Origin of the sequence: Burkholderia sp. Nafp2/4-1b (genome assembly GCF_003635165.1) — a bacterium.
Lineage (GTDB): Bacteria > Pseudomonadota > Gammaproteobacteria > Burkholderiales > Burkholderiaceae > Burkholderia.
The window spans coordinates 1-111,068 of the sequence record NZ_ML058624.1; the positions used below are offsets into that span (position 1 = coordinate 1).

At 66.6% G+C, this 111,068-nt stretch carries 116 protein-coding genes and 3 pseudogenes (1 of these 119 running past the window's edge); 53 read left to right on the plus strand and 66 right to left on the minus strand.

The features are described 5' to 3' along the window. Positions 1-195 precede the first annotated feature (195 nt). Together C7H84_RS29875 and phaR are read left to right on the plus strand one after the other, a co-directional pair. Positions 196-936, plus strand: coding sequence for a 3-ketoacyl-ACP reductase (locus C7H84_RS29875; protein ID WP_121862174.1), 741 nt, complete (start codon positions 196-198; stop codon positions 934-936). A gap of 118 nt (positions 937-1,054) precedes the next feature. Beyond that, entirely contained in the window at positions 1,055-1,621 is a 567-nt protein-coding gene (gene phaR, locus C7H84_RS29880; protein ID WP_011549704.1) for a polyhydroxyalkanoate synthesis repressor PhaR, read from the plus strand. Between the two features lie 257 nt (positions 1,622-1,878). Here the strand turns inward: phaR and C7H84_RS29885 are convergent, their stop codons facing one another. Next, the gene (locus C7H84_RS29885) at positions 1,879-2,130 is read right to left on the minus strand and encodes a hypothetical protein (RefSeq protein ID WP_121862175.1); all 252 of its coding nucleotides are present in this window, start codon (positions 2,128-2,130) and stop codon (positions 1,879-1,881) included. 274 nt (positions 2,131-2,404) lie between these two features. Here C7H84_RS29885 and rimO point away from each other — a divergent pair, with 274 nt between their 5' ends. From rimO to C7H84_RS29905, 4 genes are all read left to right on the plus strand, one after another. Then, the gene (gene rimO, locus C7H84_RS29890) at positions 2,405-3,766 is read left to right on the plus strand and encodes a 30S ribosomal protein S12 methylthiotransferase RimO (protein ID WP_121862176.1); all 1,362 of its coding nucleotides are present in this window, start codon (positions 2,405-2,407) and stop codon (positions 3,764-3,766) included. Between the two features lie 3 nt (positions 3,767-3,769). Beyond that, positions 3,770-4,696: a sugar kinase gene (locus C7H84_RS29895; RefSeq protein ID WP_121862177.1), complete on the plus strand. Its 927-nt coding sequence runs from the start codon at positions 3,770-3,772 to the stop codon at positions 4,694-4,696. A 181-nt stretch (positions 4,697-4,877) separates the two neighbouring features. Further along, the gene (locus C7H84_RS29900) at positions 4,878-5,420 is read left to right on the plus strand and encodes a hypothetical protein (protein WP_121862178.1); all 543 of its coding nucleotides are present in this window, start codon (positions 4,878-4,880) and stop codon (positions 5,418-5,420) included. Positions 5,421-5,531: 111 nt separating this feature from the next. Next, the gene (locus C7H84_RS29905) at positions 5,532-6,716 is read left to right on the plus strand and encodes a cystathionine beta-lyase (RefSeq protein ID WP_121862179.1); all 1,185 of its coding nucleotides are present in this window, start codon (positions 5,532-5,534) and stop codon (positions 6,714-6,716) included. 95 nt (positions 6,717-6,811) lie between these two features. On the opposite strand, the gene serB is transcribed toward C7H84_RS29905, so the two are convergent. Together serB and C7H84_RS29915 are read right to left on the minus strand one after the other, a co-directional pair. Continuing rightward, positions 6,812-7,657, minus strand: a complete 846-nt coding sequence (serB, locus tag C7H84_RS29910; protein WP_121862403.1) for a phosphoserine phosphatase SerB — start codon at positions 7,655-7,657, stop codon at positions 6,812-6,814. Positions 7,658-7,836: 179 nt separating this feature from the next. Beyond that, a complete protein-coding gene (locus C7H84_RS29915) occupies positions 7,837-8,778 on the minus strand; it encodes a LysR family transcriptional regulator (RefSeq protein WP_121862180.1) in 942 nt (313 codons plus the stop codon). Between the two features lie 130 nt (positions 8,779-8,908). Between C7H84_RS29915 and C7H84_RS29920 the strand changes: the two genes are divergently transcribed. The 3 genes from C7H84_RS29920 to C7H84_RS29930 all read left to right on the plus strand — a co-directional run bounded on the left by C7H84_RS29920 (position 8,909) and on the right by C7H84_RS29930 (position 11,384). Next, a complete protein-coding gene (locus tag C7H84_RS29920) occupies positions 8,909-9,925 on the plus strand; it encodes a zinc-binding alcohol dehydrogenase family protein (protein ID WP_121862181.1) in 1,017 nt (338 codons plus the stop codon). A gap of 163 nt (positions 9,926-10,088) precedes the next feature. Next, a complete protein-coding gene (locus C7H84_RS29925; RefSeq protein WP_121862404.1) occupies positions 10,089-10,640 on the plus strand; it encodes a DUF6013 family protein in 552 nt (183 codons plus the stop codon). A gap of 270 nt (positions 10,641-10,910) precedes the next feature. Next, positions 10,911-11,384 carry a PliI family lysozyme inhibitor of I-type lysozyme gene (locus C7H84_RS29930; RefSeq protein WP_121862182.1) on the plus strand — a complete coding sequence of 158 codons (474 nt, stop codon included), beginning with the start codon at positions 10,911-10,913 and terminating at the stop codon, positions 11,382-11,384. A 55-nt stretch (positions 11,385-11,439) separates the two neighbouring features. Here the strand turns inward: C7H84_RS29930 and fetB are convergent, their stop codons facing one another. Both fetB and C7H84_RS29940 read right to left on the minus strand, forming a co-directional pair. Continuing rightward, positions 11,440-12,243, minus strand: a complete 804-nt coding sequence (gene fetB / locus C7H84_RS29935; protein ID WP_121862183.1) for an iron export ABC transporter permease subunit FetB — start codon at positions 12,241-12,243, stop codon at positions 11,440-11,442. Beyond that, complete coding sequence (locus tag C7H84_RS29940; protein WP_121862184.1) at positions 12,240-12,941, minus strand: ATP-binding cassette domain-containing protein; 702 nt, start codon at positions 12,939-12,941, stop codon at positions 12,240-12,242. Before C7H84_RS29940 ends, fetB begins: the two co-directional genes overlap by 4 nt. Positions 12,942-13,093: 152 nt before the next feature. Between C7H84_RS29940 and C7H84_RS29945 the strand changes: the two genes are divergently transcribed. Further along, on the plus strand, positions 13,094-15,403 hold the full coding sequence (locus C7H84_RS29945) for an AsmA family protein (RefSeq protein WP_121862185.1): 2,310 nt from the start codon (positions 13,094-13,096) through the stop codon (positions 15,401-15,403). Between the two features lie 133 nt (positions 15,404-15,536). Beyond that, positions 15,537-17,129, plus strand: a complete 1,593-nt coding sequence (locus C7H84_RS29950; RefSeq protein WP_121862186.1) for an ABC-F family ATPase — start codon at positions 15,537-15,539, stop codon at positions 17,127-17,129. A gap of 189 nt (positions 17,130-17,318) precedes the next feature. Here C7H84_RS29950 and C7H84_RS29955 read toward each other — a convergent pair whose 3' ends face one another. Then, a complete protein-coding gene (locus C7H84_RS29955; protein WP_121862187.1) occupies positions 17,319-18,365 on the minus strand; it encodes a zinc-dependent alcohol dehydrogenase family protein in 1,047 nt (348 codons plus the stop codon). Between the two features lie 133 nt (positions 18,366-18,498). Here C7H84_RS29955 and C7H84_RS29960 point away from each other — a divergent pair, with 133 nt between their 5' ends. After that, a complete protein-coding gene (locus C7H84_RS29960) occupies positions 18,499-18,963 on the plus strand; it encodes an Lrp/AsnC family transcriptional regulator (protein WP_121862188.1) in 465 nt (154 codons plus the stop codon). A gap of 34 nt (positions 18,964-18,997) precedes the next feature. Here C7H84_RS29960 and C7H84_RS29965 read toward each other — a convergent pair whose 3' ends face one another. Continuing rightward, positions 18,998-19,363: a hypothetical protein gene (locus C7H84_RS29965; RefSeq protein WP_121862189.1), complete on the minus strand. Its 366-nt coding sequence runs from the start codon at positions 19,361-19,363 to the stop codon at positions 18,998-19,000. A gap of 258 nt (positions 19,364-19,621) precedes the next feature. Here C7H84_RS29965 and C7H84_RS29970 point away from each other — a divergent pair, with 258 nt between their 5' ends. The 3 genes from C7H84_RS29970 (at position 19,622) to C7H84_RS29980 (ending at position 23,084) form a co-directional block, all read left to right on the plus strand. Further along, positions 19,622-21,058 carry an aldehyde dehydrogenase family protein gene (locus C7H84_RS29970; protein ID WP_121862190.1) on the plus strand — a complete coding sequence of 479 codons (1,437 nt, stop codon included), beginning with the start codon at positions 19,622-19,624 and terminating at the stop codon, positions 21,056-21,058. A gap of 128 nt (positions 21,059-21,186) precedes the next feature. Further along, complete coding sequence (locus tag C7H84_RS29975; RefSeq protein ID WP_121862191.1) at positions 21,187-22,377, plus strand: nitronate monooxygenase family protein; 1,191 nt, start codon at positions 21,187-21,189, stop codon at positions 22,375-22,377. 65 nt (positions 22,378-22,442) lie between these two features. Next, positions 22,443-23,084 (plus strand): OmpW family outer membrane protein, encoded by a 642-nt coding sequence (locus tag C7H84_RS29980; protein ID WP_121862192.1) that lies wholly within the window; start codon positions 22,443-22,445, stop codon positions 23,082-23,084. 75 nt (positions 23,085-23,159) lie between these two features. Here C7H84_RS29980 and C7H84_RS29985 read toward each other — a convergent pair whose 3' ends face one another. Next, the gene (locus tag C7H84_RS29985; protein WP_014896954.1) at positions 23,160-23,363 is read right to left on the minus strand and encodes a DUF1289 domain-containing protein; all 204 of its coding nucleotides are present in this window, start codon (positions 23,361-23,363) and stop codon (positions 23,160-23,162) included. A 385-nt stretch (positions 23,364-23,748) separates the two neighbouring features. Here C7H84_RS29985 and C7H84_RS29990 point away from each other — a divergent pair, with 385 nt between their 5' ends. The 4 genes from C7H84_RS29990 to C7H84_RS30005 all read left to right on the plus strand — a co-directional run bounded on the left by C7H84_RS29990 (position 23,749) and on the right by C7H84_RS30005 (position 27,835). Continuing rightward, a complete protein-coding gene (locus C7H84_RS29990; protein WP_121862193.1) occupies positions 23,749-24,843 on the plus strand; it encodes a polyamine ABC transporter substrate-binding protein in 1,095 nt (364 codons plus the stop codon). A gap of 87 nt (positions 24,844-24,930) precedes the next feature. Continuing rightward, positions 24,931-26,091, plus strand: coding sequence for a polyamine ABC transporter ATP-binding protein (potA, locus tag C7H84_RS29995; protein ID WP_121862194.1), 1,161 nt, complete (start codon positions 24,931-24,933; stop codon positions 26,089-26,091). Then, positions 26,088-27,017 (plus strand): ABC transporter permease subunit, encoded by a 930-nt coding sequence (locus tag C7H84_RS30000; protein WP_121862195.1) that lies wholly within the window; start codon positions 26,088-26,090, stop codon positions 27,015-27,017. The genes potA and C7H84_RS30000 overlap by 4 nt, the downstream gene beginning before the upstream one ends. Further along, positions 27,014-27,835, plus strand: coding sequence for an ABC transporter permease subunit (locus C7H84_RS30005; RefSeq protein WP_121862196.1), 822 nt, complete (start codon positions 27,014-27,016; stop codon positions 27,833-27,835). The genes C7H84_RS30000 and C7H84_RS30005 overlap by 4 nt, the downstream gene beginning before the upstream one ends. Before the next feature lie 109 nt (positions 27,836-27,944). On the opposite strand, the gene C7H84_RS30010 is transcribed toward C7H84_RS30005, so the two are convergent. Genes C7H84_RS30010 through C7H84_RS30020 form a run of 3 tightly spaced genes read right to left on the minus strand, consistent with a single transcriptional unit; the run spans position 27,945 to position 30,975 of the window. Then, positions 27,945-28,751 carry a sulfite exporter TauE/SafE family protein gene (locus C7H84_RS30010; protein ID WP_121862197.1) on the minus strand — a complete coding sequence of 269 codons (807 nt, stop codon included), beginning with the start codon at positions 28,749-28,751 and terminating at the stop codon, positions 27,945-27,947. An 18-nt stretch (positions 28,752-28,769) separates the two neighbouring features. Next, the gene (locus tag C7H84_RS30015; RefSeq protein WP_240462137.1) at positions 28,770-30,062 is read right to left on the minus strand and encodes an FAD/NAD(P)-binding oxidoreductase; all 1,293 of its coding nucleotides are present in this window, start codon (positions 30,060-30,062) and stop codon (positions 28,770-28,772) included. A gap of 28 nt (positions 30,063-30,090) precedes the next feature. Then, the gene (locus C7H84_RS30020) at positions 30,091-30,975 is read right to left on the minus strand and encodes an MBL fold metallo-hydrolase (protein WP_121862198.1); all 885 of its coding nucleotides are present in this window, start codon (positions 30,973-30,975) and stop codon (positions 30,091-30,093) included. Positions 30,976-31,221: 246 nt separating this feature from the next. On the opposite strand from C7H84_RS30020, the gene C7H84_RS30025 reads away from it, so the two are divergent. Then, positions 31,222-32,619: a sigma 54-interacting transcriptional regulator gene (locus C7H84_RS30025; RefSeq protein ID WP_121862199.1), complete on the plus strand. Its 1,398-nt coding sequence runs from the start codon at positions 31,222-31,224 to the stop codon at positions 32,617-32,619. A gap of 47 nt (positions 32,620-32,666) precedes the next feature. On the opposite strand, the gene C7H84_RS30030 is transcribed toward C7H84_RS30025, so the two are convergent. The 4 genes from C7H84_RS30030 to C7H84_RS30045 form a co-directional block, all read right to left on the minus strand. Next, positions 32,667-33,695, minus strand: coding sequence for a MerR family transcriptional regulator (locus tag C7H84_RS30030; protein WP_121862200.1), 1,029 nt, complete (start codon positions 33,693-33,695; stop codon positions 32,667-32,669). Between the two features lie 123 nt (positions 33,696-33,818). After that, on the minus strand, positions 33,819-35,417 hold the full coding sequence (locus tag C7H84_RS30035; protein WP_121862201.1) for an efflux transporter outer membrane subunit: 1,599 nt from the start codon (positions 35,415-35,417) through the stop codon (positions 33,819-33,821). A gap of 2 nt (positions 35,418-35,419) precedes the next feature. Beyond that, positions 35,420-38,599, minus strand: a complete 3,180-nt coding sequence (locus C7H84_RS30040) for an efflux RND transporter permease subunit (RefSeq protein WP_121862202.1) — start codon at positions 38,597-38,599, stop codon at positions 35,420-35,422. Beyond that, a complete protein-coding gene (locus C7H84_RS30045) occupies positions 38,596-39,705 on the minus strand; it encodes an efflux RND transporter periplasmic adaptor subunit (RefSeq protein WP_121862203.1) in 1,110 nt (369 codons plus the stop codon). The genes C7H84_RS30040 and C7H84_RS30045 overlap by 4 nt, the downstream gene beginning before the upstream one ends. Positions 39,706-39,896: 191 nt before the next feature. Between C7H84_RS30045 and C7H84_RS30050 the strand changes: the two genes are divergently transcribed. Beyond that, the gene (locus C7H84_RS30050; protein ID WP_121862204.1) at positions 39,897-40,517 is read left to right on the plus strand and encodes a TetR family transcriptional regulator; all 621 of its coding nucleotides are present in this window, start codon (positions 39,897-39,899) and stop codon (positions 40,515-40,517) included. 97 nt (positions 40,518-40,614) lie between these two features. Here C7H84_RS30050 and C7H84_RS30055 read toward each other — a convergent pair whose 3' ends face one another. Beyond that, a complete protein-coding gene (locus C7H84_RS30055; protein ID WP_205611477.1) occupies positions 40,615-42,348 on the minus strand; it encodes a ClcB-like voltage-gated chloride channel protein in 1,734 nt (577 codons plus the stop codon). A 115-nt stretch (positions 42,349-42,463) separates the two neighbouring features. Then, positions 42,464-43,546, minus strand: coding sequence for a YeiH family protein (locus C7H84_RS30065; protein ID WP_121862207.1), 1,083 nt, complete (start codon positions 43,544-43,546; stop codon positions 42,464-42,466). Positions 43,547-43,656: 110 nt separating this feature from the next. On the opposite strand from C7H84_RS30065, the gene C7H84_RS30070 reads away from it, so the two are divergent. The 8 genes from C7H84_RS30070 to C7H84_RS30105 all read left to right on the plus strand — a co-directional run bounded on the left by C7H84_RS30070 (position 43,657) and on the right by C7H84_RS30105 (position 51,510). Beyond that, the gene (locus C7H84_RS30070; protein WP_121862208.1) at positions 43,657-44,559 is read left to right on the plus strand and encodes a LysR family transcriptional regulator; all 903 of its coding nucleotides are present in this window, start codon (positions 43,657-43,659) and stop codon (positions 44,557-44,559) included. Positions 44,560-44,724: 165 nt separating this feature from the next. Then, positions 44,725-45,489 (plus strand): TIM barrel protein, encoded by a 765-nt coding sequence (locus tag C7H84_RS30075; protein ID WP_121862209.1) that lies wholly within the window; start codon positions 44,725-44,727, stop codon positions 45,487-45,489. 28 nt (positions 45,490-45,517) lie between these two features. Next, entirely contained in the window at positions 45,518-46,510 is a 993-nt protein-coding gene (locus C7H84_RS30080; RefSeq protein ID WP_121862210.1) for a sugar kinase, read from the plus strand. 165 nt (positions 46,511-46,675) lie between these two features. Continuing rightward, on the plus strand, positions 46,676-47,956 hold the full coding sequence (locus C7H84_RS30085) for an MFS transporter (protein WP_121862211.1): 1,281 nt from the start codon (positions 46,676-46,678) through the stop codon (positions 47,954-47,956). A gap of 4 nt (positions 47,957-47,960) precedes the next feature. Next, positions 47,961-48,926 carry a D-glycerate dehydrogenase gene (locus C7H84_RS30090; protein WP_121862405.1) on the plus strand — a complete coding sequence of 322 codons (966 nt, stop codon included), beginning with the start codon at positions 47,961-47,963 and terminating at the stop codon, positions 48,924-48,926. Positions 48,927-49,247: 321 nt separating this feature from the next. Beyond that, positions 49,248-50,291, plus strand: a complete 1,044-nt coding sequence (locus C7H84_RS30095) for a LacI family DNA-binding transcriptional regulator (protein ID WP_121862212.1) — start codon at positions 49,248-49,250, stop codon at positions 50,289-50,291. A gap of 54 nt (positions 50,292-50,345) precedes the next feature. Beyond that, positions 50,346-51,134 carry a YhfC family intramembrane metalloprotease gene (locus C7H84_RS30100; protein WP_121862213.1) on the plus strand — a complete coding sequence of 263 codons (789 nt, stop codon included), beginning with the start codon at positions 50,346-50,348 and terminating at the stop codon, positions 51,132-51,134. A gap of 13 nt (positions 51,135-51,147) precedes the next feature. Then, entirely contained in the window at positions 51,148-51,510 is a 363-nt protein-coding gene (locus C7H84_RS30105) for a DUF3022 domain-containing protein (RefSeq protein ID WP_121862214.1), read from the plus strand. A gap of 72 nt (positions 51,511-51,582) precedes the next feature. Here the strand turns inward: C7H84_RS30105 and C7H84_RS30110 are convergent, their stop codons facing one another. Both C7H84_RS30110 and C7H84_RS30115 read right to left on the minus strand, forming a co-directional pair. After that, positions 51,583-52,014, minus strand: coding sequence for a PGDYG domain-containing protein (locus C7H84_RS30110; protein ID WP_121862215.1), 432 nt, complete (start codon positions 52,012-52,014; stop codon positions 51,583-51,585). Positions 52,015-52,153: 139 nt separating this feature from the next. Then, positions 52,154-52,702: a Spy/CpxP family protein refolding chaperone gene (locus C7H84_RS30115; protein ID WP_121862216.1), complete on the minus strand. Its 549-nt coding sequence runs from the start codon at positions 52,700-52,702 to the stop codon at positions 52,154-52,156. A gap of 373 nt (positions 52,703-53,075) precedes the next feature. On the opposite strand from C7H84_RS30115, the gene C7H84_RS30120 reads away from it, so the two are divergent. Next, on the plus strand, positions 53,076-53,540 hold the full coding sequence (locus C7H84_RS30120; protein ID WP_006481526.1) for an Lrp/AsnC family transcriptional regulator: 465 nt from the start codon (positions 53,076-53,078) through the stop codon (positions 53,538-53,540). Between the two features lie 424 nt (positions 53,541-53,964). After that, positions 53,965-55,065 (plus strand): saccharopine dehydrogenase C-terminal domain-containing protein, encoded by a 1,101-nt coding sequence (locus C7H84_RS30125; RefSeq protein WP_006755042.1) that lies wholly within the window; start codon positions 53,965-53,967, stop codon positions 55,063-55,065. A gap of 112 nt (positions 55,066-55,177) precedes the next feature. On the opposite strand, the gene C7H84_RS30130 is transcribed toward C7H84_RS30125, so the two are convergent. Together C7H84_RS30130 and cydX are read right to left on the minus strand one after the other, a co-directional pair. Next, complete coding sequence (locus tag C7H84_RS30130; protein ID WP_121862217.1) at positions 55,178-55,795, minus strand: ATP-binding protein; 618 nt, start codon at positions 55,793-55,795, stop codon at positions 55,178-55,180. Continuing rightward, positions 55,792-55,938, minus strand: coding sequence for a cytochrome bd-I oxidase subunit CydX (cydX, locus tag C7H84_RS30135; RefSeq protein WP_121862218.1), 147 nt, complete (start codon positions 55,936-55,938; stop codon positions 55,792-55,794). The genes C7H84_RS30130 and cydX overlap by 4 nt, the downstream gene beginning before the upstream one ends. Before the next feature lie 191 nt (positions 55,939-56,129). Here cydX and corA point away from each other — a divergent pair, with 191 nt between their 5' ends. After that, complete coding sequence (gene corA, locus C7H84_RS30140; RefSeq protein ID WP_121862219.1) at positions 56,130-57,107, plus strand: magnesium/cobalt transporter CorA; 978 nt, start codon at positions 56,130-56,132, stop codon at positions 57,105-57,107. Between the two features lie 16 nt (positions 57,108-57,123). Here the strand turns inward: corA and C7H84_RS30145 are convergent, their stop codons facing one another. Continuing rightward, the gene (locus tag C7H84_RS30145) at positions 57,124-57,411 is read right to left on the minus strand and encodes a YciI-like protein (protein WP_121862220.1); all 288 of its coding nucleotides are present in this window, start codon (positions 57,409-57,411) and stop codon (positions 57,124-57,126) included. A gap of 493 nt (positions 57,412-57,904) precedes the next feature. On the opposite strand from C7H84_RS30145, the gene C7H84_RS30150 reads away from it, so the two are divergent. Both C7H84_RS30150 and C7H84_RS30155 read left to right on the plus strand, forming a co-directional pair. Beyond that, a complete protein-coding gene (locus C7H84_RS30150) occupies positions 57,905-58,393 on the plus strand; it encodes a YbaK/EbsC family protein (RefSeq protein WP_121862221.1) in 489 nt (162 codons plus the stop codon). Positions 58,394-58,900: 507 nt separating this feature from the next. Further along, on the plus strand, positions 58,901-59,362 hold the full coding sequence (locus C7H84_RS30155) for a DUF3653 domain-containing protein (RefSeq protein WP_162999410.1): 462 nt from the start codon (positions 58,901-58,903) through the stop codon (positions 59,360-59,362). A gap of 92 nt (positions 59,363-59,454) precedes the next feature. On the opposite strand, the gene C7H84_RS30160 is transcribed toward C7H84_RS30155, so the two are convergent. The 25 genes from C7H84_RS30160 to C7H84_RS30270 all read right to left on the minus strand — a co-directional run bounded on the left by C7H84_RS30160 (position 59,455) and on the right by C7H84_RS30270 (position 73,694). Further along, a complete protein-coding gene (locus C7H84_RS30160; RefSeq protein WP_121862223.1) occupies positions 59,455-59,706 on the minus strand; it encodes a hypothetical protein in 252 nt (83 codons plus the stop codon). After that, positions 59,703-60,098 carry a 3TM-type holin gene (locus C7H84_RS30165; RefSeq protein ID WP_162999411.1) on the minus strand — a complete coding sequence of 132 codons (396 nt, stop codon included), beginning with the start codon at positions 60,096-60,098 and terminating at the stop codon, positions 59,703-59,705. Before C7H84_RS30165 ends, C7H84_RS30160 begins: the two co-directional genes overlap by 4 nt. Before the next feature lie 47 nt (positions 60,099-60,145). Then, complete coding sequence (locus C7H84_RS30170) at positions 60,146-60,595, minus strand: hypothetical protein (protein WP_121862225.1); 450 nt, start codon at positions 60,593-60,595, stop codon at positions 60,146-60,148. Beyond that, a complete protein-coding gene (locus tag C7H84_RS30175; RefSeq protein WP_162999412.1) occupies positions 60,592-60,918 on the minus strand; it encodes a hypothetical protein in 327 nt (108 codons plus the stop codon). The genes C7H84_RS30170 and C7H84_RS30175 overlap by 4 nt, the downstream gene beginning before the upstream one ends. Beyond that, entirely contained in the window at positions 60,915-61,496 is a 582-nt protein-coding gene (locus C7H84_RS30180) for a glycoside hydrolase family 104 protein (protein ID WP_346428401.1), read from the minus strand. Before C7H84_RS30180 ends, C7H84_RS30175 begins: the two co-directional genes overlap by 4 nt. Positions 61,497-61,540: 44 nt before the next feature. Beyond that, positions 61,541-63,043 carry a GDSL-type esterase/lipase family protein gene (locus C7H84_RS30185; RefSeq protein ID WP_162999413.1) on the minus strand — a complete coding sequence of 501 codons (1,503 nt, stop codon included), beginning with the start codon at positions 63,041-63,043 and terminating at the stop codon, positions 61,541-61,543. A 5-nt stretch (positions 63,044-63,048) separates the two neighbouring features. Further along, complete coding sequence (locus C7H84_RS30190; RefSeq protein ID WP_121862228.1) at positions 63,049-63,783, minus strand: hypothetical protein; 735 nt, start codon at positions 63,781-63,783, stop codon at positions 63,049-63,051. Beyond that, on the minus strand, positions 63,783-64,328 hold the full coding sequence (locus C7H84_RS30195) for a hypothetical protein (RefSeq protein ID WP_121862229.1): 546 nt from the start codon (positions 64,326-64,328) through the stop codon (positions 63,783-63,785). The genes C7H84_RS30190 and C7H84_RS30195 overlap by 1 nt, the downstream gene beginning before the upstream one ends. After that, a complete protein-coding gene (locus tag C7H84_RS30200; protein ID WP_121862230.1) occupies positions 64,325-64,690 on the minus strand; it encodes a hypothetical protein in 366 nt (121 codons plus the stop codon). The genes C7H84_RS30195 and C7H84_RS30200 overlap by 4 nt, the downstream gene beginning before the upstream one ends. 5 nt (positions 64,691-64,695) lie before the next feature. Further along, positions 64,696-64,962, minus strand: a complete 267-nt coding sequence (locus tag C7H84_RS30205; protein WP_121862231.1) for a hypothetical protein — start codon at positions 64,960-64,962, stop codon at positions 64,696-64,698. Continuing rightward, positions 64,959-65,405, minus strand: coding sequence for a hypothetical protein (locus C7H84_RS30210; RefSeq protein ID WP_121862232.1), 447 nt, complete (start codon positions 65,403-65,405; stop codon positions 64,959-64,961). Before C7H84_RS30210 ends, C7H84_RS30205 begins: the two co-directional genes overlap by 4 nt. 36 nt (positions 65,406-65,441) lie before the next feature. After that, positions 65,442-66,284: a major capsid protein P2 gene (locus C7H84_RS30215; protein WP_121862233.1), complete on the minus strand. Its 843-nt coding sequence runs from the start codon at positions 66,282-66,284 to the stop codon at positions 65,442-65,444. Positions 66,285-66,345: 61 nt separating this feature from the next. Further along, positions 66,346-66,468: a hypothetical protein gene (locus C7H84_RS37610; RefSeq protein WP_276208419.1), complete on the minus strand. Its 123-nt coding sequence runs from the start codon at positions 66,466-66,468 to the stop codon at positions 66,346-66,348. Continuing rightward, complete coding sequence (locus C7H84_RS30220) at positions 66,465-66,653, minus strand: hypothetical protein (protein ID WP_121862234.1); 189 nt, start codon at positions 66,651-66,653, stop codon at positions 66,465-66,467. The genes C7H84_RS37610 and C7H84_RS30220 overlap by 4 nt, the downstream gene beginning before the upstream one ends. Before the next feature lie 118 nt (positions 66,654-66,771). Next, positions 66,772-67,422, minus strand: coding sequence for a hypothetical protein (locus tag C7H84_RS30225; protein WP_121862235.1), 651 nt, complete (start codon positions 67,420-67,422; stop codon positions 66,772-66,774). Beyond that, a complete protein-coding gene (locus C7H84_RS30230; protein ID WP_121862236.1) occupies positions 67,419-68,042 on the minus strand; it encodes a hypothetical protein in 624 nt (207 codons plus the stop codon). The genes C7H84_RS30225 and C7H84_RS30230 overlap by 4 nt, the downstream gene beginning before the upstream one ends. Before the next feature lie 2 nt (positions 68,043-68,044). After that, positions 68,045-68,344, minus strand: a complete 300-nt coding sequence (locus C7H84_RS30235; protein WP_121862237.1) for a hypothetical protein — start codon at positions 68,342-68,344, stop codon at positions 68,045-68,047. Positions 68,345-68,356: 12 nt separating this feature from the next. After that, positions 68,357-68,605, minus strand: a complete 249-nt coding sequence (locus tag C7H84_RS30240; RefSeq protein WP_121862238.1) for a hypothetical protein — start codon at positions 68,603-68,605, stop codon at positions 68,357-68,359. 106 nt (positions 68,606-68,711) lie between these two features. Further along, on the minus strand, positions 68,712-70,514 hold the full coding sequence (locus tag C7H84_RS30245; RefSeq protein ID WP_121862239.1) for a replication endonuclease: 1,803 nt from the start codon (positions 70,512-70,514) through the stop codon (positions 68,712-68,714). Further along, positions 70,514-70,774, minus strand: a complete 261-nt coding sequence (locus C7H84_RS30250; protein ID WP_121862240.1) for a hypothetical protein — start codon at positions 70,772-70,774, stop codon at positions 70,514-70,516. Before C7H84_RS30250 ends, C7H84_RS30245 begins: the two co-directional genes overlap by 1 nt. Next, complete coding sequence (locus C7H84_RS30255; protein WP_162999414.1) at positions 70,771-71,025, minus strand: hypothetical protein; 255 nt, start codon at positions 71,023-71,025, stop codon at positions 70,771-70,773. The genes C7H84_RS30250 and C7H84_RS30255 overlap by 4 nt, the downstream gene beginning before the upstream one ends. A 103-nt stretch (positions 71,026-71,128) precedes the next feature. Beyond that, on the minus strand, positions 71,129-71,278 hold the full coding sequence (locus C7H84_RS36630) for a hypothetical protein (RefSeq protein WP_162999415.1): 150 nt from the start codon (positions 71,276-71,278) through the stop codon (positions 71,129-71,131). Between the two features lie 172 nt (positions 71,279-71,450). Further along, complete coding sequence (locus C7H84_RS36635) at positions 71,451-71,771, minus strand: hypothetical protein (protein ID WP_162999416.1); 321 nt, start codon at positions 71,769-71,771, stop codon at positions 71,451-71,453. A 59-nt stretch (positions 71,772-71,830) separates the two neighbouring features. Next, positions 71,831-72,868, minus strand: coding sequence for a LysR family transcriptional regulator (locus C7H84_RS30265; RefSeq protein WP_121862407.1), 1,038 nt, complete (start codon positions 72,866-72,868; stop codon positions 71,831-71,833). Positions 72,869-72,950: 82 nt separating this feature from the next. Continuing rightward, positions 72,951-73,694 carry an SDR family oxidoreductase gene (locus C7H84_RS30270; RefSeq protein ID WP_121862243.1) on the minus strand — a complete coding sequence of 248 codons (744 nt, stop codon included), beginning with the start codon at positions 73,692-73,694 and terminating at the stop codon, positions 72,951-72,953. 205 nt (positions 73,695-73,899) lie between these two features. On the opposite strand from C7H84_RS30270, the gene C7H84_RS30275 reads away from it, so the two are divergent. The 8 genes and pseudogenes from C7H84_RS30275 (at position 73,900) to C7H84_RS30310 (ending at position 80,738) form a co-directional block, all read left to right on the plus strand. Further along, a complete protein-coding gene (locus tag C7H84_RS30275) occupies positions 73,900-75,399 on the plus strand; it encodes a PLP-dependent aminotransferase family protein (RefSeq protein ID WP_121862244.1) in 1,500 nt (499 codons plus the stop codon). 309 nt (positions 75,400-75,708) lie between these two features. After that, entirely contained in the window at positions 75,709-76,209 is a 501-nt protein-coding gene (locus C7H84_RS30280; protein ID WP_121862245.1) for an Ohr family peroxiredoxin, read from the plus strand. A gap of 121 nt (positions 76,210-76,330) precedes the next feature. Then, positions 76,331-77,332, plus strand: a complete 1,002-nt coding sequence (locus tag C7H84_RS30285; RefSeq protein WP_121862246.1) for a bestrophin family ion channel — start codon at positions 76,331-76,333, stop codon at positions 77,330-77,332. A gap of 232 nt (positions 77,333-77,564) precedes the next feature. After that, a pseudogene (locus C7H84_RS37285) lies at positions 77,565-77,657 on the plus strand (peroxiredoxin); the annotation flags it as partial. Between the two features lie 179 nt (positions 77,658-77,836). Beyond that, on the plus strand, positions 77,837-78,316 hold the full coding sequence (locus C7H84_RS30295) for a carboxymuconolactone decarboxylase family protein (RefSeq protein WP_121862247.1): 480 nt from the start codon (positions 77,837-77,839) through the stop codon (positions 78,314-78,316). A 4-nt stretch (positions 78,317-78,320) separates the two neighbouring features. Next, positions 78,321-78,725 (plus strand): cupin domain-containing protein, encoded by a 405-nt coding sequence (locus C7H84_RS30300; protein WP_121862248.1) that lies wholly within the window; start codon positions 78,321-78,323, stop codon positions 78,723-78,725. 149 nt (positions 78,726-78,874) lie between these two features. Beyond that, complete coding sequence (locus C7H84_RS30305) at positions 78,875-79,807, plus strand: MBL fold metallo-hydrolase (protein ID WP_121862249.1); 933 nt, start codon at positions 78,875-78,877, stop codon at positions 79,805-79,807. Positions 79,808-80,159: 352 nt separating this feature from the next. Then, on the plus strand, positions 80,160-80,738 hold the full coding sequence (locus C7H84_RS30310) for a YbhB/YbcL family Raf kinase inhibitor-like protein (RefSeq protein WP_121862250.1): 579 nt from the start codon (positions 80,160-80,162) through the stop codon (positions 80,736-80,738). Positions 80,739-80,816: 78 nt separating this feature from the next. Here C7H84_RS30310 and C7H84_RS30315 read toward each other — a convergent pair. From C7H84_RS30315 to C7H84_RS30325, 3 genes and pseudogenes are all read right to left on the minus strand, one after another. Further along, a pseudogene (locus tag C7H84_RS30315) lies at positions 80,817-80,972 on the minus strand (IS3 family transposase); the annotation flags it as partial. 383 nt (positions 80,973-81,355) lie between these two features. Continuing rightward, positions 81,356-81,622, minus strand: coding sequence for a hypothetical protein (locus C7H84_RS30320; protein WP_121862251.1), 267 nt, complete (start codon positions 81,620-81,622; stop codon positions 81,356-81,358). Between the two features lie 77 nt (positions 81,623-81,699). Then, on the minus strand, positions 81,700-82,140 hold the full coding sequence (locus tag C7H84_RS30325; protein ID WP_121862252.1) for a hypothetical protein: 441 nt from the start codon (positions 82,138-82,140) through the stop codon (positions 81,700-81,702). A 714-nt stretch (positions 82,141-82,854) separates the two neighbouring features. Between C7H84_RS30325 and C7H84_RS30330 the strand changes: the two genes are divergently transcribed. From C7H84_RS30330 to C7H84_RS30340, 4 genes are all read left to right on the plus strand, one after another. After that, a complete protein-coding gene (locus C7H84_RS30330; RefSeq protein WP_346428402.1) occupies positions 82,855-85,113 on the plus strand; it encodes a YjbH domain-containing protein in 2,259 nt (752 codons plus the stop codon). Positions 85,114-85,167: 54 nt separating this feature from the next. Then, a complete protein-coding gene (locus C7H84_RS30335) occupies positions 85,168-85,884 on the plus strand; it encodes a carboxypeptidase regulatory-like domain-containing protein (RefSeq protein ID WP_121862254.1) in 717 nt (238 codons plus the stop codon). Between the two features lie 418 nt (positions 85,885-86,302). Then, positions 86,303-86,461 (plus strand): hypothetical protein, encoded by a 159-nt coding sequence (locus C7H84_RS36640; protein WP_162999417.1) that lies wholly within the window; start codon positions 86,303-86,305, stop codon positions 86,459-86,461. Positions 86,462-86,747: 286 nt separating this feature from the next. Next, positions 86,748-88,118 (plus strand): MFS transporter, encoded by a 1,371-nt coding sequence (locus tag C7H84_RS30340; protein WP_121862255.1) that lies wholly within the window; start codon positions 86,748-86,750, stop codon positions 88,116-88,118. 148 nt (positions 88,119-88,266) lie between these two features. Here the strand turns inward: C7H84_RS30340 and C7H84_RS30345 are convergent, their stop codons facing one another. Together C7H84_RS30345 and C7H84_RS36645 are read right to left on the minus strand one after the other, a co-directional pair. Continuing rightward, positions 88,267-88,455, minus strand: coding sequence for a hypothetical protein (locus C7H84_RS30345; protein WP_121862256.1), 189 nt, complete (start codon positions 88,453-88,455; stop codon positions 88,267-88,269). Positions 88,456-88,691: 236 nt separating this feature from the next. Next, complete coding sequence (locus tag C7H84_RS36645; protein ID WP_162999418.1) at positions 88,692-88,922, minus strand: hypothetical protein; 231 nt, start codon at positions 88,920-88,922, stop codon at positions 88,692-88,694. 183 nt (positions 88,923-89,105) lie between these two features. On the opposite strand from C7H84_RS36645, the gene C7H84_RS30350 reads away from it, so the two are divergent. Beyond that, positions 89,106-89,813 carry an SDR family oxidoreductase gene (locus C7H84_RS30350; RefSeq protein WP_121862257.1) on the plus strand — a complete coding sequence of 236 codons (708 nt, stop codon included), beginning with the start codon at positions 89,106-89,108 and terminating at the stop codon, positions 89,811-89,813. A 118-nt stretch (positions 89,814-89,931) separates the two neighbouring features. Here C7H84_RS30350 and C7H84_RS30355 read toward each other — a convergent pair whose 3' ends face one another. Beyond that, positions 89,932-90,864: a LysR family transcriptional regulator gene (locus C7H84_RS30355; RefSeq protein WP_121862258.1), complete on the minus strand. Its 933-nt coding sequence runs from the start codon at positions 90,862-90,864 to the stop codon at positions 89,932-89,934. A gap of 352 nt (positions 90,865-91,216) precedes the next feature. Between C7H84_RS30355 and C7H84_RS30360 the strand changes: the two genes are divergently transcribed. From C7H84_RS30360 to C7H84_RS30380, 5 genes are all read left to right on the plus strand, one after another. After that, positions 91,217-91,681 (plus strand): RidA family protein, encoded by a 465-nt coding sequence (locus tag C7H84_RS30360; RefSeq protein ID WP_121862259.1) that lies wholly within the window; start codon positions 91,217-91,219, stop codon positions 91,679-91,681. 275 nt (positions 91,682-91,956) lie between these two features. Continuing rightward, positions 91,957-92,376 carry an organic hydroperoxide resistance protein gene (locus C7H84_RS30365; RefSeq protein ID WP_121862260.1) on the plus strand — a complete coding sequence of 140 codons (420 nt, stop codon included), beginning with the start codon at positions 91,957-91,959 and terminating at the stop codon, positions 92,374-92,376. Positions 92,377-92,442: 66 nt separating this feature from the next. Further along, positions 92,443-92,769 carry a DUF4148 domain-containing protein gene (locus C7H84_RS30370; RefSeq protein WP_121862408.1) on the plus strand — a complete coding sequence of 109 codons (327 nt, stop codon included), beginning with the start codon at positions 92,443-92,445 and terminating at the stop codon, positions 92,767-92,769. Between the two features lie 73 nt (positions 92,770-92,842). Next, positions 92,843-93,172 (plus strand): DUF4148 domain-containing protein, encoded by a 330-nt coding sequence (locus tag C7H84_RS30375; protein ID WP_121862261.1) that lies wholly within the window; start codon positions 92,843-92,845, stop codon positions 93,170-93,172. A gap of 141 nt (positions 93,173-93,313) precedes the next feature. Next, positions 93,314-94,057 (plus strand): GNAT family N-acetyltransferase, encoded by a 744-nt coding sequence (locus C7H84_RS30380; protein WP_121862262.1) that lies wholly within the window; start codon positions 93,314-93,316, stop codon positions 94,055-94,057. 121 nt (positions 94,058-94,178) lie between these two features. Here C7H84_RS30380 and C7H84_RS30385 read toward each other — a convergent pair whose 3' ends face one another. From C7H84_RS30385 to C7H84_RS30410, 6 genes are all read right to left on the minus strand, one after another. Continuing rightward, complete coding sequence (locus C7H84_RS30385) at positions 94,179-94,634, minus strand: MarR family transcriptional regulator (protein ID WP_121862263.1); 456 nt, start codon at positions 94,632-94,634, stop codon at positions 94,179-94,181. Between the two features lie 132 nt (positions 94,635-94,766). Continuing rightward, positions 94,767-94,910, minus strand: a complete 144-nt coding sequence (locus tag C7H84_RS36650) for a hypothetical protein (protein ID WP_162999419.1) — start codon at positions 94,908-94,910, stop codon at positions 94,767-94,769. Further along, the gene (locus C7H84_RS30390) at positions 94,907-95,278 is read right to left on the minus strand and encodes a GFA family protein (RefSeq protein WP_121862264.1); all 372 of its coding nucleotides are present in this window, start codon (positions 95,276-95,278) and stop codon (positions 94,907-94,909) included. The genes C7H84_RS36650 and C7H84_RS30390 overlap by 4 nt, the downstream gene beginning before the upstream one ends. A 139-nt stretch (positions 95,279-95,417) precedes the next feature. Continuing rightward, positions 95,418-96,518: a nitronate monooxygenase gene (locus C7H84_RS30395; protein ID WP_121862265.1), complete on the minus strand. Its 1,101-nt coding sequence runs from the start codon at positions 96,516-96,518 to the stop codon at positions 95,418-95,420. Positions 96,519-97,179: 661 nt separating this feature from the next. Beyond that, positions 97,180-98,382, minus strand: a complete 1,203-nt coding sequence (locus C7H84_RS30405) for a YbfB/YjiJ family MFS transporter (RefSeq protein ID WP_121862266.1) — start codon at positions 98,380-98,382, stop codon at positions 97,180-97,182. A gap of 116 nt (positions 98,383-98,498) precedes the next feature. Continuing rightward, entirely contained in the window at positions 98,499-99,425 is a 927-nt protein-coding gene (locus C7H84_RS30410) for a LysR family transcriptional regulator (protein WP_121862267.1), read from the minus strand. A gap of 146 nt (positions 99,426-99,571) precedes the next feature. Between C7H84_RS30410 and C7H84_RS30415 the strand changes: the two genes are divergently transcribed. After that, positions 99,572-100,732 carry a hypothetical protein gene (locus C7H84_RS30415; RefSeq protein ID WP_121862268.1) on the plus strand — a complete coding sequence of 387 codons (1,161 nt, stop codon included), beginning with the start codon at positions 99,572-99,574 and terminating at the stop codon, positions 100,730-100,732. A gap of 127 nt (positions 100,733-100,859) precedes the next feature. Here the strand turns inward: C7H84_RS30415 and C7H84_RS30420 are convergent, their stop codons facing one another. The 7 genes and pseudogenes from C7H84_RS30420 to C7H84_RS30450 form a co-directional block, all read right to left on the minus strand. After that, complete coding sequence (locus C7H84_RS30420) at positions 100,860-101,687, minus strand: alpha/beta hydrolase (RefSeq protein WP_121862269.1); 828 nt, start codon at positions 101,685-101,687, stop codon at positions 100,860-100,862. A 182-nt stretch (positions 101,688-101,869) separates the two neighbouring features. After that, positions 101,870-102,012 (minus strand): annotated as a pseudogene (locus C7H84_RS37295) (hydroxymethylglutaryl-CoA lyase); the annotation flags it as partial. 234 nt (positions 102,013-102,246) lie between these two features. Then, positions 102,247-102,459, minus strand: coding sequence for a hypothetical protein (locus tag C7H84_RS30430; protein WP_121862270.1), 213 nt, complete (start codon positions 102,457-102,459; stop codon positions 102,247-102,249). Positions 102,460-102,611: 152 nt separating this feature from the next. Further along, entirely contained in the window at positions 102,612-105,194 is a 2,583-nt protein-coding gene (locus tag C7H84_RS30435; protein ID WP_121862271.1) for an EAL domain-containing protein, read from the minus strand. 64 nt (positions 105,195-105,258) lie between these two features. Next, entirely contained in the window at positions 105,259-108,945 is a 3,687-nt protein-coding gene (locus tag C7H84_RS30440; RefSeq protein WP_121862272.1) for a hybrid sensor histidine kinase/response regulator, read from the minus strand. A gap of 46 nt (positions 108,946-108,991) precedes the next feature. Then, the gene (locus tag C7H84_RS30445; RefSeq protein WP_121862273.1) at positions 108,992-110,197 is read right to left on the minus strand and encodes an ABC transporter substrate-binding protein; all 1,206 of its coding nucleotides are present in this window, start codon (positions 110,195-110,197) and stop codon (positions 108,992-108,994) included. Between the two features lie 552 nt (positions 110,198-110,749). After that, positions 110,750-111,068: the 3' portion of a hypothetical protein gene (locus tag C7H84_RS30450; RefSeq protein WP_121862274.1), read on the minus strand. 119 nt of this gene lie beyond the right edge of the window; only the last 319 of its 438 coding nucleotides appear in the window; its start codon lies off the right edge, out of view; it ends in the stop codon at positions 110,750-110,752.

Consider the following 111,068-nt stretch of genomic DNA (forward strand, 5'->3'; position numbering starts at 1 on the left):
GTGCATCGGCGGCGGGATGGGCGTCGCGCTCGCGGTCGAACGTCCGTAACGGCCGACCGTGACCGGCCGTCCGTAACTGGTCGTCGGTCACCGCCAAACCAATCCGGGCGCCGGCCGATTGCGGCTTCGGCCGGTGCCACGTGAAGTCAGAGGGGCCTCCGGCAGCTCTCGAAACCAAGAAATGGAGTGAGATTTATGTCTCAGCGAATTGCGTACGTAACGGGCGGGATGGGCGGCATCGGCACCAGCATCTGCCAGCGTCTGTCGAAAGACGGCTTCAAGGTGGTCGCGGGTTGCGGCCCGAAATCGCCGCGCCGTGTGAAGTGGCTCGAGGAGCAGAAGGCGCTCGGCTACGATTTCATCGCGTCGGAAGGCAACGTCGGCGACTGGGACTCGACCAAGGAAGCGTTCGACAAGGTCAAGGCGGAAGTCGGCGAGATCGACGTGCTGGTCAACAACGCGGGCATCACGCGCGACGTCGTGTTCCGCAAGATGACGCATGAAGACTGGACGGCCGTGATCGACACGAACCTGACGAGCCTGTTCAACGTGACGAAGCAGGTGATCGACGGGATGGTGGAGCGCGGTTGGGGCCGGATCATCAACATTTCGTCGGTGAACGGCCAGAAGGGGCAATTCGGCCAGACGAACTACTCGACCGCGAAGGCCGGCATCCACGGCTTCACGATGTCGCTCGCACAGGAAGTCGCGACCAAGGGCGTGACGGTCAACACCGTGTCGCCGGGCTACATCGGCACCGACATGGTGAAGGCGATCCGTCCGGACGTGCTCGAGAAGATCGTCGCGACGATCCCGGTGCGTCGTCTCGGCGGCCCGGAAGAAATCGGTTCGATCGTCGCGTGGCTCGCGTCGAACGATTCGGGCTTCGCGACCGGCGCCGACTTCTCGCTGAACGGCGGCCTGCACATGGGCTGAACGTCCGGGCTGCGCAGGCCGGCTCGGCCGTGCAGCCTGGCGTTTCCGAAGGCCCCCGCCTCCCGGTCCGGGCGGCGGGGATTTGTCACTTGCGCTACGCTGCACCGAAAGGCGTTACATGACTACTACAAAGAAAACGGCCGAGCGGCTCATCAAGAAGTACCCGAACCGCCGGCTCTACGATACCGAGACAAGCACGTACATCACGCTGACCGACGTCAAGCAGCTCGTGCTGGAGCAGGAGGATTTCAAGGTCGTCGATGCGAAATCCAACGAAGACCTGACGCGCAGCATCCTGCTGCAGATCATCCTGGAGGAGGAGAGCGGCGGCGTGCCGATGTTCTCGTCGTCGATGCTGTCGCAGATCATCCGTTTCTACGGTCATGCGATGCAGGGCATGATGGGCACGTACCTGGAAAAGAACATCCAGGCATTCATCGACATCCAGAACAAGCTCGCGGACCAATCAAAGAACCTCTACGAAGGGAACGCGATGAATCCGGAAGTCTGGTCGCAGTTCATGAACATGCAGGCGCCGATGATGCAAGGGATGATGACGAGCTACATCGAGCAGTCGAAGAACATGTTCGTGCAGATGCAGGAGCAGATGCAGAACCAGGCGAAGTCGATGTTCAGCACATTCCCGTTCAAGCAGCCGGGCGCGCCGGAGCCGGAAAAGAAGTAACGCGTGCGCGGCAGGCCGGCCGCGGCGGCACGCGCTGCTGGACGGCCGCTGCCGCGACGTGCGGCGGCGCGATGCGGCCGATCGTGTGCTCGCACGATATTGGCTGGCGGCCCGCTGCCGCAAGATATGGCCGGCGGTCGTCCTTGATCGTCGGCGCCGAATGCCCGAGCCTTCGCATCGCGGGCATGGCCGTCATCCGCGCGTAGGCGGTCCGCACGGCCTTTCAATCCTGTTGTGGCGCGCTTCGCCGGCGTCGTTCAGTGCGCCGGGCCGAAGTCCTGATCGTCCGACGGCGGCAGGTCGAGCACGAGCTTCACCGAGCTGTAGTTTGCCTTCAGCGAAAACACGCGCCCGATCACCAGAAACGTCTGCGGCGAATGCTCGAGTTCGACGAAGTCGCCGGGTTGCGGCACGTGAGCGCCCTGGTCATACGAAAAGCTGGTGCTGGTCTGCTCGCCGATGGTTTCGGCCGCGTGCTCGGTGAATTCGATCGTGATGTGGGTGGTCATGCGAACCCCGTTGGGTAGGTGAAGAGAGCGGATGTCGGGATTTTCGCATAGCGGCGGGGTGGGGCCGCGGGTGATTGTTGGGCGGTGGTGCGGGGTGATCGCCTGATTGCGGTCGACATGAAAGGGCTGGATCGAATGCCCGCGCCGGCTCGATTCGCGCATGCGTGCCGGATATTGGGGCCGCGGTCCGCGGCGTGCCGACCGCCGGTTTTGCCTCGCTGACCCATAAATAGCTGTAAACTCACGCTTTTGCCGCCACGCCCCCACATTCCAGATGTCCCAGTCCCCCAAAGTAGGCTTCGTGTCGCTCGGGTGCCCGAAGGCGCTCGTCGACTCCGAACAAATCATCACGCAGCTGCGCGCCGAAGGTTATGAAATCTCCGGCACGTACGACGGCGCCGACCTCGTCGTCGTCAACACCTGCGGCTTCATCGACGAAGCCGTGCAGGAAAGCCTCGACGCGATCGGCGAAGCGCTGACCGAGAACGGCAAGGTGATCGTCACCGGCTGTCTCGGCGCGAAGTCGAGCGCGAGCGGCTCGAACCTCATCGAGGAAGTCCACCCGAAGGTGCTCGCCGTCACCGGCCCGCACGCGGTGGGCGAAGTGATGCAGGCCGTGCACTCGCATCTGCCGAAGCCGCACGATCCGTTCGTCGACCTGGTGCCGCCCGCCGGCATCAAGCTCACGCCGCGCCACTACGCGTACCTGAAGATCTCCGAAGGCTGCAATCACCGCTGCACGTTCTGCATCATCCCGTCGATGCGCGGTGACCTCGTGTCGCGTCCGGTCGCCGAAGTGATGCTCGAGGCGGAGAACCTGTTCAAGTCGGGCGTGAAGGAACTGCTCGTGATCTCGCAGGACACGAGCGCGTACGGCGTCGACGTAAAGTACCGCACGGGCTTCTGGAACGGCAAGCCGATCAAGACGCGCATGACCGACCTGGTCGCCGCGCTCGGCGAACTCGCCGCGCAGTACGGCGCATGGGTGCGCCTGCACTACGTGTATCCGTATCCGAGCGTCGACGAAGTCATTCCGTTGATGGCCGAAGGCCCGTTCAAGGGTCACGTGCTGCCGTATCTCGACGTGCCGTTCCAGCATGCGCATCCGGAAGTGCTCAAGCGCATGAAGCGCCCGGCGAATGCGGAGAAGGTGCTCGAGCGCGTGCAGAAGTGGCGCGAGATCTGCCCGGACCTGACGATCCGCAGCACGTTCATCGCCGGCTTCCCCGGCGAGACGGAAGAGCAGTTCGAAACGCTGCTCGACTTCATCCGCGAGGCGGACCTCGATCGCGTCGGCTGCTTCGCGTATTCGCCGGTCGAAGGCGCAACGGCGAACGAACTCGACGGCGCGCTGCCGGACGAGGTCCGTGAAGAACGCCGCGCGCGTTTCATGGAAGTGGCCGAGGAAGTGTCGGCGCAGCGCATGCAGCGCAAGGTCGGCAAGACCCTCAAGGTGCTGATCGACGAAGTCAGCGCGGAAGGCGGCATCGGCCGCACGGCGGCCGATGCGCCCGAGATCGACGGCGTCGTCTATGTCGAGCCGGCGACGAAGGCGTCGAAGCGCTACAAGGTGGGCGATTTCGTGTCGGTGAAGATCACCGGCGCGGATGGCCACGACCTGTGGGGCGAGGTGTAAGCGATGCCCGCAGCGCTCCCGCAGATCCTCGCGCTCGGCGAGGCGATGATCGAGTTCAACCAGTCGCAGCCGGGCCGTCCTGAATTCCTGCAGGGCTTCGGCGGTGATACGTCGAACTTCTGCATCGCCGCGGCGCGCCAGGGCGCGTCGACGGGCTTCGTGTCGGCGATCGGCGACGATCCGTTCGGCCGCCTGCTCGTCGACATGTGGGCGGCGGAGCACGTCGACACGACGTACGTGCGGATCGACCGCACGGCGCCGACCGGCGTGTATTTCGTCACGCACGGCGCGGCCGGCCACCAGTTCGACTATCTGCGCGCGGGCTCCGCGGCGAGCCGCTACACGGTGGCCGACCTGCCGCTCGACGCGCTGGCCGCGGCGAAGGCCGTGCACCTGTCGGGCATCAGCCTCGCGATCAGCTCGGCCGCATGCGACGCCGCCTTTGCGGCGATCGACCATGCGCGCAGCAACGGTGCGCAGGTCAGCTTCGACACGAATCTGCGCCTGAAGCTGTGGCCGCTGCCGCGCGCCCGCGCGGTGATGCGCGAAGCGCTGCGCCAGACGGACATCTGCCTGCCCAGCTGGGACGACGTCACGGCGCTCACGGGCGCGAACGATCGCGACGCGATCGTGGATGCGATGCTCGAGCACGGGCCGCAGGTCGTCGCGCTGAAGCTCGGCAAGGAAGGCGCGTATGTCGCGACGCCGAACGAACGGCGCGTGGTGCCGGGCTTCGCGGTCGAGGCCGTCGATGCAACGGGCGCGGGCGACTGCTTCGGCGGCGCGTTCGTCGCGCGGATCGTCGCGGGTGACGATCCGTTCGCGGCGGCGCGTTATGCGAACGCGGCGGCGGCGCTGTCGACGACGGGTTACGGCGCGGTCGCGCCGATTCCGCACCGCGATGCGGTGGAACGGCTGATACAGGGCTGACGCGGATCGCGCACGTCGGCTGCGCGACGCACGCGTTCGGCTATCCGACGACGGGCAACGCGAACGCGTGACCCGCGGCGATCGCCGTGCGCTGACGGCGATCCACGTACAGCGACGGCGATCACCGTATCGCCGCGATTTTCGAGCGAATCTGAAGCATGAAGCAAGGGAGCAACGCAAGGTGGGTCGATATTCGGAATGGCAACGGGCGCTGGTGATCGCCGGCGCGCTGGCGGCGGGCCTTGCGATGCCGGGCATGGCCGCGGCACAGGCTGGCGCCTCGGGCGTGCAGCAGGATGACGCGGCGCCCGCACGACCGCTGCGGCCGAATCCGGAATTCGCGCGGCTGCCGCGCTACGAAGGCACGCTCGGCGATCGGACGATCGTCGTGCATCTCGGTCCGAAAACGGACGACGCAGGCGTGCACGGCGAATACCAGTTCACGGATACCGGCGAAGTGGTCCTGCTCGCCGGCGATCGCGACGGCGACACGCTCGAAATCGAGGAATCGAACGACGGCACGAACATCACGGGCGTGTGGATCGGCCGCTTCGATTCGACCGGCGCGTTGAAGGCCGACCGGATGAACTCGGACGAATCGGATCCGCAGCCGGTCGTGCTGCGCCCGGCGTCGGGCAAGCGCGCGGCGCTGCAGGTGCGCGACGGCCGCGTGCAGGAAATCGAGACGGTCAGCGGCATCGTCAACCTGCGCGCCGACGACTGAGCGCGCTGTCTTGGTGCGGGCGGCGCGCATTGTACCGGGCCAACCGCGCCGATTTTGGCTAACCTAGCGACATCTTCCGCAACCGATCAGCCTTTCGCCGGGCTTCCCGCCATGACTGCATCCACCCCGAAGCGCGCACTCCAGACCCGCATCGTTCAACCCGACGACGCCATTCCGGAAGGCTTCCGTTCGTTCGTGCCGCCGGTCGCGCGTGCGTCGACGGTCGTGTTCCCCGATCTCGCGACGATGCGCGCGCTGGTCTGGCACAACGACAACCAGTGGCGCTACGGGCTGCATGCGACGCCCACGTCGCTCGCGCTCGCGCAGCGGCTCGCCGACATCGAGGGCGGCACGCACGCGCTGCTGCAGCCGTCGGGCCTCGCCGCGATCATGAACGTCTATTTCGGGATCGTGAAGGCCGGCGACGACGTGCTGATCCCGAACAACGTCTACGGTCCGAACGCCGATTTCGGCAACTGGCTCGCGAAGGATTTCGGCATCACCGCGCGTTTCTACGATCCGCTCGTCGGTGCCGGTATTGCCGACCTGATCCAGCCGAACACGCGGCTGATCTGGATCGAGGCGCCGGGCTCGGTAACGATGGAAGTGCCCGACGTGCGCGCGATCACGACGGTCGCGCAGGCGCGCGGTATCGTCACCGCGATCGACAACACGTTTTCGGCCGGGCTCGCGTTCAAGCCGTTCGAGCATGGCGTCGACATCTCGGTGCAGGCGCTGACGAAGTATCAGTCGGGCGGCAGCGACGTGCTGATGGGCGCGACGATTACCGCGAACGCGGAACTGCACGCGCAGCTGAAGCTCGCGCGGATGCGCTGCGGGATCGGCGTGTCGGTCGACGATTGCTCGCTCGTGATGCGCAGCCTGCCGAGCATGCAGGTGCGCTTCGACGCGCACAGCAAGAGCGCGCTCGCGCTCGCGCAATGGCTGAAGGCGCGCCCCGAGATCGCGGCCGTGCTGCATCCGCAACTGCCGGACTGTCCGGGCCATGAATCGTTCGTGCGCGACTTCACCGGCGCGGGCGGACTGTTCTCCGTGGTGTTCGACGAACGCTACAGTGCCGAGCAGATCGACCGTTTCGTCGAGGCGCTCGAACTGTTCGCGATCGGCTGGAGCTGGGGCGGCGCGTGCAGCCTCGCGATGCCTTACGACGTGGCGTCGATGCGCACGGACTGGCCGCATCGCGGCACGCTGGTGCGCTTCTACGTCGGTCTCGAGGACGAAGCCGACCTGCGCGCAGACATCGAGCGCGCGTTGCAGGCCACGCTCGGCCGATAACCGTACTAACCGACCGAAGCGGAAAAACAAAACGCCGGCGCGATTCAACATCGCGCCGGCGTTTTCATTGGCGGTGTGCGCGGATCGTACGCGGATCAGAACAGCCGCAGCAGCCCGTCGAGACCGACGTGGTCGAACGCGACGGTGGCCGCGTCGCGCACGACGGGCTTCGCATGGTATGCGACCGACAGTCCGGCTTCGGCCATCATCTTCAGGTCGTTCGACCCGTCGCCCATCGCGATCGCGCGGCGCGGCTCGAGGCCGAGCGACGCGCAGGTGTCGCGCAGCAGGCGCGCCTTCACGTCCGCGTTGACGATCTCGCCGAGCACCTTGCCGGTGAGCTTGCCGTCGACGATCTCGAGCGTGTTCGCATGCGCGTAGTCGAGGCCGAGTCGCGCCTTCAGGCGTTCGGCGAAGAACGTGAAGCCGCCCGATACGAGCAGCGTCTTCAGGCCCGCGGCCTTCACGCCGGCGAGCATCGTCTCCGCCCCCGGCGACAGCTGCAGCCGTTCCTCGTACACACGCTCGAGCGCATGTGCGTCGAGCCCCGCGAGCAGCGCGACGCGGCGCGTGAGGCTTTCGTTGAAGTCGCGGATCTCGCCGCGCATCGCCGCTTCGGTGATCTCCGCGACCTGCGTCTTCAGCCCGCAGAAATCGGCGATCTCGTCGATGCATTCGATCGTGATCAGCGTCGAGTCCATGTCCATCACGACGAGCCCGAAATCGCCGAGCGTGCGGCCGGCTTCGACGAAGCCGAAGTCGAGCGCATGCGTGCCGCAATATGCGTCGATGTCGAGGCGCTGCGCCGGGTTCGCGTTTTCGATACGCAGCGCGTGCTCGTCGGTCTGCACGATGCGGGTGCCGCGCGACAGCGCGAGCAGCGGTTTGTGATGCGCGTCCGACAGCGGCGCGAGACTCTGGATGACGAGGTTGTGGGTCATGACGGAATGATTGAAAGCGAATGAAACGCGTGCGCGGCCGACGAGCGGCCGCCTGCGAACGCGGGCCCCGTCCGGCGTCGGGCCGCTGCGTCGCGAACGCGCCATTGTAGCCGGTTGGTATCCGATAGCGGCCGGATAACGGCCGGGAGCCGTCGGATCGCCGAGCGGCCGCCGCGATTCTAGCGCTCGTCCGCGCGATCCCAGTAAGGCGGATCGCCGAAGTGCTCGGCGAGGAATGCGATGAAGGCGAGCGTCTTCAGCGGCACGTGCGCACGGCTCGGATAAACGGCCCAGATCGCGACGTCGGTCGCGAACGGGTAGTCGTCGAGCACGGTGACGAGCGCGCCGCTCGCGAGCAGCGGGCCCACGTCCCAGGTGGACTTGATCGCGATGCCGAAGCCGTCGACGAGCGCTTCGCGGATCGCCTCGCCGTTGCTCGCGACGAGCCGGCCGCCGACCCGCACGGTCAGCGGGCCTTGCGGCGTGACGAACGACCAGTCGCGCTGGTCGCCGAGAATCACGCATTCGTGCTGCGCGAGATCGGCCGGATGGCGCGGCGTGCCGCGTTCGGCGAGATACGCGGGCGAGCAGCACAGCACGCGCCGGTTCGCGGCGAGCTTGCGCGCGATCAGCGTCGAATCCTTCAGCGCGCCGACGCGGATCGCGACGTCGTAGCCGTCGTCGACGAGGTCCACGATTTCGTCGGACAGCCGCAGATCGAGCGACACGGACGGATAGCGGCGCAGGAACGCGGGAATCACGGGCGCGACGTGCTGGCGGCCGAACGACGACGACATCGACACCTTCAGCCGTCCGTACGGCTCGCTGCGGCCGAGGCCGACCGACGCGCGGGCGGCGTCGGCGGCCGACAGCAGTGCCTCGGCCCGCGCCATGAACACCTCGCCGTCCTGCGTGAGGCTGATGCGCCGCGTGGTGCGATGCAGCAAGCGTGCGCCGAGCTGGCGCTCCAGCTGCGCGATGCGGGCGCTGGCGACCGCGGCCGACACGCCGAACTCGCGTCCGGCCGCGCTCACGTTCGCAAGCAAGGCCGCGCGCACGAACAGGCCGACATCGAGCAGGTCGAGCGGCTTGTCGGGAGCCGGAATCGGATCGGAGGCCATTATTCTGAAATTCCTGAAAATGTTTCAGGAAATATAGCGGTTTTCTCGAAGGATCGGGCCGCCTACGATGGCATCCATGGGGCTGCGTCGCGGCCCGCCCGATTTCCGTGAACCCTGAAGGAGTGTCGTGATGAAAGCCGTTGGACTGACCCGTTACCTGCCGATCGACGACCCGCAGGCGCTCGTCGACGTGGAACTGCCGCAACCGGTGCCGGGCCCGCGCGACCTGCTCGTGAAGGTCGAGGCGATTTCCGTGAACCCGGTCGACACCAAGGTGCGTGCGCCGAAGCCGCAGGTCGAGGAAACCCCGCGCGTGCTCGGCTGGGATGCGGCGGGCACGGTCCTCGCGGTTGGCGCCGAGGTCACGCTGTTCCGGCCGGGCGACGAGGTGTTCTACGCGGGCAGCATCACGCGCGCCGGCGCGAACAGCGAATTCCACACGGTCGACGAGCGGATCGCCGCACGCAAGCCGCGCACGCTGGATTTCGCGGCGTCGGCCGCGTTGCCGCTCACCGCGCTGACCGCGTGGGAGGCGCTGTTCGACCGGCTGCGCGTGTCGCCGCAGGGCGCGGACGCGGGCAAGTCGGTGCTGATCATCGGCGGCGCGGGCGGGGTGGGGTCGATCGCGATCCAGCTGGCGAAGACGCTCGGCAAGCTGCGCGTGATCGCGACCGCGTCGCGGCAGGCGTCGGCAGACTGGGTGCGCTCGCTCGGAGCGGACGACGTGGTCGATCATTTCGGCGACCTGCCCGCGCAACTGCGCGACATCGGCCATTCGAACGTCGACTACGTGCTGATCTTCAACGACACGGACCGTCATTTCCCTGCCGCGGCGGAGGTCGTCCGGCCGCAGGGCGGCATTTGCACGATCGTCGAGAACGCGAAGCCCGTTCCGGTCGAGCTGCTGAAGGCGAAGAGCGCCGCGTTTCACTGGGAATTCATGTTCACGCGCGCGATGTTCGAGACGCCGGACATGATCGAGCAGCACAAGATCCTCACCGAGGTCGCGCGGCTCGTCGACGGCGGCACGCTGCGCACGACGCTCGGCGAACAGCTCGGCACGATCAACGCTGCGAACGTGCGGCGTGCGCATCAGCTGCTCGAGGCCGGACGCGCGATCGGCAAGCTGGTGCTGAGCGGTTTCTGACGCGGCATCGTCGCGCGTACGGGATGCGGCGCCACGAACGCAAGCGGGGTAACACCCGATGCGTTTGCGGCGCATTGCATCGCGCTTGGCGGTAGACTGACAGCGCATCATGCATCGAAAACCGCGCGGCACGCGCGTGCCGCCGCATTACAAGGAGGTCAGCATGAGCCAACGCAGCTTGTCAGTCGCCGCATCGTGGTCGGCCGTGGTCGCGGCGGCGTGCGTCAGCGCGAGCGTATTCGCGGCGCCGCCGGTCAAGGGGAGCCTGAAGGGCGGCGGGACAGGGCAGCTCGAATACACCGTCAAGGTCGACTCGAAGACCTTCGGCAATACGCAGGAGACCCGCAAGATCCGCTCGGGCGAAACGGATGACTTCAACTGGAAGTCGGTGCCGCCGGGTGGCGCGGTCGCGATGCAGGACGGCTGTCCGAACGCCGACAACCTGCCGCGCGACGCGAACGGCGCGATGGTGCGCCAGACCCAGGTGCGGCTTGCCCCGTCGGTCGACGCGAAGGGGAACGCGAACGTGCAGATGAGCTTCCAGGCAGCCGCGCCGAAGGGCACGCGCAACGTGAGCGCCGGCGGCAAGTCGCTGCAGTGCCCGGACGTCGTGTCGGTGAGCCAGGTCAAGTGGGTGTCGCTTTCGACCAATGGCGGATCGAAAACGGTCACGATGAGCGACGGCACGAAGGTGACGGTGTCGATCAAGCACTGAGTCAAGCACTGAGCGATACGCGCGGGCCGGCGGGGCGTCCGGTGCGCGCACAACCAATCCGGTGCGTATCCGGGCGATCCGGACAGGGCCGCGCGTGACGGTTTCGTGGCGCGCGGCTTCGGCTTTTTCGTTGCCGGATGCCGGTCTTCGTCACAGCGGGTGTGCGGTGGTTGCCCGATCGTTTCCGCGGCTACGTGCGTGACGTCATGCGGATGTCGCGCTATCCTCACCGGCACCTTCCATCCTCCATCTTCCCCGAGCACCATCCCGATGAAACCTTGCCTGCGCGTGCTGCTGTCGGCCGCTGCATTCGTCGCCGCGCATGCGCACGCGGCCGACGATTGCAGCTTCGTCAAAAAGGTCGAACTGCCGTCGCGGCAGCAGACCGCCGTCGTATCGAGCGGCGCGCTCGAACCGTGTTCGACCGGCAGCTATGCGGTGCGCGTGTATTCGACCGCGCACGCGGCGCCGGGCTTCGATACGGACGACTACGTAACGGGCGCGCTGCATGCACGTGACGGCACGGTGGCCGACGCATTCACGGCCGACCTCGGTGCGCGTGCGCCGCAAGCGCTTGTGGTGACGACTCGCTCGGCCGGCAGCGGCGGTTATGTCGGTGCGCAGGCCTATGTGACGACGCCGCGCGCGGTGCGGCTGGTGGCGTCGGTCGACGGGCTCGCGCCCGATGCCGACGTTCGGGCCGCGTTGCGGCAGGCGCTCGGCAAACGCCGCCCGGCCCGCTGAGCGCACGCCGGGCGGTGGTCGGGAGCGTGCCGTTGCTGCGCCGCTTCGCCGACGGTCAGTTCGCGCGCTCTTCGAGCCGAGCAGCAAGAAAGCGGTGATCGGGCGAGAACAGGCGGCGATACGTCATCAGTACCGCGGCGACGGTGCCGAGCGCGGACGCCGCGGCGATCAGGAACATGATCACGATCTGGTAGCGCACGGCTTGCAGCGGCGACTGGCCGGCCAGCACCTGGCCCGTCATCATCCCCGGCAGGCTCACGACGCCGACCACGGCCATCTGGTTCAGCGTCGGCAGCATGCCGGCGCGCACGGCCTGGCGCGCGGCGCCCTGCGCGGCTTCCCAGCGCGTCGCGCCGAGCGCGAGCGCGGTCTCGACGCGGTCGCGCCGCGCGGTGAGCTCGTCCATCATCCGTTCGACGCCGAGCGCCACGCCCGTGAGCGTATTGCCGAGGATCATCCCCAGGATCGGGATCGCGTATTGCGGCTCGTACCACGGGTGAATGCGGATCACGACGAACAGGCCGATCGCCGCGACGATCCAGCTGCTGAACCAGATCGACACGATGCTGTCGATGCGTTGTCCACGGTACGCATGCTTGCCGCGCGCGGCGCCCGCGAAACCCGCGATCAGCGTCATCAGCGCGGTGAGCGGCAGCACGACCGTCCAGTGCGGATGGCCAAACACCCAGCCGAGCACGTAACCGATGGCGAGCAATTGCACGACGGTGCGCACGGCGGCGAGCGCCAACTGGCGTCCGAGGCCGAGCGACAGCGCGGCCGAGATCGCGCCGTTCACCGCGACGAGCGCGGCGGCGATGCCGACGTCGACGAGGCTCAGGTCCTGCAGTGCGGGGCTCATTGCGCGGCCTCCGTCGGGGTCGCGGCATGCAGCACGCCGGCCTGCATCACGAGCCGCATCGTGCCGATCCGTGCGGCCTGCGCCGGATCGTGCGAGATCCACATGTACGCACGCGTGTCGGACGCCGCGTCGAACCATGCGTCGACGAGCGCTTCGATCGCACGCGTCGAGTCGGGATCGAGCGCGGACGTCGGCTCGTCCAGCAACAGCACGTCGGGGTCGAGCTGCAACACGCGCAGCAGTGCGGCGATCTGCGCTTCGCCGCCCGACAGCTCGCTCGCGCGCTTGTCGAGAAAATCGGTGCCGCGGCCGGCGCGTGCGGCGAGCGCTTCCGCGCGCGCGCGGTCGAACGTCGCGTCGCGATAGATCGCGAGCGAGTACGGATAGCGCAATTGCGCTTCGACGGTGCCGTCCATTTGCGCGGGCCGCTGGCGCACATACGCGACGCCGCGCCGGTAGCGCGGAATCGCAGTGCGCCTGATGCGCTGGCCACGCCACAGGATGTGACCGCCGTCGAGCGGATCGAGCAGCGCGAGCGCGCGCAGCAGCACGCTCTTGCCGGAGCCCGATGGTCCCGAGATAGCAATTCGCGATCCCGCGGCGAGGCTGAAGTCGGTCGGCGTCAGCAAGGTCTTGCCGGTGGTTGCGTCGCGGCGCGTGATGCGCTGTGCATCGATGAGACCGGTGGGGGCTGTCATGTCAAAAATGAAAAAAAGCGTTAATGGCGCCGGGGCGTTGCCGCCGCGTGCGTCATAATAACCATTGAAAAGCCGCTGATGTCGTGCTCCGTTTGCTTGCGCAACGAGTCCGGCATGGCGCGCAAATTCTGCAGAACAACAACGGAACCGCCATGACGCTAACCCGAACCATCGGCAAAACGGCTGCATGGATCGTCGGTATCGTCGCACTGATCATCGTGGCTGCCGGCGTCTTCATTGTCACGTTCGACTGGAACCGCGCGAAACCGTGGGTCAACGAACATGTGAGTACCGCGCTTGGCCGTTCGTTTGCGATCAACGGCGATCTCAAGGTCGACTGGCGGCGCCCGCAGGGCGAAACAGGCTGGCGCGCATGGGTACCCTGGCCACGCATCTCGGCCACCCAGATGGAGATCGGCAACCCCGAGTGGGCGAAGGGCCCCAAGTTCGCCACGCTCGAGGCCGCGCACTTCGACCTCGCGATTCTCCCGCTCCTCGCTCACCAGATCGTCATTCCGTCGATCGACGTGGTCAATCCCGCGGTCGACCTCGAGCGGCTCGCCGACGGCCGCAACACATGGACCTTCCAGTTCAAGCCCTCGGGGCAACCGACGACGTGGAAAGTGCGGCTCGACAGCTTCGGGTTCGCGAAGGGGACCATCGTCTATCGCGACGCGATCACTAAGGCCGATCTGACGATCGGGATCGATACGCTCGGCCAGCCGATTCCGCTCGGCGACGTGCTGAAGGAGCAGGAACAGAAATCGCGCGCGGCGTCGGCACAGCAGGTCGGCAAGCACGGCGCCGCGCAACTCGCCGCGAAGGCGAACGCGGAGGCCGCATCCGGCGCATCCGGCGCATCGGCGGCGCAGGTCGCGAGCGCGGCATCGACGTCCGGGTCCGCATCGGGTGTGCTGCCCGCGTCCGTGGTGAATACGGCTTCCTCCGCCTCGGCGGTTGCGTCCGCATCCGGTGCGAGCGGCGCATCGGCCGCATCCGGCGCTACCGTGCCCGCGAAGCCGTCCGGCCCCACCTATGCATTCGGCCTCAAGTTCGACGGCCGCTACAAGAACGTGCCCGTCGCGGGCACCGGCAAGGTAGGCGGCGTGCTGGCGATCGAAAACGCGACGGAGCCGTTCCCGCTGCACGCCGACGTGAAGGCCGGCGACACGCGGCTCGCGATCGTCGGCACGCTGACCGATCCGATGCATCTGGCGGCGCTCGACCTGCGGCTGTGGCTGCAGGGCACGTCGATGTCGCACCTCTACCAGCTCACCGGCATCACGCTCCCCGACACGCCGCCGTACGCGACCGAGGGGCACCTGATCGGCCAGATCAAGCAGAACGCGAGCACGTTCCGCTACGAGAACTTCAACGGCCGCGTCGGCGGCAGCGATCTGCGCGGCACGCTAACCTGGGCGCAGCGCCAGCCGCGCCCGAAGCTGTCGGGCGAACTCGTGTCGAACCTGCTGCAGTTCTCCGACCTCGCGCCGGTGATTGGCGCCGATTCGGCCGCGAGCAAGAAGAAGCGCGGCGACACGACACGCCAGCCGCCGGACCGCGTGATACCAGTCGCGGCGTTCCGCACCGAACGCTGGAGCGCGATCGACGCCGACGTGAAGTTCACCGGGCGCAAGCTGATCAAGAGCCCGCAGCTGCCGATCACGAACCTGTACACGCACATCCTGATGCAGGACGGCGTGCTGACGCTCGAGCCGCTGCAGTTCGGCGTCGCGGGCGGCACGCTCGAGACGAACGCGCATCTCGACGGCAGCCGCACGCCGCTCAAGGCGCGCTTCACGCTGAGCGCGCGTCACCTGAAGCTCAAGCAGCTGTTCCCGACGCAGAAGGTGATGCAGACCGCGCTCGGCGAGATCAACGGCGACGCGTCGCTGTCGGCGACCGGCAACTCGCCGGCCGCGCTCGCGGGGACCTCGACCGGCGAAGTGAAGGCGCTCATCACCGATGGCCGCATCAGCCTCCTGCTGATGGAGGCGGCGGGCCTGAACGTCGCGAACGTCGTCTACGAGAAGCTGTTCGGCACCCGCGACGTGAACATCCGTTGCGCGGCGATCGATTTCGCCGCGAACGACGGCATGCTCGAGCCGAAGGTCTTCGCGCTCGATACGGACGATGCACTGATCAACATGGACGGCCCGATCAACCTGCGCGACGAGTCGCTCGACCTCAAGATCCATCCGCACACGAAGGGCTTCCGGATCTTCTCGCTGCGCTCGCCGCTGTACGCGAAGGGCACGTTCAAGAACCCGAAGGTCGGTGTCGAGGTGGGCGCGCTCGCGCTGCGCGCCGGCGCGATGGTCGGGCTCGGGCTGATCAACCCGTTCGCGGCGCTGATCCCGCTGATCGCGCCGAGCAACAACCGCGACGTGCCGTGCGCGGAGCTGTTCGGGCAGATGAAGGAGAAGGCGGCTCAGAAGAAGGCGGCGAAGGCCGGCAAGTAAGCGAACCCGAGGGCAGGGCCGGCGCCGCGCGCAGCGGGCCGGCCGGCGGGGCCGGAACAGTGCGGTCGGCAGTTTCTCCGACACCTGCTAAAATACACGGTTTTCCGTCGATTTCTCTCTTACGGGACCTGCCGTGCTTTCTACTGCCAACATCACGATGCAATTCGGGCCGAAGCCCTTGTTCGAGAACATCTCGGTCAAATTCGGCGAGGGCAACCGCTATGGTCTGATCGGCGCGAACGGCTGTGGCAAGTCGACTTTCATGAAGATCCTCGGCGGCGATCTGGAACCGAGCGGCGGCAACGTCGCGCTGGAGCCGAACGTGCGTCTCGGCAAGCTGCGCCAGGACCAGTTCGCGTATGAAGACGTGCGCGTGCTCGACGTCGTGATGATGGGCCACACCGAAATGTGGGCCGCGATGACCGAGCGCGACGCGATCTACGCGAACCCGGAAGCCACCGACGACGACTACATGCACGCGGCCGAGCTCGAAGGCAAGTTCGCCGAATACGGCGGCTACGACGCCGAGGCGCGCGCGGGCGCGCTGCTGCTCGGTATCGGCATCGAGGAGAAGTTCCACACCGGCACGATGGCCGACGTCGCGCCGGGCTGGAAGCTGCGCGTGCTGCTCGCGCAGGCGCTGTTCTCGAAGCCGGACGTGCTGCTGCTCGACGAACCGACCAACAACCTCGACATCAACTCGATCCGTTGGCTCGAGCACACGCTCAACGAGTACAACTCGACGATGATCATCATCTCGCACGATCGTCACTTCCTGAACGCGGTGTGCACGCACATGGCCGACATGGACTTCGGCACGCTGAAGGTCTGGCCGGGCAACTACGACGACTACATGCTCGCGTCGGCACAGGCGCGCGAGCGCCAGGCCGCGGCGAACACGCGCGCGAAGGAGCGCGTGGCCGAGCTGCAGGACTTCGTGCGCCGCTTCTCGGCGAACAAGTCGAAGGCCCGCCAGGCAACGAGCCGTGCGAAGCAGATCGACAAGATCAAGATCGAGGAATTCAAGCCGTCGTCGCGTCAGAACCCGTTCATCCGCTTCGAGTTCGAGAAGAAGCTGCACAACGTCGCGGTGGTCGCCGACGAGATCACGAAGAAGTACGAGCGCACGATCTTCCAGAACTTCAACTTGTCGGTGCAGCCGGGTGAGCGCATCGCGATCATCGGCGAGAACGGCGCGGGCAAGACGACGCTGCTGCGCTCGCTGCTGGGCGCGCTGCCGCTCGATCACGGCACGGTGAAGTGGTCCGAGAACGCGAATGTCGGCTATATGCCGCAGGACACGTACGAGGAGTTCCCGAACGACATCACGCTGATGGACTGGATCGACCAGTACCGCAAGGACGGCGACGACGAAACGATGGTGCGCGGCACGCTGGGCCGCCTGCTGTTCTCGTCGGACGACATCAAGAAGTCGGTGAAGGTGCTGTCGGGCGGCGAGAAGGGCCGCATGATCTGGGGCAAGCTGATGCTCGGCCGCCACAACGTGCTGCTGATGGACGAGCCGACCAACCACATGGACATGGAGTCGATCGAGTCGCTGCAGATCGCGCTCGAGCAGTTCGAAGGCACGCTGATCTTCGTGTCCCACGACCGCGAATTCGTGAGCGGGCTGGCGAACCGGATCATCGAAGTGAAGACGGACGGCACGCTGTTCGACTTCGGCGGGAACTATGAGGAATTCCTCGCGAGCCAGGGGCAGGAGTAAGGGCCCGGGCGATCATGCCCGATCTTGATGTAACGAAAGCCCGCCGGGTGCAAGCCCGGCGGGCTTTTTCGCATTCGGGCGCTGACTTTTCCGGCATTGCCGAAGCCGCGCACGACAGCTGTCACGCCCGCGGCGATTCAGCATGCGCGGATGTGACCATGGCCCCCGGCGCCGATGGCGCAGCCGCCATCACCCCGAAAAATCCGTCACGACCGTCACCCCGGCACCTTCGAACCGGTTCATGTTCATCAGCGCGTCGATCGACTGGCCAAGACTGATTTCCTTGCCGATCAACCGGCTCGGCGCAAGCGTGCCGGCATGCACCATGTCGAGCATCGCGTCGTAACGATGCGCCTGCATCCCGTGGCTGCCGAGAATCTCCAGCTCGTACGCGATCACTTTGCTCATCGGCACGGCCGGTGTCGCATGCTCGCCGAGCATCAGCCCGACCTGCACGTGCTTGCCGCGGCGGCGCAGGTTGCTGATCGAGTTGAAGCAGGTGGCCGGATGGCCAAGCGCATCGAGCGACACGTGTGCGCCGCCGCGGGTGATCTCCTTCACCGCGTCGACCACGTCGGCGACTGCCGACGCATTGACGGTCGCCACTGCGCCGACCGACCGCGCAAGCGCGAGCGCCTGGTCCGAAATGTCGATCGCGACGACGTTCGCACCGATCGCCTTCGCGATCATGATCGCCGACAGACCCACGCCGCCGCAGCCGTGCACGGCGACCCACTGGCCGGCCGACGTGCGGCCCTGGTCGACCACCGCGCGAAACGACGTGACGAAGCGGCATCCGAGGCTCGCCGCGGTCGGGAAATCGAGCGCATCGGGCAGTCGCACGAGATTGAGGTCGGCGTGATGGATGCCGACGTATTGGGCAAACGAGCCCCAGTGCGTGAAGCCGGGTTGAAACTGTTGCTCGCATACCTGCTGGTTGCCCGAGTGGCATTCCGGGCAGCGGCCGCAACCGGCGACGAACGGCACCGTGACGCGGTCGCCGGCCTTCCAGCGCGTGACCGCCGCGCCCGCCGCGACCACGACACCCGCGAGTTCGTGGCCGGGCACGTGCGGCAGCACGATGTCCGGGTCGTGCCCCATCCAGCCGTGCCAGTCGCTGCGGCACACGCCGGTCGCCTTCACTTCGATTACAACGCCGTCCGGTGCCGGCGTCGGATCATCGACGTTCATCACCCGCGGCGCGGCGCCGAAGGCTTCATAGACGACTGCTTTCACTATCTCCTCCTGGATCGAATGACTATTTCAATATAGTGCGGCGCAAGCGGATTTATCTTTCATTTTGCGATTGAGAAACGGGTATTTGTGAGATAGCCTTGCGACCATCGCGCACTTGCCGCAAGGAGCTTTCATGGAACAACTCGACAGGATCGATCGCGGCATGCTCGACATGCTCCAGCAGGACGGGCGCGTGTCGAATGCGCGACTCGCCGAAGCGTTCTCGCTGAGCGAGACGTCGTGCTGGCGCCGGCTCAGGCGGCTGGAAGAAGCGGGGCTGATCGCCGGCTATCACGCGCGGCTCGATCGCAGAAAGCTGGGATTCGGCGTGATGGCGTTCGTGCAGATCGTTTGCACGCAGCACAGCGAGGAGGTGACGGCCGAGTTCGAACGCCTGATCCTGGTGAGTCCGAACGTGCTTGCGTGCGACAACACGACCGGCGAGGCGGATTTCCTGCTGCAGGTGGTGGCGGCCGATCTCGACGACTACAGTCACTTCGTCGAGAGGGTGCTGCGCAAACTGCCGGGCGTGCTGAGCATCCGCTCGAACCTGTCGTTGCGGCAGCTGAAGTCGACGCAGCGGTTGCCGATCGCATGACGGCGCGCGCCGGCGCGCGCGCACGGGCGGGCGCTCAGTCGGCCAGCCGCTTGTCGGCGAGCGCCTTGCAGCAGTCTTCGTACACCCATTGCACGAGTTTCGCCCGGTAGTCGAGATCGTCGGTATCGACGATTTCCTCGACCGCGTCGCGCGCCCATGACGCGTCGACGAAGCCGGCGTGGCGCTTCGCGATGTCCTGCGCGAGCGCGGCCAGCTTGGCGATCGCGAGCCAGTCGGCCTGCCGGTGATGGCGGTCGAGCCAGCGGTGTGCGGCCTGCACGTGGAACGATGCGTCGGGCCAGGATTCGTTCAGGTAAAACGCGCCGAGATTGCCGCAGGTGAGCCAGCACAGCAGTTCCAGGCGATCTTGCGAGCCGAGGGTATGGGATGCATCGGTCATGGCAGCGCTCACGAAACCATCGATTCCGGGTGGCGCGGGCTGCAGCGGCCGGCGCCGATATTAAAAAAGATAGCACGATGCGGGCCACGTGGCGCGCCGGCGTCGCGCGGATGCCGCAGCAGCACGAAACCGGCGGCCGGGCGGCCGTTCCGCGAATCTCCGGGCGGGCCGTCCGGCGGCCCTCGCGGTTTCGTCCGACGTCATCGCCGGGCCGCGCGACACTCGTTAGAATGGCCGTTTTCCGGGAGACAGGAAGCGATGAAAATCTACGACCAGTTCTACATCGACGGTGCATGGCGCAAACCGGCCGGCACGGGCACGATCGACGTGATCGACTCGGGCACCGAAGCCGTGATCGGCCGGATTCCCGAGGGCGTGGCGTCGGACGCGCACGACGCGATCCGCGCGGCGCGCGCCGCCTTCGACGCGTGGGCCGCGACGCCGGCCGCGACGCGCGCGGGTTACCTGCGCAAGATCGTCGAGCGCCTGCAGGCGCGCAGCGAGGAACTCGCGCAGTCGATCACCGGCGAAGTCGGGATGCCGATCAAGCTGTCGCGCGCGATCCAGGTCGGCGGCCCGATCTACAACTGGAAGGCGTACGCGAAGCTCGCCGAATCGTTCGAATTCGAGGCGACGGTCGGCAATTCGCTGGTGGTGCGCGAGCCGGTCGGCGTCGTCGCGGCGATCACGCCGTGGAACTACCCGCTCAACCAGGTCACGCTGAAGGTCGCGCCGGCGCTGGCGGCCGGTTGCACGGTCGTGCTGAAGCCGTCCGAAGTCGCGCCGCTCAACGCGTTCATGCTCGCCGAGGCGATTCATGAAGCGGGCCTCCCGCCGGGCGTATTCAACCTCGTGTGCGGTTATGGCCCGGTCGTCGGCGAAGTGCTGGCCACCGATCCCGACGTCGACATGGTGTCGTTCACCGGCTCGACGCGCGCCGGCAAGCGCGTGGCCGAGCTCGCGGCCGCGGGCGTGAAGCGCGTGGCGCTCGAGCTGGGCGGCAAGTCGGCATCGGTGATCCTCGACGATGCCGATTTCGCGACGGCGGTGAAGGGCACGGTCAACGCGTGCTACCTGAACGCCGGGCAGACCTGCTCGGCGCACACGCGGTTGCTGGTGCCGGAGGCGCGCTACGACGAAGCGCGCGAGATCGCGAAGGCGGCGGCCGAAGCGTATGTCGCCGGCGATCCGCGTCAGGAAACGACGCGCCTCGGCGCGCTCGCGTCGGCCGCGCAGCAGCAGCGCGTGCAGGCTTACATCCAGCGTGGGATCGATGATGGCGCGGAACTCGTGACGGGCGGCACGGGGCTGCCGGACGGGCTCGCAAAGGGCTTCTTCGTGAAGCCGACGGTATTCGGCCGCGTCGATCCGAAATCGACGATCGCGCAGGAGGAGATATTCGGGCCGGTGCTGTCGATCATCACGTATCGCGACGAAGACGAAGCGGTGCGGATCGCGAACGATTCGCCGTACGGGCTTGGCGGCGCGGTGTGGGCGGGCAGCGACGAACGTGCGATGCGCGTCGCGCGCCGCATCCGCACCGGGCAGGTCGACATCAACGGCGGCACGTGGAACGCCGCCGCGCCGTTCGGCGGCTACAAGCAGTCGGGGCATGGCCGCGAGAACGGCGTGTACGGCCTCGAAGAGTATCTCGAATACAAGTCGATGCAGCTCAAGCCCGCGAACCCGGGCTGAACGTTTCATCCTGCATGACCTGCAACGGCACGCTCGCGTGCCGTTTTTTTATTGACGGACGTCAAGGTGCGCGCCGGTGGATCGTCGATCATCGCGGTTCCGATTTTCGATGTTTCGACGAGGTTCAGATGACCGCACGCACTTCCTTCCCGCCGCTGACGATTCGCGGCCGCACGTTGCTGCCCGTGGTGCAGGGCGGCATGGGTGTCGGCATCTCCGCGCACCGCCTTGCGGGCAGCGTTGCGCGCGAAGGCGCGCTCGGCACGATCGCCAGCATCGACCTGCGCCACCACCATGCGGACCTGCTCGCGCGCTGCCGCGCGAATCCCGATCGCGCGACGCTCGAGGCCGCGAACCTCGACGCGCTCGCTCGCGAGATTCGCCTCGCGAAGACCTACAGCGAAGGACGCGGGATGATCGCGGTCAACGTGATGAAGGCGGTGAGCGCGCATGCGGACTACGTGCGCGTCGCGTGCGACGAGGGCGCGGACGCGATCGTGATGGGCGCGGGCCTGCCGCTCGATCTGCCCGATCTCACGGCGAGCCATGACATCGCGCTGATCCCGATCCTGTCGGACAGCCGCGGGATCGCGCTGGTGCTGAAGAAATGGATGAAGAAGGGGCGGCTGCCCGATGCGATCGTGATCGAGCATCCGGCGCACGCGGGCGGCCATCTCGGCGTCACGCAGCTCGACGACATGCACGATGCGCGCTTCGACTTCGCACGCGTGCTCGACGAGACCGCGCAGGTGATGGCGTCGCTCGGCCTCGCGCGCGACACGATCCCGCTGATCGTCGCGGGCGGGATCAATAGCCACGCGACGGTACGCGCGGCGCTTGCCGCCGGCGCGAACGGCGTGCAGGTCGGAACGCCGTTCGCGGTGACGGAAGAGGGCGATGCGCATCCGAATTTCAAGCGCGTGCTCGCCGATGCGCTGCCCGACGACATCGTCGAATTCGTCAGCGTGACGGGATTGCCGGCGCGCGCGGTGAAGACGCCGTGGCTCGATCGTTACCTGCGCAACGAAACGCGCATCCGCAACAAGCTCGGAGCGTTCAGGCAACGCTGCCCGACCGCGCTCGAATGCCTGAGCGTATGCGGGCTGCGCGACGGCATCGAGAAGTTCGGTCATTTCTGCATCGACACGCGGCTCGCGGCAGCATTGCGCGGCGACGTCGCGAACGGGCTGTTCTTCCGCGGCCGCGAAGCGCTGCCGTTCGGCAACGCGATCCGCAGCGTGCACGATCTGCTCGATCTGCTGCTGACGGGCCGGACGGCGGAGCCTGCGACAAACCGTCCCACGTTTACGCTGGCTTGACGAATATCAAGATGACGAAAAGACCCTACGTGGAGAATGGGAACCATTCTTTGGGGGTCCGTACCATGCATAAAACGATTCGAACTTGTGTCACCGCAGCCGCCGTCGCGGCCAGCATCGTCGCGATGCCGTCGCTGTCGCACGCGGCGTCGCCGGGCGACGGCATCAACCAGGGTGACGTCCTGGTCCGGCTGCGCGCGATCAGCATCCAGCCGAACGAGCGCGCGAGCGACACGCTCGGTGCAATCAACACGGGCGTGAACAACGCGATCGTGCCGGAGCTCGACTTCACGTACATGATCCGCGACTACCTCGGCGTCGAGCTGATCCTCGGCACGTCGCGTCATCAGATGACGTCGAGCCTCGGCAATCTCGGCGGCGTGGGCGTGCTGCCGCCGACGCTGTTGCTGCAGTATCACTTCAACCATGCGGGCAAGGTTCGTCCGTACGTCGGCGCCGGGTTGAACTACACGTACTTCTACAACAACGGGCTCAACGTCGGCGGGGAAGGCGTGTCGATCAACAAGAGCAGCTTCGGTCCCGCGCTGCAGTTCGGCGTGGACGTGCAGCTGACGAAGAAGGTGTTCATGAACGTCGACGTGAAGAAGATCTGGATGAGCACCGATGCGACGCTCGGCGACAAGGGCATCGGCACGCTGCACATCGATCCGCTGATCGTCGGCGTGGGCGTCGGGATGAAGTTCTAGACGCGACGGAAAAAGAACAGAGTTGGGGTTGGCGGCATGGCGGTCGGCATGCCGCTCTTTTTTTGCGCGGCGGATTTACAGCTTGTCGTACTGGAAGCGCATCGCGGTGCCTTCGCGCGTGATGCGCTCCCACACCGTGCGTTTTTCGTCGTCGCTCAGGAACACCCAGTTCGAGACTTCGGCGGCCGTGCGGCCGCAGCCCTTGCAGACTTCGTCGAAGAGCGTCGAGCACACGCCGATGCAGGGGCTGTCGGGGAGGTCGTGAAGATTGGAGGCCATCGGGAGGGTTCGCGCAGTGAAATCGTCAGGGCGTCATTTTAATGCATCGGCACCGGTCGGCCCGCGGGCGTCGCCGGCGGGCTGTCCGGTCGCGTGGCCGTGACACTGCGGCGCGCATTGCCCGGCTGCCCGAACGCTTTCTTTTCCTGATGGACAGGCGCCGATTACCCGATAGAATTCCCCGGGGATAGCCAACCGCCGCGGCCCGCCTGGCGCGGCTCGCGGCGGTAATCTGTTCCGTTTGCGCGACACCGGCATGATTTTTTTGTGACGGGGCGCGAATGATGGTAGTTTTCGGGGTTTTCAAGGGGCGGCGTGCCAGAATGCGCCGCCATGACGAGGCAGACGGCAGCCGGGCAACCTGTCCGGCCGAAGGGAGAACGGGATGAAAGCAAAGGTAGTGGGCCGGTTCGCAGCGCTCGCGCTGTGCGTGGGTGCATCGGCGGCGGCGGCGAAGGATACGCAGCTCAATATCTATAACTGGTCGGACTACATTGCGAAGGACACGATCCCGAACTTCGAGAAGCAGGCGGGCGTCAAGGTCCGCTACGACAACTACGACAGCGACGACACGCTGCAGGCGAAGCTGCTGACGGGCAGTTCGGGCTACGACATCGTCGTGCCGACCAGCAACTACGCGGGCAAGCAGATCGCCGCCGGCATCTTCGCGCCGCTCGACAAGTCGAAGCTGCCGAACCTCAAGTACCTCGATCCGCAGCTGATGGCGCTCGTTGCCGGCGCCGACCCGGGCAACAAGTATTCGGTGCCCTGGGCGTACGGCACGACCGGCCTCGCATACAACCTGACGAAGGCGCAGCAGGCGCTCGGCAAGGTCCCGCTCGACAACTGGGACATCCTGTTCAAGCCGGAAAACCTCGCGAAGCTGAAGACCTGCGGCGTGTCGGTGCTCGATGCGCCGGACCAGATGTTCGCGGCAGCGCTGCACTACATCGGCAAGGATCCGATGAGCACGAACCCGGCCGACTACAAGGCCGCGATGGACGTGCTGAAGAAGATCCGCCCGTACATCACGCAGTTCAACTCGTCGGGCTACATCAACGATCTGGTCGGCGGCGACATCTGCTTCGCGTTCGGCTGGTCGGGCGACGTCGTGATCGCGAAGCATCGCGCGATGGAAGCGAAGAAGCCGTACAAGGTCGAGTACTACATTCCGAAGGGCGGCGCGCCGGTCTGGTTCGACGTGATGGCGATTCCGAAGGACGCGAAGAACAAGGAAGCCGCGCTGCAGTGGATCAACTACATCGAGGATCCGAAGGTGCACGCGGCGATCACGAACGCCGTGTACTACCCGAGCGCGAACGCCGAGGCCCGCAAGTACGTGCGGCCGGACGTCGCGAACGACCCGGCCGTCTACCCGCCGGCCGACGTCGTGAAGACGCTGTTCCTGCTGAAGCCGCTGCCGCCTGAAATCCAGCGTCTGCAGACGCGTCTGTGGACCGAGCTGAAATCGGGCCGCTGACGCGAGCCGGAGTGAGCCAGCAGTCATGAAGCCCCTGGGTGCCCCCGGGGGCTTTGTTCGTCAAACGCAGGAGAGAAGCAGCACATCATGAATAGCCAGTCGGGTGCGCCGGTCGCGGCCGCGCCGTCCTTCGTTCCTTCGCCCGGCGCCGGCACGCGCGCCGAGAACTTTGTCCAGATCGTCGACGCCGTCAAGAAATTCGGCGAGACCGAAGTGGTGCGCAACGTCAGCCTCACGGTGCGCCAGGGCGAGCTGTTCGCGCTGCTGGGCAGCTCGGGTTCCGGCAAGTCGACGCTGTTGCGGATGCTCGCGGGCCTCGAGACGGTCACGTCGGGCAAGATCCTGATCGACGGCGAGGATCTCGCGCAGATGCCGCCGTACAAGCGGCCCGTGAACATGATGTTCCAGTCGTATGCGCTGTTCCCGCACATGTCGGTCGAAGCGAACGTCGCATACGGCCTGAAGCAGGAAGGCACGCCGAAGGCCGAGCTGAAGGAGCGTGTCGCGGCGGCGCTGGAGCTCGTGCAGATGAGCAAGTACGCGAAGCGCAAGCCGCACCAGCTGTCGGGCGGCCAGCAGCAGCGCGTCGCGCTCGCGCGTTCGCTCGTGAAGCGCCCGAAGGTGCTGCTGCTCGACGAGCCGATGTCGGCGCTCGACAAGCAGATCCGCCAGCGCACGCAGATCGAGCTCGTCAACATCCTGAAGAAGGTGGGCGTCACCTGCATCATGGTCACGCACGACCAGGAAGAAGCGATGACGATGGCGAACCGGCTCGCCGTGATGAGCGAAGGGCAGATCGTGCAGATCGGCACGCCGAACGAAGTCTACGAATATCCGAACAGCCGTTTCTCGGCCGAATTCATCGGCTCGACGAACCTGTTCGACGGCGTTACCGTCGAGGACGAGCCGGATTACGTGTACATCGAGTCGCCGGAGCTGCCGAGCCGGCTGTATGTGAGCCACGGGATCACGGGCCCGCTCGGGATGCCGGTCACGGTGTCGGTGCGCCCCGAGCGGATCGCGCTCACGCGCAAGCCGCCCGAAGGCGCGTTCAACTGGGCGCGCGGCAGGATCACGAACGTCGCGTACATGGGCGGCTATTCGCTGTATCACGTGAAGCTCGACGCGGGCAAGACGGTGATCGCGAACGTATCGAGCCTCGCGATCACCGAGCTCGACACGCCGTCGCTCGGCGACGAGATCTACGTGCGCTGGAGCGCGACGGCAGGGGTGGTGCTGACGTCATGACCGCGCTCAAGTCCCTGCTCGCATGGCCGGTGCGGCGCTTCAACCTCACCGGCGGCTCGGCGGTCGTCGCGGGGCCGTACACGTGGCTCGTGCTGTTCTTCCTGGTGCCGTTCGTGCTGGTCGTGAAGATCAGCTTCGCGGAGCTGCAGCTCGGCATCCCGCCGTATACGGAACTCGCGTCGTACACCGAGGGCGTGGTGCACATCGCGCTGAACCTGTCGCACTACGCGTTCCTGCTCACCGACAGCCTGTATTTCGCGACCTACGTGAATTCGGTGGAGGTGGCCGCGATCACGACGCTGCTGTGCCTGCTGATCGGCTATCCGATGGCGTACTACATCGCGCGTTCGAATCCGGCGACCCGCAACCTGCTGATGATGGGCGTGATGCTGCCGTTCTGGACGTCGTTCCTGATCCGCGTGTATGCATGGATCGGGATCCTGAAGAACAACGGGCTCCTGAACAACTTCCTGATGTGGATCGGCCTCACGCATACGCCGATCGAGCTGTACCGCACCAACTACGCGGTGTACATCGGGATGGTGTATTCGTACCTGCCGTTCCTCGTGATGCCGCTGTACGCGCACCTCGTGAAGATGGACCTGCGCCTGCTCGAAGCCGCGTACGACCTCGGCGCGAAGCCGTGGAAGGCGTTCGTGCAGATCACGCTGCCGCTGTCGAAGAACGGGATCATCGCGGGCTGCCTGCTGGTGTTCATTCCGGCGGTCGGCGAGTACGTGATTCCGGAACTGCTCGGCGGCGCGAATACGCTGATGATCGGCCGCGTGATGTGGAATGAGTTCTTCAACAACGCAGACTGGCCGATGGCGTCGGCCGTGACCTGCGCGATGGTGCTGCTGCTGCTCGTGCCGATGGCGATGTTCCAGCACTTCCAGGCGAAGGAGCAGGAGGGCCGCCGTCGATGAAGCCGAATCGTTACCTGCAGTTCGCGGCGCTGTTCGCCGGCTTCGCGTTCCTGTACATCCCGATCGTCAGCCTGATCGTCTATTCGTTCAACGAGTCGAAGCTCGTCACCGTGTGGTCGGGCTTCTCGCTGCGCTGGTACTCGGCGCTCGTGCAGGACGACGAGCTGCTGACGGCCGCGTGGCTGTCGCTGAAGATCGGCTTGCTGACCGCGTTCGCGTCGGTGTTCATCGGCACGTGGGCCGGCTTCGTGCTCGCACGGATGGGCCGCTTTCGCGGCTTCGCGCTGTTCAGCGGGATGATCAACGCGCCGCTGGTGATTCCCGAGGTGATCCAGGGGATCTCGCTGCTGCTGCTGTTCATCGAGCTCGCGAAGTGGATCGGCTGGCCGGCCGAGCGCGGCGTGTTCACGATCTGGCTGGGGCACGTGATGCTGTGCATCTCGTACGTCGCGATCATCGTGCAGTCGCGCGTGCGCGAGCTGAACCCGTCGCTCGAGGAAGCCGCGCTCGATCTCGGCGCGACGCCGCTGAAGGTGTTCTTCACGGTCACGCTGCCGCTGATCTCGCAGGCGCTGATCGCAGGCTGGCTGCTGTCGTTCACGCTGTCGATCGACGACCTGGTGCTGTCGGCGTTCCTGTCGGGCCCCGGCTCGACGACGCTGCCGCTCGTCGTGTTCTCGCGCGTGCGGCTTGGCCTGAACCCGGAGATGAACGCGCTCGCGACGCTGTTCATCGTCGCGGTGACGGCCGGCGTCGTGATCGCGAATTTCGTGATGCTGCGTCAGGAGCGCAAGCGAATGATGGCGTTCGCGGTCTGACGGCGAGCGCGTCGCCACGCACAGGTTGCCGACGCAACGAACAACGCCCGGTGCCGATGACGAGTCGGGCCGGGCGTTTTATTTGATGGTGCGCGCTGCGCCGCGTGGCTTATGCGCCAAACGCCGCCTTGGCCAGCAGCCCGAGCGCCACGCAGACGAGCACGACCGCGAACCCGGCCTGCACGTGCCGCGCTGACAGGTGCCGCGACGCACCGCGGCCGGCCGCCATCCCGATCGCGGTCGCGACCGTGAACCACAGCATCATGTCGAGCGGCGCGCGCGTGCCCGAGACGAGCGTCGCGAACACGCCGCCGGTGCCGACCAGCGCGATCACCATCAGCGACGTCGCGACCACGCCGTGCATCGACACGTTCGTGAACTTGCGCAGCATCGGCACGATCACGAAGCCGCCGCCGACGCCGAGCAACCCCGTCATCAGCCCCGTGACCGCGCCGGTCGACGCAAGCGCGAGCCCGACCGGCCAGGACCACACGAGCCGGCCCGTATCGGGGTTCACGCGGCCGACGCACAGCGGCGACGCGTCGGTGTGGCCGGACGCGTTGCGCAGTGCCTGTCGCAGCAGGCGGCCCGCGACGACCAGCATCGTCAGCGCGAACAGCGCCAGCAGCACGCGTTGCGGCAGCACGTGCGCGAGTTTCACGCCGAGCGTCGTGAGCGGTACGCCGGCCGCCGCCATCAGCAGCGCCGCGCGATAGCGCACGAGCCCGCGGCGAAACCCTTCCAGCGCGCCGAGCGCGGCGCTGCCCGCGACCGCGACAAGGGCGACGGGCGTGGCCTGCTGCATCGGCCAGCCCATCCCGACGACGAGCGCGGGCACCGCGAGAATGCCACCGCCCGCGCCGGTGAGACCCAGCACGGCGCCTACGAGGCCGCCGAGTATCAAGGAAATCAGCATGGTGTCGTCAGGTGCGGGTCAACTTGCGATCGCGGGCTTCGCGAGCCATTCGCGGCCCTTGAGCATCGCCTTCCAGTAGATCGGCGGCAACACGCGCTCCTTGAGCAGCCACGCGAGCCGCGACGGGCGCCGGCCGTCGATCAGCCACGCGGGGAAGGTCGGCGCGACCTTGCCGCCGTACAGGAATTCCGCGAGCACGATCTTGCCGCGCTCGACGGTCAGCGGGCACGACCCGTAGCCGTCGTACGCGGCGGCGCCGTGCGCGCGGCCCAGCGACGCGAGCAGGTTGTGCGCGACGACGGGCGCCTGCTTGCGCGCGGCCGCGGCGGTTTTCGCGTTGGTCGTGTTGGTGACGTCGCCGAGCGCGAAGATGTCCGCGAACTGCTTGTGCCGCAGCGTCGCCGGATCGACGTCGATCCAGCCGGCCGCGTCGGCGAGCGGGCTCGCTCGCACGAAATCGGGCGCCTTCTGCGGCGGCACGACGTGGATCATGTCGAACGCACGCTCGACGGTTTCCGTGCCGCCGTCGGGCAGCGTGCGCGTGAACGTCGCGCGCCGGCCCGGCCCGTCGATCGCGACGAGGTTGTGGCCGAACGACAGCGCGATGTCGTAGCTTTTCACGTACTCCATCAGCGCGGGCACATAGTCGGCCACGCCGAACAGCGCGCCGCCCGCATTCAGGAACTCGACGTTCGCGGCGCCCAGGCGCCCCGTGCGCCGCCAGTGATCGCACGACAGATACATCGCCTTTTGGGGGGCGCCCGCGCACTTGATCGGCATCGGCGGCTGCGTGAAGAGCGCATTGCCGCCGCGGAACGCCTGCACCAGTTCCCACGTGTACGGCGCGAGATCGTAGCGATAGTTCGATGTGACGCCGTTGCGGCCGAGCGTTTGCGCGAGACCGTCGATCGCGTGCCAGTCGAGCTTGAGCCCCGGGCACACGACGAGCTTGCGGTAACCGATCCGCCGGCCGCCGTCGAGCACCACCATGCGCGCGTCGGGCTCGAAGCCGGCGACGGTCGCCTGGATCCATTTCACGCCGCGCGGCAGTACATCGGCCATTTGCCGTGCGGTCGTATCCGGCCGGAACACGCCCGCGCCGACCATCGTCCAGCCCGGCTGGTAATAGTGCATATCGGCCGGGTCGATCATTGCGATATCGAGCGACGCGTCGCGTGCGAGCAGGCTCGATGCGACCGCGATGCCGGCCGCGCCCGCGCCGACGATCACGATGTCGTGCTGCGCGTCGGCGGCCGGTGCGGCAATCTGGGGCGAGACCGACAGCGTGTCGGTCGGCTTGCGGATGGTCATGTCGGGGTTCTCCGTTGGGGGCGGCGGCTCAGATCGCGTCGAGCGGGATCTTCAGGTAGCGCACGCCATTGTTCTCGGGTTCGGGCAGGTGACCGGCGCGCATGTTGACCTGCACGGACGGCAGCATCAGTACGGGCATGTCGAGTGTCGCGTCGCGTGCGGTGCGCATGTCGACGAACGCGTCCTCGGTCACGCCGTCCTTCACGTGCACGTTCGCGCGGCGCTGCTCGGCGACCGTCGTCACGAACTGCACGTCGCGGCCGCCCGGCTGGTAGTCATGGCACAGATAGAGGCGCGTGTCGGGCGGCAGCGCCAGCACGCGTGCGATCGAGCGGTACAGCGTGCGCGCGTCGCCGCCGGGGAAGTCGCAGCGGGCGGTGCCGTAGTCGGGCATGAACAGCGTGTCGCCGACGAACGCCGCGCGTTGCGTCGCGTCGTCGACGCAGTAGGTCAGGCACGCGGGCGTATGGCCGGGCGTGTGCAATGCGCGGATCGTCAGCGCGCCGAGCGCGAGCGTGTCGCCGTCGTCCAGCAGGCGGTCGAACTGGCTGCCGTCGTGCGCGAAGCCAGGGCCGGCGTTGAACAGCGTGCCGAACACGTGCTGCACGCGGCGCACGTGCGAGCCGATAGCGATCTGGCCGCCGACGTGCGCCTTCAGGTACGGCGCGGCGGACAGGTGATCGGCATGCACGTGCGTTTCGAGCAGCCAGTGCACCGTCGCGCCGAGTTCGGTGACGCGCGCGATCAGCCGGTCGGCGCTGGCGGTGTGCGTGCGGCCGGATTTCGGATCGTAGTCGAGCACGCTGTCGATCAGCGCGCACGCGCGGCTCTCGGTATCGAGCAGCAGATAGCTGACGGTGTGGGTTGCCGGGTCGAAGAAGCCTTCGACCGACAGCTTGGGGGGATGGCTCACGGGATATCCTCGACCGGGTACTGGATCTGTCATTGCAGTTCCATGTTCAAGAAGCATGCCAAGTGGCCAGGCAAGGTCGGACGATGTGGCAGGTGCTTGATTCGGCTCGGATTTCGGGTGCGATTCCGACGCGACGCGGGTTGGGGCGGCGTGTTGTTGTTGAGTCAAACTGCCATGCCTGGCAGTGTCATGGCAGAATTGGCAGTCGGCCTGGCAGTCCGTCCGGCCATCCGTTTCGAGTGCTCCATGATTCCGCATGACACCATTCCGATCGTTCCCGCGCCGTCGCGCGATGTCATGCCCGACGTGCGTGCGCTGGTCGCGTATCTGGAACACGATCCTCAGCCGATGATCGTCGTCGATCCCGACTACCGCATCGTCGCGGCGAACGATGCGTACCGGCGCCAGTTCGGCGTGGCGGGCGTCGAGCACGTCGGCCGGCACTGCTTCCAGGTCTCGCATCACTACGACGTGCCGTGCGACCAGGCCGGCGAGCATTGCCCGATGAAGCAGGCGCTCGAGTCGCGCAGCCTGAACCGCGTGCTGCACATCCACCATACGCCGCGCGGCCCCGAGCACGTCGACGTCGAGCTGCGGCCGATCTTCGATGCGCAAGGCGACGTGATCGCGTACGTCGAGCGCCTGACGACGGTGCGCAGCGCGTCCGCGCAGCCGAGCGCGGAAGGGCTCGTCGGCGGCGCGGACGCGTTCAATGCGGCGCTCGGCGCGCTGCAGCGCGTCGCGCCGTCGATGCTGCCCGTGCTGCTGCTCGGCGAGTCGGGCACTGGCAAGGAACTGTTCGCGCGGGCGCTGCACGAGGCGAGCGAGCGTGCAATGGGGCCGTTCGTGGTCGTCGATTGCTCGGGCATCGCGGAGACGCTGTTCGAAAGCGAGCTGTTCGGCTACGAGAAGGGCGCGTTTACCGGCGCGAACCAGCGCAAGCCGGGCCTCGTCGAGACCGCGCAGGGCGGCACGCTGTTTCTCGACGAAATCGGCGACGTGCCGCTGCCGATGCAGGTGAAGCTGCTGCGGTTGATCGAGTCGGGAACGTTCCGGCGCGTCGGCGGCGTCGAGGCGCTGCGCGCGGATTTCCGGCTCGTCGCGGCGACGCACAAGCCGTTGCGCGAGATGATCGACGACGGCCGGTTTCGGCAGGATCTTTACTATCGGATCAACGCGTTTCCGATTCCGCTGCCGGCGCTGCGCGAGCGGCGCGGCGACGTCGCCTTGCTCGCCGAATCGATCCTGCGGCGCATCGCGAACGCGCGCGCCGGGGCCGGCGATGCGGGCGCCCGGCCATTCGTGGCCCGGCCGTTCGTGCTGACCGAGCGTGCGCGTGCGTGCCTCGATGCGTATGCGTGGCCGGGCAATATCCGCGAGCTGCGCAACGTGCTCGAACGCGCGTGCCTGTTCGCGGACGACGGGACGATTCGCGTCGAGCATCTGCCGGCCGAGCTGGTCGCGGCAGCGGCGGCGCCGCAAACGCATGCTTCGGATGCGCGCGGCGTGTCGGACGCGGAGCTCGTGCGGATTGCCGGCAGGTTCGACGGTACGCGCAAGCAGCTCGCCGAGCAGGTCGGGATGAGCGAACGCACGCTGTACCGGCGGATGAAGGCGCTCGGGCTCGGGATGCGCGGGCGGTGAGCGGGCGGTACACGGAAAACCCGCGTGCCGCCCGCATCGTTACCGGATCAGCGCACCGGCGCCAGTTGCGCCATCGCCTCGCGGATGAAGGCGAGCAGCGTCTCGTCGGTCCACGAATCCTTGGTCAGCGCCGGCTCGTTCATCAGCGCCGCGCGGAATTTCGCGTGCGTGGCCGGATCGTGGCCCGCATAGCTGCAGAACAGCTCGAGCCAGCGCTGCGCGAGCGCGCGGCCTTGCGGTGAATCGGGCTGCGTGCCCGCATCGATCGCGTCGCGCACGTCGGCCATCAGTTGCGGCCATTCCATCGCCCGTTCGCGGTAGTGCGCCCGCATGAAGCGGATCTCGTCCGGCGCGAGATACTTCTCGAAGAGCCGCATCTTCGTTTCCGACGAAGCACGCAATACATAGTCGCGCAACACGGTCGAAATGCCGATCTTCGACTGCATCGACGGTTCGCGCTCGTGCATCAGGTTCAGCTTCGCGAGCAACCGCGGATCGTTGTTGGTGTCGCGCACCAGCAGCGCCATCCAGCGCGCGGCGAGCGCACGGACGCGCTCGTCCTCGGCGGGTACGCCCGCATCGTGCAGCGCACGGACCTCGGCGACGAGTGCGATCCATTCCGCGTCGCCTGCCTGGCTCTTCTGGTACATCGGCAGGCGCGCGAGTTCTTCCTCGGAAAAATATTTGTCGTACACGGTCATCAACTCCAGTGTGGTGAGCCAATCGGCCAGTTCCGGCTCCGTGCCCGCGGCGAGCTGCGCGTGCAGGTGCACGAGCCGCTCGCGCAGCTGCGCGGTTTGCGCGAGCTGGCGGTCGAGCGACGCGATCTGCTTCGCGACGAGCTCGACGAGCGGGGTGCCGGGCTGGTTCAGGTAGTCGCCGATCTCGGCGAGCGACAGGCCGAAGCGACGCAACGCCTGGATCTGGTGGAGCCGGGCGATGTCGTCGCGGTCGTACAGCCGGTAGCCGTTGTCGGCACGCGCCGAAGGCGTCAGCAGGCCGATCGCGTGATAGTGATGAAGCGTGCGGACGGTCAGCCCGCTGCGTTTCGCCAGTTCTCCCACTTTCAGCCGCATATGTCCTCCGTTCGGTGCGCACACTGGAGTCTCGAACGTTACGCTACGTGAGGGTCAAGCGGAAGCTTGCAGATCGGCGCGCGGGGTGGTGCCGCGCGCCGTGGGACTGACGGACGCGCCGCGTTATTGCAGTGACGGCGGCGCGTCGGGCGGTGTTGCGCTTGCCTGTGCGGCCTGTGCGCCCGAGGCGTTTTGATCCGCGGCGCCGGCTGCGTCGGCTTTCCCTGCCTTCGCCGCGTGGCCGGCCGCGTCGACCGGCGCGACCGGCGGCGTGCCCATCGCCTGATACAGCCGTGCGGTATCCGCGAAGCGTGCGCCGGTCGCGCGGATCTCGTCGAGCCGTGCATTGTGGTACTGCAGCTCGCTTGCCCGCGCGGCCGACGGCGGCAACGCGCCGAGCCGCACGCGGGCGGCGGCGTCGTCGTAAGCGCCGCGTGCGGACAGCGCGGCGCGCGACGATGCCTCGAGCGCCTCCGCGTCGTGCTCGAGCGCGGCGAGCGAATCGGCGACGTTCTGGAATGCGGCCAGCACGGTCTGCTTGTACTGGTCGACCGCGGCCTCGTACGTTGCCTTCGCCGCGCGACGCTGCGCGAGCAGCGCACCGCCGTGAAACAGCGGCTGGCTCAGCGACGCGCCGACGTTCCAGATCGCGCCGGCGCCCGACAGCATCGCCGGCCAGCTGAAGCCGCCTGGGCCCATCGCCGCCGACAGCGACAACTGCGGGAACAGCTGCGCGGTCGCGACGCCGACTTCGGCGGCGGCCGCCTTCAGCCCCGCGTCGGCGGCCTGGATGTCGGGGCGGCTTTGCAGCAGGTCCGACGGCACGACAACCGGCACTTGCTCGGGCAGGTGCAGGTCGGCGAGCGTGAGATCAGCCGGTGCGCGATCGGGCGTGCGGCCGATCAGCACGGCCAGCGCATGGCGCGCCGAGTCGCGCTGCTGGCGCAGCGCGGGCAGGCTCGCGGCGAAGGTGTCGGCGCTTTGCTGCGCGTTCAGCGCGTCGCTGCGCGACGCCGAGCCGAGCGCATGGCGGCGTTGCGCGTCGTGCGCCTGGTCGTTCGCGAGCGCGACGAGCCGTTCGGTCGTCGCGATCTGCGCATTGAGCACCGCCACCGTGATCGACGCGGTGACGATGTTCGCGGCGAGCGCGCGGCGCGCCGATTCGAGCTGGAACGCGCTGACGTCGACGCGTTTCGCGAGCGCACGGTTCGCGAAGCGCGCCGCGCCGAACAGATCGATCGTGTAGCTCGCCTGCAGTTGCCCGACGAACGTGTCGTACAGCAGTGTCGGCGCGCCGAGCGCGGGGATCGGCACGCCGAGCGCGCGCTGGCGCGTGGCCTGGCCGCCCGCGTCGATCGACGGCAGCATCGAGCTGCCGATCTGTGCGCGCAACTGCTCGCGCGCGGCATCCAGCGAATGCGACGCCGCGCTCAGTGTCGGGCTGTTGCGCAACCCTTCGTCGACGAGCGCGTTCAGCGCAGCGGAGCGGTACTGTGTCCACCAGTCGGGCACGGGCTGCGCGCCGACTTCGAACTGTTGCGCGACGCCTTGCGCGGCGACGGTCTGCTGCACTTGCGGCGCGGCGCCGTAATGCGCGGGCGACGGTATCGCGGGCGGCTCGCCGCTCGGCGCGAACCAGGCGCAGCCGGCGAGCGGGCCAACGAGGCTCGCGGCCGCGATCGCACGCGCGGCCTTCGTTTTCAGGTTCATCGATCGATCCATGGTCAGGCTCCCGACGGCGCGGCCGGCGTGCGGCCGCCTGGCGGCGGGCCGTCGTGCGGGTCGCGCTCGTCACGCTTCACGCGGAACCACGCGGCGTACAGCGCGGGGAGGTAGAACAGCGTCAGCACGGTCGCGCTCGTGATCCCGCCCATCAGCGCGGTCGCCATCGGGCCGAAGAAGTTCGAGCGCAGCAGCGGAATCAATGCGAGCACGGCGGCCGCGGCGGTCAGCGTGATCGGGCGGAAGCGCCGCACGGTCGCGCCGACGATCGCATCGAAGCGGCCGTGGCCGGCCGCGATGTCCTGCTCGATCTGGTCGACCAGAATCACCGAGTTGCGCATGATGATCCCGAACATCGCGATCACGCCGAGCATCGCGACGAAGCCGAACGGCTGGCCGAACAGCAGCAGCGTGCCGACCACGCCGATCAGCCCGAGCGGCGCGGTCAGCACGACCATCAGCACGCGCGAGAAGCTCTGCAGCTGGATCATCAGCAGCGTGAACACGGCGATCGCCATCAGCGGCATCTGCGCATTGATCGAGCTCTGCGCCTTCGCGCTTTCCTCGACCGACCCGCCGATGTTGATCTGGTAGCCGACCGGCAGTTGCGCGCGCAACGCGTTCAGCTTGCCGTCGATCGCATGCGTGACGTCGATGCCTTGCGCACCGTCGCGTACGTCGGACTGCACGGTGATGGTCGGCTGGCGGTCGCGCTCCCACACCACGCCGTATTCGAGCGTCGGTGTGAAGCGGCCGAGCGAACCGAGCGGCACGGGGCCGTTCGGCGTCGGCAGCGCGAGGCCCGCGAGCTTCGCGGGATCGACGCGATCGGGGCGCGCCGCGCGCAGGTCGACCGCGATCAGCTTGTCGCGTTCGCGGTACTGCGTGACGGTCGTGCCGGACAGCGTCATCGCGAGGAAGCTCGATACGTCCTGCGACGTGACGTTCAGCTCGCGCGCCTTCTTCTGGTCGAGTTCGAAGCGCACCGACCGCTCGGCCGGCTCGTCCCAGTCGAACTGCACGTGCACCGTGCGCGCGTCGCCGCGCATCGTCGCCGCGACCTTCTCGGCGATCGAACGCACCGTCGCGATGTCGGCGCCGCTCACGCGGAACTGCACCGGGTAGCCGACGGGCGGCCCGTTCTCGAGTCGAGACAGGCGCCAGCGCACGGCCGGGAACTGGTCGCGCAGCGTGGTCTCGAGCCAGGTCGCGAGCTTCTCGCGTTGCTCGACCGATTTCGCGGTGACGACGAACTGCGTGAAGTTCGGCAACTGCAGCTGCTGGTCGAGCGGCAGGTAGAAGCGCGGCGCGCCGCTGCCGACGAAGCTCACCGAGTGGTCGATCTCGGGCCGCTTGGCGAGCACCTTCTCGAGGCGTTCGGTCTCCCGCAGCGTCGCGGCGAACGACGCGCCTTCCGGCAGCCGCAGGTCGATCAGCAACTCGGGACGATCGGAACTCGGGAAGAACTGCTGCGGCACGAGCGTGAAGCCCATCAGCGCGACGACGAAGAGGGCGCCGGTGATCAGCAGCACGACGAAGCGCCGCTCGATGCACCAGTCGATCCAGCCGCGCAGCCGCGTGTAGAAGCGCGTGTCGTAGATGTCGTGCTCGTGATCGTCCGGCAGGTGGGCTTCGTGCGCGTGCTTCTTGCGTTCGGGCAGCAGGTGATAGCCGAGCAGCGGGATCAGCACGACGGCCGCGAACCACGACGCGATCAGCGCAATCGCCGACACCTCGAAGATCGAGCGCGTGTACTCGCCGGTGCTCGATTTCGCGAGCGCGATCGGCAGGAAGCCCGACACGGTGACGAGCGTTCCCGTCAGCATCGGGAACGCGGTACTGGTGTACGCGAACGCGGCGGCGCGCGCGCGGCTGTAGCCCTGTTCGAGCTTCACGGCCATCATCTCGACCGCGATGATGGCGTCGTCGACCAGCAGCCCGAGCGCGAGCACCAGCGTGCCGAGCGACACCTTGTGCAGCCCGATGTCGAACAGGTACATGAAGAGCGCGGTGACGGCGAGCACGACCGGAATCGAGATCACGACGACCATCCCGGTGCGCAGCCCGAGCGATACCAGGCTCACGACCAGCACGATCGCCACGGCTTCGGCCACGGCTTCGAGGAAGTCGTCGACCGAATGCGCGACCGCGTGCGGCATGCTCGACACCAGCGTGAGCTTGAGGCCGGCCGGCAATTGCGCCTGCAGGTTTTTCGATTCGGCGTCGAGCGCCTTGCCGAGCCGGATCACGTCGCCGCCCGGCTGCATCGTCACCCCGATGCCGAGCACCGCATGGCCGGCCGCGCCTGGACCGGCCATGCCTGGACTGGCCGTGCGCATCTGCGTGACCTGCGGATCGTCATAGCCGCGCTTCACGGTGGCGAGATCGCCGAGCCGGAACGTGCGGCCGTTGATGCGGATCAGCGTGTCGGCGATCGCGTCGACGTTGCCGAACTGGCCGCTCGGCCGCACGAACACGCGATCGTCGGCGGTCGTCAGCACGCCGGCCGACGAGATGTCGTTCTGCGCGTTGATCGCCTGCCCGAGCTGCTGCGGCGAGATGCCGAGCCGCGTGAGCTGCGCGTTGTTCACCTCGATGAAGATCCGCTGGTCGGGGTCGCCGAAGTAGTCGACCTTGCCGACGCCCGGCACGCGCAGCAGCACGGTCCGCAACTGGTCCGCATAGTCGTGCAGTTGCGCGGGCGTGAAGCCGTCGCCTTCGAGCGTCCAGATGTTGGTGTAGACGTCGCCGAACTCGTCGTTGAAGAACGGGCCCTGCACGCCGGGCGGCAGCGTATAGCCGATGTCGCCGACCTTCTTGCGGATCTGGTACCAGGTCTCGGGCACGTCCTTCACGGGCGCCGAGTCCTTCATCGTGAAGAAGATCAGCGATTCGCCGGGGCGCGAATAGCTGCGCAGGAAGTCGATGGCCGGCGTTTCCTGCAGCTTGCGGCCGATGCGGTCGGTGACCTGTTCCTGCACCTGCCGCGCGCTCGCGCCGGGCCAGAACGTGCGGATCACCATCACGCGGAACGTGAACGGCGGGTCTTCGGATTGCGCGAGCCGCGTGTACGCGAGGATGCCCGCGAGCGTCGCGAGCGCGATCAGGTAGACGACCAGCGCCTGGTGGCGCAGCGCCCATGCCGACAGGTTGAAGCGGCCTTCTTCGCGAGGGCCGCTCATGACGCGAAATCCTCGGAATGCAGCGGCGCGACCGCGCGCACCTTCTCGCCCGCGCTGACCGTATGCACGCCTTGCAGCACGACGCGCTCGCCCGGCTGCAGCCCGCGCGACACGGTAACCGTGCGCTCGTTGAAGCGCGCGACGTCGACGCGGCGCAGTTCGAGCGTGTCGTCCTTTGCGCGCACGACCCACACGGCCGCATGCGGGCCGTCGTGGAACAGCGCGGTCGCGGGCAGCGTGATGCTCGGCGCATTGGCGGCCACCGGCGCGCCGTCGAACGCGACGTTCGCGGTCATCCCGAGGCGCACGGCCGGATCGGGCGCCGCGAGCGTGAGCCTCACGCGCCAGGTGCGGCTTTGCGGATCGGCGGCCGGCGCGATCTCGCGCACCTTCGCGGCGAACTGGCGGCCCGGCAGCGACGGCAGCGTGACGCTCGCCGCGTGACCGGGCGTGAGCGACGCGAGCGCGGCTTCGGGCACGTCGCTGACGACGTCGACGTCGCCGGACCACGCAAGCTGGTAGACGGCCTGGCCTGCCGACACGTTCTGGCCGGTGTCGGCCTGTTCGGCGGTGATGGTGCCCGCGTGATCGGCGACGAGCGTCGCGTAGCGGAGCTGGTTCTTCGCGAGCGCGAGCTGCTGCTGCGCCTGGTTGCGCTGCGCGAGCGCCGACGTGTAGCTGTTCTCGGTCTGTTCAAGCTGCGCGGTCGCGATCAGGTTCTCGCGGGCCTGCGCGCGATCGCGGTCGAGCTGCTGCTTCGCGAACGCGAGGCTGTGCGACGCGGCATCGAGCTGCGCCTGAGCGCTCGCGGCGTTCTTCTCGACGTCGGACGGATCGAGCAGCGCGACGACCTGGCCGGCCTTGACGGTATCGCCGAGCCGCACCTTGCGCTCGACGATCTTGCCCGCGATGCGGAACGACAGCGGCGTTGCATAGCGCGGCTGGATCTCGCCGGGCAGCGTCGCGGCGGCCGCGACGCCGTCGGCGTGCGCGGCCAGCGCGACGACCGGGCGCGGCGCGGGCGGCGCGGCTTCCTTCGGATGACAGGCGGCGAGGACGAGCGCGGTGCCGACCAGCAGCACGGCGCGGGAACCGGAGCGATTCACGAAACCCCCAGATCAGGTGAGAGCGGAACGAAGTCGGCAAGCGCGGTGGCGCCTGCCCCGAGTGGCGCCGAGTCCGGCGCGCACGAACACTGCCGAACGCGGTCGTTCGGAAACTGTGGCGGATTCTAATACACACCTGTATCTGAATGCAAAGATGAATCCGAAAGGGAAGGGATGCTAGACTGCGCGGCATGAAACCACAGCGCTTAACTCGCGAGCAGAGCAGGGACCAGACGCGCGAACGTCTGCTGAAAGCCGCGCATCGAACTTTTCTGAAGAAAGGCTATGTGGCCGCGAGCGTCGAGGACATCGCGGCGGCGGCCGGCTATACGCGCGGCGCCTTCTATTCGAATTTCCGCAGCAAGTCCGACCTGTTGCTGGAATTGCTGGAGCGCAACCACGCGGAGGTGCAGGCCGACTTCCAGGCGATTTTCGAAGGGGGCGGCACGCGCGAGCAGATGGAGTCGATGGCGCTCGCGTACTACCGGACGCTCTTTCGCGACGACGAGTATTCGCTGCTCTGGGGCGAGGCGAAGCTGCAGGCGGCGCGCGACGCGAAGTTCCGCGTGCGCTTCAACCAGTTCCTGCACGCCAAGCGGCTGCAGATGGGCGAATTCATCGAGCGCTTCGCCGAGCGCGCGGGCACGCCGCTGCTGCTGCCCGCCGACACGCTCGCGTTCGGGTTGATGTGCCTGTGCGACGGCGTGCAGTCGTATTGCACGGCCGATCCGCAGCACGTGTCGGCCGACGCGGCCGAAGCTGTGCTCGCCGGGTTCTTCGCACGGGTCGTGCTGGGGCGCGCGCCGGACTGAACGGTCGGGGGCTCAGGTGGGTGCTCAAGCGGGCGCTCGGCCGGCGCGCTGAGCGCCAACGCTGCGACGCAGCACCGGCCGCCGCGCGCAGATCGAGTCAGCGTTCGCCGGTCATCCGCCGGTACGCGTCGAGCAGCGACGTCTTGTAGACGACACCCGCGAGCGTCGGCTCGGCTTCGCTTTCGATCACCGGCAGCCGTTCGCCCTGAAACGCCATGAAGCGTTCGAGCGCGGTCGCGAGCGGCATGTCGGGCGTGAGCAGCGGAAACGGCGTGTGCGCGTAGTGGGCGGCCGTCTTGTCGGTCGTGTCGCGCTTGTCGAGCAGGTCGGACGTGATGTCCTTCAGTGCCACCGCGCCGCGAAAGCGCCCGGCGTCGTCGGTCACGTACAGATACTTCACCGGATATTCGAGAAACACGCGCGTCATGTCGGCGACGCTCGCGGTGAGCGGCACGACCGTCTGCGCGGGCTGGATCAGTTCGCGCATCTGCGTGGTGCGCAGCCGCAACCGTTCCTCCGCGTCCTGGTGGTGGCGCAGCGTGATCTCGTACATCGACGTCGTGCCGGTCGCCCGCGCGACGAAATACGCGAACACGCACGACACCAGCAGCGGCAGCACGACCTGGTAGCTGAGCGTCATCTCGAAGATCATCAGGATCGCCATCAGCGGCGCCTGCGTGGCGCCGGCCATGAACGCGCCCATCCCGACCATCGCGTACGCGAAGTACGCGGACGTGTGACCCGGCCACAGCGCGTTCATCACGAGCCCGAACAGCGAGCCGAACACGGCGCCGACGAACAGCGTCGGCGTGAACACGCCGCCGACCGCGCCCGAGCCGGCGGTCGCGGCGGTCGCGATCACCTTGAACACCAGCACCGCGACGAGCGCCTGCCAGGTCCACGGCGCATGCAGGATGTCGTTCACGACGCTGTAGCCGTTGCCCCATACGTCCGGAGTCCACACCGAGATCACGCCGACCACCAGGCCGCCGAGCGCGAGCCGCACCGGCAGCGGCACGGGCAGCCGCTTGAACTGGTGCTTCGACGCATCGAGCAGGTGCAGGAACTGCGGCGCGAGCACGCCGCACAGCGCGCCGAGCACGACGAACAGCAGCACCTCGGGGCCCGTCACGGGCGGGAACACAGGCATCTCGTACGGCGGCCGGTAGCCGGCGAATTCCCGCATCACGATGTTCGCGACGACGGACGCGACGACCATCGGCCCGAAGCTCTCCATCGTGATCGTGCCGAGCACGATTTCCGACACGAAGAACGCGCCGGCGATCGGCGCGTTGTACGCGGACGTGATGCCGGCGGCCGCGCCGCACGCGACGAGCAGGCGCAGGCGCGGCGGGTCGAAGTGCACGAAGCGGCCGACCAGCGACGACGCGAGCGCCGCGAGCTGCACCATCGGGCCCTCGCGGCCGATCGAGCCGCCGCTGCCGATCGTCAGCAGCGACGACACGCTGCGCCACAGGCTCTGCCGCACCGGCACGATGCCGTCGCCGAGCGCGACGGCTTCCATGTAGTCGGTGTTGCCGGATTGCTTGTCGCCGCGCGTCGCGAGCAGCAGCACACAGCCGGCGAGGAAGCCGCCCGCGGCCGGCATCCAGAAGCGCACGTACCACGGCAGGCTTCTCGCCATCTGCACGAAGCTGCCGCTCTGCCCGGAGATCAGGCGCTGCATCAGGTCGATGCCTTCGCGGAAACTCATGGTGGCGAACGCGCCGCCGACGCCGACGATCGCCGACCAGATCAGCATCGTATGGGCGTCCGACAGGCGGAACAGCGTCTGCGCGCGCGTGCGCAGCTTCAGCAGGAACGAGAGCACGGCTGAAAGTGGGCGATGAAGAGGACGAAGGAAAACGACGCGAAGCATAGCACTGCGCCGCGCCCGCGGGACCTTCCCGTCGGGCGCGGCGCGTGTCGCGGCGTGGACGTGCGGCTCAGCCAAGCCAGTGCTGCACCGCCCAGGTGATCCCGTAGCCGCCGGCGATCAGCCATACGTACAGGATCAGGCCGGTGATCAATGCGCGCGGGCCGGCCTCGCGGATCTGCGACACGCGGGTCTCGATGCCGAGGGCGGTCATCGCCATCGTCAGCGCGAAGGTGTCGAGCACGTTCAGCGTATGCGTGATGTCGGTCGGCAGCACGTTCAGTGAATTCACGATCACGAAGCCGAGGAAGCCCAGCGCGAACCACGGCACCGAGACCTTGCGCTGGCGTTGCGCGCCGTCGGCGCCGGCGGCGGCACTTGCCGAGCGGGCCGAGCGGGCGAGCCACCAGCCGAGCGTCAGCAGCACGGGCACCAGCAGCATCACGCGGGTCATCTTCACGATGGTCGCGACGTGCGTGACTTCGGGGCTGATGTCGCTTGCCGCGCCGACCACCTGCGCGACCTCGTGGATCGTGCCGCCGAAGAACAGGCCGAGGCCGGCCGGGTCGAGATTCAACAGACCGGCGTGATACGCGAGCGGGTACAGGAACATCGACAGCGTGCCGAACAGCACGACGCTGCCCACGGCCATCGCGCTCTGGTGCGGCTTCGACTGCAGCGTCGACTCGAACGCGAGCACGGCCGCGGCCCCGCAGATCGCGCTGCCGGCGGCGGTCAACAGCGCCGCGTCGCGATCGAGCTTCATCACCTTCATGCCGACCCAAGTGCCGATCACGAGCGTGCTGACGACGACCAGCACCGATACCGTCAGGCCAGGCAGGCCGACCTGCGCGATTTCCTGCAGGCTCACGCGCAGGCCGAAGAACGCGACCGCGATGCGCAACAGCTTGCGCGCGGAAAAGTTGACGCCGGCCGCCCAGCTGGCGGGCATGCCGTCGCGCAGCGCGTTGCCGTACAGCGTACCGGCGACGATGCCGACGATCAGCGGCGACAGGCCGAGCGCGGCGATCGCCGGCAGCTCCGACAGGCTGGTGACGGCGGCGGCGAACAGCGCGACGAACAGCACGCCGTTCAACTGGCCGCGCACCGACGGCGCGGCATGGCTGAGGTGGGGGCTCGGGGCAGTGGACATGGTGGCCGTGAGGAAACAGGTTGCGATGGCCTAATCCTAGTTTGGTTATATCGATATGAAAAATTGTGATTTGTGACATAAACTATCCGGAAAGCCGATAATTCATCCCCATGACCCCGGATCAACTGATAACGTTCGCGGCCGTCGCTGAACACCTGAACATCAGCCGCGCTGCCGTGGCGCTGCATCTGTCGCAGCCGGCCGTGTCGGGCCAGCTGCGCCTGCTGCAGGACGAGTTCGGCGAGCCGCTGTACCAGCGCGACGGCCGCGGCATCCGCCTGACGCCGGTCGGCGAACAGCTCGCGCAGTATGCGAACGCGCAGCGCGACACGTTCGCGCAGGCGCGCGCGTTTCGCGACGCGGTGCGCGGGCTCGATGCCGGCACGCTGCGGATCGGCGCGAGCACGACGCCGGCCGCGTATCTGCTGCCGTACCTGATCGCCGCGTTCCAGCCGCGCGCGCCGCGGGTCGCGATCCAGACGATGAGCGGCAATACGGCCGACGTGGTCGCCGCGCTCGCGTCTCTCGACATCGCGATGATCGAAGGGCCGCCCGGCGAGGCGCTGCCGCCCGGCACCGCCGTGCATGCGTGGCACGAGGACGAGATCGTCGCGGTCGTGCCGACGGGGCACGCGCTCGCCACGCCCGAGTTCGATGCCGGCGTCACGCTCGACGCACTGGCCGCGCATCCGCTCGTGCTGCGCGAGGAAGGCTCCGGCGTGCGGCAACTCGTCGAACGCGCGTTCGCGCACGGCGGCGCGCCGATGCGCGTCGCGTTCGAGATCGCGGGCGTCGAGGCCGTGAAGGAGGCCGTGCGCGCGGGGATGGGCGTCGGCTTCGTGTCGGCGATGTCGCTGCGTCACGACGGTGCGGCGCTCGTGCCGCGCTCGCTCGCCCCGGCGCCGCTCACGCGCCACTTCTCGATCCTGGTGCCGCACGGTGCCGCGCCGTCGCGCGTGGCGGCCCAGTTCCTCGACATGAGCCTCACGCACGAGACGCACGGCGCCGCATAGGCGTTCGAAGTCGCTGCGGGAAGAACGGCGGGCACGTATGCACCGGCGGGGATCCGCGCGGGGAGGGGGTCCTAGGGATTTCCTCTATGGTGTGCAGGAGACGCGAAGCGCACCATCCGTCTCAAGCAAATGGAACCGGTTCCATTCCGGTAAAAAAGGGCAGAAATGGCAGACATCGTGATCGTGGCGAGCGCATTCGGGATGGACCGCGTGCGTCAGCAGGGCCACCGTGCTTTCATCGCGACCGCGGCGGCGTCCGGTGCGACCGGCTTCGAGGTGCGGCGCGAACTGTTCGCATCGGAAGACGACGCGACGCCCGGCGCGTTGGCTGCGCTCGGCGCCGAACTCGCGGCTCAGGGCTTGTGGTCGGTCTATTCGACGCCGGCGACGCTGTACACGGAAACCGGCGCGCTCGACACCGACGCGCTGCGCGACACGCTCGCGGAAGCCGACGCGCTCGGCGCGCGCTTCGTGAAGTTCCAGCTCGGCGGGTTCGCGGGCGACGCGCATGCGGCCGACCTCGTCGCGCTGTCGCGCGGCGCGCGGGCTCGCGTGGTGGTCGAGAACGGCCAGTTGCCGGTCGGCGGCGCGCTCGCGCAGTTCCGCGGGCTGTTCGCCGCGCTGACCGCGACGGGCGTGCCGGATGCGCTCGGCATGACGTTCGACATCGGCAACTGGCAGTGGCCGGGCGAAGCGCCGCTCGCATGCGCGCACGCACTCGCGCCGCACGTGGAATACATTCATTGCAAGGCAGTCGTCGGCGAGGGCGCACGCCGCTTCGCGGTGGCGCCGACCCCGGACGATGCGCTCGTCACGGGTGTGCTCGCGGTGCTGCCGCAAGCCGTGCCGCGCGGCATCGAATTCCCGTTCGATGCGGCCGACCTGGCGGGCGATGCCGGCCGGCGCGTGGCATGGCTTGCCGCCGCGTGACACGGCAAGGATACGGAGGAGTTCATTCATGAAAGCAGCACTCGATGTGGTGACCTACGGCGAAGCGATGGCGATGTTCGTCGCCGCCGAGCCCGGCCATCTCGCGCACGCCGCGCAATTCACGAAACGGATCGCGGGTGCGGACCTGAACGTCGCGATCGGCCTGTCGCGGCTCGGCTTCCGGGTCGGCTGGATGAGCCGGGTCGGCCGCGATTCGTTCGGCCGCTACGTGCTCGACACGCTGGCGCGCGAGGGGATCGACGCATCGTGCGTGACCGTCGATCCGCGCTATCCGACCGGGTTCCAGCTGAAGTCGCGCAACGACGACGGCAGCGACCCGACGGTCGAATATTTCCGCAAGGGCTCGGCCGCGAGCCACCTGTCGTGCGACGACTACATGTCCGGCTACGTGCTCGGCGCGCGCCACCTGCATCTGACGGGCGTCGCGCCCGCGATCTCCGCGACGTCGTGCGAACTTGCGTTCAAGCTGGCGCGCGAGATGCGCGCGGCCGGCAAGACGATCTCGTTCGATCCGAACCTGCGCCCGACGCTGTGGCCGTCCGCCGACGCGATGGCGAAGACGCTGAACGCGCTCGCGACGCTCGCCGACTGGGTGCTGCCGGGCCTCGCCGAAGGGCGGCAACTCACCGGGCACGACACGCCGGCCGACATCGCTGGCTTTTATCTCGCGCAAGGTGCGCGCGGCGTGGTGATCAAGCTGGGCGCCGACGGCGCGTATTTCCGCACGGCCGACGGCCATGAAGGCACGGTGGCCGGCGAGCGTGTCGCGAACGTGGTCGACACGGTCGGCGCCGGCGACGGCTTCGCGGTCGGTGTGGTCAGCGCGCTGCTGGAAGGCAGGTCGATCGAGCAGGCTGTCGCGCGGGGCAACCGGATCGGGGCGCTCGCGATCCAGGTGATCGGCGATTCGGAAGGCCTGCCGACCCGTGCGGCGCTCGATCGGCTCGAAAACGTCAGCAATCGCGCCGATCGCTTAGAGGAAACCGTCACCGCGCAATGAGAGGCCGGACACGGCACAATCCGCGGACCCATTTCGTGCTTCGTGCACGGTTTTGCATGAGGCCGGATCCGGCGCCGTTGCGCCGACGCCGGTCGATTCCCGAAAGGACGGGAGCGGGGCCGGGCGTTTGATGCGCCCGCTTCGATCACCCAAGGAGACACTCTGATGGCAGCCAATCTCGCAGCCCGACGCTGGTGGACGATCATGCCGATCGTCTTCATCACCTACAGCCTCGCTTACCTCGACCGCGCGAACTACGGGTTCGCGGCAGCGGCCGGCATCAACCAGGACCTCGGCATCAGCAAGGGCCTGTCGTCGCTGATCGGCGCGCTGTTCTTCCTCGGCTACTTCTTCTTCCAGATTCCGGGCGCGATCTATGCGGAGCGCCGCAGCGTCAAGAAGCTCGTGTTCGCGAGCCTCGTGCTGTGGGGCGCGTGCGCCGCGCTCACCGGCGTGGTCACCAACATCCCGTCGCTGATGGCGATCCGCTTCGTGCTCGGCGTGGTCGAGGCGGCCGTGATGCCGGCGATGCTGATCTACATCAGCAACTGGTTCACGAAGAGCGAGCGCTCGCGCGCGAACACGTTCCTGATCCTCGGCAACCCGGTCACCGTGCTGTGGATGTCGATCGTGTCGGGCTATCTCGTGCACGAATTCGGCTGGCGCCACATGTTCATCGCGGAAGGCGTGCCGGCCATCATCTGGGCCGTGTGCTGGTGGTTCCTCGTGCAGGACAAGCCGGCCGATTCGCCGTGGCTCGACGCGCAGGAAAAGCGCGATCTCGACGCCGCGCTCGCGGCCGAACAGGCGGCGATCAAACCGGTGCGCAACTACGCCGAGGCATTCCGTTCGCCGGCCGTGATCAAGCTGTGCGCGCAGTACTTCTGTTGGAGCATCGGCGTGTACGGCTTCGTGCTGTGGCTGCCGTCGATCGTCAAGAACGGTTCCGCGCTCGGGATGGTCGCGACCGGCTGGCTGTCGGCGCTGCCGTACCTCGCGGCGACGATCGCGATGCTGGTCGCGTCGTGGGCGTCCGACAAGGCCGGCTCGCGCCGCGGCTTCGTGTGGCCGTTCCTGCTGGTCGGCGCGGCTGCGTTCGCCGCGTCGTATGCGCTCGGCTCGTCGCACTTCTGGATCTCGTATGCGCTGCTGGTCGTCGCGGGCGCCGCGATGTACGCGCCGTACGGGCCGTTCTTCGCGATCGTGCCGGAGCTGCTGCCGAAGAACGTCGCCGGCGGTGCGATGGCGCTGATCAACAGCATGGGCGCGCTCGGTTCGTTCGTCGGCTCGTATTTCGTCGGCTACCTGAACGGGGCGACCGGCTCGCCCCTCGCGTCGTATGCGTTCATGAGCGCCGCGCTCGTCGCCGCGGTGATCCTCACGCTGTCCGTCAAACCCCAGGCGCGCGATGCGCATCCGCTCGCCGCGCCGCTGCAAGGAAAATGAAACGATGAAGCCTCGTATCGTCGCGTACAAGCCGCTGCCCGATGACGTTCTCGCGTACCTGCGCGAGCATGCGGAGCTCGTGCAGGCCGATGGCGCCGATGCGCTCGCCGACGCGCTCGTCGATGCCGACGGCGCGATCGGCGCGAGCCTGAAGGTCACGCCGCAGATGCTCGATCGCGCGCCGCGGCTGAAGGCATGGTCGACGATCTCGGTCGGCTACGACAACTTCGACGTCGCGGATCTGACGCGGCGCGGCATCGTGCTCGCGCATACGCCCGACGTGCTGACCGAATCGACCGCCGACACGGTGTTCTCGCTGATCCTCGCGTCCGCGCGCCGGTTGGTCGAACTGGCGGAGTGGGTGAAGGCCGGCCGCTGGCACCGCAGCATCGGCCCGGACCTGTACGGCACCGACGTGCAGGGCAAGACGCTCGGCATCGTCGGGCTCGGGCGGATCGGCGGCGCGGTCGCGCGCCGCGCGGCGCTCGGCTTCCGGATGCAGGTGCTGTACACGAACCGTTCCGCGCACGCGGAAGCGGAGGCGCAATACGGCGCGCGCCGCGTGTCGCTCGACGAACTGCTCGCGCAGTCGGATTTCGTGTGCGTGCAGGTGCCGCTGTCGCCGCAAACGCAGCACCTGATCGGCGCGGCCGAGTTCGCGAAGATGAAGCGCGGCGCGATCCTGATCAATGCATCGCGCGGGCCGGTGGTCGACGAGGCCGCGCTGATCGACGCGCTTCGGGCCGGCACGATCCGCGGCGCGGGGCTCGACGTATTCGAGAAGGAGCCGTTGTCGGCGGATTCGCCGCTGCTGCAGATGAGCAACGTTGTCGCGCTGCCGCATATCGGCTCGGCGACGCACGAGACGCGCCATGCGATGGCGCGCTGCGCCGCGGAGAACCTGGTCGGCGCGCTGGCCGGCACGCTGCGCACGAATCTCGTCAATCCCGACGCACTCGCGCGCGTCTGAGCGGCGACGGCCAGCCGCCGCCACCGCGGGCGCCGTTAGAGTCGATGGTCTTGGTGCGGGAGGGCAGGCTGCGTTATGATCGCCCGCTCGTCGCCTCGACGACCCGGCCATGCGGCCGGCGGCGTGCGGCGGCGGGCATCCGTGCCAGGTCCGGTGCGGCCGATCGCTGGGTGTGACCGGCGGCCGGGGCGGGCGCGAACGCGCCGGTTTCGGCCGATCGTGAAGCACAGGGTCGGCGGCGTCCGCCGGGTGGCTTTCGTACCAACAACAAAGGTCCGTCCGCGCACGAAGCGGCGCGGATCGTACGACGCGAGGCACGACTTGAGCGATTCGCAACCTTCCACGCAGCGTCCGGCGACGATCAGCGACGTCGCACGCGAAGCCGGCACGGGCAAGACCAGCGTTTCGCGCTATCTGAACGGCGAGACGCACGTGCTGTCCGCCGATCTGCGCCAGCGGATCGAGACGGCGATCGCGCGCCTCAACTACCGGCCGAACCAGATGGCGCGCGGGCTGAAGCGCGGCCGCAACCGGCTGCTCGGCATGCTCGCGGCCGACCTGACCAATCCGTATACCGTCGAAGTGCTGCAGGGCGTCGAGGCCGCGTGCCACGCGCTCGGCTACATGCCGCTCATCTGTCACGCGGCCAATGAAGTCGAGATGGAGCGGCGTTTCCTGCAGTTGCTCACGACCTACCGCGTCGAAGGGCTGATCGTCAACGCACTCGGCGCCGAGGAAGACGTGCTGCGCCCGCTGCGCGGCGGCGACATCCCGGCCGTGCTCGTCGACCGCACGGTCGAGGGTTTCGAGGCCGACCTGATCGGGCTCGACAACACCGATGCGATCGAGACGGCGCTCGCGCACCTGATCGCGCGCGGCTTCGATGCGATCCATTTCGTCGTGCAGCCGTTCGAACGCGTCAGCTCGCGGCGCCTGCGCGAGGCCGCGTTCCGCGCGGCGCTCGGCGCGCGCGGGCTGCCGGTGCCGTCAACGGTCGTGCTCGACCTGAACGAGCCGGCCGCGGCGGCCGCGGCGCTCGCCGAACTCGATGCGCGCGTCGACGACGCGGCGCGGCGCGGCGTGCGTGCGGCGCTGTTCGCCGCGAACGCGCCGGTCGCGCTCGCGATCGCGCGCCACCTGCGCGCGCGGTTCGGCGCCGCCTGGCAGGAACGGGCCGCGCTGCTGTCGATCGACGATCCGGAGTGGGCCGAGCTGATCGGCATCACGACGATCCGCCAGCCGACCTACGAGATCGGCTACAAGGCCGTCGAATTCGTGCACGAGCGCATCGACGGCGCGGCCGGCGCCGTGCGCGTCGCGATGCTGCCGGGCGAGCTGATTGCGCGCGCGTCGACCGCAAGCTGAGTATCATGCGGGGCACGCAGCGCGCCAGGTGCGCTGCCCCGATCAAGGAAATACATGACTGTCGCCCCCGTCACGCTGGCGGTGCTGATCGCCGCCACGCTGATCATCGCGCTGCTGCCGTTCGTTCTGTTCCGTATCCTGCGCAAGCCGCTTGCGCTCGACCGCCGCGACACGATAGTCGGCGTCGCCGTCTTCACGCTGTTCGCGATGATCGTCGAACGCGCCTTTCATGGCCTCGTGCTGAGCCAGACGCCTGCCGGCGGCTGGCTCACGCAGCCGCTCGCGTTCGTCGCGTACAGCGCGCTCGCGACCGCCGTGTTCGAGGAACTCGGCCGCTATCTCGGGATGCGGTTCCTGAACCGCCGCTACGGCCCGTCGTCCGGCGACGGGCGCGGCATCGGCTACGGGATCGGTCATGCCGGTGCCGAAGCGTGGTTCGTCGGCGTGCTCGTGTGGGGCCAGTGGTCGTATCTCGCGTGGCTCGCGAGCCGCGGGCAGCTCGAGACGCAGCTCGCGGACCTGCCCGGCGATACCGTCGTGCGGCTGCACGTGATGCTGGCAACGCTGTCGGCCCAGTCGATCCTGCTGTTGCTGCTCGAGCGCTGCTCGGCGTTCGTGGTGCAGCTGGCGCTGTCGGTGCTGGTCTGGCGCGGCGTGCGTGCCGGCCGCGCGGGCGTGCTGCCGCTCGCGATCGTGCTGCATGCGCTGGCGGTCGCGCCGGCGCTGCTGTATCAGGTGCGCGTGCTGCCGGCCGGCGCGCTCGAGGCTGTGTATTTCGTGCTGGCCGCGATCCTGGTCGTCGTGCTGGTCAAGGGTGGCAGGTCGCAGCGCGCGGCGGCCTGACGGGAGAGACGGAATGGACGACTATCTGATCGAATGCCAGAGCGCCGAGTTCGATGCGCTCGCGCGCGTGATCTGCGATCTCTTTCCGGAGCAGACGCGTTTTGCCGAAACCAGCGACGAACGCGGGCGGTTCCTGTCCGTGCAGTGGCTGGCGATGCGGTTCGGCTCGACGCCGAAGCGCATGACGCTCGACATCCGGATCGTGCCGGCCGCGCTGGCGCGCTATCTGGCGCTCAAGCCGATGCAGCGCGCCCGCAGTCATGCGGTGCTGCATGCGTACACGGAAGCGATGCTCGGTTCGCTCGAAGAGCGGCACGCGGCCGGGGAGGCCGTCGAGCGCACCGCGGAACTCGACCTCGACGAAGACTTTGCCTGAACGTTGACGTGAACGCGTGCGCCGGCGCGATGCCGGCGTCGCGCGTGACGCGTTACGCGTGTGCGGAATGCGTTACGCGTCGCGATAGACCTGCGCGAAACGCTGCGCCTGCACGACGCCGTAGTCGCCGGGCGCATATTGCATGACCCAGTCGCCGGCGCCGCCGCGCAGCGTGTCGCCGTTTTCCGAACGCGCGATCGTGAACGCTTCGTCCATCCGGCGGGCGAGCACGACGGCAGGCCGATTCCGATATGCGCCCGGCATGCCGTGCGCGAGCGCCGGATCGGCGGGCAGGTACTTCGGGTCGAAGCGCGCGCGCGACACGACCCAGCGGTCGCCGGTCGAGCCAGTGATCAGCGCGTCGCCCGCGACATAGCGGTTCGGGCCTTCGAGGCTCATCAGTTCGCCGTCGGCATCCGCGAATGCGACCGTGACGGTTTCGTCCTTGACGACGCGACGGGCCTGCGGGTCGGTACGCAGATCGATGTGCTTGAGTTCGAGCATGGCGGGGAAGGGCGAGGAATGGCTGGAAAAGCCGGGAGCTTATCCCGAATTCGGCGCGCCGTGTGACGCGCCGAATGCCCGCGGGAGGCGCGACGCCGTTCTGCCCGTGCGGGCAGCGCCGGCGCCGGCGAGGCGAACGTCAGGGCTGGGCGGGCGCGCTGGCGGCCGGCGCGGCGGCTGCCTTGCCGTCCTTTTTGGCCTTGCCCGTGCCGCGGTGGTCGCCGCCGTGATGCAGCCAGCTGCGGAACGTCGTGTCGGCGAGTGCCTTCTGGTCGGCCGGGAAGCTGTCGTAGAGCGGGGCGAATGCGTCGGCGAGTTTCTTCGCGCCGTCCGCGTTTGCCTGCGCGAGTTCCGCGTACTGCTTCATGTCGTCGACCGCGGACACGTTGTGGCTTTCCATCCGCGAGCGATAGAGGCGGCCCATCGTGTCGCCGTTCTCGCGCATCGTCTCCGCGAACGTCTTCCATTTCGGCTCCTGCGCCGACGTAATCTTCAGCTGATCGTGCAGGTACTTGATGCGCTGCTCGATGCGCGCTTCATGGCGTGCGGCGCGCTGTTCGGCGCTCGGTGCCGACGCGGCCGGTGCCGGTGCCGACGCCGTCGCCGGAGCGGGCGTCTGCGGCTGGGTTTGCGCGAATGCGGCGGCCGTGACGGCGAGCATCGCGAGGGTGAGCGAGATTTTCTTCATGGTTGGCTCTCCGGGGTGGTGTCGTGCGAGCGGGTGCGGCGGCCGGTGCCGCGAGCGCGCATCTCGCGTCGCTTGTTATTAGTAGCACGTCGTGTGCAGCGCAGCAGCGAAAGCGACACTTGCTTACATCCGATACGAATCGAAATTGAAAGGGACGTAGCGGGCGGGTAATGGTCAATGGTCGCTGGTTGTCGATCGATTCGTCGGGCAGCGCAGGCATGCGGCGAAGGTGGCGCGGGTAGTGCGGATGGTGCGGATGGTGCGCGAGCGCGGACCCGTGACGGCGCCTGATCCCGGTTGGGCGCACCGGCGTTCGGCGCTATCATCGCGTCACGTTCCATTTTGCCGGCGCGCTGCACGCCGGCCCAGCCTCATGCGTCCACCTCGCCTCGACCAACTCGACGACCTCGACCGACAACTCGTCGCGTTGCTGCAAGCGGATGCGCGCGCAAGCGTCGCCGATCTCGCGCGACAGCTCGACGTCGCACGCACCACGGTCGTCGCGCGCATCGCGCGGCTCGAGCGCACGAACGTGATCGCCGGGTACAGCGTGCGGCTCGGACAGGACGTGCTCGATGCGAGCATTTATGCGTACGTCGGCATCATCCTCACGCCGAAGTTCGGCAAGGACGTGCTGCGCAAGCTCGACCGGATGCCCGAAGTGCAGTTGCTGTGCGCGGTGAGCGGCGAATACGACTACGTCGCGTGGCTGCGTGCCGATTCGCCGGAACGGCTCAACGACCTGCTCGACCAGATCGGCACGCTCGAAGGCGTCGAGCGCACGACGACGTCGATCATCCTGTCGCGCAAGATCGATCGCGGCACGATCGGCGGGTGATGCGTCGCAGGCGGCGTCATGGGTGACGCCGCGGCGCGACTTCACTCGTTGCGCCTGTTTTCCTTCGTTCCCTTCCTTTGATGCTCGCCACCGGCGTCAGCCGGTGAGCGGAGCGTCGCCTCGCGCCTTGTCGCGTCGTTGTGCCGAGCGCCTCTGCCTGGGCCGCGCGCGTGACGATTTTTCCCGCTTTGTTCGCTCCTTGCTGCCCGTCCGGACGAGCCCGCCAACGGCCCGTTTGCGGCACGTCGTTGACGGGGATTTTTAGATGATTTGGTCGTTGTGACGAAAAGTGTCGTCAATTCGTCGAATGTATCGGTCGTTTCGCATCATTCTTCGTCTTGGAACTGATTTTGAGCGTCCCTAAACTGTGTTCATGGCTCGACGCCGTACACCAACACCAAATCCATCATCAGGAGATAAGCGCATGAAAATCGCCATCGTCGGCGCAGGTCTGATCGGCCACACCATTGCTCACATGCTGCGTGAAACGGGCGACTACGAAGTCGTTGCATTCGACCGCGATGCCGATGCGCTCGCCAAGCTGTCGCGTGAAGGCATCGCGACGCAGCGTGTCGATTCGGCCGATGCCAATGCGATCCGTGAAGCCGTGAAGGGCTTCGATGCGCTCGTCAACGCGCTGCCGTACTACCTCGCGGTGAACGTCGCCGCAGCGGCCAAGGCGGCCGGCGTCCATTACTTCGACCTGACCGAAGACGTGCGTGCGACCCACGCGATCCGCGAACTGGCCGACGGCTCGGACCGCGCGTTCATGCCGCAATGCGGCCTCGCGCCGGGCTTCATCGGCATCGCCGCACACGAGCTCGTGAACGGCTTCAGCGAAGTGCGCGACGTGAAGATGCGCGTCGGTGCGCTGCCCGAGTATCCGACCAACGCGCTGAAGTACAACCTGACGTGGAGCGTCGACGGCCTGATCAATGAATACTGCCAGCCGTGCGAAGCGATCCGCGACGGCCGCAAGCAGTGGGTGCAGCCGCTCGAAGGCCTCGAGCACTTCTCGCTCGACGGCACCGAATACGAAGCGTTCAACACGTCGGGCGGTCTGGGCACGCTGTGCGAGACGCTGTCGGGCAAGGTCGAGACGCTCGACTACAAGTCGGTGCGCTATCCGGGCCACCGCGAACTCGTGCAGTTCCTGCTCGAGGACCTGCGTCTGTCGAGCGACCGCGACACGCTGAAGTCGATCATGCGCCGCGCGGTGCCGTCGACGAAGCAGGACGTCGTGCTCGTGTTCGTCACGGTCACGGGTGTGAAGGACGGCCAGCTCGTGCAGGACGTGTTCACGCGCAAGATTTTCGCGAAGGACGTGTGCGGGATGCACATGAGCGCGATCCAGATCACGACGGCCGGCGCGATGTGCGCGGTGCTGGATCTGTTCCGCGAAAAGAAGCTGCCGCAGAGCGGTTTCATCCCGCAGGAAAAGGTCTCGCTGAAGGCGTTCCTGTCGAACCGCTTCGGCAAGCTGTACGAAGGCGGCACGATGGAGCGCGTGCACGAAGTCGCCTGACGATCGGTCTACGGCACGAGGGCAGTGCGACGCCGGGAGCGCAACAGCGTTTCCGGCGTTGTTTTTTGCGTATCGAAATTGCAGCGAAGCAGAGCGGGGCGGTGCGCGCCGCTCAGGCGGGCAGCGGCGGGACGAGCGTTGCCTGCCGTGCCGGCGGGACGATGCGATACAGCAGCGCATCGACGTCGGCATCGGACGGCGCGGTGTTGTCGAACATCACGATGCCGTCGCATTCGTGGCCGGTCGGCACGAAGCGGCGTTGCCGGTATTCGTCCCAGTGCGCGAGCTTGTACGCGTCGTTCGGATTGCCGCGCGCGATGATCCGCTGGTGCGCGACGTCTTCGGCCGTATGGACCCAGACGACCGTGAGCGCAACCTCCGGCCCGATGCCGAGCCATGCGCGATCGAGAATGCGCCGGTCGCGCACTTCGCGCGACAGCGGGCCGACCACGAGCACGCCGATCCCGAGCGCGAGATTTTCGCGCGCGGTGTCGAGCAGGCCTTGATATTCGGGATCGCGCAGATGCTTCAGGTAGAGCGGGCTGTCGCGATCGTTCGGATCGGCGGTGAGGGCGCCCATTGCGGCCGAGCTGTAGCGGCCGTAGAGCGTGTCCTTGTCGAGCAGGCAGAAGGCCTCGCCGGTCGTGCGCATCAGCGGCCCGATCAGCCGCTTCGCGAGCGTGGTCTTGCCGGTGCCTGCATGCCCGCAGAAGAACACCAGGTGGGTCACGAATACCGGCCCCCCGGGCCCGCGCGCGATGCATCGGTGCCCTTGTCGCCGCGCGAGAACACTTCCGCTTCCAGCCACATCGCGTTGATGATGCCGAAGCCAAGCGCTACGCCGATGCCGAGGATCCACGAGAAATACCACATGGGCCAGTCTCCTTGACGGTTGGGCTGCACGACGGCGCCGTGCGTAAGCCTGTCGAAGCGATGCCGTGCGCCGTGCGTGTGCATGCGGCGTAGGCAGTCCGATCATGACCAATATCGGCGCGCGGCGCAAGCGGGGGCGCCCGCGCGTCAAACCGGTAAACTAGTGCGAAAACGGCAACATCACGGACACCATGCTGATCAACTGTGCTGCATACCAGGACGGCCGCAAGCTGGCCGACATCGATATCGACGCCATCAGCGACTACGTATCGAAGCCCGAGTGCTTCGTGTGGGTTGCGCTGAAGGATCCGACGCCGGACGAGATCGACCTGATGGGCGAGGAGTTCGCGCTGCACGAGCTCGCGCTCGAGGATGCCCGCAAGGGTCATCAGCGCCCGAAGATCGAGGAGTACGGCGACTCGCTGTTCGCGGTGCTGCATACGGTCGAGCTCGACGATGACGGCGAATTCAACGTCGGCGAGCTGAACGTGTTCGTCGGCCCGAACTACGTGCTGTCGATCCGCAACCATACCGAGCAGGACTTCCGCGCGGTGCGCAAGCGTTGCGAGCGCGAACCGCATCTGCTGCAGGAAGGGTCGGCGTTCGTGTTCTATGCGCTGATGGACCAGGTCGTCGATCGTTACTTCCCGATCCTCGAGACGCTCGGCACCGAGCTCGAGGAACTCGAGGATCGCATCTTCACGAAGGCCTCGGCTGCGTCGTCGCGCGCGATCATCGAGGATCTCTATTCGTTGAAGCGCCGGCTCGTGATGCTGTACCAGCACACGGCGCCGCTGATCGAGCCGCTCGCGAAACTCACCGGCGGGCGCATTCCTCAGGTCTGCAGCGGGATGGAGCATTACTTCCGCGACGTGTACGACCACCTGCAGCGGATCGTGAAGACCATCGAAGGGCGCCGCGAGATGGTCGTGACCGCGATCCAGGTCAATCTCGGGATGATCTCGCTTGCCGAGAACGAGGTGACCAAGCGGCTCGGCTCGTTCGCCGCGCTGTTCGCGATCCCGACGATGATCGCCGGCATCTACGGGATGAACTTCGCGAACATGCCCGAGCTGCATCTCAAGTACGGCTTCTACGGTTGCATCGCGGTGATGCTCCTGGCCGATCTCGGGCTGTGGTGGCGGTTCAAGCGGGCGGGGTGGCTGTAGCCGCTGCCGTGCACCGTCAGCTCGGGGCGTGCTTGCCCACCACGACGCGCCACGGTCGCACGCGCCAGGACGTGACGAGGCCGTGCTGCACGTACGGATCGGCGCGCGCGAACGATTCGGCGGCTTCCGGCGAATCGCCTTCGAATACGAGCACGGCCTGGTCGGCCGGATCCTGCAACGCGCCGGCGAGCACGAGTTCGCCGCGTTCGGTTGCCGCCCGCGCGAGTGCCAGATGTTCGGCGCGGTACGGTTCGCGCCGGGTCAGGTAATCGTCGACGAGTTCGTAGATCAGCTGGTAATGCATGGTCGCTCCCCGAATGGGCCGCCGCGGAATGACAGGCGGTTGGCTCAGTATAGGGCGCGATTCGGGCTTTGTCGGCGCGGTTGATGGCGGCTTGCGATGGCGTTGGGCGGCTTGCCGGCGCGCAGTCCATTCGCGGGGTCCGCCGATTCGTGGCAATTATCGACAGGCATTTCGATCGTAGCCTTCTGCCTTGAAATGCAACTAACGGTCTAGCGTTAATTCGCCTCCACATTGAGGTGCGTTATCGCGGCGGAACGGCCAGTGGCCGTCCGTTTTCAGGAAAGGTGGGTTCGACGAGCGTATTCGCGCGTATTCCTGGCGCGGTTTCGCATGCCGGCGAGGGTGGTTTGCGCGGCTGGAAAAGGGGTCGAAGCGCGATATCGGCCGCGCGTGCGGGCGTCGCGCAAGGGCGTTTCCATTGGCCGCAATGCGACCTATGCTGAACGAACCAGAGCGAACTTCGTTCGCCCGATTTGCCCAGACGAGGTGTGCCATGCCTGTATCAGCCACCCTGCAGGATTGCCTGCGCCAGAAGTCTTCCCGGTACGAAGTCTTGTACCACCCGTATAGCCATACCAGCATGGAGACGGCCGCCGCCGCGCATATCCCCGGCGATCGGCTCGCCAAAACCGTGCTGCTCGAGGACGATGAAGGCTACGTCGCCGCCGTGCTGCCGACGTCCCACGCGGTGCGGCTGTCGGACCTCTGGGTCAAGACCGGCCGTCATCTCGTGCTCGCCAAGGAAATCGAACTGCGCGAACTGTTCAAGGATTGCGACATGGGCGCGCTGCCGCCGGTGTGCATGGCGTACGGGATGAAAACGTTCCTCGAGGACCATCTCGCGCGGCAGCCGGAGGTGTATTTCGAGGCCGGCGATCACGAAGCGCTGATCCACATGATGCAGGACGAATTCCTGTCGCTGATGGAGACGGCCGAGATCGCGCATTTCTCGCACAGGATGCAGGGGATGTGGGTTTCCTGAGCGGTTGCTGCGGGCGGTTGGCCGTTGGCGGTGTTGACGGGAGGCCGCCGGGGCGATCGTGTGCCCGTGATCTTGCTGCGGTTTGGTGTGACGGCGAAACTGGTGGTTTCTGGTGGCCGGTGAGGCGGGATTCGGGCGGTGTCGGGACGGGGTTTCGCCGAGGTTTCTCGGTAAATTTCTAATTTGACATAATCATAATTAGCGAACTTTTGATCATGTCCCGACCCCGGTAGAAGTGCGTTTCGCGTGCATCCTGCACGGTTTAATAGCGGTTGTCAGCTATTACAACTTGTAACGGATAGAAACAGACTATTCGGAGGATGCAATGTCTTATGTTTCAATCACTTACACTTTTAATAGGGATTACCCTAATGTTGTATCAGGGTGTGTCCAATCGTTACGAAAGGTTAAAGAAATGCGCGGCGGGCATGATTCTTGGACAACAACTCTGGCCCCCAATCCCACATGTTCCGCCGCCGCTTCGCTCACGTTCCGGGAGTAATCGACATGGCCCGCTACCTTCCGGAACCCACCTCTGACGAACTCCGCAACCTCATCGACGCCGCCGTGCGCGCCGTCACGCTGCCGGCCGCGCTGGCGATCCTCGGCGTTCACCGTACGACGCTCATGCGCTGGCGCACCGGGAAGGTTCGCATCCCGCCGGCCGCGCTCGCGCTGCTGCGCGTCTGGTCGGAGGGCCGCTTGCCCGGCATGTCGGAGGACTGGCGCGGCTTTCGCTTCAACGGCGACGCACTCGTCGGCCCCACGGGCCAGCGCTACACCGTGCGCGATATCAACGCATGGCACTGGAAGGATCAGGCGTTGGACGCGCATCAGCGCCGCATCAAGCAGCTGGAAAAGATCGTGTTCGATCAGGCTCGTCGTCTGGACGCCATGTCGGGCGCCGCGAACGACGGCCACGACAACCCGGCCAACCCACCGCCGCGCCCCAAGACGGCCGCGCGCTGAAACAAAAAGCCCCGGTTTCCCGGGGCTTTTTTACTTGCGGCGGCGGAAGCGCCCCTTGCTGTCGCGCGGGGGCGTGCGCTTGTGGTGCTTGCTCATTCGTCTCTCCGGTATGCGGCACTGGCTTCGAGCTTCACAACACGCACTTCCAGCGCCGTTACGCGCGCGTCGCGGGTTTCTTCATGGGTCTGCAACCCCATCAAGGTCTGTTTCACTTCGGTCACGTCGTGCGCGATGCCGGACAGGTTCCACACCACGCCGGCTCCGGTCGCGGCGAGCGTCGCGATTGCGCACACGACGCCCCACACCGGGATCGATCGGTCGAGCTTGAGCGCGGCGGCCGTCATTGGGCGCCCTTGACCTTTTCGACCGTTCGCGCGGCGGCGATGCCGAGCATGGCGAACAGGATCGATTGCAGGGCCATCGTGTCGACCGCAGGCGGGATCGGCACGTGCCAGAACGCCGTACACGCCCACGACGCGATCGGACGCACCACGAGCATATACGCGACGCCAGCGCCGCACGTCCAGCCGACGAACGGCCGCCAGCCCGATTTGAAGAGGCTTTCCGACTTCGCCTCATCGTCGTCGACCTGAATCTGCGCGAGGCGCGTTTTCAGATCGGCGTCCAGCTCCGCGAGCTCGCCGCGCTGCTGCATGTCGAGCAGCTGCAACCGCGCCTGCGCCTGCTGCGCCGGGTCCGGCCACGCCCGCTTGATGATGTCGTCGAACAGGCTCACCACCCCGCCCGCCGGCCCCAAGATCGCGTCAAGAATTCCCATAGCTTTCACCACCCCGACGAATTTCCAAGGTCTATTCCGTCACCTGCCGGCCCTTGTGCAGCAGGCGTGCTGTTTGCACCGCTCGGCGCAAATGCCGAACCGCTGATGATCCCCCACAACCAACCGCCGATCCCGCCGTTTCCACTGGTGCCGCCCGATCCGCCGATCAGCCCCATCGACAGCGAGTCGACCGCATTGGCCGGCGCCGACACGACGCCGTTGCCGATCGCGGCCGCGCCGTCGACGGCCGCCACGCCCGAGTCAGTCGGCAGCACCGGCGAGATTGCGGTTGTCCAGGCGGATGACGCGCCGTCCGATACGGCCTGCCCCGCGCTCGATAGCGCGGCACCGACCGACGACAGGCCCCCGCCGACCTTGCGGCCGACGTACCAGAGCGCCGCGCCGACGAGCGCGACAGTCAAGCCGACTTCGAGCGCGTCGCTTTTCAGGCTCACAGGTGGAATCCCCACGAATTGAGCGTGCCTTGCCCGGTCGCGTTCATTGCGTTGAGCGTATCCTGCCCGATCAGCGCGCTAATCGCGTCCGGGTTCCAGCTGGTCGAGCTGTACACCTGATCGACGCTGCCATTCATGTTGACGCCGCCCGATGCCGTGCCGAGCGGGAACGTCAGCGTTTGCCAGCCGGCCGCGCCGTTCGCGCCGGCAACGACGGGTGCGGCCGCCGCGCCGTGCGACTTCTTGAAGTACTGCACCAGCGCGAAGCCGACCACCGCGACGCCGAGCCCGAGCGCGGCATTGTTCATAAGGTCCGATTTCATGCCGTGGCCCCTCCTGCCGCTTCGTACCACGCGATGAGAGAGTCGACGCTGTTCGTGTGCTGGCCGTAGGTCCAGCCCGGCAGTGACGCCCACACGGGCGCGCAACGCGCGATCGCGGATTGAATGTTGCCGGCGTCGATATCGGCCAACGCGCCCTTGTTCGCGATCAGCTGCAGCGCCATCGCGTCTTGCGTGGCCGGCGAAAAATCGGTCAGGCCCGTCTGTCGCGACAACGTGAGGAATGTCGGATAGTTGATCTGGTATCGCCCCGCTGCCGTGCTGTTCAGTGCTCGGTTGAGGATGCGCGGGTGCGCGCTGTAGTCAGCGAACGTCAGCGGGTTCGCCGCCGTTGCGCCGACCAGCACGTTATAGCCGTTTTCCGTCACCGCGAGCAGCGCCGCGCCGATTTCGCTGTCGGCAATCATGTCGAGGAACGCTTGCCGGTTTTGGTTCGGGTCACCGGTCGGCCCGTAGCTGGTCGTCATATCGAGTAAATCCCCCGAAGTCATGCCAAGCACATCGCCCGGCGTAAAGCTCGCGTTGTCCTGCTCGGTTTGGCTCGTCGCCGCGAACAGCACGGCGGCACCGGCCGCGAGCAGCAGGAAAGGCGCGGCACTCATCGTTACGCGCTTTCAACCGCGTTGATCACGTTGCCGGCGATCATCGCGTGGCCGAGCAGGTTCTCGTGCAGGCCATCGTTCAGATAGGCCGTCGTATCCATGCCCCGGAAAATCGTATGGTTGTCGATCACGTCGAGCGACTGCTCGAGCGCGACGCGGTGCACGACGTTGCGCACGTACTGCGAGTCGAACGCATACGTCGGCGGCGATTCGAGCGCGGCCGGCGACGGGTTCATCAGGATCACCGAAGCCGTCGGAGTGAACATCGCGAGCAGGTTCAACAGGTTCCGCTTGAAATTGTTCGTGCAGTTCGGCTGGTTGTTGCCGCTCGCGGCGATCCGGTCGTTCGTGCCCATCTGCAGCATCACGTAGTTCACGTCCGGCGTCATGATCGACGGTCCATAGGCGCCAAACATGCGCTGCAGATACGTCAGACTGGTTGCGCCAATGATTCCTTGGTTGACGATCGTGCAGGTTTTCTGGATCTGGATCGCGGACATGCGCAGCGTGCAGACGCCGCTAGCGCCGGACGGGTATTCGACCTTGATCATGATCGTCGCGTTACGCACGTAGGCGAACGTGTGCGTGCGCGTGACGTTCGCCTGCAGCGATCCCGTATCGGACGAGAAAACGCCCTGGCTCGTGCCGTTCACGAACACCTCGTAGTTTGCCGACTGCCCCGGCACCGAGTTGTAGACCATCGTGAACGACGTGCCCGTGAACGGGAACGTCCAACTTCCCGTCGAATTGATATCGGCAACCGCGATGTTGTGGCGCTCTCCCAACAGCGTGCCGCTATCAGCTTGCTCCGTGCTGCTGGCCGAGCCGACGAGCGTCACTGCCGAGAACGGGGGCAGGTTCGTGTAGAGCGTTTCCGTGCGCGTGAACGTCGCGGTTGATTGGCCGCTCGGAGACGTGCTCCAGTTCGACAGGACCGGCGCCGCGTTGTCGAAATACCGCTCTCCGACGTAGCGCTTGAACTCGTTCGCCCACGACGGCGACGTGTACATGTCGCGCGGATCGGCAGGCGTGCCGTTGCGCGACAGCGAAATGATCGAGGCGTTTTCGGTCAGGCCCGCGCCCCACGTTTTCGAGTCGCCCGCTTGGATGATCGTCGTCTGCTGCTCGAGCGGGTTGAGCAGCGATTCGTGCAGCGCGCGCATCTGGCCGCCGAACGCCTTGAACTTGGCTTTCGACGTGTTGAAGCTGCGGAAGCTGGCCGCCTGCTGGCGCGCACCGGACACGAGAAATACGCCGTTCTGGTAAGCGTTTTTGGTCGGCACCGCATTGACGACGTAGGTCAGCCCGGCCAAGTCTACGACGCGTCCGACGTTCTCGGCTTCGAACGCAGTGAACGCCGCGGTGTCGTTCGTTACGCCGTCGCCTTTCGCGCCCTTGTCGCCCGGCGTCGGCCGCTCGCGGCCCTTATCTTGCTCCGTGCGCGCCACATTGTTGGCGCCCGCCGGCGTGTATGCGACCGCGCTCGCGACCAGCTTTCGAACCATCCCCGTCATGCCATCACCTGTACGTTAATCGTCGTGCCGGCGTCGCTGGTGCCATACCACGCGGCCGGTGCGCCGTCATTATCGTGCCAAACGTCGCCCGGATTCAGGGAAATGACGGCGTTGGTCGGCGTCACGCCAGCCCCACCGATATACGCGATGCCGGTGCCGGCGTTCTTGAACGCGACGCGGCGACGGCCGGCCGATGCGGCCAGCAATGACACCTGATTCGGCGCTGCGCCGTTGAATGCCGGCGCGGCGACGGGCGCGTTCTCCGTAATCGTGCCGCCCTGCGTGATACCGACGTTCGTCGCGGTCAGCGTCGCGCCCGTCACCGCGACGGTGCCTTGCACCTTGACGTTGACTTCCTGTCCGACCGGCGCGGACACCTGAAACGGTGCGCCCGGCTCGCTGACGATCGCGACCGGGACCGGGTTCGCGTTCGTGTTGGTGACGTTCGTGCCGACCTGCGTCAGCTGCACGTCGATATCGCCGTTGGTCACGATGAACTGCACGTTCGCATCGGCCGTCGTCGTGATGTCGACCTGGACGTAGCCATTCGTCGGCACGAGCTTTACGCCCGAGCCGACGCCGATCACGGTGTCTCGGTTGCCGTTCGCGTCGGTCAGCGTGACGGTCAGGGTCGAACCAGTGTCGCATCCCTGCACGTAGAACGCCCGGCCGCCGATGGCCGCGCTGTAGCCGGTGCTGTTCGCCTTGATCAGCTGTTTGATGGTCTGCATCAGACCTCCTTCGCGATCAGCGGCATGGACACGGCGAGGCCGACAACGATCAGCGCGCCGATCATCAGCGTGCGCACGTTGCTGGTTTTCGTGTCCTGATACGCGGCCGTAATGCTGCTGTTCGCGTCGCCGTACGCACTCGCGACTTGCGCGCTCGCATCCTTGGCGGCCTGAATCGCTGCCTGCGCCGCGTCGGCGTACGCCTTCTGCGTGTTTGCCGAGTCCGTCAACATGCCGTTGATTGCGAGCTCGGCCGTGTGCGAGCTCGCGCTCATGCTAGCCGTGCCGAATTGCTCGATGCCGGCGAGCGCGTCGTGGCCGAGGCCGAACGCAGCCGCGATGGCGCCGCCGTCGAGCTGGCTCACATTGAGCGTGACGGTTCCGCCGCTCGATGCCGTAGCACCGACGCCTGAACCGACGTTGTTGCGCTGGTCGGCGTTCGTCGTCGTCGTGTTCGACGCGGACGACGATTCACCGCCACCGTTCGCCGGGACGCACGGCAGGCCGAGCGCCATCAGCTTGATCTGTTGTGGGTTTCGAATCATTTCAGTTCCTTGCGCATCACGACGCCGTTTGCCACGCGGCCGGCAATGCGATAGCCGAGCCGCGACGCCTTGCGAATCAGGCCCGCCCGGCGCGTCTGGAACGCCACACTATCGAGCCCATGCGCATGCGCCTCGATCAGGGCCAGCCCGAACGCCGTCAGGTCAAAATCGACCGCGCCGGCCGCAGCCAGCACGTAACACTCCCTGCCCTGCCGCTGCAGCACGTAGGCTGCGACGTCGCGATCGTCCTGGCTGATGACGAAGCACCGACCGACTGCGGTCATGGTCGCAACCGTCTCGCGATCGTTGGTCATGAACGCGTCGACGCGCGCGAGCAGCGGGCGCGCAGCGTCGGCGCCCACTTCCCTCACGCTGACTTGCGATGACGCAGCACGAACCATGCGACGCCCCCGATCAGCAGCCACGGCATCAGCCCTTGAAACGAGCCGAGCGAAAACGAGTTCGTCGCGCCTGCCACGGCACCCGCGATGCTGGTGCCGAGCTGCGGCGAGCCCGAGACGATGAACGCGCCGTCCGAGAACGACACCGGGTTGTAGTCCGATGCGTTCGACGGGCCGGCGGCGCCGCCCGCGAAGGTGAGCGGCGGAATCGCGAGACCGGTTGCCGGGATCATTTGTCCTCCGCGATCGCGAACAGCACGACGCCAATCAGCAGCAGCATCATGAAACCGCCGCCGCCCTGGTTGACGTAGCCCGGCCCCTGCCCGACCGGATAGACGCCGCCGTTCGGTGCCTTGTACGTCGGCAACGCCTGACCGCTCGCGGACAGCCCGTGCGAGATCGAGTCCGCAGCGACCAGCGTAGCGAGGCCGCCGGAAATGATCTGGTTCCAGTCGATCGTGGAGCCGCCCGATTGCAGCTGGCCGAGCGTTTGCGACGATGCCGATACCGGCGTCGTGTCAGTGCTAGTCGCCCAGCTGTAGCCGGCGCCCGGCGAATAATCCGTCACGCCGTACAGCGTCGAGTAGGCCGACGAGTCGACCCCACCCGAGCTGTAGTCAGACAGCGTCGACGGGTCGGCGCCGGCCGACCCGTCCGGCATGGTGAAAAGCGACATACGCCCTCCTGTTGTGTTGGATGGACGGACGCCGGCTTACGCGCGTTGGACCGGATCCACGATCGATTGGTACAGGCGACCGTTGAACGGGCCGGTCGTGGTCGTCAGGCGCAGGAATACGTTGTTCGTCAGCGCCGTGTTGAGCCACTTCTCGCGGAAGCCCTGCAGGTCGAAATCGATCACCGTCAGGCCGTTTTGCGACACCTTGCCGTAGTCGCCCTGATCGCTGGCCGCGTCGCTCGGCGCGCCTTCCCAGATGATCACACCCGAGTTGCGCACCTGCATGTAGCTGATCGAGCCGGCGCCACCCGCGCCATAGTTCGACTGGTGGATGTACAGCTTCTTGATGATCGCGCCAGCGCGGCCGACCGCGAGCGGGATATCGTTGTCCTGCGCGTTCGGGAACGCGAAGGCCGAATAGAGCTGCTTGAGCACCATCGGATTTTTCGACGGGTCGTTGAGCTGCGCGAATGCCTGCATGTTGCAGCCGTTCGGCGCTGCAGCGTTCAGCGTGATCTCGAACGTCAGCTTCTGCATCAGCGCCGAGCTGATGGCGGTCAGCATCTGCTCGCTGGTCTGCGCGGTCGCGCCAACCTTCGAGGCGGACGACTTCGCGTTCGCACGAAGGAAGTCGAGCAGGATGAGCGTGGTCGGGTTCGTGCGGCCCTCGTAGAGGTTTTCCGCGAGCAGGTCAGCGCCGGACACCGTGAAGAACGGTTTGTCGTTGATCTTGCCAACGATCTGGTCGATTTGCGAGATCACCAGCCCGCCGAGCAGGTTGATCTTCAGACGCTCGTACGTCGGGCCGATCGGCATGGTCAGAATCGCGACCTGACCCGGTGCGATGTTCTGAAAATTTACAAGGCGTTCCTTGCGCATGGCGTTTCCTTAAACGTGGTTGTGACGACTCGCGCCGCTCGGCGCGCAGTGCAGATGCGGCTTACTGGCCGCCGGGCAGGTACGCGCCGACGACGGGAACCGCCATCACGTTTTTCTGGATGAACGCCACGACGGCGAACGTCGCGAGCGTAGCGAGTGCAGCGTGCAGATGTGCCTTGTTCATTGCTGGGCTCCGGAAGGGAAAAGGGATTGTTCCGTGCTCCAGATCGAATTCCCGTCGACCAGCTTCTTCATCGCCGGCACCTTGGAAATGATGTAGGCGGCGACGAGCACGCCGACCGTCGTCGCAATGATTTCTTGCGACAGGCGGAAGCGCGAAGGCAGGTAGGACGGGGTTCCGGCAGACACGGGTATCTCGAAACGAGTGAATGAGCCCGCAGAATCCCCGACCGGACGGGGAGGCGTCCAATCCGGCGAATCGCCGCGTTTCGCCGCGATTCACCGGACCAGACAGCGCCGCGTTTCGCTACTTTTTTTGCGGCGAGGGGGGCGTCATGACGCCCGTGGTGTTGGTTTTCGTCTCTTTGACGCGGTGGACGTACTGGAATTTGTCCAGCTCAAGCAGCGGCCGGTATTCCAGCACCATGACCTCTGCCATGGCCTTGGCGTCGCTCGTGTAGCCCATCCGATAGCAGCGGATCTCGGTGCAGTTGCCGAAAAAATCCTTGTCGACGTGCGCCGGCCGCTGGCTTGTGCCGATCACCGTCAGGCCGCGATGGCGGCCGGCCGTGCTGATCTTCTTCCATGCCGGCGGCGCCCAGCTCGCCATGGTCACGTTGGACAGTTCCTCGACCACCACCGCCCATCCGTCCAGCTGCCAGACGATGCGGCAGAACCGATCGAACTGCGCTTTCAGCTCTTTCGCGTTTTCGGACGGCACGAACACGATGCGTTTCTGCCCGGCCTTGATCGCGTCGACCAGCTCCGTGATGGACCGCACGCATACGCCGCCGATCACGTCGGCGTACTTGTCCGTTTCTTCGAGCAGGGACCAGACCAGCACCGGCCGCGAGCGCGGCAGGCGGCGCAGGTAGTCTTTCACGTAGATGCCCTTCCCCATGCTCGACGCGCCCACCACGCCGATGATGTCGGCGCTGTTGTGGATGCCGGCGCTCATTGCGCGTAGGTCGCGCGATCGAGCGCGGCCGACATGTCCGGCGCCAGATTCGGCACTCTCCCGGTCGTGCGCGGCGCGACCGGTGCCGGCGTTTCGCTCGGCGCCGACGGTTGTCCAGGCGGAAGCGGGGCGCCTTCGAGATGCGCCTGCGCGCGGCGTGCAGCGAGCGCGGCGGCCTGAGCCTGCGCCTTCGCGACCTTCGCGTACTGCACCGTGCCGATTGCGACCGGGAACGATGCGATGCCGAGCGCGACGAGCGGCGACTTGAATACCTCGCCGGCCCCGCCCCACCCGTATTTCGCATCGCACCGCGCGAGCGCCGCGCCGATGTTGTCCATCCGTTCCGCCGACCATACCGGCTTCAGGCCCGGCACCGCCGACGTCACCAGATCGGCCGCCGCGCGCATCGCCTCGCGCCAGCCCTCGACCAGCGCGGCCATTTCCGCTTCTTCGGCGTCCTGCTCGGCCTGCTCGGTCTTCAGGCGGATCGATTCGTTTTCGTCCTGTTCCTCCTGCCGGATCGCATCGAGCGGATCGAGCGCGGCGGGGGATTGGTCGGCCGTGGACTCGGCCCGCGCGTCCGGTACGGGGGAGATAGGGGCATCTGTGATTTTCGCCATGGTCAGACGTTCCAGAAGCCGGCGGGCATGCGCGCGCGCGGCGGGTTTTTCGGTTGTTCGGGTTGCGGCGTTTCGCGGGGATTCGCCGGCTCGGGTTCCTGCACGGCGGCCGGTGCCGGCGCCGCGTCAGGATCCTCGAACGGGCGCACCTTCGCGCGCAGCGCGCGGTCGCCCCGCGCTCCCTTGGTTTCCAGCTTCGTGCCGCAGGCGGCGCAGCGGTAATACGCCATGCCGTTCCGGTTCGCGGACACGTCGACCTCCCGGTCGCACAAATGACAGTCGGATTTCCCGAGATACGACATGGCGCCCTCCCCTTACGCGGCCGGCTTCGTTTCCACCTGCGTCGGCGCACCGCCGAGCAGCGGGTCGACCACGGCCGCGACGACACCGGCTGCGTTGAAGCCGGCTTCGATCTTCGCCTCCAGCGCGGCAACGCGCGCTTCGAGCGCGTGCACCGTGTCGTGCGCGGCCTGCAGCGCATCGGCCAGCGACGCGCGGTGCTCTCCGTTCATACGCAGCGCGTCGACGGCCTTCGATACTGCATCCTTCAGTGCTTCCAGCATGGTCCTACCTCCTCAGAAAATGCCGCGATTCGCGGCGAATTACAGCGCTTCGACGGCCTCAACGAGGCGTCGAACTGCTGCGATTTGCTTGCCTGCCGCCAACTTCTCAAACGTCGACAGCCCTTCGAACATGCGGCGCAGTTCCGCCGCCGCCTCTTTCGCTTCCTCGATATCCGATCCGATGATCGAATTCCCGTGCTCGTCGCACTTCATCGCCTTCCCCTTCCGTACAGTTATTGACACAAGTCCGAGTGCTCGCGGCTGCGCCGCTGCGCGACACCACCCGCCATTCATGCCGCGTCGCCGGAACGAAAATTTCCGTCTCGCGCGAATACGTGACCAAACCATCCGTGATAGTCGCGACGCCGCGCGCGGCGACGCCGTGCGGCACCTTCGCCGGCACGATGCCGTAGCGGCCTTCGCGCATTTCCGTCGTGCGCTTCACGTACACCATGCGCTGCTCGCCCGCGACGCCGCCCATAGCCCGGCAGAACGCAGCCCAATCGGCGGGCCGCTCGTCCGTTTTCTGCGCTGCTGCCCACGCGTCGCGGATCGCCGCGGACTCCGCTTCGGTCGGCAGGTCGTCTGCCTTCACGCGGCGCAGCTCGCGCCACACGCCGACCGGCGCGCACCCGAACGCCTGAAACTGCCGGATGCCCCATTGCGCGGCCCACGTCTCGACGCGCTGCGACGGCGTGATTTCCAGATCGCCCAACAGGTCGGGCACGACCGTGAAGCCCTCTTGGGTCTTGTGCTCGCCTACCGCGTGACCGTCGATGTTCTTGCTGATGTATTTCGCGATGTAGCCGACTGCTGATCCCTTCGCGCTGTCTATCCGCTCGAACTGCACGCGCCGCACCCGGGCCCCGCGCTCGTCGCCCGAATCCTTCAGACCGTGCGCGCGCATTACCGCGCAGAACCGGTCGACGTTGTTCGAGAAAACGAGCCCGTGCCAGTGCGGCGTCGCGTCGTGGTGCGGCTCGGCCACGCGCATGCCGAAGAACGTCACGCCCTCGCGGTTCAGCTGCGCGCGGATCCGCGCCCACGTCTTGCGCAGGTACGCTTGCGCGTCGCGCGGCGTGAGTGCCGGGTCATAGCGCTTGTTCGGGATGCAGCGCGTGCCGCCCGCCAGCTGGCGCACGGCGTGGAAGCGGCTCGGGCAGGTCAGCGTGAACATCACGCCGGCAAACTTCGCCTCGCTCGCCAGCTCTTCGCAACCGCGCAGGCGCGTGAACAGCTCGCCGCGCTTGATCGCCTTGTTGGACACCGACTTGTCCGACAGCTCCGCGAGCGTGAAGCGATGGCCGTCCTGATTCTCGAGCGTGACCGCTTCGAGCGTGGCGCGGTTGCGCCGGTTCTGCGCGACACGGCGCCGCACGGCGTCGCCGCTCGCGTAGCAGTCCGCGCCGTAGTGGACGAACCGCAGGCGAATGTTGGACGCTTCGGCGCCGCGCGCGTGCGTCGTGCGCAGCTGGCGCCGCCACCACAATTCGCACATGGCGCGCGCGACGACGCCCTCAGGCGTCTCCGCTTCAGGCATCGCGACGCCGTACGCGTCACACGTCACGCGCGCGAGCACCAGCGCGTCGGCCGTCGTCAGGCCGATCATGCGGAACTGCGCTTCTGCCGCGATGCGCCGCGCCTTCTCGACAATCTCGCCGTCCGCCGCGTCCGGCCGCACCGCGCGCGTTTGCGGCGCATGCTCGGCCTCGAACGCTTCGAGCGCGGCGCGCGCGGCGCCGACGTCGAACATGTGCGACGCACTGCGCCCGGCCGCCGAGCGCCGGCCAGCCGCGAGCGCGTCGCGCATGGCCGCGCCATACCAGCGCAACGGCACGCGCGTTTTCAGCCCGTGCGCGACCGGCAGCGCTTCGACGGACGCTTTCGCGTCGACGGCATAGACCCACATCAGCCGATCACCCGCGCGACTGCCGCTTGATACGCGTCCGGCGCAATGGCGCCCGACGCTGCACGCTCGCCGCGTTGAGGAAAGCGCGCGCGCAGTTGCCCCACCAGCTGACGGCATAGCGCCGAGCCCACTTCCGACGCGCGACCGCCGGGGCGCGGAACTCGCGCCGGCCGGAACGATTGATGTGTGTCACCCGCATAGCCCAAGTCTCCATCTTCAATGCGGTAGCCGATATCCTCGAACGCCGCCGAGCCGCTCATGCCTCGCCCTCGATCTTCCGTGCCGACGTCGTATGCACGACGCGTCGCGTCTGCGTCACGACGAACGATTTCCCGCATCCACGCGGTTCGACCCATGCGAGGCCGCCCATTGCCGAATGACCCGGCGTGCGCGTGCAGGTCTGCACCCACTGCCCCACTGAATCCATCAGCGTGACCCGCACACCGCAATACGGGCATTCGACGCTCGGCTCGACGTGAGCCGAATGCAACAACGTTTCGCCGCCAGCCATCACGCACCCCACGCTCTGCGTTGCATCCACGAAATGCCGCGATCGACGCACCACGCGCCCGCGATCGCCATCGACCAGCACACCAGCCATTCACCCGCGTTCATCAGTACCCCCGAACAAGGCGACGCAGCAGCGCGTCCGAGATCGTCACCGCCGACAGGCGATGACCCGGCAAACGGATTTGCACATCGGTTACGACGAAATGCCCCTCGCGCCACGCTATTGCCGCCGACGCGTGATTGGTCTTTTTCATTGGTGTTTGGCCCCGATTAACGAGACGATCCGGCCGTGCATGCGAACGCACGCCGGGCAAGGCTTACAGGCGAATTGAAAGGGGATGTTGTCGTGCAGAAAGCACGACCGGCGCCGGAGAAACCGGGCCGCAGAGGCAAAGCGGGAAGTCCAGACAGGGCGCGCCCGAGCGGCTACGCGGACAGGTGATAGCGCCGCCAACGTTGCATGTGCAACGAGTAGACACTTTCATAATTATCAACCTGAGCGATGTAGGTCCCAAGTTCAGATGTCGCGTTTCCGCTAAATAAAAATGTCGTGTTTTGGCCTGTAGGTTGATCGTCTGCACCCTTGGGAGCGCCGGCGATGAACGCGACTGGGACGATCACCATGACGATGCGTGAAGTGGATCGGCTGAAGGTAATCCAGGCCGTGGTGGATTTGGGCTTGAAGCCTGGGCGTGCAGCCGCAGATCGAACGGCTAGTGATTCGGTACCGGGAATCTGGTTGCTCACCCGTACCCGATGCTCGACAGATCAATCGTGCGCCCTCAACGTCTTCCTTCCTGGAACCTTCAAGCAGCTAATGCCGGCGATGATTCATCCGTGACATCCGGGTTGAAACGGGTCATGCAGTTCAGGTCAAGTGCGCGTATCTGCTCGGTCATGAAGTCGACGAAGATGCGAATGCGTGTTGGCAGATGTTGCCGACTGAGATAGCAGATATAGTGGCCGCGATCTTCCGGCAAATACTTCGCTAGCGCGACGACGAGCTCGTTCGATGCAAGGTGGTCGCGAATCTGATAGCCCGCCATCTGCGCGACACCCGCTCCGCGTAGAACCGCCTGCAACACCAGATCCGCGTCATTGAACGTGAGGCGGGACGTCGGCAAGTACTTTTGTACTCGGCCGTCGACGTTGAATTCCCATTCGAAGATGCGGCCGCTCGCGAATCGGAAGTTGATGCACTCGTGCCGGTCGAGATCCGCCAGACTCTTCGGGAGCCCGTGCCTCGCCACGTACGATGGTGCTGCGCAAAGCGCCATCTGCATCGGAATCAGTTGCCGCGCAATGATGCTGGAGTCCTCGATGCGGCCATTTCGAAACGCCACGTCGATCCGTTCCGACACCAGGTCGATCGGCCGGTCGTCGAGCAGGAGGTCGAAGACGACGTCGGGGTATGCCCGCGCAAACGTTTCCAGCAACGGCGCAACGATTTTCCGGCCAAACCCCACCGCCGAGCTGATACGGATCAGGCCGCGCGGCGGCCCCTGCCGCAGTTCCAGCATGTCGTTCATGGCCTCGACGATTTGCGCGACGCCCTGATGGCAGTTCTCGAAGAATCGCTGGCCTTCGCTCGTCAGCTCGGTCGTGCGCGTGGTCCGCTGGAACAGCCGCGTACGTAACTGCGCTTCGAGCTTCTGGACATTCCGGCTCACGGCTGGGCGTCCGACGCCGAGCCGTTCGGCGGCCTTGGTAAAGCTTCCCTCGCTCGCCACTGCAACGAAGGCAAGGATGCCTGCATAGCTTGCACCGAAGCTCGCGGATAGCGCATCGGCGCGACTGGTCAGGGCGCGACAAACACCGTGCTCCGAAGGTTCCGAATGAATCATTTCCGCTTCCTCAGACATGTCGCTCACTCCGATTGCCCGTTGTCGGCGTGCGCCGGCGAACCGCTGCACAGAAGAACGCGAATCAGCTTCTTGCGAGCCACTGGTCGAGACCGATGCGGCCGAGTCGCGCACTCCCGAGCGGCACCAGCGATTTCTCCTCGACGCGGCCGCCGTAGTAACGGGCGTCGCGATCGGTCACCACCGTACGCGTATCGCCGACCGATTTCAGATACCGCGCGACGACCTCCGCGAACGGCGCGCGATCCGGGCCCGCGATCTCGACCGTGCCGTTTCGCGGCGCGGCGAGCGCGATCTGCGCGACGAGCGCCGACACGTCTTCCGCAGCGATCGGCTGAAACAGGCCGTCGCCGATGCGGACCGTGCCGTCTACCGTGCCGGCATCCGCGATGCCGCCGATGAATTCCATGAATTGCGTCGCGCGAACGATGGTGTACGGAACGCCCGCCGCTTCGATCGCCTGTTCCTGCGCGACCTTTGCTGCGAAATAGCCGTTCGCCGGCATGCGGTCGCAGCCGACGATCGACAACGCGACATGGTGGCGCACGCCGGCGGCCACTTCCGCCTTGCCGAGATTGCGTGCTGACGTGCGGAAGAAGTCCAGCACCGCCTGCGGCTCCCATGACGGCGCATTCGCCACGTCCACGACGACGTCCGCGCCCGCCAATGCGTCAGCCAGGCCTTCGCCCGTGATGATATTGACGCCGGTGCTCGGCGAGGCAGCCAGCGCATGATGGCCGGCTTCGCCGAGCAGCGCGACGACACGCGAGCCGATCAGGCCCGAACCACCGATGACAACGATCTTCATCACAAAATCTCCCGACGAATGGATTGCATTGGACTGCGAGGGGTACGCGACGCCGTCGGATCCGTTGAAAGGCGGTCATGACCGTCGCATGGCGTGCCGCAATTGTGGAAGAATCATGTCCTATCCATAAGTGCCAAGAATCGTCGATCGGACTGGTCCATACCGCCTCTGCGCCTGTCCTGTTCGCGCCACCCGAGAGACCGTGATGTCTGCGCAGACGCCCCCGCTGTCCATCGAAATCGACCGGCAACACCAGTTGCCCGTCTATCTGCAGATTTGCGAGCGGTTCAAGGCCGCGATCGCCGCCGGTCATCTGCGCCCCGGCGATCGCGTGCCCGCGCTGCGCGGCTTGGCGACGCAACTGAATACGGCGCGCGGCACGGTTGAGCAGGCCTACACGGTCCTGGTCGACGAGGGCTATCTGCAAATGCGCGGCGCGGCAGGCACGTTCGTCTCGCCGTCCCTGCCGGTCTCGCTGAGGCAGCCGCCGCCCGCCCCCGCCGAACACGCCGACGCGCAACGTGCGTCAGTCGGATCGAACGACACTCCGCCGCCACGCCGAGCGCAGCCGATCGCCGTCGCGCTGAGCGGCGAGCCGCGCCCGCTGCAACCCGGGCTCCCGGCGCTCGACGCATTTCCGCGCAAGGTCTGGCACCGGCTCGTGTCGCAGCGCGCGCGCAGCAGCGAACGCGCACTGCTCGGCTACCCGAATCCGGCCGGTTACCGGCCGCTGCGCGAACACATCGCCACCTACCTGACGCTGTCGCGCGGCGTCACCTGCGTGCCGGAACAGGTGTTCGTCACCGGCGGCTACCGCGCCACGCTGGAACTCATACTGCGCAGCCTCGCACGGGCGGACGAGCGCGTGTGGTTCGAGGATCCCGGCTATCTGCTCGCACGCGGGTTCCTGTCCGAGACCGGCGTACAACTCGTCCCCGTGCCGGTGGACGCCGACGGGATCGACGTCGAACGCGGCATGCAGCTGGACGCGCAGGCACGCTTCGCGGTGGTGACGCCGTCGCATCAGAGCCCGCTCGGGCATACGCTGTCGCTGCCCCGCCGCATCGCGCTGCTCGACTGGGCCGAAAAAATGTCGGGGTGGATCGTCGAGGACGACTACGACAGCGAGTTTCGCTATCTCGGCCGCCCGCTGCCCGCGTTGAAGAGTCTCGACCGGCGCGATCGCGTGATCTATTGCAGTACCTTCAGCAAGGCGATGTACCCCGGTTTGCGGCTCGCCTACGCGGTCGTGCCGGAGCGCGCCGTGGAGCGCGTCGAACGCGTGGCGTGCAGCATGAATGCCGGGTCACCGCCGCTCCTGCAGGCGGCGCTGGCCGATTTCATCGAACAGGGGCACTTTGCCCGCCATCTGAAGCGCATGCGTGCGCTGTATGGCGAGCGCCGCATGCTGATCGTGCATGCATTGCGTCAGGCGTTCCGCGAGCGGCTGATCGTCGAATTGCCGGTGGGCGGCATCCAGTTCGCGGTGCGATTCACCGACGGGCCCGATGGGCCGGTCGACGACGTCGCCGTCGCCGCACGCGCGCGCGACGCCGGACTCGCGGTCGTGCCGCTGTCGATCTGGTATACGAACAGCCACACGCAGCTCACGCCGCGCGGCCTCGTCATCGGGTTCGCGAACATCGTCGACGCGGACGAAGCGCAGCGTCACGCGACAACGCTGCGCGCGTGCGTCGGCCGCTGACGCGCGGGCCGCAGCCGGTTGGGTGTCACAGTCCTGCGTCACGGCCCCGATTGGTGTCCGACGAGAAACATTGAATCGCCCGCGACGGCCATACCGTCGCACGGTGCGCTCCGCTAGCATGAGGGCGCCCTTCTCCATGGACGAACCTGGATTCGGGCTGCCCCGGAAGATTGCCGCGCTCCGCATACGATCGTTCGCTCTACCTGTTCGTGAAGACGCCATCTGCCCGGGCCGTGCAGCCCCCTTTGCAACACGCTTCGACAAATGAACGACCGGGAATCGAAGCGTCGCTGAACTCGAGCACGCATCATGAATGACAACAAGCTGCAGGCCCCTCCGCTCTCCCTCCTCGACAGGTATCGGGGTCGGGATTTCCAGCCACTCTATACGACAAGCGTCACCGTGTCCGGTGGCGAGACGGGACACGGCCGCGCATCCGGCGTCGTGCGCTCGGACGACGGGAACCTCGCCGTCGATCTGCGCCTGCCCACCGAGTTGGGCGGCGCCGGCAATGGGACCAACCCCGAGCAATTGTTCGCGGCGGGCTTCGCCGCGTGCTTTCATGGTGCGCTGAACCTGCTCGAGCAACGCGCCGGCATGGAACCAGCCGACACGGTCGTGGAGGTGCGGGTTTCGTTTGGCCGCGATCCGATGGACGGCGGCCATGCATTGCTCGTCGACGTCCGCGTCCGGATGCCCGGCGTCGAACAAGACATCGCGGAAGAACTGGTTCGAGCCGCGGAGCGCCTGTGCCCGTACGCAAAGATGGCCAGACAAGCCACCGTCAATGTCGTGACTGTCGTTGATTGACGCGACGCCCGTCGGGCGGTAGCGGCACCTGTCCGCTGAAGACCTTCGTTCGTGCTTTGTCGCGCGTGGCCGCTGCGCCGTGCATTCGGGGACGCGCCGAGTCCTCGATGAGGCAAATGAAATGCATCTCGGAAAATCGTACAAGTTGTCGGAGTTCCTGATCTGGACACGCTGGAACATCTACGCGCTTTTCGTCTTCGGGACCGTACCGGTCATTCTGTACAAGTTCCTGTGCGTCACATGGTTGTCGATCCCGCTGACGATCGTGGTTCTCCTCGGAACCGCGACGTCGTTCATCGTCGGCTTCAAGAATGTCCAGACGTACAACCGCGCAACGGATGCGCTGGAAATCTGGACCGAAATCGTGGGCAAGAGCCGTCGCTGGGGCCAGCTCGCGCGCGATTTTTCCGGCGACGAAGCGATTTCCCGCACGTTGATCGATCGACACCTTGGATGGCTGACCGCGCTACGATACGAACTGCGTCGCCCTCGGGTCTGGGAAAGCACGAGCAAACGCTACAACGCGGAGTACCGCCGGTTCTATCGCGTTCCGGAGTGGGAACAGGACATCAGGGAAGTGTTGCTGAAATACCTGTCGCCGTCTGAGACGGCACAGGCGCTCTCTTCCACGTCCATCGCGACATTCGTGCTGAACCTGCAATGCAGTGCGCTCAGGACGCTTCACGCGGCCGGTCAGCTGAATACGAGCTTCTATATGGAGCTGAACAAGACGACCGGGGATTTCATCGCGCTCCAGTCGAGATCGGAACGTTTCAAGAACTTCCCGTATCCGCGACAGTACGCGACCGTCAGCTCGCTGTTCGTCCGGTTCTTCTGCCTCTCCCTTCCGTTTGGTCTTCTGAGCGAATTCAACCGGCTGAACGATGGTGTGAGCGGTTTCATGCACGGCAACATGGTATGGCTGGTCGTGCCATGCAGCGTCGCGGTGTCGTGGATGTATACGTCGCTCGACCAGGTCGGCGAAAGCACCGAGAATCCGTTCGAAGGCGGTGCGAACGACGTTCCCATTTCGACGCTGTGCGCCACGATCGAGCGCGATCTGAAAGCGATGCTCGGAGATCCTGCCGACCATCCGCGCGACCACACGATCATCGCGCTATAGGGAACCAGGCTCTTTCTCGCTGGCATCGGGCGCGAAGGTGGCGCACGTCCGTTCACCTGCGTACGATTCCCGGCGGCCTCGTTCAGTGCGCGCCCCCCGCCATGCCACCACCGTGCCTCGCGGGCTTGATGAGCCAGACCAGCGGCACGATTACGATGAAGATGATCGACGACAACCAGCGCCCACCGATCGCGCCACCGCAGTCGTGGAAAATCCCTGCGCCCGGGTATCCGCGGAACGTCTTGTCCGCGACACAGAACGCCTGTGCCCCTATGCAAAGATGGCGCGGCAGGGAATCTGCAGTGTCCTCGCCGTGTCAGCGTGAATGAATCTCGCTGGCATACGTGGCGAACGATTGGTGCCGAAGCGACAACAGAGTGCACACCCGCCCGGTACTACCGGCCCGCGGGACCCGCAATTACGATGGCTGCCAAGCTGGTCGTGCGATCAATCGCGATACGCAGGGCTGGCAGTACCCAATTCCACAAATCAGGAGAACAGATCATGTCGCAACGTATCAACTACTTTCAGCAATCGCCGGAATTCACCAAGAAACTCGTCGAGCTCGACGGGTTGTTTCAAAAGACGACGATCGAAGCGCCGGTCCGCGAACTCGTCGAGATTCGCGCATCACAACTGAACGGCTGCGCGTTTTGCGTCGACATGCACGTCAAGATGGCCCGGATCCACGGCGAGCGCGAACTGCGCATGCATCACGTCTCGATCTGGCGCGAGTCGACGCTCTTTTCGCCGCGCGAACGCGCCGCGCTCGCATGGACCGAAGCGCTGACGCATCTTTCGTCGGATGGCTTGCCGGATGATCTCTACGAACGCGTGCGTACGCACTATTCCGAAAAGGAGCTGTCGGATCTTACCTTCCTCGTCGGTGCGATCAACTGCTGGAACCGGCTGAACGTCGCGTTCCGCATCGTGCCCGGATCGTTCGACAAGACGTTCGGGCTCGACAAGGCCAACCTGGAGTAACGACATGAAACGCATCATGCTCGCACTTGCACCGCTCGCGCTGTCGCTGCTGATGCCCGTTCAGCCGGCCGCCGCCGCGCCGCAAGCGACCGTTACAACGCTGACCACGGAGCCGTTGCCCGAGTATCCCGGCAAGGAGGTCGAGATGATCGTCGTGGATTATCCACCCGGCAGCGTCGATCCCGTTCATCGTCACGATGCGCACGCATTTGTCTATGTGCTGGACGGCAGCATCGTGATGGGCCTGAATGGCGGGAAGGAAGTCACGCTCCACGCCGGCGATACGTTCCACGAAGGCCCGAAAGACCTACACACGGTCGGCCGAAATGCCAGCAGCACGAAGCCGGCAAGATTCGTCGTTTTCCTGATCAAGAACAAGGGGGCGCCGGTCCTCACGCCCGTGAATTAGCGCAATCGTTGTCGAGGTTCGGCAACGCCGGGCCGTTTCCCCGGTTTTGGTCGAGCCAATGCGGGCGCGGTCGCGCGCTACCTAGGTCGTACTTTTGGACCATGCCGTGCTGTTCAGCGTACCAAACTTAATCAATAGGACTATTGAAGATGAGAGAAACAATCCGCAATGTGCAGCCGGTCACCGCCAACCTTGGAAAAGGCGGAGCAGGCGAACTCGTGCCTTCCCGCTATGCCGTGCGCGTCGGTGACGTCGACGTCGTGTTGATTAGCGACGGCGTTTTGCCGCTGCCGACGTCCACCATGTCAACTAACGTGAGCGAAGCTGACCGCAATGAATGGTTCGACGGTCGTTTCCTCCAGCGCGACATGTTCGACTGGGCGCTGAATATCGCGCTTGTGCGTAGCGGCGAACGCCTGATCCTGATCGATTCGGGCGTGGGTGACGGATTCGAATACTTCTCGCGCGCCGGTCGGTCGGTGATGCGCCTGGAAGCGGCCGGCATCGACCTGGCGGCGATCACCGATATCGTGATGACACATATGCACATGGATCATGTCGGCGGACTGAACGTTGATGGCGTCAAGGCCAAGCTGCGCCACGACGTGCGCATTCACGTGTCGGCCACGGAAATTGAATTCTGGAAAAACCCCGACTTCAGCAAGACGGTGATGCCGGAAACGGTACCTCCCGCGCTGCGCAAGGCCGCTGCAAAGTTCGCGGAACTCTACCGCGAAAACATCGTGCAGTTCGATCAGACCGTGGAAGTCGCCGCGGGTGTGTCGGCCCGCGTGACGGGTGGTCACCCGCCGGGACACTGCGTCGTGGACATCGCATCCAACGGCGAGAAACTGACGTTCGTGGGCGACGCGATTTTCGAAGTCAACTTCGACAATCCCGATTGGCAAAATGGCTTCGAGCATGATCCGCAAGGCGCTATCGACGTGCGTATGGCGCTGCTCAACGAAGCGGCTGACACCGGCGCACTGCTGGCCGCGGCGCATGTCGCGTTCCCCTCCATCGGTCACATTGCAAAGAGCGGTGAAGGTTTCCGCTTCGTGCCGGTGCAGTGGGACTACTGATCGACGCTCGACGATCGACCATAGTCGGATAGGTTGCCCTGACGATTGCCGGAGAACCGCCGCGAGCTCACATGACTCGCGGCGGTTTTTTTGCAAATAACCGCTGGTCCAGCGCGGTGGCCACTCGTTCAAAGGCACTTGCACGCTCATTCAGCGCCCGCCGCTGCTGCTCTCGTATAAGCATGCGCCCGACCTCGCCGGCACGAGCGACGATCGAATCGGCTGAAAGCCCTGCCAACGATGTTGCAGCGAAGGCAACACCGTGGTCCGCGAATCTGCCTTCCGGGGCGAATCGCTACACGATACGGTTGATACCGTTGTACTGAACTCTTACCCTTCAACGGAGCACATCATGCGATCGAGGATTTTATTTCCCGCGATTCTATGCACTTCAGCGGCACTAGCGGTCATCCCGGCGACAGCCAGCGCGGCGCCGTTCGCAATCAGGGTTGATGATCTCAGTCACGGACGCTTTACGAATGAACACGTGTATGGAGGCTTTGGCTGTCACGGTCAGAACGTTTCGCCCCGCATTTCGTGGACTCACGTTCCGCGCGGCACGAAGAGCATCGTCGTGACAATGTTCGACCCCGATGCGCCGACCGGCGGCCTCGGCTGGACCCATTGGGAGATCGTCAATATTCCACCTTCGGAGTCGTCGATCGAAAAAGGCGCTTCCGGCAATCCGAAGTTCTTGCCGGCGGGCGCTGTCGAGACGTTGACGGACTTTGGCGAATCCAGATACGGTGGGCCCTGCCCGCCTCAGGGGGCGTCGCATCGATATGTCGTGACGGCGTCGGCCTTGGACGTGGCAAAAATTGACGTGGCGCCGGCGGCGAGTCCTGCGCTCGTCGCCTATCAGATGCACGGGAAAATCATCGCTCAGGCGAAGTACGTCGCCAGATATCATCGCGCCTTGACTAACGATTGATGGTTGCAATTACGCCAATGACATTCCACCATCATTTTTAAACAGCTGGAAGGGGGTGCGGCGGAATTCTTGGACTGGTTATGTCGTCAGCCCGAGGCTTGCTCGGTATTCGATCGGACTGAGTGAACCAAGCGAGATCTTGATCCGTTTCTCGTTGTACCAGCGAATGTACGAGTCAACGACCTCAATGAACTGGTCGGTGCTGACGGTCTGCCAGTCCTGAGAGTAAAACAGTTACGCGAATTCCGGCAACTGGTCGTATCACCGGTGGAAATGCCCTGGCTGAAAGACGCGTAAAGGATGTTCGGACGGAAGCCGACGGAGAATGACTCCCGTTCTGGAGCCGGGTCCGAATCTCCAGCGCACGCTGTCGGATACACATACCTCGAGTTGGAATCGCGCGTCGAACTGAACCGATTCAAGGTCCTTCGACGCCAGACCGACCTCCCCTGCAAATCGAGCCGCAGGCCCGGCGCAGCCGTGATTCCACTGCACCACACCCACACCCACACCACCCGCCCCCGTCCCGGCCGGCATCCCGGCGGCGCCGCAGCCCAGGAGTCGGCGGCTCGGCAGGCTGGCGGGCCCGCCGATCATCGTGCTTTTCAAGCGGGCACTCATGCGCGCTGGCACCGCCATCCGGAAGCTGCCATCGTGTCGACGCCGTTCACGTTCGACATGCTGATTTCGAACAGGTCGCGGCCGGGCATGACGGGTATCTGGACGGTCATCTCGCAGCGGTCGTCGGCGAGTGGCTTCAACAGCTGGTAGTTGAAGTGACGGCGTATGCGATACGCGACGGTCTGACGGGCGTGCCCGGTTCGGCCGAGTTTCCGGCCGAGGAATCGTTGCGTTGACGCTCGGGCGGTAGCCGGGGCCAGCATGCCGGCCCCGGGCCACGCACTCGCTGCAAGCGGCGGGCCTCGCCCCGATCGAGACCGCCGGCCGCGCCGGACCGCGGCTACTGCGTACCCATCGTGCCGTACGAAGAGTTGAGCGAAGGCGACGACAGCAGATGCGTCCCGTCACTGGAGTCCGCGCGGGCCCGGATGAGCGGTGTCTTTTCGTCCTGTGCCTGCGTGCCGGGCAATCCTGACGGAGCGGGCTCACCGACACGCGCACTGCCGACGCGATCGGAAAACTGGCTCCTTGCCTGGTCCCACATCGTCTTGCCGTCGTTCAGCACCACGTCGCCGATCCCGAACGGCAGGCCGCCCACGGCGCCCGTCCACGTCGCGTCCGCGAGTCCGAGGCTCCACGGCTTGTGCTCGATCCCGTTGGTCGCCATCTGCGTCAAGTCGTTTGCCGCGATGCCCTCCGTGACGTTCACCAGCATCCTGATCCCGGTTCGCGCCAACAGGCTCGGTATCGCCTTGATCGCATCCGCGGCCAACGTCGGCATGCCTATTTCCGTCGACTCAATTTGTCGGATTTGATCAAGAATCCGGCGCAGATTGCGCTTCCGGTTTCCATTAGACTTACTCGCATATAGGTAACGATCCGTAATACAGCAGCGAGACATGCGAACCCATGGGAAGCGCACGTCTGAATGAAACGATTGCCTGCGGACGTGTACCGCACGGCGTCGGCCCGATCGCCGGATGCATGAGCATGGGGTGAAAGTCGGTCTAATTATAAGTTATGCGAATGAAGCAGTATTGACGAAATCCGGTGCCGATTGCGGTCGCCGGGCTTGATTGCGCAAGCGAGTCGCTTCGGAGAACGGTCCACGCGGCAGGACCAGGTGGGCGCGCCAAATCGCTAACGGGCGCGCGATGTTGGGGGGGGGCGTCGCCATGTGTCGATCACGGTGCCATGTGGTCGGCGTGCGACAGCGATCGGAGTTACGCATGCCGGTGCGTCGCAGGTGATGCGGGCACTTCGCCGTTCCGCGGGACGGGGTTGGGTAGAGGATCGAGGGGGATCTTCGATCGCGTCGTCGCCGCATGGGCGTTCACGGCCACGAGCGATGCCAGTGCCGCGGCGGTGCGTGTCGACGTTCGGCGATGTCTGATGCCACGCACGATACGAACAATCAAGTACACGACCGATGATGATCAAGCTACGTGCGAACGCGACTACGAACAAGCCGGCGGTCATTGCCCTGGGAGCAGCGTTGGCATTTTCCCTGCCGGCTGGTGCGGCGGGCACGCCGGCGCTGACATCGCTGGGGCAGTCCGGCGGGCTCTTGATTCCATACGGATTCACGCTGCCTGAAGGAACATTCGAGGGGCAATACAACAACTACATCGATCCACGGTTCGGGAAGCAGACGACGAGTTCGGACATCGTCTGGGGCGCGATCGGCCTGTTTCCCCACGTGGAGATATCCGGCGGTCTGGCGAACTATCCAGGCGACGTACGCCCGAAGGTGCCGGGCTACGACCACATCGTGCTTCGGCATCTGATGGCGAACGCAAAGGTCTCGATTCCGAAGTTCTTCGCATACCAGCCGGACATCGCGATCGGCATCAATGACGTTGGCGGGCAAACGCATTACTTCCGGTCCACCTACGGTGTCGTATCGCAAGTGCTCGGGCCCGCGACGCTGACGGTCGGCTACGGGCACGGCGACCGGCTCGACGGGGTGTTCGGCGGCGCAGAACTTCGGCTGTGGCACACGGGCCTGTCGCTGCTGGCTGAGCACGATTCGAAAACGCCCTATGCGGGCATCCGCTTCCAGTCGCCGCCGATCAAGTGGCTGGCCGACGCGAGCCTCGTGGGCACCGTGATGCGCTCGCTGAGGCATACGGACACGATCGCGCCGCGCACGTCGTTCTCGATCGGCGTGCAGATTCCGCTCGGCAGGCGGTTCGATGCCGCGCGCTGCGGCGACGGCTTGTGCAGCGACGCGCCGGTTGTCGCGGCAGGCACATCGGTGCCGGACGACGTGCGCGCAGCGGACGACGACACGCTGCGACCTGCGGCCGCGCTCGCGCCGCTCAGGGCATTCACGCGGATCGAGCCTGCCACGCCTGCGCCGGCGGACGCGTCACCCGACGATCGAGTCATGCCGTCGCTTCACACGCCGCCGGATCTCGTTCGGACCGCCGCGCCGGCAGTCGACGCGGCGCCGGACTCGGCGGCGCTCGACAGGATCGTGCGCGCGCTGACGGACGCCGGGCTCGAGCGCGTGCGCGCCGGCATGGCGGGCGCGGATCTCGTCGTCGAATATGAAAACCACCGCTACAACCAGAACGAGGCGGACGCGCTGGGCATCGCGCTCGGCGCGGCAGCGGAGTACGCGCCGAAGGGCGTCGAGACCGTGCGCGTCGTGATCAAGAAGGCGAACGAGCCGGTGAGCGAGGTGAGCGTCGATCGGGCCGACTACGCGCGCTTCGTCGCGGGTGGCGCGTCGACCGCCGCCGGCGCGTCGCTGTCGATGCGCACGCGGCCGACGCACCATGCGGATTCGATTGAGTGGGTGGGCAACGCCCGCGCGCACGGGCTCGTACGGATCCAGATCGCGCCGGTCACGCGCTACCTCTACGGCACTGACTACGGCAACTTCGACTACTCCGTGGGGGCGAAAATCCAGGGCTTCGTGCCGCTGTGGCGCGGCGCGGAACTGTATTCGAGCGTGATCGTGCCGATCGCGAACAGCAAGAACATGGACAACGGCCGCGTCTACGACCAATACCGCTTGCGCGGCGGGCTGTCGACCGTTGCGCTCGTGCAGAGCTTCTGGATTGCGCCGCGCGTTTTCAACGTGACCGCGCTCGGCAAGTTCGACCTCCAGTACCTGGGCGTCGAGAACGAGACGACCGCGTTCGTACCGGGCCGTCCCGACGTGGTGCGGCTGAAGCTCGCCTATCTGCATCACGAGCCGGGCAAGGATGCGCTGCCGGCGGAGAAGAACGCGCTGCTCACGTACCGGTGGGTCGAGCCCGCGTGGAAGATGTGGATCGAGGCGGGCGTCGCGCGCTATGTCGGTGGCGACAAGGGCCCGCTGATCACGTTGACGCGCTGGTTCGACGACGTGTCGTTCAGCGTGCAGGGATGGCACAGCGGCCACGGCTCGTTCGTCGGCGCGTCGGTCAGTTTCCCGTTGACGCCGCGCCAGGGCATGAAGCCGGGGATCGTGCAGATCAACGGGCCCGAGCAGTTCTCGCTCAATTTCCGCACGCGTGTCGGATCGTCGAACTATCTCGCGCACGACGGCGCCGAGAATCTCGACTTTGCCTACGACGCGCAACAGTTCCTGCTCAACCAGGGGCGCTTCAGCGCCGAGTACTTCGCGACGCAGCTTTACCGGATGCGCGATGCATACAAGCGCTACGTGCATTCCGCCGGCGTGGCGCCGCCCGCGACGGAGGCGGCGCTGCCGGCTGACGGCGTGCAGCCGTCGGCCGCGCGCGAGGCAAGCATTCAATGATGGAGGGACCGGAGAGTCCTCGGGAAAATCGAGTTGATCTAACGGAGAAAATCAATGAAGACGATGAAGAAAGCGGCACTGAGGGCATTGCAAGTCGGCACGTTTGCGCTCGCGGGTACGCTCGCGGCATGTGGTGGAGGTGACGACAGTCCGAGCACGACGCCTTCGAACGCGTCGTCGGCCACGATCAACGGCACGGCCGCGACCGGCGCAGCGATGGCGAATGCGGCGATCACGATCGTGTGCGCGACCGGCAACGGTTCGGGCACGGCCGACGCGAACGGCGCGTTCTCGGTCACGTTTGTGTTCGCGGGGCCGTGCACGATCACCGGCACGAACGGGACGACCACGCTGCACTCGTTCGCGAGCGGCGGCGGCACGTTCAACGTGACGCCGTTGACCGAACTGCTGCTGACCTATCTGGCGGGGCAACTGGGCACGGACCTGAACGGGCTGCTGTCGGGCCTCGCGTCCAATCCGACGTATCAAAGCGCGTTGACGAACCCCGCTGCCGTTGCCGCTGCGGCGAATGGGGTTGCCCAGACCGTCAAGAACGAAACCGGTGTCACGCTGTCGACGTCCGCGTTCCTGACGACGCCGTTCAAGCCAGGCCAGGCCGGCCAGGATTCGGACCTCGAAGCGCTGAAATCGAAGGGCGCGCTCGGAGGAAACGGCCAGCCGTCTGCGACGTTGCTCGGCAAGGTGGCCGACGCCGGCAAGGCAGCTGGCAAGCCCACCGGCGGCACCGGCGGCAGCGGCAACCCGGCGTAACGGCGAGCGAAGCCGCGCGCGGTGCCGTGCGCGCGGCTTCACATCCGACGCGTTGCCCGCCACGCGGGTCGATGTCGAACTCGCGCGCCCGGGCAACTGTGCCTTGGCGGCTGATATGACGCCCCGTGTCAATCGGGTTCGTTTTTTCAGTTTTCGAAGGCATGTTGCCTGAATTTCCCGAGGGCGACGTAGCAGCAAATCTCGATGGGGGATCACGCTTCTGACATCCGCGGGTTGGCTACCGTGACCCTGAACCAGAATTAGTCCCGGCCGGGAGTGAAGATTCCCGGCTTGGGCGCAACCACTTTCCGCGGCCGGAATTTGTGCAGCCGCCCGTTGCACAATTACCGTGGTCGCGCGGCAAGCTTGACGACACCCCGCAGCTGCCTTGGTGTGCGGGAAAGTCGCACGGGCCTGGATGGTGCGCAACGTATTCATCACGCAGATCGAATCGGCGGCCCATGCGAGCGTCGGCAACGCCGTGACGGATTTCGCCAGCCTTATCAACGACTGGACCACTTCCGAACCGACGCCACCCTCACCTGCACGTGTTGCGCATGCAGATTGGCGGGTCTGACCTCGTGCACTGACGGGCGCACAGTGCGAGCCGGAACGGCGTGAGATGTGGTCGTCGAACGTTCGCGATATTCCAGTTCGCCATATGCGTGGTTTCGGTTCGAAAATCACGCCAACCTCATCGCTTCCGCGGCGAATAACAACCAAATGTCACATTGTGATGCATGAGGATGGCGTAATAAAAGACCACGGACACCGTGAAAGCCATTCCCATCTCGCGCTTGCCGGAACCTGTCGCGGGGCGTAAGGTTTATTTCTCTATCGCCCTTTTTCCGGGAGATATCAAAATGGCTGCCATGCAATCCGCGGCCACGCCCCTCTCCGACGAGGAAGCCCGGCGCCAGTTGAACCGCGCCGTCATCGCCAGCACGATTGGCACCACGATCGAATGGTATGACTTCTTCCTCTACAGCACGGTCACCGGCCTGGTCTTCGCAAAGCTGTATTTCCCGCAATCCCACCCCCTCGTCGGCACGCTGCAGGCGTTCCTGATCTATGCCGTCGGCTTTGTCGCACGGCCGGTCGGCGCGGCGATCTTCGGCCATTACGGCGACCGCATTGGACGCAAGGCCACACTGATCGTGACCCTGTTGCTGATGGGGCTCGCTACGTTCGCCGTGGCCTTCGTTCCGACCTATGCCGCGATCGGCATCTGGGGCGCCGTTATCCTCACGGTACTGCGCTTCATCCAGGGCGTCGGCGTCGGTGGCGAATGGGGTGGCTCGGTCCTGATGTCGATGGAGTGGGCGCGCACCAATTCGCATCGCGGTTTCGTCGCGTCGTGGCCGCAGTTCGGCGTGCCAGCGGGACTGTTCCTCGCCAACCTTGCCGTGCTGGCCATGAGCTGGATTTCCGGCAGCGCTTTCCTCACGTGGGGCTGGCGCGTGCCGTTTTTCCTCAGCATCGTACTGGTTGCGATCGGGCTCTATATCCGCCTGAACATTCTCGAGACGCCGCTCTTCGCGAAGCTGCTGGCCGAGCGTCGGATCGAAAAGACGCCGATGCTCGAAGTGCTGCGCAAGCAGCCGAAGGATATCGTGCTGTCGGCGTTTGCGCGGATGGCCGAACAGGCGCCGTTCTATATCTATACGGCGTTCGTGTTCACTTACGGGATCACGGCGCTAGGCGTCACGCGTGAACTGCTGCTGGCGGCGGTGCTGGTCGCATCCGTGGTCGAGTTCTTCACCATTCCGCTGTTCGGGCACGTGTCGGACCTGATCGGGCGGCGCCGGATGTACATGATCGGCGCGGCTGCCGCCGGCGTGTTCGGATTCGTCTACTTCGCGATGGTCGATAGCCGGAATCCGGTATGGATCTTCGCGGCCATCGTGTTGTCGCTCGTTCCGCATTCGATGATGTACGGACCGCAGGCTGCATTGATTGCCGAGTCGTTCACAGGGCGGTTACGGTATAGCGGCGCGTCGATGGGTTATCAACTCGCTTCGGTCATCGCAGGTGGTCCGGCACCGCTGATCGCCACGGCGCTGTTTGCCTACTACCACTCGGGGTATGCGATCGCGGCGTACGTGCTGGTGTGTGCGGTGCTGAGCCTGGTCGCCGCGTCGAAGCTCGGCGACTATACGAACAAGGATATTTCCCGGGAATACGACGACGCTCGGGGTTTGCAGGATCATGGGCACGCGCCACCGCTGACTTGACGGACGACGGGGCGCGATACGCGTGCCGCGACGGTCGTGATCCGGCGCTCGCCGTCCGGTGGGCGCGTTTCACATGGAGCGAAATCGGGAGAGCCGCCGGACGGCGAGATCGGCGCTGTCGCGTAGCGTCTCGCCCGGCGCAACCGGGTCAGCGCTCGCTGATCTTCACGCGCGGCAGCCATTCGGCTTCAGCGCCCTGCGTGCCTTTGAGATGGGCGGGAATCGCATCCTGCACGTGCGCGTCGAAGCGACGTACCGCCTCGGTGTCGAGATGCCGGCCGTCGAACGTCGACTGGCGACGGCTAATCATATTGATGCGAGCGCGTTTTGCCGCCATGGATGGTATTCCTTGAGAAAACGGGACAGCGCCGAGTGGCGAAGTGCCATAGATTTACGTGAGAAAGATGTCGCTGCGATGACGCGGCGGGCGACGCGAATCCACCGTCATCACATCGCTCCGTTTCAGGCGCGCCTGCATGCCGACCGGCACGCTGCTGCTGAGAATATCCGCGTAGCAATCGCCCTTCCCTGATACCGATCAACCTTCATTCGACGATACCTGTCGAAATGCGCTCAGCCGTGTTTTCGCACTCGAGAGTTGCGATCTAAAACAGCGATATTGTGATAAGAAAAGTTATCCGGATAGACGCGATAAAAACCCGAAGTGCTCGACACGCTACCGACAAACCGGCGTGCTGATTCGCAGCCTGTCGCCACCCGAATCCCGACTTCACGACGATTCGACGCCCGGTCTTGCGCATGATTGCCGGCCCGTCCGCAACGTCGCCCCATATTCACCAGCATGGCTGCCGCTCCCGTCAACGCTGCGGCGGCCCCGCACTTCCCCGCACTTGTTCCCGCGACGCAAAACTGTTGGTCCACGGTGGGTGTTCGAACTCCGGCCCGGCGCGTCTAGAGTCTGGTCCATCGGATTCATCGATCCGGTCGGCACCGAAGCCGAAAACCAGTCACCTGTCGAGGCAAATCATGAGCACATCCAAAGTCATCATCGTCACCGGCGCATCACAAGGCATCGGCGCGGAAACCGTCCGTGCATTCCGCGCGCTGGGCCATCGCGTGGTCGCGACGTCGCGTTCGATCGGGCCGTCGAACGATCCGGATCTCGTCACCGTCGCAGGCGACATCGGCGACCCGGCCGTCGCGCGACGCGTGGCCGATACCGCGATCGAGCGCTTCGGTCGAGTCGATACGTTGGTCAACAACGCCGGCGTATTCATCGCCAAGCCGTTCACCCAATACACCGCCGACGACTACGCGGCCATCCTGCGCGTCAACCTGGACGGCTTCTTCCACGTCACGCAGCGCGCGATCGCGGCGATGCAACGCACCGGCGGCGGCCATGTAGTCAGCATCACGACGAGCCTCGTCGATCACGCGAACAGCAACGTACCGTCGGTGCTCGCGTCGCTCACGAAAGGCGGGCTGAATGCAGCGACGAAGTCGCTCGCGATCGAGTATGCGAAAGCCGGCATCCGCGTGAACGCCGTGTCGCCGGGCGTCATCAAGTCGCCGATGCATGCGCCCGAGACGCACGCGACGCTCGCATCGCTGCACCCGGTCGGCCGGATGGGCGAGATGAGCGACATCGTCGGCGCAATCCTGTATCTCGATTCGGCGCCGTTCGTCACGGGCGAGATCCTGCACGTGGATGGCGGCCAGAGCGCCGGGCATTGAGCGGCGATGGGACGGGGACGAGCCATGCGCCGGCGTCGATGGCGCGACGCAGCTCGCGACCTGGGCTGCCAAGCCGCTCGCGCCCTGCTGCGCCCCGTGCCGGCATCGCCGGGCCTGGCTAGCGCGTCGGCTTGCCGGGCGCCTGCTCCAGATGTTCGATGAGAAAGTCGACGAAGACGCGCACGCGTGACGACAGATAGCGTGCGTGCGGATACAGCAGCATGAACGGCCGCGAGCGCCCGCCCTGGCTGGACAGCACCTCCACGAGCGTGCGCTCGCGAAGATCGCGTTCGACGATGAAGCGATAGGTCTGGAACAGGCCGGCGCCGCTGCGCGCGAGCGTGACGCCGGCGAGCACGTCGCCCGACGTGCCGTAGCCGCCGGTCGTCGCGACGTCGATTTCCGTCGATCCGTCGTTGAACAGCCATGGGATGGGCCGGCCGCTGCTCGGTAGCTCGAACTGGATGCATTCGTGCGCGTCGAGATCGTCGACGGCGCGTGGCACGCCGGCGTGCTTCAGGTAGCCGGGTGTCGCGACGACGACGAGTTCGGCGTCCTCCAGCTTGCGCGCGACCAGGCTCGAATCCGCCGGCGCGCGGCCGCGGATCGCCAGATCGAAGCCCTCCTCGGCGAAGTCGATGTTGCGGTTGCTCAGGTGCGTTTCGACGCGTACGTCCGGGTAGCACTCGCGAAACGCGGGCAGGAGCGGCAGCACGCGATAGTGCCCGTATGGCGTCGGCATGCTGATGCGCAGCACGCCTACCGGCGTCGCCTGCTGGCCGGTCGCTTCGCGCTCCGCGTCGACGAGCTGCGACAGCGCATCGCGACATTGCTCGAAGTAGCGCCGCCCGGAATCGGTCAGGCGGATCTGTCGCGTCGTCCGGACGAACAGGCGTACGCCGAGACGCTCCTCGAGCCGGGCGACCGACCGGCTGACCGCGGCCGGCGTGACGCTCGCAGCCGTCGCCGCGAGCGTGAAGCTGCCGAGTTCGGCGGCCAGGCAGAACAGCTCGATGCTGCCGAGCAGGAGGTCGTCGAATTTTCTTTGCATACGGAGGCTCCTGCTTCTTCATGCGTGGCGCGCGGCGCGGTCGCAAGACGGTTGCTCCGGCGAGCGCTTGCAACGCGGGATCGTCCTTGCGGCCAGCCGGCGCGCATGGTTTCGCCGCGGGACGCTGAAGCAGCGAGTGTGCATGAATCCCCACTGGGAAACCAGCGCGGCGACGACCGTGGCGGGCTCGCATACGCGGGCCGTGCGCGATTCGTTACATCGCGTGTCGACTCAATTGCGCGAACGATATTTACCGGTGTCGACCGCATCACTAGAGTGACTGACAGAGACGCGGCCGACGAACACCTCCGCGCCGTGGCCGCCTTACCTCTCTCCAACGAAGGAGCAAACCATGACCGTCGAACATCAGCTGGCCGAACTCGGCTTCACGCTACCCGAACCGCCGCAACCGCTCGGCCGCTATACGGCCGTCAGCGAAGCCGGCAACCTGTTGTTCGTTTCCGGACAACTGCCGCTCGTCGACGGCAAGGTGGCGTATACGGGCCGCGTCGGCGAACGGCTGAGCGTCGATGACGGGCGGCATGCGGCGCAGCTCGCGGCGCTGAATGTGCTCGCGCAACTCAAAAACCACCTGGGCGGGTTCGACCGCCTGCATCACATCGTGCGCGTCGAGGGCCACGTCGCGTCGGCCGACGGCTTCTACGGTCAGCCGGCCGTGATCGACGGCGCATCGGACTTGTTCGCCGCGGTGTTGGGCACCAAGGCCGGACACGCGCGCTCGGCCTTTTCCCAGCGCCAGTTGCCGGCCGACGCGGCCGTGATCCTGGTCGTGATCGCCGAAATCCTCCCGGCGTAATCGCGTTGCCGTCGCGCGGGCAGCGGCCCTTTCGATGGGAGTGTGCCCTGCCCGCGCCTGAAATTTCCGCTCCGTGCCATCTTTCCGATATAAGGGTCCCACCATCCGAAAGCCTTGCCTGGCAAGGTTGTACATGATTCAGATACATTGCAATACAAAATATCGCATGCGATTTAATCGAATGCGCTTGACGCCGGCCGACGTCTCCACCAAACTGCGTCGCATGCGATCGAATCGCATCTGAGAAAAACCTTCCAAATCTGACGGAGTGAACGATGAGCAAGATCGAAAAAGTGCTGTACACGGGCAAGACGCATACGACTTCCGGCGGCCGCGACGGTGCGGCGCGCAGTTCGGACGGCCGCCTCGACATCCAGTTGTCGTCGCCGGGCAGTGCCGGCACCGGCACGAATCCGGAGCAGCTGTTCGCGGCCGGCTGGTCGGCCTGCTTCATCGGCGCGATGCAGCTCGCGGCACGTGCGGCGAAGGTGACGCTGCCGACCGATCTCGCGGTCGACGCCGAAGTGGATCTGGGCACGGGCGGTAACGCGTATTTCCTGCAAGCGCGCCTGAACGTGAGTGCGCCGGGGCTCGATCGGGACGTCGTGCAGCAGATCGTCGACACCGCGCATCAGACCTGCCCGTATTCGAAGGCGACGCGCGGCAACATCGACGTCGAGATCCGCATCGTCTGAACGCTGAATCGGGCGGCCAGGCGCCGCCCTCCTGAATCTCCTGCCATTTTCTTGTCGAGGTAAATGATGAAAACCCAACTGATCGCTGCCCTTCTCGTTGCCGTGTCCGCTGCCGTTGCCGCGCCGGCTTTTGCGAATGAAGCCACCGTGAGCCGTGCGCAAGTGCGCGCCGAACTCGTGCAGCTGCAGCAAGCCGGCTATGCGCCCGGCCGCGCGAACGATCCGCACTATCCGGACGACCTGCAGGCCGCGCTGACGCGCGTCCGCGCAAACAATACCGTGACGGCCGATACGGCGACGTCCGGTTATGGCGGCGACGCCGCAGCCGTCGCGCAGTCGGGCAGCCGTGCCGCCGTGCGTGTCGCCGAGCGCTCGATCTACGTCGGCCATTGAACGAAACCGCGATCGGCGCCGGTTGCCGGCGCGCGGCCGCTCTCACTCCGATTACGCTTTCCTGTCGAGGTAAATGATGAAGACCCAATTGATTTCTGCCCTGCTCGTCGCCGTATCGGCTGCCGTTGCCGCACCGGCCTTCGCAACCGAAAGCACCGTCACGCGTGCGCAGGTGCGAGCGGAACTGGCCGCGCTTCAGAAGGCCGGCTACCTGCCGAATCGCCCGAACGACCCGAACTATCCGGATAACCTGCAGGCCGCGCTGAAGCGCGTTCGCGACAACGGCGCGACGGTGGCCGATACCGAAGCATCCGGTTACGGCAACAATGCCGACGGCGCGACACAATCCGGAAGCCGGAGCGCAGTTCGAACGGCCGAGCGCTCGATCTATTTCGGTCATTGAGCGACGCGCCGAAGTCGACGAGATCGTCCCGGTAAATAAAGCGCATGCGATATAATCGCATGCGCTTTTGACCGTTTACGGCCGACATGACCGATCGCGTCTATGCTGTGCGGCGGACGGCCTTCAATCAAGGAGCGGGTGATGCGGGAAGCAACGACGGGGTATGAAGAAGGCGGATCGCATCCGCTCGACAATGCCGTGTGGCACGCGCTTGCCGGCGAGCAGCAGCGCTTTGCGCTCGGCGACGAGCGTGCGCGGAGGTTTCCGCCAACGCTCGCGCCGTTTGCCGGTCTGGCCGACCGCAGTCCCACCGCCTTCGACGCGTTGCGCGGCCTCGTCGACGCGCACGGGCCCGCGGCGCTCGTCACCCCGGACGAGATCCCGACGCCGGCCGGTTTTTCCGTGGTCTGGCGCGCGGTGCTGCATCAAATGATCTGGCACGGAACGCTCGACGATGCGCGGCCTCTGGAGCATGTCCAGCTTGGTGCAACCGACGTGCCGGAGATGCTCGAATTGATCGCGGCGACGGAACCGGGCCCGTTCGGCCCGCGCACGGTCGAATTCGGCGGCTATCTCGGCATACGCAGGGAAGGACGGCTGGTGGCGATGGCGGGTCAGCGGCTGAGGGCCGGTGGCCATACGGAGATCAGCGCCGTGTGCGTGGCTCCCGCCTTCCGCGGCCAGCGACTTGCAGCCGGGCTGATTCGATCGCTGATCGCGTCGATCCGCGCACGGGCGGAAACGCCGTTTCTGCACGTGCTGTCGTCGAATCACGCCGCGATCGAACGCTATCTGACGCTCGGTTTCACGATACGTCGCGACATGCAATTGCTGGTGCTGGGGCCTGAGGAAGCCGGAACGGGCCAGCCGCAGCGTCAGCCGTAACGCTGCCGGCCGCAGCGGTGCGTCGCTCCCGCCGGCCGGAAAAGTACGGCAATCATGGAAAAAGCGGGCTGTCGCAGTCGCGGCGCCCGCTCGATATTCATCGCGTTGTTGAGCTGTTCGTCTACTCGTCGATCGAGTCGATCAGGTTGCCCCGCAGCGTGACGATCGCCTTCTGCATCTTCGCGAATTCGTCGGGTTTCAGCCCGGTGGCTTCGACGAGGTCCATGTCGAGCCCCTTCTCGCGCACGCGGCGGCCGCTTTTCGTCAGGCTCACGAGCACCTGGCGCTCGTCCGACGGATCGCGGTGCCGCTCAAGATAGCCCATCGCCTCGAGCTTCTTCAGGATCGGCGTCAGCGTGTTCGATTCGAGGAACAGCTTTTCGCCAAGTTGCCCGACCGTCTGGTTGCCCTCCTCCCACAACGCAATGATCGTGATGTATTGCGTGTACGTGAGGCCGAGCTCCTCGAGGATCGGCTTGTACGCCTTGCCGAACGCGAGGTTCGTCGAGTAGATCGCAAAACACAGGAACTCGGACAGTTTCGGCGTGGCGGGCGATTGGGCTTCGGTCGGTTTCATGAGCATCCTCCATCGACACGGGATCGTGTCGCAGATGATCTCATTATATATCGCATGCGATCTTATCGGAAGCATGATTATCGTTTCCGATCAACGGGATGCGGTACCGGCGGCGCCGGTGTCCGCTCGTGCTCAGCTCCGTTCGCCATCGTTTCGACCGCGGCGATCGCCGGTCCGCTGCCGGCTGACCGACAGCAGCGAGCACTGCACCGGATGCGCGATTTCGGTCGCGAGGCCGCCCGCGGCGAACAGCAGGATCATCAGCCAGCGTTTCATGCGTCCTCCACGACGGACAGGCTCGCACCGTCGGCGACGGCCGCATCGAGCGCATACGGATCGACGCCGTCGAGGCAGCCGAGATTGACGCGCCAGCACGCGGGATCCTTGCGCGTCTGATGGAACGGATAGACGCCGCACCGGCTGCAGAAATAGTGACGGGCCGTGTGCGTGTTGAAGCGGTAGGTCGTCAGCGCGCCCTCACCTGCCACGATCTTCAGGTTGGCCGCTTCGAACATCGGGCTCATCAGCGCGCCGCGACGTCGGCAGAGGCTGCAGTTGCAGCGGACCGCCGGCGCAAGTGCGGTCCGGACTTCGAATTTCACGGCGCCGCAATGGCAGGATCCGTTGAACCATGTAGCAGACATGTCGTGCTCCTCGCAAGGTGATGTCTGCTTTATAGCCGGCTCGGTCGCGCGGGTTGTATCGCTCTGTATCCACTCGCCGTGCGGATACAGAACATTGCAATTTTGTCGTGGTTGACGCGCCCGGCGGATGGCCGGTGAATCAGTCCAGCGCGTGCTGCAACCGCGCGATGGCTTCCCGCGTCTCGCGTTCGAGCGTCGCGAACAGTTCGGCGGCCGGCAGCGACCGGGCGAGCGGCGCCGCCTGCCCGGCCCACTGCGCGCCGTAGCCGAACTCGCCGTTCGCCTTCGCTGCCGCATGCAGCGCCTTGCCGGCGTCGTATGCGATCGGATAGGCGGGCGTGGCCGGTGCGTGCGGATCGTCGCCGAGCGCGGTCAGCCGGTTCGCGATGCCGCGCGCGAGCCGGCCCGAGATCGCCGTGGTGAACGTCGTGCGGCGTGCCGCGTCGCCGAGGATCGCGCGGCGATAGCCGTCGTCGATCGACGTCTCGGGGCACGCGACGAACGCGGTGCCGAGCTGCGCGGCCTGTGCGCCGAGCGCGAGCGCCGCGGCGATGCCGTCGCCGTCCATGATGCCGCCGGCCGCGATCACCGGCAGCGCGCCTTCGCGCACGATCAGGCGCGTCAGCGCAAACGTGCCGAGCCGGTCGTCGTGCGCCGTGGAGTCGAACACGCCGCGATGGCCGCCGGCCTCGATGCCCTGCGCGACGATCGCGTCGATGCCGGCCGCGGCGATCTGCCGGGCTTCGTCGGGGTGCGTCGCGGAAGCGAACAGCGTGATGCCCGCACGCTTCAACATCGCGATCGCGTCGTCGGACGGCAACCCGAAATGAAAGCTGACGACGGCCGGCTTTTCTTCGAGCAACATCGCGAGCATCGCGTCGTCCACGACGAAGCTCGTGTAGATCTCCGTCAGCGACGCCGGCGGCGTCGCGCCCTGTTCGCGGAATGCGGGTGCGAGCCAGTCGAGCCACGCGCGTTCGACGGCTGCGTCGGCACGGGCCGGCTGGTGGCAGAACAGGTTGATGTTGAACGGCCGGTCGGTGAGCGCGCGCGTGTCGCGGATCATCTTGCGCGCGCCGTCGGCGTTCGTCGCGCCGACGCCGAGCGAGCCGAGCCCGCCGGCGTTCGACACGGCAGCCGCCAGCGCGGGCGTGCTGACGCCGGCCATCGGTGCCTGGATGATGGGGGTGCGGATGCCGAGCGTGCGTAACAGCGTCCGGTTGTCGGTCGGTCGATTCATGTCGTTGCCTCCTGCAACGTTCGGAATGGAACGCGGCGGCCGGTACGGGCCGCAGTGGCTGCGTCGGACTCCGCGCGTGGCGCGCTTGCGGCGCTTCGTGCGGAGCCGGTCAGGCCAATACGATGTCGAACACGGCGGTCGACCCGGTGAAGATACCAACCGTCGCGTGGCGCGGCGTGTTCACGCAGCGTCGCGGCTTTTTTCGGTTCGGAAGCCCGTCTCTGCGCTGTGATCGTAGCGGCGTTGCGCTGCGTACCTCGCATCTCCGGACCTCGCGGCGGCATGACTGCACCGACCGCCGGACGGTGTACGTAACCGATGCTCCGCCAGCGTTCCCCGCCACTGCGCTCATGCTACGCCACACCGCCGCCCCGGGGCGAACGCGCGTTCGGCGTTACCGAGTGCGCGCCCGACAGGCGAGCCCCGCACAGGCCGCCAGTGGCGCGGCCGTTACGAAGAATACTGAACGCAGCCCGAGCGCGACGCCGAGCTGCCGCACGTACAGCGCAGGAACGGCAACAGCATGCTCATGCCGACGAGCGTCATGAACGAACTGAACACCCAGACGGCGAGATCGCGCCGCCAGCAGCGTACGTTGCGCTCGGCGTAGCTCTCGGCCGGGGGCCCGCGCGTGCCGCGGCCGGTGCGTGGACGGTCGTGCTCATCGCGCCCGCGCCGTCGCAACGACGTCGACCGTGAGTGCGAGCAGCAGCGCGACGGCGCCGACGGCAAACAGCGCTTCGTAACGGCCGCCGCTCGACGCGAACAGATACGACAGACCATAGGCAGCGACCGCCTGCATGATCGCGAAGCTGGTCGTCGCGCCGCGCCACGCACGTTTCGCGACCGACGGATGATGTGCGAGCAGTTCGTTCACGCGGCCGAGCGCGAGCGGCACGATGCCGGGCGTGAATGCACCGACCAGCACGCTCGACACCATCAGCGCGCCCGTGCCCATGCCGAGCAGCGGCAGCACGACGGCGACGGCCTCGATCGCGAACGCAATGCGCAATGCGCGGCCGAAACCTGCACGATCGGCCAGATGTCCGCACGCGAGCGGCCCCACGATCGCGCCGAGGCCGTACAGCACCCAGTACTGCGCGCCCGCATCGACGCCCTTGCCGAGTCCGCGCGCGACGTAGTCGACGAGAAAGATCATGTGCGGAACGAGCCCGACCGCGTTGAGCCCGTATTCGACGTACAGCGCGCGCAGGCTGCGGGTCGGCAGATTGCGCACGTGTTCGGCGGGCGACGCGACCGTCGCGGGCGGCGCATCGTCGGCGGGCCAGCCGCGCCATGCGATGGCGGTCAGCAGCAGCGACACGATCGCGAGCCCCAGCCACGTCGCGGTGAGGCCCTGCCGCAGCAGGATCGGCACGATCGTGCCCGACGCCGCGATGCCGAGACCGATCCCGGTGAAGATGCCGCCGCTCGCGAAACCGCGTCGCGCCGGCGGCACGTGCGTGAGAATCGCCGGCGCGGCGAGCACCATCAGCGCACCGCCCGACAGGCCGGACGCGAAACGCCAGACGAAGAACCACAGGAACGACACGGGTGCCGCGCACGCGACGAACGCGAGCGTCGCGAGCAACATCATCGCGCGCAGCACGGCGGTCGACCCGGCGCGACGCGCGAGCGCGCCGGCGACCAGCGCGCCGGCCAGATAGCCGCCGAGGTTGGCCGCGCCGAGATAGGCAGCCGTCGACGCGGGAAACCAGTGCGCGCCGATGATCGCGGGCAGCAGCGGCGTGTAGGCAAAGCGCGCCAGACCGATGCCGATCAGGCTCGCGCTGGCGCCGGATACCGTGCCGCGCCACACGTTGAACGCGGGGGCATGCGGCCGGTCGAGAAGCGCTTGTTGCATGTGGACCTCCATTCGCTCCGCGGACGCAAGCGCGTCCGCCGGTTGAAGGAAGTCTAGATTGAACCGAATGTCGGGTGAATCCACGTCGCGCGGAAGCCATTCTTCCGCATGGCGGTTTAATCCGCGTCGGTGATGGCGGCCAATTGCGCGAAATGTTCGCGCAAGCGCGGCGTGGCGAAATCGACGAACGTCCGCACCTTCGGCACGGACAGCCGTCCGTTAGGCGTCACCAGGTGGATCGGCAGCGGTGCGTGCTCGCTGTCGCGCAGCACGATTCGCAACCGGCCGTCCCGGACCTGCTCGGCGACGTGATAGGAGAAAAGCCGCGTGACGCCGTGGCCGGCGAGCGCCGACGCGACCGCGCCGCGGATCGTGTTGACGATGAAGCGCGGCGCGAACTGGACCACCTGCGGCAGCGCCGACTGTCCGGACGGCGGGAAGCTCCACGAATCGAGCCCGAAGTGCGTCATCGAAATGATTTGGTGTTGCGCGAGATCGGCAGGCGTCGCGATCGGCGGATGATCGGCCAGGTAGCCGGGCGACGCGACGACGACGCGCCGCACCGCGCCAACCGGAATCGCGACGAGCGTCGAATCCGCCAAGTGCGCGATGCGCAGCGCGACGTCGATTCCCTCGTCGATCAGGCTGACGGGACGGTCGAGCAGTTGCAGGCGAATCGACACGGCCGGATGGCGGTCGATGAATTCGTCGATGAGCGCGCGCAACACGTCCTCGCCCGCGGCGACCGGTGCGGTGATCGTCAGCAGCCCGCGCGGCGCCGAGCGCTCGTCGGCGATCAGCATGTCTGCTTCCTCGAGATCCGCGAGGATGCGGCGGCACGCCGCGGCGTAGCGCTCGCCGGCTTCGCTCAGGCGGATCGTCCGCGTGGTCCGGTACAGCAGCGCGGTGCCCGTGTGTTCCTCGAGAAACGCGATCGCGCGGCTGACGGCGGCCGGCGAACGGCCGAGACGGCGGCTCGCGCCCGCGAGACTGCCCTCGTCCAGCGTGGCGACGAACACCTTCATCGCATCGATTCGGTCCATGGCGTGTGAGTGGGCGCGAGTGGTCGTGTCATTGGGGTGGGAACGCAGCGAGCAGTCTACCGTAGGCGCGCACGGGTGCTTGGCGCGGGCGCGGCCGGGTTGCTTCGTGAAATACTAAGACCACGCGCCCTTCCAGCCCCCCTGCGATGACTGAAAAGCCCGCCGTACCGCCGTTCCGTTGCGTCGTCGCGCATCGCGCGCTGACGTGCGTCGCGGCGTTGCTGATCGCCGGGCCGGCGAGCGCGGGCTCTGCCGCCGATTTGCCGCGTGCGCCGGCCGCACGCACGCCGCAACGCATCCTGTTCGTCGGCGACAGCCTCACGCATGGCCGTTACACGCCCGTGCGTTCGTACGGCGCGATGCGTGCCGACGGGACGGATGCCGGCGGCCCCGCCCGAGTCGTCGACGAAAACTTCGGGCAGACCGGCGCCCGCGCGGAGCTCGAGCCGGGCCCGTGGGGCGGGATTCCGGGCATCTTCGCGCGCTTCGCCGTCGAAGCCGGGCTCGACTATGACGTCCATCTGGAGGCGATGTCGGCGACGAGTCTCGCGAAACATGACCGCGTCGCGTCGAGCGTGATCGACCGGCCCGTGTGGGACGCGGTCGTGCTGCAGGAACTGAGCGCAAAGCCGCTGCCGTTCGCGTTCACGCACCGCCGCGCCAGCGATCCGGCCGCTTTCTGCACGAGCGTCGCGAAGCTTGCGCGCGGCATTCGGGCGGCGGCGCCGCAAGCGCGCATCTACCTGTATGAGACCTGGCCGAGCGCCGATCGCGCGAAGGCGCTCGCCGGCGCGCCGGACAGCGACGGCTTCCGCGCGCGCTACCTCGCCCGCATCGCCGACATCGGCGCCGCGTATCGCGATGCCTTCGAACGTGCGCGCCGGGCCGATCCGTCAATCGTCGCCGTCGCGCCGGTCGGCCGTGCGTGGCAGCGGGCGTGGGCAACCGGTGTCGCCGATCCCGATCCGTATGCGCCGTCCGGCGCGCCGCTGCTGTGGTACGGGATGCGTGCGCACGGCGACCCGCCGATGTCGCGGCCCGACTATCTGCATCCGGGCGTGCTCGGCGCTTACCTCAGCGCGCTCGTGCTGTTCCAGCAGATCGCGGGTGTCGATGTGCGCACGTTTGGCCCGCAGGAGCAGGCAGCCGCGCAGCTCGGCATCGCGCCGCAGATGGCCGAGCGATTGCAGGCCGTTGCGTCGGATACGGTCCGGCACGAGCGGACCGGGGCCGATGCGGCCGATGCCGATGCCGGCGTCGGTGCGGCGCCGCAGACCGGACACGCCGATCCTTGTGCATCGCCATGACCGGCGCTTGATCCGTCACGTCGACCGGCAGGCGCCGGCGAATGCGGCGCGCTGCCGCCGCGGCTGCGCCGCGCGACGCCGTGCCGCACGCGCCGCGAAATGGCGCGGAACGACGCAGATCGTGCCGTCAGCGTGGCGTGATCGCCAGCAACGCATCGAGCATCGCACTGTCCGGTTTCGCGAGATCGTCAAGCACCGTGAAGTGCTGCATGCCGGGCAGCCACGCGCGCCGAATCCGCTCGCCGGCCGCTTCGCACGCGTCCGCGTAGTCGTGCGCCTGGCGCACGAGTTCGGGCAACTCGGCGGCGCCGACCGCGACGACGGTCGGCGCGCCGGGCCCGATATGACGCAGCGGGCTATATGCGGCGATTTCCTGCGCGGTGAGCTGCAACTTGTCGTCGAGCACGCACAGCGAGATCGGTTCGAGGTCGACGAGCGGGCTGATCGCAAGCGCCGACACGACGCCCGGATGCGCGCGATACACGGCCGTCAGATGGCCGCCGGCGGAGTGACCGCTCAGGTGGATCGGCCGCCCCGCGGTGCCGATGCCGTCCGGATCGGCCGCGAGATGGTCGAGCAACGTCCCGATTTCGCCGACGATGTCGGTCATCGATGCGGTCGGCGCGAGCGTGTATTCGGCGAGCACGACGTCGAAGCCGCGCGCGAGCGGCCCGGCAGCCGCGTACGCGAAATCTTCCTTTGCACAATGCTGCCAGTAGCCGCCGTGAATGAAGACGAACAGCGGCGCATCCGGTCGGCCGCAGCGCAGCCAGTCGAAGCGCTGCGCGGCCCGCGCGCCGTATCGCCGGTCGCGCTGCCCGGGCGTCGCCTCGTAAAGCGCCGCACTGCGCGCCTGGCAGGACGCGAGTACCGCGGGGAAGTCGGGAATGGCCTTCGTGTTCAGGTAAGCAGCGTCGAGCGCCGCGCGGTCCATGCCGCGATAAAGGATCGTCATTCGGTCGTGCCTGGGTCGGATTGCGAATACGCGAGACATGCCGGGTGCCCGCTGCCAGGGCGGCGGACGCGCCGCCGCCGATGCGGGCCATTATCCGCAGCGCAACCGGGCGCGGCTATCCGGAATCGGCGGGCGCCGCGCGCAGCTGTCCGCTTTCGGCGGAGGATTGCCGCGCAGCGTGCATCGACGCCGCACGACAGCGTGCGCTCCGCGCCACGCATGTTCGGTACGAGCACGATATGGACGACGCCCGGCGCGCGCGATGCCGTATATCACGGCCTTGCGCGTCGTGCAGCGCGGAGATTGCCTTCGGCGACGTCGTAGCTGCGGGCCCGCAGGACGGAAAGACTGGAAGACGTGTCGACGCGGCGCGTTGCAGGCAGCAAGCCGCGGGGGGATCGGAGAAAACGGGGGAGCGGCGGTGGAAGCGGTGTTCAGGCGACGCGCGACCGGATGCGGTGTGCGCGGGTGCGCGATGCGCGCCGCCGGCACCTACCGGCCATAGGCCATCGGTCGCGCGTCGGCGGGAATCAACGGGGCATCAGCGAGGGGGCGAGACTCAGTAAGCGGACATCTCGACGCAAGGATCGACCTTGGACGGCGAGCAGATGACCGAGTACTTGGCGCTTTCGCGCATCAGCGCTTCGCCTTCGTGCAGCGCGATCTTGATCTCGGGGTGACGCTCGTACGCGAGGAACGCGGAGCAGACGACCGCGGACATCACGACCACGGAAAACACAAATTTCTCAAGGGATTGGAAACGTTCGGGCATGGTTCGACCTTTCTTCTAGGCCGCCATTATAACCAAGAATAAGGGTTTTCCCTATAACGTGGCCGGCATGCCGAAAATCAGTATGGTCGTACCCCTTTCGCGTGCCGCCTCCTCCCCTTCGCCCCGCTCCGCTCCCTTCGCCGTGCCGTCGCTCACACGCGGCTACGTGGTTCCGGCACGTCGATGGACCGCAACGGCGACCGATGCGCGCCGAGGCGGCCGGCCCCGATGCCGATCCCGTTATGCAGCGAATCGTGCTCGAAGCGCTGGAACGACTCGACGATGTGCTTGCGCAGCAGTGCGACGTCCCACGGCTTGACCAGCACCTTCTGCACGGAGCCGTCGCCGGGCGCACTGGCGATCGATTGGCTCTCGGCGTAACCCGACAACAGGATGCGCACGATGTCCGGGTACAGCACCTTGACGCGCTGCAACAGGTCGAGCCCCGACACGCTCGGCATCCGGAAATCGGACACGATCACGCCGACGCGATGCCGTGCGAGCAGCTCGAGCGCCTCGTCAGGATCGGCGGTCGCGAGAATCTCGTAGCCGTCGCGGCCCAGCGCCTGCTTGAGCATCTGCAGGATCTCGCGATCGTCGTCCACCAGCAGCAGTGTCCGGTGCAACAGCTCGCGCTGCCGGCAGTGCTCGGGCAGCTCCGAGCCGGCCGACAGCATGTCGGTAATTTCGTCGCCGGTGACCGGATGGCTGAAGTAGTAGCCCTGCATCGCATGGCAGCGATGCCGGTTCAGGAACGACAGCTGCGCTTCGGTTTCGACGCCTTCGGCCACCGTCTCCATGTGCAGCGACTCCGCCATCGCAATGATGGAGCGCGTCAGCGACGCACCTTCGGCACTGGTGGTGACGTCGCTGAGGAACGACCGGTCGATCTTGACGACATCGATCGGCAAGTCCTTCAGGTACGACAGGCTCGAATAGCCGGTGCCGAAATCGTCCAGCGACAGCACGACGCCGAGCGCCTTCAGTTCGCGCAGCGTGTGCGCGATCGCGTTGCAGTCCTCCATGAGCACGCTTTCGGTCAGCTCGAGTTCGAGCGACGCCGGTTCGAGCCCGGTCTCCTGAAGCGTGCGGCGCACCATGTCGGCCACATCCTGCTGCCGGAACTGGCGCGCGGACAGGTTGACCGCGATGCGGATCGGCGGATGGCCGTCCCGGCGCCACGCGACGGCCTGCGCGCACGCGGTGCGCAACACCCACTCGCCGATCGGCAAGATGAGCCCGGTTTCCTCGGCGATCGGAATGAAGCGGTCGGGCGGAATGATTCCGATTCCCGGGCGCCGCCAGCGAATCAGCGCCTCGACCCCGCTGATCTGGCCGGTCTTCAGGTCCACCTTCGGCTGGTAGTACAACTCGAGTTCGTCGTTGGCGACCGCCTGATGCAGCGCGGACTCGAGGATGGCGTGCTCCTCGACGCGCGCGCCCAGCTCACGCGTATAGAAGCTGTAGCAGTTGCGCCCGTGTTCCTTCGCGCAATACAGCGCGGCGTCGGCCGTCTTCAGCAGCGTCTCCGCGTCCGTGCCGTCGGTCGGGCAGAGGCTGACGCCGACGCTGGTCGTCACGTGGAGGTCGTGCGGGGCGAGCACGAATGGCGCGATGAAGGTGTCGAGGATCTTGCGCGCGATCGCGTCCGCGTCCGCCGGCGTCGACAGGTTGACCAGCATGACGACGAACTCGTCGCCGCCGAGCCGCGCGACGGTATCGCCGTCGCGCACGGAGCTTTTCAGGCGCGCGGCGACGACCCGCAGCAGCGCGTCGCCGACCGAGTGGCCGAAGCTGTCGTTGATGTGCTTGAAGCGATCGAGGTCGAGCACCATCACCGCGACCAGCTGCCCCGTGCGCCGCGCCTGCGACATCGCCTGGTCCATCCGGTCGCTGAGCAGGTTGCGGTTCGGCAGGCCGGTCAGCGCATCGTGGTTGGCCAGGTATTCGATGCGCCCCTGCTGCATCTTGCGTTCGGTGATGTCCTGCACGATGCCGCGCAGGATGATCGCGTGGTTCGGGTCGCGTCCGGACTCCGCCTGATGCAGCACGTGACGCTCGGTGCCGTCCGGGTGGATCAGCCGATGCTCGAGCGAGAACGCGACACCTTCGGTGCGCAGGCTCGTGTACGACTGCACGAGCAACGGCTGCTCGTCGGCCGGCACGGCCTGCACGAGGCGATCGAACGTCGGCGGCGTATGCGCGGCATCGAGCCCGAGGATCCGGTACAGCTCCGGCGACCAGTAGCCGTCGCTCCGGCCGGCCTGGTACTCCCAGTTGCCGAGGTGCGCGAGCGCCTGCGCATGGGTCAGGCCGACTTCGGTGGTCGCGAGCCTTTCGACGGCCGCGGCAGCGCGCAGCAGATAACGGATCCGGTAGCCGAGCAGCTTCCATCGCATCGGCTTCGATACGAAATCGGTCGCGCCGGCGTCGAACGCACGGGTGATCGATTCGTCGTCGTCGTTGCCCGTGAGCATGACGATCGGCACGCGGCGGCCTTCCGGCAACGCGCGGATCCTGCGACAACAGTCGAAGCCGTCGCCGCCAGGCATTTCGACGTCGAGCAGCACGACGGCGGGACGCTGACGCAGGAACGCGGCGATGCCCTCCTCCGGCCCGGTCGCTTCCTCGACGCGAAAGCCTTCAGGCTCGAGCGTTTCCACGACCAGCAGGCGCGTCATCGCGTCGTCATCGATGATCAGAATTGCCGGCACATCGGCATTGTCCGGGTTCACGACTGTCCTCCTGTGTGCGCCGCCGGTCGCTTGTCGAGGCGATCGGCCGGCGAATGTTCAAACCTCAACCGTCGACCCGCTCCGCGAGCAGCGCCGCCTGCGCGTGCCCGAAGGCCGCGTCCGTGCCGGCGACGAGCGGCTCCGCCGTACTCACGTCGCCGGCCCGCGCGAGCCGCTCGATTTCGCGGCAACGGGCCGACAGCAGGTGCGCGCCCACGTTCGCGCTGCTCGATTTCAGCGTATGGGCCGCGAGTTTCAGCGCATCGGCGTCGCCCGCGTCGACGGCCGCGTGCAGGTCGCGGATCAGGCGCGGTGCATCGAGCGTGAACTGATCGATGACCCGGGTCAGCACGTCGGGGCGGCCGGGCCGCTGGAGCGCGCGCAACGCATCGAGCGCCTTTTGGTCGATCACGTCCGCGTCGTCGTCCGGAGTCGCGTCCATCACCTCGCCTGCATCGGGAGTCGTTTCGATTTCGCGTTGGCTCGCCGCTTCGTCGCGACCGGCGGACGGCGCGCACGCGTTGCCGCGAACATGGCGCGCGAGCGCCTGTAGCAGCACGTCGCGGCGGAACGGCTTCGCGAGGTAGTCATCCATGCCGGCGGCCAGACAGCGCTCGCGGTCGCCGCTCAGCGCGTTGGCCGTCAACGCGATGACCGGCACGCGCGGCGAACCGGCTTCGGTTTCGCGCTGGCGCAGCCGCCGCGTCGCCTCGAAACCGTCCAGCCGCGGCATCTGGCAGTCCATCAGCACCACTTCGAATGCATCGCGCGCGAGCCGTTCCAGTGCCTGTTCGCCGTCGTCGGCCACCGCGACCTCGTAATCGGTGTCCTCCAGCATCGCCAGCGCGATCTGCTGGTTGACCGCGTTGTCCTCGACAAGCAGCACCCGCGCGGCGATCCCATCGAGCGGACGGTCGTCGGCCGGCGTCGCGCCATCGAGGCTGTCGGCACCCGGGGCGGCCGGCGGCATCACATGCATCGCCGACGCGATCGCCGCATGAAGATCGGCACCGTGCAGCGGTTTCGTCAGCCGCGCGGCGATGTCCAGCTCGCGCGCGACCTGCACGCTGTCCATCATTTCGAACGCGGTCAGGGTGATGATCCTGAGCGCACGCAGCGACGGATCGTGGCGGATGTGCTGCACGAGCGAGATGCCGTCCATCCCCGGCATCCGCACGTCGACGATCGCGAGGTCGAACGGTGCGTGGTCGGCGACGGCGGCCCGCAACTGTGCGAGCGCGTCGTCGCCGCCAATCGCCGTGGCGACGCACAGTTGCCATTCGATCGCGTGTTCGAGCAGTACGCTGCGATCGGTCTCGCTGTCGTCCACGATCAGCACCTTCAGTCCGGCGAGCGACGGCCGGGCCGCCGCCGCGACGCCGACCACCCCGGACGCCGGCTCGAACCGCGTCGTCACGGTAAACACCGAGCCCTTGCCGGGCGTCGATTCGAGCGTGAGCGTGCCGCCCATCATTTCGGCCAGCTGGCGGGAAATCACGAGCCCGAGCCCCGTTCCGCCGTACTTGCGCGCAGTCGAGCTGTCGGCCTGCTGGAACGGCCGGAACAACTGCGCGGATACGTCGGGCGGGATGCCGATTCCGCTGTCGGCGATCGCGAACACGATGCGACCGTCATCCGCATACGTTGCCTTCAATTCGACGTGCCCGTGTTCGGTGAACTTGATCGCGTTGCCGAGCAGATTCGTCAGGATCTGCCGCAGCCGGACCGGGTCGCCGCGCATCCATTCGGGCACGGAGTCGGCGCGGTTGTAAACCAGCGCGAGTTCCTTGCGTTGTGCGTTGGCCTCCATCAGCGCGACGACGTCGTCGAGCAGTTGATGCAGGTTGAAATCGATCCGCTCGAGCGTCAGCTTGCCCGCCTCGATCTTCGAGAAGTCGAGAATGTCGTCGATGATGACGAGCAGCGTCTGGCCCGAGCGATACACGGTGTCGACGAACTTGCGCTGCTTCGACGTCAGTCGCGTGCGCTGCAGCAGTTCGGTCATGCCGAGCACGCCGTTCATCGGCGTGCGGATCTCGTGGCTCATCCGGGCGAGAAACTCGGATTTCGCCGAATTCGCGGCTTCGGCCGTCGCGATCGCTGCCTGCAGGTCGATGTCGCGGCGCTCGATCTCGTCGAGCATCACGTTGAAGCCGGCGATCAGCGCCGCGACTTCGTCGTTGCCCCGATGCGACATGCGCAGCGACAGGTCGCTGCCGTTGCGAATGCGCGCCATCGTGCGCGTGAGCGCCGACAGCGGCTGCGCGATCGACGTGCCGAGGCGATGGCTGACCATGAAGCCGCCGATCGCGAGCACGAACGCCGCGCCGACGATCATCAGGAACGCGCTTGCCACCGCGCGATACACGTCCGACACGATGCCGCGCTGCTGCAGGTCGACCCGCACGGCCTCCTGTTCGGTGTAGGCGGCGAGGCGATTGGCCGTCGTGTCGACATCCGCGACGATGCTCTGCATGGCGATATCGTTGGACAGCATGTTCGCCTTCACCGCGAAGATCCGGTGCGCGGCATCGCGCAACTCGGTTGCGAGCGCGGCGACAGCGGCTGCGTGGGTCGCGGCGGCCGGCCCCGCCGCGACGAGTGCATCGCGCAGTGCGTTCGCGGAGGCGTGCAGCGTCGCGATATTCTTCCGCAATTCGTCGTCGCCGCGCTGGGCACGGTCGGGGCTTTCGCTTTGCGCGACCATGCGCAGGTGGAACGCCACGGCATCGATGTCGCCGTGCACGACCGCCGACAGCGCCGCAATCCGCGCGGCCCGCTGCCGGAATGCGATCGCATCGTCGAGGCGCTGCCGTGCGTCGACGATGCGCAACGCGAACGGATCGGCGATCTCGGCAAGCTTCCCGTCCAGCGCATCAAGCGCGTGCAGGGTCCGCTCCGCCTGCGCACGGTAGCGCGGCGCGATGGACGGCTGCGCGAACATGCCGGCGCGCAGCGCGACAAGACCGTCGTTGCCGTCGAGGACGTCGGCGGACACACGAGCGAGCGCGTCCGTCACGCCCTTGGCCGCGGCGGCATCGAGATGCGGCGCGGCAATCGCAAGCGCGTTGCGCGCGCCGTCGACGGACGCCTGCATGCGCTCGCGCAGCGGCGCGAGCCGGTAGCGGTTCGGCGCGACGTCGACGCGGCCGGCCGTGGCGATGATGTCCTTGACGTTCATGCGAACCTCGTCGAGCGCATGAATCGTCCGGTTGTAGACGGTATGGGCGTCGAGCGCGCCGCTCACGGCGGCATCCGCATCGCTGTCCAGCCGCTCGACCTGCTTGCCGATCTCGCCCAGCAGCACATCGCCTTGCGCATGCACGCGTTCGATCAGCCGGCGTTCGGCGACGAGCTGCGCGTTGCCGCGCAACCGTTTTTCGACGCCCTCGTTCATCGACCCGAGCATCGTTCGCAGGTCGGCGGACGGCGCGTCGATGCCCTGCCTGTCGATCGCGCGCACGGCCTGCGTGACGCGCGCGATCCGCTGCAATTGCGTTTCGATCGCGGACGACGCCTGTTCGCGCTCCGACGCGTCCGCCGCGCGCTCGAGCCTGCCGAAATCCACCGCGAGTTCCGCATACGCGCGCTGCAGCTCGTTGCTGTGCACCTGGAGCGGGAGCGATTCCGTCGTCAGCGTGCGCACGCCCGACGCAATGCCGTGCACCGCGATCAGGCTCGTCACGGAAATCGCCACCGCGCCCAGCAGCATGAGGCTGGTGCTGGTGGCGAGCTTCGCCTTGATATCCATGCAGCCCTCCAGGATCGGAATGGCCGGCAGGCGGCCGCCCTGTCTTTTATCTGGCCGGTGCGTCAAGCGCCGTGACACGGCCGTGCGCGATTTCGGTGAGGAACACGTCGCCCAGCGCCTGGTGATCGTCGGCATCCAGGTTGACGACAAGGCCGCCCAGATCGACTTGATGGAGCGATTCGAGCGCGTGCTTCAGGGTCGCCCGCGACGGCGTCGGCCCGGCCCGCTCGAGGCCGATCAGCACGACCTTCGCATCGAGGCAGCCCTCGATGTGAACCACGCCCACGTGCTCGTCCGGAAAGCGCTGCGCGATCAGCCGCACGCAGTCGCGGATCACGGCGCGCGCGTTCTGCGGAAGCGGCACGACCTGCGAGATCAACGTGCCGTCGCCGTCGCTGCCGACGAGACGCAGCAGGTCGTCGGTACCGACGAACGAGACCGCCGCGAGCCGCGCGCCGAGCCCTTCGTGGCGTGCCGTGCGGATGAACGCGGCGACCGGTGTATAGGGGCCGGCCATGATGACGACGTCCGGGTGTCCGTCGAGTACCGCCGCGAGGCCGGTCGCGATCGCTGTCGTGCCGCGGCGGAACGTACCCGTTGCGACGACGTCGAGGCCGTGGCGCCGCAACGCGAGCCGCGTTCCCGCCAGCACCGCGAGCCCGAAGCCGTCGTCCTGGTAGAACACCGCGAAGCGCCTGGCGTGGCCCTGTGTGATCAAGTGGTCGACCAGCGCGCGCGTTTCGTCCTCGTAGCTCGCACGGATGTTGAACACCTCCGGAATGACCGGCCTGCGCAGCGCCATCGCGCCGCTGAACGTGCCGACGAGCGGAATGCCCGTGTCCCGGATCATCGGTAGCACCGCGGTGGTCGTCGGCGTGCCGACGTAGCCGAACAACGCCAGGACGTTGCGCTGCTCGATCATCTCCAGCGTGCCGTCCACGGTCCGGTCGGGTTCGTAGCGATCGTCGGCGACAACGAGGTCGATCCGCCTGCCATGCACGCCGCCCCGCGCGTTGACATCGTCGAACACGGCCTGTGCGCCCACCCGCAGCCCGTGTCCAAGCCCGGCGGAGTCGCCCGACTGGGCGTTGACCATGCCCAGGCGGATCGCGTCGTCGGTGACGCCGGGCTCGGCGGCGACGCCGGCACGGTGGCCACCGATTGCCGCGACGCACGCGACGATGACGAGCGTGCGCCGCCATCCCGTGCATCGCTCTGGCCGGCGGCCGTGATCGCCGCGGTCTGACGCCATCGATCGCGGCGATTCCTCGGGCGTACGGGTATTCCGGCTGCGAACGAAGCACGGGATGCACGTGCGGCCGCTACGGGCACGCACGGACAATGCAGCACACGACCCGGAATCGGAACAAAACCGCGCGACCGACACGCTCTCGTCCATGCTGGGTTCTCCCGTCGGCACCCGGTTCTCGTGATGGGTGGTACGCGTCGCCGCATGCCGCGGCACGGGCGTGGTACGGCACCCAATTAGTCATATATATAGGTGGCATCCCTGCCGACCGCAAGCCGCAGGCGCGGCGCAACGGCTGCCGCGGCGCAACATTGCGCGCCAGCCGTTTCAATCCGGTTGTCAATGCATCGTTTTATTGCGGGAACCGGCGCGGTGGAGCCGTCACAGGCGCGGCGGCCGAGCACGCTGCGCGGCCGCGTGGATTTGCTGCGGCGAGACCGGCGTGAGATGGCACGGGGCAAGCGCGCCTGCGCGGCACGGGCTCGAAACTCGCGTTTGCGTCACCGTGTCGACGGCAGCGGCAGCGGGAACGCCGGCAAGGAAGTCGCCGACGCCTTACTGCGGCGCCGATGCGCCGCTCGCCGCCCTGCCGGGCCACGCGTTGCCGATCTTGTCGATCAGCGACTTGGCGGCGCCGGTCGCGATGGCGGCGTCGACGCCCGAGGTCTGCCACGAGCCGTCGGCGGCCTGCACGAAAGTCAGGCTCGCGTGCGACGGCGCGTAATCGCTGTTGCGCCACGTGACGACGACGTTGCACGCATAGGTGCGTTCGCCGGTCTTTTTGCAGTCGCCGTCGGGCTTCGCCGACACCACGTCGGCCGACACGGGCAGCGGCTGGCCGAACAGCGCGTTCAGGCCGCCGTGGTTTTCCGCT

Coding starts and splice junctions, on each gene's coding strand:
- C7H84_RS29875 (WP_121862174.1), top strand. CDS start 196: ATGTCTCAGCGAATTGCGTACGTAACGGGCGGGATGGGCGGCATCGGC.
- phaR (WP_011549704.1), top strand. CDS start 1,055: ATGACTACTACAAAGAAAACGGCCGAGCGGCTCATCAAGAAGTACCCG.
- C7H84_RS29885 (WP_121862175.1), bottom strand. CDS start 2,130: ATGACCACCCACATCACGATCGAATTCACCGAGCACGCGGCCGAAACC.
- rimO (WP_121862176.1), top strand. CDS start 2,405: ATGTCCCAGTCCCCCAAAGTAGGCTTCGTGTCGCTCGGGTGCCCGAAG.
- C7H84_RS29895 (WP_121862177.1), top strand. CDS start 3,770: ATGCCCGCAGCGCTCCCGCAGATCCTCGCGCTCGGCGAGGCGATGATC.
- C7H84_RS29905 (WP_121862179.1), top strand. CDS start 5,532: ATGACTGCATCCACCCCGAAGCGCGCACTCCAGACCCGCATCGTTCAA.
- serB (WP_121862403.1), bottom strand. CDS start 7,657: ATGACCCACAACCTCGTCATCCAGAGTCTCGCGCCGCTGTCGGACGCG.
- C7H84_RS29915 (WP_121862180.1), bottom strand. CDS start 8,778: ATGGCCTCCGATCCGATTCCGGCTCCCGACAAGCCGCTCGACCTGCTC.
- C7H84_RS29920 (WP_121862181.1), top strand. CDS start 8,909: ATGAAAGCCGTTGGACTGACCCGTTACCTGCCGATCGACGACCCGCAG.
- C7H84_RS29925 (WP_121862404.1), top strand. CDS start 10,089: ATGAGCCAACGCAGCTTGTCAGTCGCCGCATCGTGGTCGGCCGTGGTC.
- C7H84_RS29930 (WP_121862182.1), top strand. CDS start 10,911: ATGAAACCTTGCCTGCGCGTGCTGCTGTCGGCCGCTGCATTCGTCGCC.
- fetB (WP_121862183.1), bottom strand. CDS start 12,243: ATGAGCCCCGCACTGCAGGACCTGAGCCTCGTCGACGTCGGCATCGCC.
- C7H84_RS29940 (WP_121862184.1), bottom strand. CDS start 12,941: ATGACAGCCCCCACCGGTCTCATCGATGCACAGCGCATCACGCGCCGC.
- C7H84_RS29945 (WP_121862185.1), top strand. CDS start 13,094: ATGACGCTAACCCGAACCATCGGCAAAACGGCTGCATGGATCGTCGGT.
- C7H84_RS29960 (WP_121862188.1), top strand. CDS start 18,499: ATGGAACAACTCGACAGGATCGATCGCGGCATGCTCGACATGCTCCAG.
- C7H84_RS29965 (WP_121862189.1), bottom strand. CDS start 19,363: ATGACCGATGCATCCCATACCCTCGGCTCGCAAGATCGCCTGGAACTG.
- C7H84_RS29970 (WP_121862190.1), top strand. CDS start 19,622: ATGAAAATCTACGACCAGTTCTACATCGACGGTGCATGGCGCAAACCG.
- C7H84_RS29975 (WP_121862191.1), top strand. CDS start 21,187: ATGACCGCACGCACTTCCTTCCCGCCGCTGACGATTCGCGGCCGCACG.
- C7H84_RS29980 (WP_121862192.1), top strand. CDS start 22,443: ATGCATAAAACGATTCGAACTTGTGTCACCGCAGCCGCCGTCGCGGCC.
- C7H84_RS29985 (WP_014896954.1), bottom strand. CDS start 23,363: ATGGCCTCCAATCTTCACGACCTCCCCGACAGCCCCTGCATCGGCGTG.
- C7H84_RS29990 (WP_121862193.1), top strand. CDS start 23,749: ATGAAAGCAAAGGTAGTGGGCCGGTTCGCAGCGCTCGCGCTGTGCGTG.
- potA (WP_121862194.1), top strand. CDS start 24,931: ATGAATAGCCAGTCGGGTGCGCCGGTCGCGGCCGCGCCGTCCTTCGTT.
- C7H84_RS30000 (WP_121862195.1), top strand. CDS start 26,088: ATGACCGCGCTCAAGTCCCTGCTCGCATGGCCGGTGCGGCGCTTCAAC.
- C7H84_RS30005 (WP_121862196.1), top strand. CDS start 27,014: ATGAAGCCGAATCGTTACCTGCAGTTCGCGGCGCTGTTCGCCGGCTTC.
- C7H84_RS30010 (WP_121862197.1), bottom strand. CDS start 28,751: ATGCTGATTTCCTTGATACTCGGCGGCCTCGTAGGCGCCGTGCTGGGT.
- C7H84_RS30015 (WP_240462137.1), bottom strand. CDS start 30,062: ATGACCATCCGCAAGCCGACCGACACGCTGTCGGTCTCGCCCCAGATT.
- C7H84_RS30025 (WP_121862199.1), top strand. CDS start 31,222: ATGATTCCGCATGACACCATTCCGATCGTTCCCGCGCCGTCGCGCGAT.
- C7H84_RS30030 (WP_121862200.1), bottom strand. CDS start 33,695: ATGCGGCTGAAAGTGGGAGAACTGGCGAAACGCAGCGGGCTGACCGTC.
- C7H84_RS30035 (WP_121862201.1), bottom strand. CDS start 35,417: ATGGATCGATCGATGAACCTGAAAACGAAGGCCGCGCGTGCGATCGCG.
- C7H84_RS30040 (WP_121862202.1), bottom strand. CDS start 38,599: ATGAGCGGCCCTCGCGAAGAAGGCCGCTTCAACCTGTCGGCATGGGCG.
- C7H84_RS30050 (WP_121862204.1), top strand. CDS start 39,897: ATGAAACCACAGCGCTTAACTCGCGAGCAGAGCAGGGACCAGACGCGC.
- C7H84_RS30065 (WP_121862207.1), bottom strand. CDS start 43,546: ATGTCCACTGCCCCGAGCCCCCACCTCAGCCATGCCGCGCCGTCGGTG.
- C7H84_RS30070 (WP_121862208.1), top strand. CDS start 43,657: ATGACCCCGGATCAACTGATAACGTTCGCGGCCGTCGCTGAACACCTG.
- C7H84_RS30075 (WP_121862209.1), top strand. CDS start 44,725: ATGGCAGACATCGTGATCGTGGCGAGCGCATTCGGGATGGACCGCGTG.
- C7H84_RS30080 (WP_121862210.1), top strand. CDS start 45,518: ATGAAAGCAGCACTCGATGTGGTGACCTACGGCGAAGCGATGGCGATG.
- C7H84_RS30085 (WP_121862211.1), top strand. CDS start 46,676: ATGGCAGCCAATCTCGCAGCCCGACGCTGGTGGACGATCATGCCGATC.
- C7H84_RS30090 (WP_121862405.1), top strand. CDS start 47,961: ATGAAGCCTCGTATCGTCGCGTACAAGCCGCTGCCCGATGACGTTCTC.
- C7H84_RS30100 (WP_121862213.1), top strand. CDS start 50,346: ATGACTGTCGCCCCCGTCACGCTGGCGGTGCTGATCGCCGCCACGCTG.
- C7H84_RS30105 (WP_121862214.1), top strand. CDS start 51,148: ATGGACGACTATCTGATCGAATGCCAGAGCGCCGAGTTCGATGCGCTC.
- C7H84_RS30110 (WP_121862215.1), bottom strand. CDS start 52,014: ATGCTCGAACTCAAGCACATCGATCTGCGTACCGACCCGCAGGCCCGT.
- C7H84_RS30115 (WP_121862216.1), bottom strand. CDS start 52,702: ATGAAGAAAATCTCGCTCACCCTCGCGATGCTCGCCGTCACGGCCGCC.
- C7H84_RS30120 (WP_006481526.1), top strand. CDS start 53,076: ATGCGTCCACCTCGCCTCGACCAACTCGACGACCTCGACCGACAACTC.
- C7H84_RS30125 (WP_006755042.1), top strand. CDS start 53,965: ATGAAAATCGCCATCGTCGGCGCAGGTCTGATCGGCCACACCATTGCT.
- cydX (WP_121862218.1), bottom strand. CDS start 55,938: ATGTGGTATTTCTCGTGGATCCTCGGCATCGGCGTAGCGCTTGGCTTC.
- corA (WP_121862219.1), top strand. CDS start 56,130: ATGCTGATCAACTGTGCTGCATACCAGGACGGCCGCAAGCTGGCCGAC.
- C7H84_RS30145 (WP_121862220.1), bottom strand. CDS start 57,411: ATGCATTACCAGCTGATCTACGAACTCGTCGACGATTACCTGACCCGG.
- C7H84_RS30150 (WP_121862221.1), top strand. CDS start 57,905: ATGCCTGTATCAGCCACCCTGCAGGATTGCCTGCGCCAGAAGTCTTCC.
- C7H84_RS30155 (WP_162999410.1), top strand. CDS start 58,901: ATGGCCCGCTACCTTCCGGAACCCACCTCTGACGAACTCCGCAACCTC.
- C7H84_RS30160 (WP_121862223.1), bottom strand. CDS start 59,706: ATGACGGCCGCCGCGCTCAAGCTCGACCGATCGATCCCGGTGTGGGGC.
- C7H84_RS30175 (WP_162999412.1), bottom strand. CDS start 60,918: ATGAAATCGGACCTTATGAACAATGCCGCGCTCGGGCTCGGCGTCGCG.
- C7H84_RS30185 (WP_162999413.1), bottom strand. CDS start 63,043: ATGGTTCGAAAGCTGGTCGCGAGCGCGGTCGCATACACGCCGGCGGGC.
- C7H84_RS30190 (WP_121862228.1), bottom strand. CDS start 63,783: ATGCAGACCATCAAACAGCTGATCAAGGCGAACAGCACCGGCTACAGC.
- C7H84_RS30195 (WP_121862229.1), bottom strand. CDS start 64,328: ATGATTCGAAACCCACAACAGATCAAGCTGATGGCGCTCGGCCTGCCG.
- C7H84_RS30205 (WP_121862231.1), bottom strand. CDS start 64,962: ATGATCCCGGCAACCGGTCTCGCGATTCCGCCGCTCACCTTCGCGGGC.
- C7H84_RS30210 (WP_121862232.1), bottom strand. CDS start 65,405: ATGTCGCTTTTCACCATGCCGGACGGGTCGGCCGGCGCCGACCCGTCG.
- C7H84_RS30215 (WP_121862233.1), bottom strand. CDS start 66,284: ATGCGCAAGGAACGCCTTGTAAATTTTCAGAACATCGCACCGGGTCAG.
- C7H84_RS37610 (WP_276208419.1), bottom strand. CDS start 66,468: ATGAACAAGGCACATCTGCACGCTGCACTCGCTACGCTCGCGACGTTC.
- C7H84_RS30225 (WP_121862235.1), bottom strand. CDS start 67,422: ATGAGCGCCGGCATCCACAACAGCGCCGACATCATCGGCGTGGTGGGC.
- C7H84_RS30230 (WP_121862236.1), bottom strand. CDS start 68,042: ATGGCGAAAATCACAGATGCCCCTATCTCCCCCGTACCGGACGCGCGG.
- C7H84_RS30235 (WP_121862237.1), bottom strand. CDS start 68,344: ATGTCGTATCTCGGGAAATCCGACTGTCATTTGTGCGACCGGGAGGTC.
- C7H84_RS30240 (WP_121862238.1), bottom strand. CDS start 68,605: ATGCTGGAAGCACTGAAGGATGCAGTATCGAAGGCCGTCGACGCGCTG.
- C7H84_RS30245 (WP_121862239.1), bottom strand. CDS start 70,514: ATGTGGGTCTATGCCGTCGACGCGAAAGCGTCCGTCGAAGCGCTGCCG.
- C7H84_RS30250 (WP_121862240.1), bottom strand. CDS start 70,774: ATGAGCGGCTCGGCGGCGTTCGAGGATATCGGCTACCGCATTGAAGAT.
- C7H84_RS30255 (WP_162999414.1), bottom strand. CDS start 71,025: ATGGCTGGCGGCGAAACGTTGTTGCATTCGGCTCACGTCGAGCCGAGC.
- C7H84_RS36630 (WP_162999415.1), bottom strand. CDS start 71,278: ATGAAAAAGACCAATCACGCGTCGGCGGCAATAGCGTGGCGCGAGGGG.
- C7H84_RS30265 (WP_121862407.1), bottom strand. CDS start 72,868: ATGATTCATTCGGAACCTTCGGAGCACGGTGTTTGTCGCGCCCTGACC.
- C7H84_RS30270 (WP_121862243.1), bottom strand. CDS start 73,694: ATGAAGATCGTTGTCATCGGTGGTTCGGGCCTGATCGGCTCGCGTGTC.
- C7H84_RS30275 (WP_121862244.1), top strand. CDS start 73,900: ATGTCTGCGCAGACGCCCCCGCTGTCCATCGAAATCGACCGGCAACAC.
- C7H84_RS30280 (WP_121862245.1), top strand. CDS start 75,709: ATGAATGACAACAAGCTGCAGGCCCCTCCGCTCTCCCTCCTCGACAGG.
- C7H84_RS30285 (WP_121862246.1), top strand. CDS start 76,331: ATGCATCTCGGAAAATCGTACAAGTTGTCGGAGTTCCTGATCTGGACA.
- C7H84_RS30295 (WP_121862247.1), top strand. CDS start 77,837: ATGTCGCAACGTATCAACTACTTTCAGCAATCGCCGGAATTCACCAAG.
- C7H84_RS30300 (WP_121862248.1), top strand. CDS start 78,321: ATGAAACGCATCATGCTCGCACTTGCACCGCTCGCGCTGTCGCTGCTG.
- C7H84_RS30305 (WP_121862249.1), top strand. CDS start 78,875: ATGAGAGAAACAATCCGCAATGTGCAGCCGGTCACCGCCAACCTTGGA.
- C7H84_RS30310 (WP_121862250.1), top strand. CDS start 80,160: ATGCGATCGAGGATTTTATTTCCCGCGATTCTATGCACTTCAGCGGCA.
- C7H84_RS30320 (WP_121862251.1), bottom strand. CDS start 81,622: ATGCTGGCCCCGGCTACCGCCCGAGCGTCAACGCAACGATTCCTCGGC.
- C7H84_RS30325 (WP_121862252.1), bottom strand. CDS start 82,140: ATGCCGACGTTGGCCGCGGATGCGATCAAGGCGATACCGAGCCTGTTG.
- C7H84_RS30335 (WP_121862254.1), top strand. CDS start 85,168: ATGAAGACGATGAAGAAAGCGGCACTGAGGGCATTGCAAGTCGGCACG.
- C7H84_RS36640 (WP_162999417.1), top strand. CDS start 86,303: ATGGTGCGCAACGTATTCATCACGCAGATCGAATCGGCGGCCCATGCG.
- C7H84_RS30340 (WP_121862255.1), top strand. CDS start 86,748: ATGGCTGCCATGCAATCCGCGGCCACGCCCCTCTCCGACGAGGAAGCC.
- C7H84_RS30345 (WP_121862256.1), bottom strand. CDS start 88,455: ATGGCGGCAAAACGCGCTCGCATCAATATGATTAGCCGTCGCCAGTCG.
- C7H84_RS36645 (WP_162999418.1), bottom strand. CDS start 88,922: ATGCTGGTGAATATGGGGCGACGTTGCGGACGGGCCGGCAATCATGCG.
- C7H84_RS30350 (WP_121862257.1), top strand. CDS start 89,106: ATGAGCACATCCAAAGTCATCATCGTCACCGGCGCATCACAAGGCATC.
- C7H84_RS30355 (WP_121862258.1), bottom strand. CDS start 90,864: ATGCAAAGAAAATTCGACGACCTCCTGCTCGGCAGCATCGAGCTGTTC.
- C7H84_RS30360 (WP_121862259.1), top strand. CDS start 91,217: ATGACCGTCGAACATCAGCTGGCCGAACTCGGCTTCACGCTACCCGAA.
- C7H84_RS30365 (WP_121862260.1), top strand. CDS start 91,957: ATGAGCAAGATCGAAAAAGTGCTGTACACGGGCAAGACGCATACGACT.
- C7H84_RS30370 (WP_121862408.1), top strand. CDS start 92,443: ATGAAAACCCAACTGATCGCTGCCCTTCTCGTTGCCGTGTCCGCTGCC.
- C7H84_RS30375 (WP_121862261.1), top strand. CDS start 92,843: ATGATGAAGACCCAATTGATTTCTGCCCTGCTCGTCGCCGTATCGGCT.
- C7H84_RS30380 (WP_121862262.1), top strand. CDS start 93,314: ATGCGGGAAGCAACGACGGGGTATGAAGAAGGCGGATCGCATCCGCTC.
- C7H84_RS30385 (WP_121862263.1), bottom strand. CDS start 94,634: ATGAAACCGACCGAAGCCCAATCGCCCGCCACGCCGAAACTGTCCGAG.
- C7H84_RS36650 (WP_162999419.1), bottom strand. CDS start 94,910: ATGAAACGCTGGCTGATGATCCTGCTGTTCGCCGCGGGCGGCCTCGCG.
- C7H84_RS30390 (WP_121862264.1), bottom strand. CDS start 95,278: ATGTCTGCTACATGGTTCAACGGATCCTGCCATTGCGGCGCCGTGAAA.
- C7H84_RS30395 (WP_121862265.1), bottom strand. CDS start 96,518: ATGAATCGACCGACCGACAACCGGACGCTGTTACGCACGCTCGGCATC.
- C7H84_RS30405 (WP_121862266.1), bottom strand. CDS start 98,382: ATGCAACAAGCGCTTCTCGACCGGCCGCATGCCCCCGCGTTCAACGTG.
- C7H84_RS30410 (WP_121862267.1), bottom strand. CDS start 99,425: ATGGACCGAATCGATGCGATGAAGGTGTTCGTCGCCACGCTGGACGAG.
- C7H84_RS30415 (WP_121862268.1), top strand. CDS start 99,572: ATGACTGAAAAGCCCGCCGTACCGCCGTTCCGTTGCGTCGTCGCGCAT.
- C7H84_RS30420 (WP_121862269.1), bottom strand. CDS start 101,687: ATGACGATCCTTTATCGCGGCATGGACCGCGCGGCGCTCGACGCTGCT.
- C7H84_RS30430 (WP_121862270.1), bottom strand. CDS start 102,459: ATGCCCGAACGTTTCCAATCCCTTGAGAAATTTGTGTTTTCCGTGGTC.
- C7H84_RS30440 (WP_121862272.1), bottom strand. CDS start 108,945: ATGGATATCAAGGCGAAGCTCGCCACCAGCACCAGCCTCATGCTGCTG.
- C7H84_RS30445 (WP_121862273.1), bottom strand. CDS start 110,197: ATGGCGTCAGACCGCGGCGATCACGGCCGCCGGCCAGAGCGATGCACG.